The sequence below is a fragment of the Paeniglutamicibacter kerguelensis genome (assembly GCF_017876535.1).
Taxonomy (GTDB): Bacteria; Actinomycetota; Actinomycetes; order Actinomycetales; family Micrococcaceae; genus Paeniglutamicibacter; species Paeniglutamicibacter kerguelensis.
The window spans coordinates 1,778,549-1,891,822 of record NZ_JAGIOF010000001.1 but is presented as its reverse complement, the minus strand read 5'-3'; the positions used below and the strand labels follow the sequence as shown (position 1 = coordinate 1,891,822).

General features: G+C 63.1%; 105 protein-coding genes and 3 pseudogenes (1 of these 108 running past the window's edge). 59 read left to right on the top strand and 49 right to left on the bottom strand.

The window, feature by feature from the left end; all coding sequences use genetic code 11:
* Nucleotides 1–518 precede the first annotated feature (518 nt).
* The 6 genes from JOF47_RS08610 to JOF47_RS08585 form a co-directional block, all read right to left on the bottom strand.
* Nucleotides 519–806, bottom strand: coding sequence for a CsbD family protein (locus JOF47_RS08610; RefSeq protein WP_209997183.1), 288 nt, complete (start codon nt 804–806; stop codon nt 519–521).
* 77 nt (nt 807–883) lie between these two features.
* Entirely contained in the window at nt 884–1,504 is a 621-nt protein-coding gene (locus tag JOF47_RS08605; RefSeq protein ID WP_209997182.1) for a DUF3618 domain-containing protein, read from the bottom strand.
* Complete coding sequence (locus JOF47_RS08600) at nt 1,501–1,956, bottom strand: phage holin family protein (RefSeq protein WP_209997181.1); 456 nt, start codon at nt 1,954–1,956, stop codon at nt 1,501–1,503. The genes JOF47_RS08605 and JOF47_RS08600 overlap by 4 nt, the downstream gene beginning before the upstream one ends.
* Nucleotides 1,953–2,789, bottom strand: a complete 837-nt coding sequence (locus JOF47_RS08595) for a hypothetical protein (protein WP_209997180.1) — start codon at nt 2,787–2,789, stop codon at nt 1,953–1,955. The genes JOF47_RS08600 and JOF47_RS08595 overlap by 4 nt, the downstream gene beginning before the upstream one ends.
* A gap of 242 nt (nt 2,790–3,031) precedes the next feature.
* Nucleotides 3,032–3,217: a CsbD family protein gene (locus JOF47_RS08590; RefSeq protein ID WP_209997179.1), complete on the bottom strand. Its 186-nt coding sequence runs from the start codon at nt 3,215–3,217 to the stop codon at nt 3,032–3,034.
* A 172-nt stretch (nt 3,218–3,389) separates the two neighbouring features.
* Nucleotides 3,390–4,049 (bottom strand): PRC-barrel domain-containing protein, encoded by a 660-nt coding sequence (locus JOF47_RS08585; protein ID WP_209997178.1) that lies wholly within the window; start codon nt 4,047–4,049, stop codon nt 3,390–3,392.
* Nucleotides 4,050–4,514: 465 nt separating this feature from the next.
* Between JOF47_RS08585 and JOF47_RS08580 the strand changes: the two genes are divergently transcribed.
* Nucleotides 4,515–4,832, top strand: coding sequence for a DUF7218 family protein (locus tag JOF47_RS08580; protein ID WP_425354914.1), 318 nt, complete (start codon nt 4,515–4,517; stop codon nt 4,830–4,832).
* Nucleotides 4,833–4,841: 9 nt separating this feature from the next.
* Entirely contained in the window at nt 4,842–5,000 is a 159-nt protein-coding gene (locus tag JOF47_RS08575; RefSeq protein ID WP_209997177.1) for a hypothetical protein, read from the top strand.
* Nucleotides 5,001–5,383: 383 nt separating this feature from the next.
* Here the strand turns inward: JOF47_RS08575 and JOF47_RS21860 are convergent.
* Nucleotides 5,384–5,650: pseudogene (locus tag JOF47_RS21860) on the bottom strand (IS1380 family transposase); the annotation flags it as partial.
* Between the two features lie 204 nt (nt 5,651–5,854).
* Between JOF47_RS21860 and JOF47_RS08570 the strand changes: the two are divergent.
* Nucleotides 5,855–6,970, top strand: a complete 1,116-nt coding sequence (locus JOF47_RS08570) for a YihY/virulence factor BrkB family protein (protein ID WP_209997176.1) — start codon at nt 5,855–5,857, stop codon at nt 6,968–6,970.
* 204 nt (nt 6,971–7,174) lie between these two features.
* Here JOF47_RS08570 and JOF47_RS22500 read toward each other — a convergent pair whose 3' ends face one another.
* Nucleotides 7,175–7,267, bottom strand: a complete 93-nt coding sequence (locus JOF47_RS22500; protein WP_209997175.1) for a PEP-CTERM sorting domain-containing protein — start codon at nt 7,265–7,267, stop codon at nt 7,175–7,177.
* A gap of 20 nt (nt 7,268–7,287) precedes the next feature.
* Here JOF47_RS22500 and JOF47_RS08560 point away from each other — a divergent pair, with 20 nt between their 5' ends.
* The 8 genes and pseudogenes from JOF47_RS08560 to JOF47_RS08525 all read left to right on the top strand — a co-directional run bounded on the left by JOF47_RS08560 (nt 7,288) and on the right by JOF47_RS08525 (nt 14,218).
* The gene (locus JOF47_RS08560) at nt 7,288–7,599 is read left to right on the top strand and encodes a hypothetical protein (RefSeq protein WP_209997174.1); all 312 of its coding nucleotides are present in this window, start codon (nt 7,288–7,290) and stop codon (nt 7,597–7,599) included.
* A gap of 423 nt (nt 7,600–8,022) precedes the next feature.
* Nucleotides 8,023–8,202, top strand: coding sequence for a hypothetical protein (locus tag JOF47_RS08555; protein ID WP_209997173.1), 180 nt, complete (start codon nt 8,023–8,025; stop codon nt 8,200–8,202).
* A gap of 1,316 nt (nt 8,203–9,518) precedes the next feature.
* Nucleotides 9,519–9,819: pseudogene (locus JOF47_RS08550) on the top strand (Rieske 2Fe-2S domain-containing protein); the annotation flags it as partial.
* Nucleotides 9,820–10,501: 682 nt separating this feature from the next.
* Nucleotides 10,502–10,993 (top strand): universal stress protein, encoded by a 492-nt coding sequence (locus tag JOF47_RS08545; RefSeq protein WP_209997172.1) that lies wholly within the window; start codon nt 10,502–10,504, stop codon nt 10,991–10,993.
* Nucleotides 10,994–11,255: 262 nt separating this feature from the next.
* A complete protein-coding gene (locus JOF47_RS08540) occupies nt 11,256–11,798 on the top strand; it encodes a hypothetical protein (protein ID WP_209997171.1) in 543 nt (180 codons plus the stop codon).
* Between the two features lie 531 nt (nt 11,799–12,329).
* Nucleotides 12,330–13,253, top strand: a complete 924-nt coding sequence (locus tag JOF47_RS08535; RefSeq protein WP_245356316.1) for an SDR family oxidoreductase — start codon at nt 12,330–12,332, stop codon at nt 13,251–13,253.
* 97 nt (nt 13,254–13,350) lie between these two features.
* Nucleotides 13,351–13,866, top strand: coding sequence for a flavin reductase family protein (locus JOF47_RS08530; RefSeq protein WP_209997170.1), 516 nt, complete (start codon nt 13,351–13,353; stop codon nt 13,864–13,866).
* A 94-nt stretch (nt 13,867–13,960) separates the two neighbouring features.
* Nucleotides 13,961–14,218 (top strand): DUF4235 domain-containing protein, encoded by a 258-nt coding sequence (locus JOF47_RS08525; protein ID WP_209997169.1) that lies wholly within the window; start codon nt 13,961–13,963, stop codon nt 14,216–14,218.
* A 107-nt stretch (nt 14,219–14,325) separates the two neighbouring features.
* Here the strand turns inward: JOF47_RS08525 and JOF47_RS08520 are convergent.
* Nucleotides 14,326–15,003 (bottom strand): annotated as a pseudogene (locus JOF47_RS08520) (DUF6766 family protein).
* A gap of 313 nt (nt 15,004–15,316) precedes the next feature.
* Between JOF47_RS08520 and JOF47_RS21855 the strand changes: the two are divergent.
* Together JOF47_RS21855 and JOF47_RS08515 are read left to right on the top strand one after the other, a co-directional pair.
* A complete protein-coding gene (locus JOF47_RS21855) occupies nt 15,317–15,520 on the top strand; it encodes a DUF6480 family protein (protein WP_245356315.1) in 204 nt (67 codons plus the stop codon).
* A gap of 190 nt (nt 15,521–15,710) precedes the next feature.
* Nucleotides 15,711–16,415, top strand: coding sequence for a cysteine hydrolase family protein (locus tag JOF47_RS08515; protein WP_245356314.1), 705 nt, complete (start codon nt 15,711–15,713; stop codon nt 16,413–16,415).
* Nucleotides 16,416–16,983: 568 nt separating this feature from the next.
* Here JOF47_RS08515 and JOF47_RS08510 read toward each other — a convergent pair.
* Entirely contained in the window at nt 16,984–17,169 is a 186-nt protein-coding gene (locus tag JOF47_RS08510; RefSeq protein WP_209997168.1) for a CsbD family protein, read from the bottom strand.
* A gap of 175 nt (nt 17,170–17,344) precedes the next feature.
* Here JOF47_RS08510 and JOF47_RS08505 point away from each other — a divergent pair, with 175 nt between their 5' ends.
* The 3 genes from JOF47_RS08505 to JOF47_RS08495 all read left to right on the top strand — a co-directional run bounded on the left by JOF47_RS08505 (nt 17,345) and on the right by JOF47_RS08495 (nt 20,255).
* Nucleotides 17,345–18,520 (top strand): iron-containing redox enzyme family protein, encoded by a 1,176-nt coding sequence (locus tag JOF47_RS08505; RefSeq protein WP_245356313.1) that lies wholly within the window; start codon nt 17,345–17,347, stop codon nt 18,518–18,520.
* A complete protein-coding gene (locus tag JOF47_RS21850) occupies nt 18,517–18,969 on the top strand; it encodes a CDGSH iron-sulfur domain-containing protein (RefSeq protein WP_342592742.1) in 453 nt (150 codons plus the stop codon). Before JOF47_RS08505 ends, JOF47_RS21850 begins: the two co-directional genes overlap by 4 nt.
* Before the next feature lie 203 nt (nt 18,970–19,172).
* Nucleotides 19,173–20,255 carry a carboxylate-amine ligase gene (locus tag JOF47_RS08495; protein WP_209997167.1) on the top strand — a complete coding sequence of 361 codons (1,083 nt, stop codon included), beginning with the start codon at nt 19,173–19,175 and terminating at the stop codon, nt 20,253–20,255.
* A gap of 415 nt (nt 20,256–20,670) precedes the next feature.
* On the opposite strand, the gene JOF47_RS08490 is transcribed toward JOF47_RS08495, so the two are convergent.
* Nucleotides 20,671–21,975: a cation:proton antiporter gene (locus tag JOF47_RS08490; protein ID WP_209997166.1), complete on the bottom strand. Its 1,305-nt coding sequence runs from the start codon at nt 21,973–21,975 to the stop codon at nt 20,671–20,673.
* Between the two features lie 978 nt (nt 21,976–22,953).
* On the opposite strand from JOF47_RS08490, the gene JOF47_RS08485 reads away from it, so the two are divergent.
* A complete protein-coding gene (locus JOF47_RS08485) occupies nt 22,954–23,202 on the top strand; it encodes a hypothetical protein (protein ID WP_209997165.1) in 249 nt (82 codons plus the stop codon).
* 1,769 nt (nt 23,203–24,971) lie between these two features.
* On the opposite strand, the gene JOF47_RS08480 is transcribed toward JOF47_RS08485, so the two are convergent.
* Together JOF47_RS08480 and JOF47_RS08475 are read right to left on the bottom strand one after the other, a co-directional pair.
* Entirely contained in the window at nt 24,972–26,084 is a 1,113-nt protein-coding gene (locus tag JOF47_RS08480; RefSeq protein WP_209997164.1) for a hypothetical protein, read from the bottom strand.
* Nucleotides 26,085–26,339: 255 nt separating this feature from the next.
* A complete protein-coding gene (locus JOF47_RS08475; RefSeq protein WP_209997163.1) occupies nt 26,340–26,567 on the bottom strand; it encodes a helix-turn-helix domain-containing protein in 228 nt (75 codons plus the stop codon).
* Nucleotides 26,568–27,639: 1,072 nt separating this feature from the next.
* Between JOF47_RS08475 and JOF47_RS08470 the strand changes: the two genes are divergently transcribed.
* Complete coding sequence (locus JOF47_RS08470; RefSeq protein WP_342592741.1) at nt 27,640–28,872, top strand: serine hydrolase domain-containing protein; 1,233 nt, start codon at nt 27,640–27,642, stop codon at nt 28,870–28,872.
* Nucleotides 28,873–29,010: 138 nt separating this feature from the next.
* Here the strand turns inward: JOF47_RS08470 and JOF47_RS08465 are convergent, their stop codons facing one another.
* The gene (locus tag JOF47_RS08465; protein WP_209997162.1) at nt 29,011–29,673 is read right to left on the bottom strand and encodes a cyclodeaminase/cyclohydrolase family protein; all 663 of its coding nucleotides are present in this window, start codon (nt 29,671–29,673) and stop codon (nt 29,011–29,013) included.
* A 1,020-nt stretch (nt 29,674–30,693) separates the two neighbouring features.
* Between JOF47_RS08465 and JOF47_RS08460 the strand changes: the two genes are divergently transcribed.
* Complete coding sequence (locus JOF47_RS08460) at nt 30,694–33,024, top strand: FdhF/YdeP family oxidoreductase (RefSeq protein WP_245356312.1); 2,331 nt, start codon at nt 30,694–30,696, stop codon at nt 33,022–33,024.
* A 56-nt stretch (nt 33,025–33,080) separates the two neighbouring features.
* Here the strand turns inward: JOF47_RS08460 and JOF47_RS08455 are convergent, their stop codons facing one another.
* From JOF47_RS08455 to JOF47_RS08445, 3 genes are all read right to left on the bottom strand, one after another.
* A complete protein-coding gene (locus tag JOF47_RS08455; protein WP_342592740.1) occupies nt 33,081–33,266 on the bottom strand; it encodes a DUF6457 domain-containing protein in 186 nt (61 codons plus the stop codon).
* Between the two features lie 807 nt (nt 33,267–34,073).
* A complete protein-coding gene (locus JOF47_RS08450) occupies nt 34,074–35,396 on the bottom strand; it encodes an AI-2E family transporter (RefSeq protein WP_342592739.1) in 1,323 nt (440 codons plus the stop codon).
* A 1,253-nt stretch (nt 35,397–36,649) separates the two neighbouring features.
* Nucleotides 36,650–37,234, bottom strand: coding sequence for a PRC-barrel domain-containing protein (locus tag JOF47_RS08445; RefSeq protein ID WP_209997161.1), 585 nt, complete (start codon nt 37,232–37,234; stop codon nt 36,650–36,652).
* A gap of 1,244 nt (nt 37,235–38,478) precedes the next feature.
* On the opposite strand from JOF47_RS08445, the gene JOF47_RS08440 reads away from it, so the two are divergent.
* From JOF47_RS08440 to JOF47_RS08430, 3 genes are all read left to right on the top strand, one after another.
* On the top strand, nt 38,479–39,567 hold the full coding sequence (locus tag JOF47_RS08440) for a glycosyltransferase (protein WP_209997160.1): 1,089 nt from the start codon (nt 38,479–38,481) through the stop codon (nt 39,565–39,567).
* Nucleotides 39,568–39,756: 189 nt separating this feature from the next.
* Nucleotides 39,757–39,909 carry a CBS domain-containing protein gene (locus JOF47_RS08435; protein ID WP_209997159.1) on the top strand — a complete coding sequence of 51 codons (153 nt, stop codon included), beginning with the start codon at nt 39,757–39,759 and terminating at the stop codon, nt 39,907–39,909.
* A 36-nt stretch (nt 39,910–39,945) separates the two neighbouring features.
* Nucleotides 39,946–40,368, top strand: a complete 423-nt coding sequence (locus JOF47_RS08430) for a PRC-barrel domain-containing protein (protein WP_209997158.1) — start codon at nt 39,946–39,948, stop codon at nt 40,366–40,368.
* Between the two features lie 208 nt (nt 40,369–40,576).
* Here JOF47_RS08430 and JOF47_RS08425 read toward each other — a convergent pair whose 3' ends face one another.
* The 3 genes from JOF47_RS08425 to JOF47_RS21845 all read right to left on the bottom strand — a co-directional run bounded on the left by JOF47_RS08425 (nt 40,577) and on the right by JOF47_RS21845 (nt 45,769).
* Nucleotides 40,577–40,780, bottom strand: coding sequence for a cold-shock protein (locus JOF47_RS08425; RefSeq protein WP_209997157.1), 204 nt, complete (start codon nt 40,778–40,780; stop codon nt 40,577–40,579).
* Nucleotides 40,781–42,288: 1,508 nt separating this feature from the next.
* Entirely contained in the window at nt 42,289–43,671 is a 1,383-nt protein-coding gene (gad, locus tag JOF47_RS08420) for a glutamate decarboxylase (protein ID WP_245356311.1), read from the bottom strand.
* A gap of 28 nt (nt 43,672–43,699) precedes the next feature.
* Entirely contained in the window at nt 43,700–45,769 is a 2,070-nt protein-coding gene (locus JOF47_RS21845) for a chloride channel protein (protein ID WP_245356310.1), read from the bottom strand.
* 898 nt (nt 45,770–46,667) lie between these two features.
* Between JOF47_RS21845 and JOF47_RS08405 the strand changes: the two genes are divergently transcribed.
* The 4 genes from JOF47_RS08405 (at nt 46,668) to JOF47_RS08390 (ending at nt 50,932) form a co-directional block, all read left to right on the top strand.
* Nucleotides 46,668–46,931, top strand: a complete 264-nt coding sequence (locus JOF47_RS08405) for a hypothetical protein (protein WP_209997156.1) — start codon at nt 46,668–46,670, stop codon at nt 46,929–46,931.
* A 603-nt stretch (nt 46,932–47,534) separates the two neighbouring features.
* Nucleotides 47,535–48,668, top strand: coding sequence for a hypothetical protein (locus JOF47_RS08400; protein WP_209997155.1), 1,134 nt, complete (start codon nt 47,535–47,537; stop codon nt 48,666–48,668).
* A 245-nt stretch (nt 48,669–48,913) separates the two neighbouring features.
* A complete protein-coding gene (locus JOF47_RS08395; protein WP_209997154.1) occupies nt 48,914–49,309 on the top strand; it encodes an HsmA family protein in 396 nt (131 codons plus the stop codon).
* 135 nt (nt 49,310–49,444) lie between these two features.
* A complete protein-coding gene (locus JOF47_RS08390) occupies nt 49,445–50,932 on the top strand; it encodes an amino acid permease (protein WP_209997153.1) in 1,488 nt (495 codons plus the stop codon).
* 122 nt (nt 50,933–51,054) lie between these two features.
* Here the strand turns inward: JOF47_RS08390 and JOF47_RS08385 are convergent, their stop codons facing one another.
* Complete coding sequence (locus JOF47_RS08385; RefSeq protein WP_209997152.1) at nt 51,055–51,888, bottom strand: SGNH/GDSL hydrolase family protein; 834 nt, start codon at nt 51,886–51,888, stop codon at nt 51,055–51,057.
* Nucleotides 51,889–52,362: 474 nt separating this feature from the next.
* On the opposite strand from JOF47_RS08385, the gene JOF47_RS08380 reads away from it, so the two are divergent.
* Nucleotides 52,363–53,076, top strand: a complete 714-nt coding sequence (locus JOF47_RS08380) for a DNA alkylation repair protein (RefSeq protein WP_245356309.1) — start codon at nt 52,363–52,365, stop codon at nt 53,074–53,076.
* 175 nt (nt 53,077–53,251) lie between these two features.
* On the opposite strand, the gene JOF47_RS08375 is transcribed toward JOF47_RS08380, so the two are convergent.
* From JOF47_RS08375 to JOF47_RS08355, 5 genes are all read right to left on the bottom strand, one after another.
* A complete protein-coding gene (locus JOF47_RS08375; RefSeq protein WP_209997151.1) occupies nt 53,252–54,610 on the bottom strand; it encodes a DUF3100 domain-containing protein in 1,359 nt (452 codons plus the stop codon).
* A complete protein-coding gene (locus JOF47_RS08370; protein WP_245356308.1) occupies nt 54,607–55,827 on the bottom strand; it encodes an amidohydrolase in 1,221 nt (406 codons plus the stop codon). Before JOF47_RS08370 ends, JOF47_RS08375 begins: the two co-directional genes overlap by 4 nt.
* A 78-nt stretch (nt 55,828–55,905) precedes the next feature.
* Nucleotides 55,906–56,784 carry a MurR/RpiR family transcriptional regulator gene (locus JOF47_RS08365; protein ID WP_209997149.1) on the bottom strand — a complete coding sequence of 293 codons (879 nt, stop codon included), beginning with the start codon at nt 56,782–56,784 and terminating at the stop codon, nt 55,906–55,908.
* A gap of 165 nt (nt 56,785–56,949) precedes the next feature.
* Complete coding sequence (locus tag JOF47_RS08360) at nt 56,950–57,978, bottom strand: M12 family metallopeptidase (RefSeq protein WP_209997148.1); 1,029 nt, start codon at nt 57,976–57,978, stop codon at nt 56,950–56,952.
* A 212-nt stretch (nt 57,979–58,190) separates the two neighbouring features.
* Nucleotides 58,191–59,261: an alkene reductase gene (locus JOF47_RS08355; RefSeq protein WP_209997147.1), complete on the bottom strand. Its 1,071-nt coding sequence runs from the start codon at nt 59,259–59,261 to the stop codon at nt 58,191–58,193.
* Between the two features lie 223 nt (nt 59,262–59,484).
* Here JOF47_RS08355 and JOF47_RS08350 point away from each other — a divergent pair, with 223 nt between their 5' ends.
* Nucleotides 59,485–61,773 (top strand): SH3 domain-containing protein, encoded by a 2,289-nt coding sequence (locus JOF47_RS08350; protein ID WP_209997146.1) that lies wholly within the window; start codon nt 59,485–59,487, stop codon nt 61,771–61,773.
* Between the two features lie 154 nt (nt 61,774–61,927).
* On the opposite strand, the gene JOF47_RS08345 is transcribed toward JOF47_RS08350, so the two are convergent.
* From JOF47_RS08345 to JOF47_RS08335, 3 genes are all read right to left on the bottom strand, one after another.
* Complete coding sequence (locus tag JOF47_RS08345; RefSeq protein ID WP_209997145.1) at nt 61,928–62,773, bottom strand: hypothetical protein; 846 nt, start codon at nt 62,771–62,773, stop codon at nt 61,928–61,930.
* A gap of 36 nt (nt 62,774–62,809) precedes the next feature.
* Nucleotides 62,810–63,136: a hypothetical protein gene (locus JOF47_RS08340; protein WP_209997144.1), complete on the bottom strand. Its 327-nt coding sequence runs from the start codon at nt 63,134–63,136 to the stop codon at nt 62,810–62,812.
* 71 nt (nt 63,137–63,207) lie between these two features.
* Nucleotides 63,208–63,807 (bottom strand): helix-turn-helix domain-containing protein, encoded by a 600-nt coding sequence (locus JOF47_RS08335; protein WP_209997143.1) that lies wholly within the window; start codon nt 63,805–63,807, stop codon nt 63,208–63,210.
* A 112-nt stretch (nt 63,808–63,919) separates the two neighbouring features.
* Here JOF47_RS08335 and JOF47_RS08330 point away from each other — a divergent pair, with 112 nt between their 5' ends.
* Nucleotides 63,920–64,882 (top strand): NAD(P)/FAD-dependent oxidoreductase, encoded by a 963-nt coding sequence (locus tag JOF47_RS08330; protein ID WP_209997142.1) that lies wholly within the window; start codon nt 63,920–63,922, stop codon nt 64,880–64,882.
* Nucleotides 64,883–64,885: 3 nt separating this feature from the next.
* Here JOF47_RS08330 and poxB read toward each other — a convergent pair whose 3' ends face one another.
* On the bottom strand, nt 64,886–66,610 hold the full coding sequence (poxB, locus tag JOF47_RS08325) for a ubiquinone-dependent pyruvate dehydrogenase (protein WP_209997141.1): 1,725 nt from the start codon (nt 66,608–66,610) through the stop codon (nt 64,886–64,888).
* 183 nt (nt 66,611–66,793) lie between these two features.
* Here poxB and JOF47_RS08320 point away from each other — a divergent pair, with 183 nt between their 5' ends.
* The 4 genes from JOF47_RS08320 to JOF47_RS08305 all read left to right on the top strand — a co-directional run bounded on the left by JOF47_RS08320 (nt 66,794) and on the right by JOF47_RS08305 (nt 70,839).
* Entirely contained in the window at nt 66,794–67,624 is an 831-nt protein-coding gene (locus tag JOF47_RS08320) for a thioesterase family protein (protein ID WP_209997140.1), read from the top strand.
* A complete protein-coding gene (locus JOF47_RS08315) occupies nt 67,625–68,347 on the top strand; it encodes a GntR family transcriptional regulator (RefSeq protein WP_209997139.1) in 723 nt (240 codons plus the stop codon).
* A gap of 177 nt (nt 68,348–68,524) precedes the next feature.
* Nucleotides 68,525–69,889 (top strand): MFS transporter, encoded by a 1,365-nt coding sequence (locus JOF47_RS08310; RefSeq protein WP_209997138.1) that lies wholly within the window; start codon nt 68,525–68,527, stop codon nt 69,887–69,889.
* Nucleotides 69,889–70,839, top strand: coding sequence for an ornithine cyclodeaminase family protein (locus JOF47_RS08305; RefSeq protein ID WP_209997137.1), 951 nt, complete (start codon nt 69,889–69,891; stop codon nt 70,837–70,839). The genes JOF47_RS08310 and JOF47_RS08305 overlap by 1 nt, the downstream gene beginning before the upstream one ends.
* Nucleotides 70,840–70,963: 124 nt before the next feature.
* Here JOF47_RS08305 and JOF47_RS08300 read toward each other — a convergent pair whose 3' ends face one another.
* Together JOF47_RS08300 and JOF47_RS08295 are read right to left on the bottom strand one after the other, a co-directional pair.
* Entirely contained in the window at nt 70,964–71,602 is a 639-nt protein-coding gene (locus JOF47_RS08300) for a hypothetical protein (RefSeq protein WP_209997136.1), read from the bottom strand.
* A gap of 53 nt (nt 71,603–71,655) precedes the next feature.
* On the bottom strand, nt 71,656–72,270 hold the full coding sequence (locus JOF47_RS08295; RefSeq protein ID WP_209997135.1) for a uridine kinase family protein: 615 nt from the start codon (nt 72,268–72,270) through the stop codon (nt 71,656–71,658).
* 36 nt (nt 72,271–72,306) lie between these two features.
* On the opposite strand from JOF47_RS08295, the gene JOF47_RS08290 reads away from it, so the two are divergent.
* The gene (locus JOF47_RS08290) at nt 72,307–73,065 is read left to right on the top strand and encodes a lipoate--protein ligase family protein (protein ID WP_209997134.1); all 759 of its coding nucleotides are present in this window, start codon (nt 72,307–72,309) and stop codon (nt 73,063–73,065) included.
* A 40-nt stretch (nt 73,066–73,105) separates the two neighbouring features.
* Here the strand turns inward: JOF47_RS08290 and JOF47_RS08285 are convergent, their stop codons facing one another.
* A complete protein-coding gene (locus tag JOF47_RS08285) occupies nt 73,106–73,405 on the bottom strand; it encodes a hypothetical protein (RefSeq protein ID WP_209997133.1) in 300 nt (99 codons plus the stop codon).
* A gap of 73 nt (nt 73,406–73,478) precedes the next feature.
* On the bottom strand, nt 73,479–76,331 hold the full coding sequence (locus JOF47_RS08280) for an amino acid permease (protein ID WP_209997132.1): 2,853 nt from the start codon (nt 76,329–76,331) through the stop codon (nt 73,479–73,481).
* On the opposite strand from JOF47_RS08280, the gene JOF47_RS22160 reads away from it, so the two are divergent.
* The 3 genes from JOF47_RS22160 (at nt 76,273) to JOF47_RS08265 (ending at nt 79,363) form a co-directional block, all read left to right on the top strand.
* Complete coding sequence (locus JOF47_RS22160) at nt 76,273–76,956, top strand: Rossmann-fold NAD(P)-binding domain-containing protein (RefSeq protein WP_281070239.1); 684 nt, start codon at nt 76,273–76,275, stop codon at nt 76,954–76,956. The genes JOF47_RS08280 and JOF47_RS22160 overlap by 59 nt on opposite strands.
* A 145-nt stretch (nt 76,957–77,101) precedes the next feature.
* A complete protein-coding gene (locus JOF47_RS08270; protein ID WP_209997131.1) occupies nt 77,102–77,245 on the top strand; it encodes a hypothetical protein in 144 nt (47 codons plus the stop codon).
* Between the two features lie 222 nt (nt 77,246–77,467).
* Nucleotides 77,468–79,363, top strand: coding sequence for a heavy metal translocating P-type ATPase (locus JOF47_RS08265; protein ID WP_209997130.1), 1,896 nt, complete (start codon nt 77,468–77,470; stop codon nt 79,361–79,363).
* Nucleotides 79,364–79,679: 316 nt separating this feature from the next.
* Here the strand turns inward: JOF47_RS08265 and JOF47_RS08260 are convergent, their stop codons facing one another.
* From JOF47_RS08260 to JOF47_RS08240, 6 genes are all read right to left on the bottom strand, one after another.
* Nucleotides 79,680–80,345, bottom strand: a complete 666-nt coding sequence (locus JOF47_RS08260) for a potassium channel family protein (protein ID WP_245356307.1) — start codon at nt 80,343–80,345, stop codon at nt 79,680–79,682.
* Between the two features lie 749 nt (nt 80,346–81,094).
* Nucleotides 81,095–81,346 (bottom strand): universal stress protein, encoded by a 252-nt coding sequence (locus JOF47_RS22320; protein WP_342592738.1) that lies wholly within the window; start codon nt 81,344–81,346, stop codon nt 81,095–81,097.
* A 4-nt stretch (nt 81,347–81,350) separates the two neighbouring features.
* Nucleotides 81,351–81,530 carry a universal stress protein gene (locus JOF47_RS22315; protein ID WP_342592737.1) on the bottom strand — a complete coding sequence of 60 codons (180 nt, stop codon included), beginning with the start codon at nt 81,528–81,530 and terminating at the stop codon, nt 81,351–81,353.
* A 119-nt stretch (nt 81,531–81,649) separates the two neighbouring features.
* Nucleotides 81,650–82,333, bottom strand: coding sequence for a hypothetical protein (locus JOF47_RS08250; protein WP_209997128.1), 684 nt, complete (start codon nt 82,331–82,333; stop codon nt 81,650–81,652).
* A 135-nt stretch (nt 82,334–82,468) separates the two neighbouring features.
* Nucleotides 82,469–83,071: a hypothetical protein gene (locus tag JOF47_RS08245; RefSeq protein ID WP_209997127.1), complete on the bottom strand. Its 603-nt coding sequence runs from the start codon at nt 83,069–83,071 to the stop codon at nt 82,469–82,471.
* A gap of 135 nt (nt 83,072–83,206) precedes the next feature.
* A complete protein-coding gene (locus JOF47_RS08240; protein WP_245356306.1) occupies nt 83,207–83,839 on the bottom strand; it encodes an AAA family ATPase in 633 nt (210 codons plus the stop codon).
* A 312-nt stretch (nt 83,840–84,151) separates the two neighbouring features.
* Between JOF47_RS08240 and ligD the strand changes: the two genes are divergently transcribed.
* Nucleotides 84,152–85,021 (top strand): non-homologous end-joining DNA ligase, encoded by an 870-nt coding sequence (ligD, locus tag JOF47_RS08235; protein ID WP_209997126.1) that lies wholly within the window; start codon nt 84,152–84,154, stop codon nt 85,019–85,021.
* 196 nt (nt 85,022–85,217) lie between these two features.
* On the opposite strand, the gene JOF47_RS08230 is transcribed toward ligD, so the two are convergent.
* The 4 genes from JOF47_RS08230 to JOF47_RS08215 form a co-directional block, all read right to left on the bottom strand.
* Complete coding sequence (locus JOF47_RS08230; protein ID WP_209997125.1) at nt 85,218–85,847, bottom strand: MBL fold metallo-hydrolase; 630 nt, start codon at nt 85,845–85,847, stop codon at nt 85,218–85,220.
* Nucleotides 85,847–86,932: an S-(hydroxymethyl)mycothiol dehydrogenase gene (locus JOF47_RS08225; protein WP_209997124.1), complete on the bottom strand. Its 1,086-nt coding sequence runs from the start codon at nt 86,930–86,932 to the stop codon at nt 85,847–85,849. Before JOF47_RS08225 ends, JOF47_RS08230 begins: the two co-directional genes overlap by 1 nt.
* Nucleotides 86,933–87,044: 112 nt before the next feature.
* On the bottom strand, nt 87,045–87,317 hold the full coding sequence (locus JOF47_RS08220; protein ID WP_209997123.1) for a glutaredoxin domain-containing protein: 273 nt from the start codon (nt 87,315–87,317) through the stop codon (nt 87,045–87,047).
* 84 nt (nt 87,318–87,401) lie between these two features.
* On the bottom strand, nt 87,402–88,082 hold the full coding sequence (locus tag JOF47_RS08215) for a VldE C-terminal domain-containing protein (RefSeq protein WP_209997122.1): 681 nt from the start codon (nt 88,080–88,082) through the stop codon (nt 87,402–87,404).
* 24 nt (nt 88,083–88,106) lie between these two features.
* Between JOF47_RS08215 and JOF47_RS08210 the strand changes: the two genes are divergently transcribed.
* Together JOF47_RS08210 and JOF47_RS08205 are read left to right on the top strand one after the other, a co-directional pair.
* Nucleotides 88,107–88,436 carry a hypothetical protein gene (locus JOF47_RS08210; RefSeq protein ID WP_209997121.1) on the top strand — a complete coding sequence of 110 codons (330 nt, stop codon included), beginning with the start codon at nt 88,107–88,109 and terminating at the stop codon, nt 88,434–88,436.
* Nucleotides 88,437–88,808: 372 nt separating this feature from the next.
* The gene (locus tag JOF47_RS08205) at nt 88,809–89,564 is read left to right on the top strand and encodes an SOS response-associated peptidase (protein ID WP_209997120.1); all 756 of its coding nucleotides are present in this window, start codon (nt 88,809–88,811) and stop codon (nt 89,562–89,564) included.
* A gap of 78 nt (nt 89,565–89,642) precedes the next feature.
* Here JOF47_RS08205 and JOF47_RS08200 read toward each other — a convergent pair whose 3' ends face one another.
* The gene (locus JOF47_RS08200) at nt 89,643–90,545 is read right to left on the bottom strand and encodes a LysR family transcriptional regulator (protein WP_209997119.1); all 903 of its coding nucleotides are present in this window, start codon (nt 90,543–90,545) and stop codon (nt 89,643–89,645) included.
* Nucleotides 90,546–90,597: 52 nt separating this feature from the next.
* On the opposite strand from JOF47_RS08200, the gene JOF47_RS08195 reads away from it, so the two are divergent.
* From JOF47_RS08195 to JOF47_RS08160, 8 genes are all read left to right on the top strand, one after another.
* Entirely contained in the window at nt 90,598–91,554 is a 957-nt protein-coding gene (locus JOF47_RS08195) for an EamA family transporter (protein ID WP_245356682.1), read from the top strand.
* 409 nt (nt 91,555–91,963) lie between these two features.
* Nucleotides 91,964–92,185, top strand: coding sequence for a hypothetical protein (locus JOF47_RS08190; protein ID WP_209997118.1), 222 nt, complete (start codon nt 91,964–91,966; stop codon nt 92,183–92,185).
* A 142-nt stretch (nt 92,186–92,327) separates the two neighbouring features.
* Entirely contained in the window at nt 92,328–92,741 is a 414-nt protein-coding gene (locus JOF47_RS08185) for a helix-turn-helix transcriptional regulator (protein WP_209997117.1), read from the top strand.
* Nucleotides 92,742–92,856: 115 nt separating this feature from the next.
* Nucleotides 92,857–93,264: a VOC family protein gene (locus tag JOF47_RS08180; RefSeq protein WP_209997116.1), complete on the top strand. Its 408-nt coding sequence runs from the start codon at nt 92,857–92,859 to the stop codon at nt 93,262–93,264.
* 404 nt (nt 93,265–93,668) lie between these two features.
* Entirely contained in the window at nt 93,669–94,055 is a 387-nt protein-coding gene (locus JOF47_RS08175; protein ID WP_209997115.1) for a VOC family protein, read from the top strand.
* Between the two features lie 200 nt (nt 94,056–94,255).
* Nucleotides 94,256–94,798: a gluconokinase gene (locus tag JOF47_RS08170; RefSeq protein ID WP_209997114.1), complete on the top strand. Its 543-nt coding sequence runs from the start codon at nt 94,256–94,258 to the stop codon at nt 94,796–94,798.
* Between the two features lie 13 nt (nt 94,799–94,811).
* Nucleotides 94,812–96,332, top strand: a complete 1,521-nt coding sequence (locus tag JOF47_RS08165; protein WP_245356304.1) for a GntT/GntP/DsdX family permease — start codon at nt 94,812–94,814, stop codon at nt 96,330–96,332.
* Between the two features lie 141 nt (nt 96,333–96,473).
* Nucleotides 96,474–97,298, top strand: a complete 825-nt coding sequence (locus tag JOF47_RS08160; protein ID WP_245356303.1) for a DUF1206 domain-containing protein — start codon at nt 96,474–96,476, stop codon at nt 97,296–97,298.
* Between the two features lie 165 nt (nt 97,299–97,463).
* On the opposite strand, the gene srmL is transcribed toward JOF47_RS08160, so the two are convergent.
* Nucleotides 97,464–98,582 (bottom strand): PheS-related mystery ligase SrmL, encoded by a 1,119-nt coding sequence (srmL, locus tag JOF47_RS08155; protein ID WP_209997113.1) that lies wholly within the window; start codon nt 98,580–98,582, stop codon nt 97,464–97,466.
* 252 nt (nt 98,583–98,834) lie between these two features.
* Here srmL and JOF47_RS08150 point away from each other — a divergent pair, with 252 nt between their 5' ends.
* On the top strand, nt 98,835–99,023 hold the full coding sequence (locus JOF47_RS08150; RefSeq protein ID WP_209997112.1) for a hypothetical protein: 189 nt from the start codon (nt 98,835–98,837) through the stop codon (nt 99,021–99,023).
* Nucleotides 99,024–99,185: 162 nt separating this feature from the next.
* The gene (locus JOF47_RS08145) at nt 99,186–99,869 is read left to right on the top strand and encodes an alpha/beta fold hydrolase (protein ID WP_209997111.1); all 684 of its coding nucleotides are present in this window, start codon (nt 99,186–99,188) and stop codon (nt 99,867–99,869) included.
* A gap of 69 nt (nt 99,870–99,938) precedes the next feature.
* Here the strand turns inward: JOF47_RS08145 and JOF47_RS08140 are convergent, their stop codons facing one another.
* Complete coding sequence (locus tag JOF47_RS08140; RefSeq protein WP_209997110.1) at nt 99,939–100,658, bottom strand: AAA family ATPase; 720 nt, start codon at nt 100,656–100,658, stop codon at nt 99,939–99,941.
* Nucleotides 100,659–100,704: 46 nt separating this feature from the next.
* A complete protein-coding gene (locus JOF47_RS08135; protein ID WP_209997109.1) occupies nt 100,705–101,145 on the bottom strand; it encodes a VOC family protein in 441 nt (146 codons plus the stop codon).
* 213 nt (nt 101,146–101,358) lie between these two features.
* On the opposite strand from JOF47_RS08135, the gene JOF47_RS08130 reads away from it, so the two are divergent.
* The 6 genes from JOF47_RS08130 to JOF47_RS08105 all read left to right on the top strand — a co-directional run bounded on the left by JOF47_RS08130 (nt 101,359) and on the right by JOF47_RS08105 (nt 108,089).
* The gene (locus JOF47_RS08130) at nt 101,359–101,670 is read left to right on the top strand and encodes a hypothetical protein (RefSeq protein WP_209997108.1); all 312 of its coding nucleotides are present in this window, start codon (nt 101,359–101,361) and stop codon (nt 101,668–101,670) included.
* An 87-nt stretch (nt 101,671–101,757) separates the two neighbouring features.
* A complete protein-coding gene (locus tag JOF47_RS08125; protein ID WP_209997107.1) occupies nt 101,758–103,113 on the top strand; it encodes a dihydrolipoyl dehydrogenase family protein in 1,356 nt (451 codons plus the stop codon).
* Nucleotides 103,114–103,374: 261 nt separating this feature from the next.
* Entirely contained in the window at nt 103,375–106,950 is a 3,576-nt protein-coding gene (locus tag JOF47_RS08120) for a DNA polymerase III subunit alpha (protein ID WP_209997106.1), read from the top strand.
* Between the two features lie 84 nt (nt 106,951–107,034).
* On the top strand, nt 107,035–107,298 hold the full coding sequence (locus tag JOF47_RS08115) for a hypothetical protein (RefSeq protein WP_209997105.1): 264 nt from the start codon (nt 107,035–107,037) through the stop codon (nt 107,296–107,298).
* Nucleotides 107,299–107,436: 138 nt separating this feature from the next.
* Nucleotides 107,437–107,814, top strand: coding sequence for a glyoxalase superfamily protein (locus tag JOF47_RS08110; RefSeq protein ID WP_209997104.1), 378 nt, complete (start codon nt 107,437–107,439; stop codon nt 107,812–107,814).
* 74 nt (nt 107,815–107,888) lie between these two features.
* Nucleotides 107,889–108,089: a helix-turn-helix domain-containing protein gene (locus tag JOF47_RS08105; RefSeq protein WP_209997103.1), complete on the top strand. Its 201-nt coding sequence runs from the start codon at nt 107,889–107,891 to the stop codon at nt 108,087–108,089.
* Nucleotides 108,090–108,364: 275 nt separating this feature from the next.
* Here the strand turns inward: JOF47_RS08105 and JOF47_RS08100 are convergent, their stop codons facing one another.
* Complete coding sequence (locus JOF47_RS08100) at nt 108,365–108,817, bottom strand: carboxymuconolactone decarboxylase family protein (protein ID WP_209997102.1); 453 nt, start codon at nt 108,815–108,817, stop codon at nt 108,365–108,367.
* A gap of 413 nt (nt 108,818–109,230) precedes the next feature.
* Between JOF47_RS08100 and thrS the strand changes: the two genes are divergently transcribed.
* The 3 genes from thrS to bioB all read left to right on the top strand — a co-directional run.
* Nucleotides 109,231–111,234, top strand: a complete 2,004-nt coding sequence (gene thrS, locus JOF47_RS08095) for a threonine--tRNA ligase (RefSeq protein ID WP_209997101.1) — start codon at nt 109,231–109,233, stop codon at nt 111,232–111,234.
* Between the two features lie 4 nt (nt 111,235–111,238).
* Nucleotides 111,239–111,847: an HIT family protein gene (locus JOF47_RS08090; protein ID WP_209997100.1), complete on the top strand. Its 609-nt coding sequence runs from the start codon at nt 111,239–111,241 to the stop codon at nt 111,845–111,847.
* A 427-nt stretch (nt 111,848–112,274) separates the two neighbouring features.
* On the top strand, nt 112,275–113,274 hold the 5' portion of the coding sequence (bioB, locus tag JOF47_RS08085) for a biotin synthase BioB (protein ID WP_209997099.1). 233 nt of this gene lie beyond the right edge of the window; 1,000 of the gene's 1,233 nt are visible here — the first part of the coding sequence; it begins with the start codon at nt 112,275–112,277; its stop codon lies beyond the right edge, outside the window.

Sequence of the window (113,274 nt, the reverse complement as noted above, 5' to 3'; positions counted from 1 at the left end):
GTTAGCCCACAACGCGTCTGGGAAAGTCGACTGCTGCTGCCAGTCAAGGATTAGCGAATGACCCAAACCGTCTTCAACTGAGACTGTCATAACTCGCGCGCAAGGACTGTAATTAGTTAGGAGCGGTTCCCTTGGGCCGGGAAACGAGGCTCCCCGTCGGGTGTTGCCGTAGGAGTGAGTTTGAAGAAGGGTAATAGGAGTGACCCTTATCGTGGGGTGGCAAATGCAACTGATTCGACCTTGCTCATTTACAGGGAGGGCAAGGAACATCTTTCTGTGCCGGTTGGGCTCCACTGCAGCAGTCTGGACCTAACGGGAGCCAAGCAATCTCGCTACCCGTACAACTACCCCCAACGTCCTGCCTACGAAGGCAGCTATTGGTTTGCCACTACCGGCCGGAGTGTTTGGCACGAGTCACTGACCGAACGTTATGTCCTGATGCAGTTGGACCGTGCAGGGACAGTTGAGGCTATCGGGTCCCAGCCGTTCTGCCTCCTTTTCAGTGACGGCACTCGCCACTACCCGGCCTTCTCCTTCACCTTGCCCGTGGCTTCCTTGGCCTTGTTGCTGATCTTGTCTCCGGCGCCCATGGGAATACTCCTTTGATTCGTTGTGCGGTTGTGGTTGCCGGCCCCGACCGCCGTGCCGATCAGGCACGGCGTGGCAGCCGGGGCCGGCGGGTCGGCAACGGCGTTGCCGACGACTGGGATGGCAGGAGGCTGCAGCGCATGCGGGTCCCCGCCAAGAGGTTCATGCCCGCTAGGGGCCCAGGTGGTCCGTGCGGCCCGTTGGCCTCCCGGGAGCATCTTTGGGAGGCACGCCGGTGTCTTGCCCGGGTCCGGGATGCAGGCGCGGAAGATGACAGGCGCGATCGGGCCCTCGCCTAGATCCTGTCTCCGGTGGTCCAGGGCCCGGCATCCGGCCGCTGGACGTCTTCCGAGAGGTTTGCCGCGGCGTCGTCGGCTTGGTCCTTCAGGTGGCGTGCCTCGCTCGCCGTGTCGTCCTTGAGGGTTGCGGCGGATTCCTGGACGGAGGACTTGACGGCCTCCGTAGCCTCGGCCACGGGTTCCTTCATGTCTTCGGCGATGTGCTGGGCGGCGTCGGCCAGTTCGCTGGTCACCGGTTCGGCCTTGTCCTTGAGGTTTTTGACCAGTTCCTGCTCCGTGTCGCTGGAGGGGAACAACGAGGAGGCCAACAGCCCGGCGCCGAAGGCGATGAGGCCAGCGGCCAGCGGGTTGCCGCGCGTCTGGGCGGCGACACGCGCCGGGGCCTCACGGACGGTGTCTCCCACCTCGCCGAGAGCCTCATGGGTGTGGTCACTTGCCGATTCAGTCGTTCCCATGACCGCATCCTTCGCCCGGCGCACGGAGTTCTTGATTTTTTCGTTCTGCCGGTGGGCAATGCTTGAGGGGCTGACCTTGTCAACGATGGCATCGACGTCCCCGCGCAGTTCGACGCGGGTCTGTTCGATGTCCATCCTGATTTCCTCCGGGTCCTTGTTCATGGGGTTTCCTCCTGGGGGTTGAATGTCGGTGGAATTTCCTTGAGGGTGGCGCTTGTTTGGGGCAACCCCTTGACCGTCTTGAGTTGCTTCTTGGCGACCGCGGCCAGGACTGCTGCAATGATGGCCCACATGACCCCGATGACGAGCGCGGCCCAGCCGTACCCCACCCATGCCGAGATGCCGAGCATGGCGGCAACCGAGAGGAACAGCAGGACAAAGTGGGCGGCGATGCCGGCCCCGCCGTAGAGGCCGGCGCCCTTGCCTGCCGACCGGGCCGTTTCCTTGAGTTCGGCCTTGGCGAGCTCGACTTCCTGGCGCACCAAGACCGAGACGTTCTGGCTCAGGTCGCTAAAGAGGTCCCCGAGCGAGGGGCTGGGTGTCTCGCCGTGGCCCTCGCCCTGGGGCGGGGAGCTCGAACGGTGGGCACCGGAGGAGGTGTATTGGTCGCTCATGATCCCAGGTACCCCTGGTCCGTGCGACTGCCGGCAGGCGGCGGGTAGGCGATGCGCGGGTCGGTGCCGCTGCCGCCTGGGGCCCCTGATCCGAGGGTGTCGTCATACGTCGGCGGCATCGGGGTGGTCTCGCGGGCGATTCCCGCAGGCGAGGGCACCGCCGCGCGAGGGGGGGTCGGCTTCGCCGCGTCTTCGGGCTTCCCTCCGGCGTTGCGGGTGATGCGTCCGGCCAGCAGGCCGGCACCCAGCGCCAGCCCGAGGAACGCACCCGGACGCTTCCGGGCGAAACCCTTGACCTCCTGGATCAGGTCGCCGGGATCGCGGGCCTCCAGCCAATCGGCGATCTTTCCGCTGTGGTGCGCGGCCTGGTCGACCAGCGATGAGGCACTCCCGTGGGAGGGCGAGGCGTTGAGCATTCCGCGCAGTTCCTGGCTGATGTCACGCAAATTCGCTGCGATCTTTTCCTGCTGGATCGCCGCCTGGGCGCGCACATCGGTGCTTAGCTCCTCGAACAGGTGCGAGGCCTCCTCCTTCACGTCCTCAACGATGTGCTCTGCTTCCCGCCGGGCCGTATCACCCACATGCCTGGCCGCGTCCTGGCCTTCATGGGCAAGGTCGCGTGCTTCATCGGCGATGTCCCCGGCTTTTGTCGCCCCGGGGGATTCCGGCGACACCAGCGGGGAATCCGTCCTGGGGGAGAGCGGTGCGGAGGCAACGGGGTCGGTGGTGTGTGGGGGGACATTCGATGCAGGAAGTTCGAATTCAGGGGCACGGGGCACCCGTCCGGCGTCTTCGACGAAGGGATCCGGCGTGTTGAAATCATTGGTACTCATGGTGTTCCTCCAAATAATCCAAGTGGGGATGAATCGTTGTGGTGGGAAGCCCGAACATCTACGTGCGCCGGTGGGGCGATCGGGCGTCATGGCATCGCGGGTCTTCTCTTCGCCGGGCCTTGGTCCCAGTGTGCGTGGGACCAAGGCTTTGGCAATCCGTTTTGTCTAAGAGGGCTGGAGGCCCCCTTCCGAGGATCAGGTGAATTTTTTGGAAGCCGATTGCGGCTGCGGCAGCGTGGCGCCTAGTGGCCGGTCACGTCCTTGGCCGCGTCCTTGAGGTGCTCGCCGGCCTGCTTGGCCTTCGCCTCGGCCTGGTCCTTGAGCCCCTCGGCCTGCAGGCTCTCGTTGTCGGTGGCGTCCCCGGCCTTCTCCTTCACCTTGCCCGTGGCTTCCTTGGCCTTGTTGCCGATCTTGTCTCCGGCGCCCATGGGAAAACTCCTTTGATTCGTTGTGCGGTTGTGGTTGCCGTGCCCGACCGCCGTGCCGATCAGGCACGGCGCGGGAGCCGGGGCCGGCGGGTCGGCAACGGCGTTGCCGACGTCTGGGGCAGCAGGCTGCCATGCATGAGGTTCCTTGCCAAGAGGTTCATGCTCACGTGTACTACGGGTCCAACGTGTTGGTGCCGCCGGATCGCATGGTTTCCGCTCGCTCGGAATTGTCTTTGGGAGGCTCTTCGGGTGTCTGGCCGCGTGGTGTCCCGCCAACCTCGGCATCCACATCTTCCGCCTCAAGGCGCTCTCCGGACCGTGTATCGCTCTCGGGACCGGGCTTGGGGGTACCGGGCTCCGGGCTCACATGCTTCCGCAGGAGCGGACGCACGGGGGCAAGATCGTCGCGAACCGCACGTTGCCCCTGGGCTAGGGGGGACGTTGCCGCCAGCACGTCAGGAACTTCATTCACCCGCGGGGGAGCCGGATCTGCCGCGGCCTGCGGACTGCCCGCTCCAAGCCGGGAATAATAGTAATAGAGGCGGTCCTCGTCCTCTGCTCCTAGGTCTCCGGCGGGGTCGATGTTCGGTGCGTCCTTCACAACACTTTTGGGAAACTTCACGTAGAGCTGCCCGTCCGATATTTCCGCTCCGTTGAGGGGCACGAAGTTCTCGGAGGCACCAAGGAATCCGGTATGCACGGTGATGAAGTCGGGGATTCCGGTTCCGTCATCCAGATAGATGTGGCCGAGGGTTCCGATCTTCTCGCCGTCGGACCCGAAGACCTTGGTCTTGGCATCGAGAAGTTTCTGGAGCTCTTCATGGCTCAGCATGCTGGTGCCCTTTCGAGAAAATTCCTGGGCTTGCCGATTCCTTGGATGGCGTTGGCGCATCGGCAAGGCGGTGACTTACCCGTCCATCAGACCATCGGGTCCCGCACCGATCAAGGGAACCCGGTGCTTTGGCCGGAATCCCTCGCACCGTTGATCCCCGGTCATAGCGATTTTCCCAACACGTCGTGTCCCTGAAAATTCGATCGAAAGCGGCCAACTGTTCGTACGGATCCACCCGTCCACCGAGCCGGGCAGGGTGCCCGGGACCACGCACCGTCGCGGGCGAAAGGTTCCGGCCTACATCTGGCCAACGGTCCCGAAGGCCCCCGGTTGTGACGATGCCGTGGCTGGGAGTGCCTTGGGGTCGACGAGGGCCCTGCGGCGTCAGGTGGTCGCGCGCCGGGGCAGACACGGCCGCGCGACGTTCGGCAACCCAAGCCGAGGGGATCGCCCGCACGATGTCAGGTGGATCGATCCCGCCACCGAACGGAGGACCACGCATTCCGAAACACGAAACCGCAGATCAAGGACGAAGAACCCTACGAGACGATGAGGGACGAGGGGAACTCGAAGCAAAAATCGGCCCGCATCGCCAATGCAGCTGCCCGTGTCGACCGCAAGGCCGTGGGAAAACGAGGCGGCGAATCCGGTGATTATGAGGACTGTACCGTGCCTGAGCTGAAGGCGTGGGTGAAGGAAATCGGCCTGACCAGTTACTCCAAACAGCGCAAGGCGAACTGGTTCAATCCCTATGAAATTCATAGCGGGTACCCATGCCGCTAGGAGGTTCGGATGCCTACGAACAACCCCGAGTTTGAACCGGGGCACGACGACGAAACCGCGAACGAACCCTTCGACGGACGGGATAGCCAGCCCGTGACCGAGGGCTCTTCCGACGACCCCCGCACCCTGGATGCCGTGGACCCGCTTCGAGCAGATCCGCCCCACTGAAACGTTGGCCACCCGGGTTGGTGAACCCCTGAGCGTCAGTCAGTTGCCGCCCACCACTACCAGGAATGCTCCGATGGTGAACCACCCATTGAAAAAGCGGGGCTGTATGGTCGCCGCTCCCAAGAATGCCGCGGCGTAGGTCGGCAAGGTGAAATCGGTCCAAGGGTGGGAGGAGCACTTCCGGATCGGGATGCCAGCATGAATATCGCGAATAAGCCCAGCAGTGCTGCCAGGCTCGAGCGGGACGAAGAAACGGAACGAGATGCCGCACGCTGTTTCTCGCTGCCAGCTCGGAAACATTTCTCGAAGCCACCGGCCTCCTCCTAATGTGCAAGCGCGGCTTCGTCGGGTCCATCACACCGCCCCGCATCCGCGGCACTTCACAATTCCTCAAGACCTCCATTCTTCAGCGTCTTGATGCGATTTTCGCACTGGGCACGGTGCCGGGCGTCAGGGGAGGCGACTTGGTTTCTCGGGGGCGTTGGGGGGGGGAACGCCGCCACCCGATGCCCCTCCGCGTCGAACAACAAGGCCGTCAACTCCGGATCCAGCGGATCGGCCCTCAGGTAGAGCCGGGTGCCTCCGGGGTAATCCTTCACCCCGACCACCTTCATCGCATCAACGACCCAGACACCGTGACGCTGGATTCCGTACTCCTCACTCCACGAACTGGTCCTGCAGGCGCGGCCCACGTCGTGGTGCCACCGACAGGGCGGGCTTCGAGGCGGGAATGAAGGTGCAATGGTATCGGCACCAACAGCGCCGCGGATCCTTGCCGCGCACCTTCGGGCATGCTTGACTTTGGGATGAGCGGAAAGACGTCCACGGAAGACCACCGATTGTTGGGGTGTTGTATGTCCAGGCGAAACGAAGCCACCGGCAAAAGCGGAACGACCGCCGATACCGCCGCGAAGGCGACCTCAGCGCCGGCACCCGATGACAAACGGAAACCAGACTCGCCGAGTCAGTTGCACGGCGAGTCGTGGAAGTACATCTTCAGGCGGTCCCTCCGGGAATTCTCCCGCGAGAAATGCACCGACCTGGCCGCTGCGTTGACCTACTTCTCGATGCTTTCACTGTTCCCTGCCCTCTTGGCGCTGGTTTCGCTGCTCGGTCTCGTGGGACAGGCTCAGTCCACGACGCAAACAATGATGCAGGTGATTGAGGGCATAGCGAGCCCGGAGGTGGCGGACACGATGCGCCAGCCCATCGGGCAGTTGACCAACGCTCCCTCGGCGGGATTCGCGTTTGTTGCCGGTCTGCTGGGTGCTCTCTGGAGCGCCTCGGGCTATGTCGGGGCATTCGGGCGCGCAGTCAACCAGATCTACGATGTGCAGGAGGGGCGCCCCTTCTACAAGCTGAAGCCGTTGATGCTGCTTGTCACCTTGGTCCTGCTGCTCATGGTCGTCGTCATGGCCGTCATGCTTGTGGTCTCGGGGCCACTGGCTCAAACCATCGGCGACGTCGTCGGCCTGGGTGAAACGGCGGTCACGGTCTGGAACATTGCCAAATGGCCGGTGCTGGTTGTTTTCGCCGTCGTACTTATTGCCGTGCTCTACTACGGAACACCGAACGTCAAGCAGCCCAAGTTCCGCTGGCTGAGTCCGGGCTCCGTCATTGCCTTGGTCATCATGGCGATCGCCACCCTGGGATTCTTCTTCTACGTCTCGAATTTCGGCAACTACAACAAGACCTACGGTGCCATCGGCGGGGTCATCGTGTTGCTGCTGTGGCTCTGGATTGCGAACCTGTCACTGCTTTTCGGTGCGGTCTTCGATGCCGAAGTGGAACGCGGGCGCGAACTGCAAGGCGGCATCAAGGCCGAGGAATCATTGCAGTTGCCACCTCGGGACACCAAGGCCAGCGACAAGCTGCAGAAGCAGGCGGACAAAGACATTCGAGACGGCAGGGACCTGCGCCTCGAGGCGGAAGCCAGCGACCCGGGCCGAGATGACACCGACACCACTTAAGGGAGCATCGGCGGCAGCACGGAGGACCTGCCCGTCTCACCGGCGCAGGCCTGCGCGCCAAGTCCAGGAGATGGCGGCCAGGGATTGTCGTGGCGAAGGGCCGGTCCCCGCTGCCTGTATCCGAGTCACGCGGGGGATCGGCCTTCGCGACCGGCTCCGCACCACGTCGGACCGGCCTTCCATCCGGTGCCCTGCATGGGGTCCTCAGTGCTCGTTGCGGCCAACGGACACGGTCCCGGCCGTGCCTAGGCCCAAGCCCGCAACTTGGTTCGGCTCAGGTACTGACCTCCACGACATGGCGGCATTACTCTGGTGCCATGACACAGCACCTTGAACTTGATTGGATAGACAGTGGCACGGCCCATGTCACCAACCGCACCGGAGCCGCAGTCCATGATGTAGTTTTGCGCACCATCGGTTTGGCAACCGTCGGCGGGGATTCGGGCTGGGAGTTTACGGCCGACACCCTCTACGACGGGGAATTCATAGCGCTCGACCATATCGAGCTGGCTGACGGTTGGCAGGCCGACCCGCCGCAGCTGGACATGGACTGGCAAAGCGAAGACCCCCCTCAGCACAATTCGCGGCAAGTCGCCCTGATCGCGCCCTCGACCCCAACAAACGAGTAGGTATGGCGCGGACCAGATGCAGCCCCACCATTTCAGTGGTCATAGCTGTGGTTTCCAACGCTAAATGTCGCATCCCCAGGCACCGGGGCTCTTGAGACACACCGTTCCACAGACGATGGGCCATCGGACAGCTTCCGGCTCACGTTCGACTGCTCGAACACGGCACCTGGGTGCAGCGCCAGCACGTGAGGTTGGTTACCGAGGGCATAGAGTACGTGATCGCCGATACCGCACCGGGTTCACTGGCTGAAGTCCGCCGTCCTCAGCCCTGCAACACCCGCCGAACTCGACAGCACCATCCCTACGAGCGAACATCATGTCGACGCGTGAAACGCCGTCCGCTAGCGACATCGTCAACGACACGCGAAGTGGAATGTCCATCAGGCGTGAGTGCGACATGCTCCCTTCAAAACCCTGGCCCTCATGGAAGCCACGACCGAGGACGAGCAATGGTTCGTCAGCCTGCACGATGCAGGAAACATCGCCGGGATCGCAGCGCACGATTCAGCCACCCGGCGCCCTCAGCTCAGGGAAGACGTGGGTCTCAGTGAGCGGCCCCGCGCAACCAGGAGCGTAGCCGTTGCCAAGAAGTGCGGACCGTGAGCCGACATCGCCGAGGGGTTCATCCCGGATAAGCCGGGCTCTCCCGACCCCGTCCTGATCCGCGTCTAGGCGGGGCAGTCGAACAATTGGAATATCTCGCGAGCCACATGCCTGCTCACGGCATTGGGGGCGCATCAATACCGTGGATTTGACCGAACCGGAAACCGAGGCAGCCCTGTCTGGGCGGAACCTGGCGCCGGTTAGTTGTACTGCGGCCTGGTGGTCGGGTCCGGATTCGGCATCGGGTCAGGCCCGGGCACTGGGTTGGGCGACGGAAACGGGTCCGGATCGGGGTTCGGGTAGGGATCGGGCTCCGTCCCTGGCCGCGAGGGCGGCTGCGGATAGCCTGGCTCGGGCAGTGGGCTCGGTGCCGGCGGCGGTTCGGGGACCGGCTCATGCGCCGGGGGATTCGTAGCAACGCCGCCCGCGTGGTGGTTCGACGTGCGTGGCTTCTCATGGATTGACATGTTCTCTCCTTGATCCGTGCGGGTCGTCCTCGAGCTTCGTCAGCGGCCATTCAAGACCGTTCCAACGTGTTTGACAAGTGCGCCACCCGGGGCTTCGGATGTGTCCCGAGCGGGTTCCTTAGGGTTTGTGCTGGTTTGTGCCGCGACCGGGTGTCTGGAATTCGAATTGGTTCTCGCGATTTCCACATCATTAGTCGACGTCCCATGCAATGGGCCCCGACGTCCCGAAGGCCGGATGGGAGCGTTTTTCAGTAACCAGATATTCGTCAGTTTTGCACACTTCACATGTGGGAGTCGATCCCGGCACCAAGGAAACAGGAACCGACTTCCTGTATAGAAACAAGTGAGGGTGGATCTGGCTCCCTCGGAGGACGGCTGAAGCATTCCCTTTGTCCATCCTGTTTTATGCAATTGTTTGTGGCCCGTTCACGTGGCGTGATTCAAGAGTGCAGACTCAGTTCGGCCGTGAACGGGCCTCTGTTCAAGGCGTGGATCCTTAAACCAGTGGAGACGCCGGCAGATTTCGAAATTCAAGGCCATTGAGAATAGCCGACACCGCCGTAGCCGGGAAACCTTTCAGCCATGTCCAGACCTAGACACGTCAATGTGCCTTCCGTAGCGTGAAAGTTGACGACACAAGATTGACGAACGTCTTGAAGTATCAAGCGCAGATACACGGAAGATGCGTTGTGTGGAATTTTCGTTGGCGAATCGTTTCGCCGGATCCAGCCGAAACACTCTGTTTCCTCGAGAGAGGAACACGGGCCCTCGGGCCAGCTGCCGACGTCGTACCCACGGGCAGGGCAGGACCTCCCGGACGAATGCGAAGGTCGGATGCTGCGTCGCGGCCTGAACCCCGTCGCCGTCTCCACACTGGGGGCCGGACCTGCCGGGTCTCCGGTGTCTGCACGCACCTCGGCGGCATACTGTCCTGGAACGACGCCGAAAAATCTTGGACTGCCCCCTGCACGGCTCATGCTTCACGGTCGATGGAAAGGTCCTAGAGGGGCCCGCCACCGACGACCTGGAGATGCTCGAGGTCGGGGTCGCCCCGACCTCGGGAAATGAGTGCCGGGACTTAGAAAATGAAAGCCGTAATCGATTCCGATCATGGACAGTATGCCTTGGCATGCAAGCGTTCCTTGTGTGACAAGGCATTCTTAAAGTAGCCCCTCCAACCTCGGGCGGGCTTCTTCGCAATTATTTAGGGAAAAGTCCTAGATCGCTGAAACGATCCAGATCACTAGGGCAATGACCAAAAGAACGCCCACGATTGTCCATACAAGGCCGCTTCCACGCATGTGATGTACTTCCGTTCTCTTCGTTGGTACTTCTCATCATCGGCTTATCAAATCCCCAATACAAGACTGGGCACGTGCCGCGCATATTTGCCTTGCTTCGCTCAGACTAAACTGAACGCAGCTACACCGCATGCAGATCCTGCCACTGATTCCGCCAGCGTACGGCTGATCATCCTCGCCCAAGGGAAGCCCGCGGGTTGGCGTAATTTCGCGAACAGGAGATTTGTGTTGGCAATGCGATTTTCCCAACACCTCGTTCCCTCCGTCCCTCCGATTGGACGTGATGTACCTGCAACGGCAACGGCCACACACTGCCCCGTCTTTCACCAGTGGTCCTTCGGCTTCGCGTGGTGTTAAGAGAGCGAAGCTTGAGCCCCGGCAACCCGGCGGAATAGAAGGGGACGAAACCCTCCATGTGGTCTTGTCCATGGTGCAGGCGAGGCTGGGTACTTCCATCGGCTTGTTTTCTCCACCATCCTGAAACACAAACGGCATGGTGCCGTTCGGCGGAGGAAGGGGGGAACCCTGCCCTTGAACAGGGATAACCACAAGGGGCCGTTGATCGTCGGAGTCATCCCCCGGCAACATCCGGACGTCGTTTCCCAGGCCGCCTTCCTGGCCGAACAGCTGGGCCGGACAATAATATTTGTTTTTGTGGAGCCCAAAAGCCACCTGGCGGCATGGAACCTCACGGTCAGAATGACCGATCTGCCGGTTCCCCCGATGGAGATCGAAGTGGACATGAGTGCCGACGCAGCCGGGATCTTCACCGCCATCGGGGACCTGATGGTTGACAGTTCGGCGACGTGGATCTTGCGCATCGTGGGCGGGGAACCTTGGGTGGCACTGATCCGCCTGGCGGATGAGGCCGCGGGTTCCATGTTTGTGGTGGGGACCCGGGAACCGCATTTCGGGGCGCACCTTGCCGAATTCCTGAACGGAGCCGTTGTTTCCCGTCTGGCGACGCACCTGCATCTACCCGTGCTGGTGGTCCCGGCGGCTGCCCAGAGCGGGAATCGCTGAGCGGGGGGGCGATCCGCCGGTGACCGGGCTCCTGCGAATTCTCCGTTGAAGCCTGAGCAGCCACGAGGTCAACAACAGCACGGGATGGCCATGGGCCAAGACATAGAACCAGCGCATGCGTGCGAGTGGTCCATCGACCATGAACGGAAATCCCCTCAGTGGCGAACGGTCATGGCGCTTCCGTAGTATCCGTAGTAACAGTCCGGGTTTTGCGCTTTACTGTTTCTATGCTCGTTGTTCCCATCGAAAGAGGTCGACAAACATGGATTCCGGCCAGTTAACATGGATCATCGTAATCATCGTCGCCGTTCTTCTGGTGCTTGGTCTGGTGCTTTTCTTGGGCCGACGGCGGAAGCAAGCCAAGGAGCATGAGCAGGCGGAGAATCTCCGCCAGGCGGCGGCCGCCGACGAGCTCAAAGCCAAGGAACGTGAAGCCAAAGCTGCGCGTTCGGCCGCTGCGGCGCAGCAGGCAGACGTTGACGCCGAGCGCCTCCGTGAAGAGGCCCGCAACCAAGCCGAAAAGGCCGAAGCGGCCCGATCACAGGCCCAGGAGCAAGCCGAAAAGGCTGAATCGGCCCGATCACAGGCCCAGGAGCAAACCAGAGAGGCTGAATCGTCCCGAGCACGAGCTCAGGAGCAAGCCAGAGAGGCCGAATCGCTGGATCCGAAGACCGAGACCAGCGGACGCCGTGTTGCTGATTCACCCGCCGCACAGGAAGATCAAACCCTCGATCCCAGCCAATCGGAGCAGCCCCGCAAAGCAGAAGACGGAAGTGAAAACCCGGACGGGCGTACTTCCCCCTGAACCGACTCAAGCGGCGCTGGCCGGCACTGCGCGGTCATGATGCCCCGGACACCAAATCGGTGGACAGATACCATTCACGCGAGGCACCATACGCCCTCTTCATGAGGACTCGACAGGCAGGGGGAGGCTGGGATGGCCGGAATATTTGGCGTCATCGTCGGGAGGAAAAGAACAGCCGCCTGACGGGTAACTGTTGTAGCCATCAATTTGGCAGGCCGATGCAACTGCATTGGCCTGCCCGTTGGCTCCCCGGCAGCCAACGGGGTCCGGGCACACAGCACCCATGGAGGCCGTGTCAGGTACCAGGTTCGGATGCATCCTTCCTCCGCGCACTGCCCTTTCAGCGGATACGGAGAACCGGCGGGCCCACCCATGCTGAACCCGTGCGTGCATCGGAACCATACGCGCCGGTGGGACGGTAAAGCCCGGAACCGGAATGCCGCCAATCCAACGTACGCATTGATTGGCATTTCCTGATGTCCTACCGTGGGTATCACACCCAGTCGCTTGCCAATGCCCTTGGAGAACTTCATGACTGACCGCAAACCCAAGCTTATGAATGGTAAGAACCAGCTCGCTGTGGATAATCCGGTGAAGCGCCATCCCCGGATCTCCCCACCAAAACAGGACCAACCTGAGCCCGGTCTTGACGCATTGCTTGAGCCTCTGGCGGATCACGGGGAAAAAACATACAAGGGCACCGGACGGCTGAAGGGGCGCAAAGCGCTCATTACCGGCGGCGATTCGGGCATCGGCGCCGCGGTCGCCATCGCGTTCGCCCGGGAAGGCGCCGACGTCGCGATCGCCTACCTACCCGCGGAGGAGCAAGACGCGGGCCGGATTCTTTCCCTGGTGCAGGAGGAAGGCCGGTTGGGCGTAGGGTTCCCCGGCGACCTGCTCGACGAGAATTACCTCAACACCTTGGTCGACGAGGCAGCGCAAGCGCTGGGAGGACTGGACATCCTGGTCAACAACGCCGGGAAGCAAATCGCCGTCGAACGCTTGGAAGACCTGGATGATGAGCAGATCATGAAGACCTTCCAGGTCAATGTCCTGGCCATGTTCACCCTCTCCAGGGCCGCGTTGAAGCATTTTCCCGACGGAGCGAGCATTATCAATACGACGTCCGTCCAAGCCTACGATCCCTCGCCGACGCTGCTGGACTATGCCTCCACCAAGGCAGCGATAAATGCCCTGACCAAGGGACTCGCCGTCCAACTCGCACCACGTGGGATCCGGGTGAACGCAGTCGCGCCGGGCCCGATTTGGACGCCGCTGCAGGTGTCGGATGGACAGCCCAAAGACGCACTTCCCAAATTCGGGCACAATGTCCCGCTGGGACGGGCTGGGCAGCCTGTCGAGCTTGCACCTGCTTATGTATTTCTCGCATCCGCCGAATCCAGCTATGTCCTCGGGGAGACCCTGAACGTCAACGGAGGCAAACACACCCCCTGAATCCGTAAGATTCGGCGCCGTGAGGTTGAGCCACATGGCCATGCCGCCCACTACTCGGACGCCAAAGTGTCCGACATGAATTTCTGAAGGGGAACCGATGGCACAAAAGACCGACCTTGAAAGATTCCTGCAGGGCCTGGATTACCCGTTGCACATCGTCACCGTCGCCTCGGAAACGGAAACGGAAACGGAAACCGGGCCGGCATCGCGGTCCGGGTGCCTGGTCGGATTCGCCACCCAGTGCAGCATCGAGCCGCCCCGGTTCCTGGTCTGCATCTCCAAAATCAATCACAGCTTCGAGCTGATGTCCCGGGCTCGGATGGTGGGCGTGCACGTGGTGGACGCGGGCCAGCGGGACCTGGCCGAATTGTTCGGCGGGAAAACCGGCGACGACATCGACAAGTTCGCGGCTTGCGTGTGGCGGCCCGGTCCGCACGGGGTCCCGGTGCTGACCGGCTGTCGGCGGAGGATGGTTGCCGAGGTAGTGGACCGGACCGACTTGGGCGATCATCTCGGACTGGTGCTTGCGCCGGTCGAGATGCATGTTGAGGAGGATTCCGAGCAGCTACAGCCATCGCAGATCAGCGACATGGAAGCGGGGCACCCGCTCTGAAGACCGAAGCACAAACTACCCAACGAACAGGCCGGATCACTTCCGCGTCCCGTGCACAGGGCATTTATACGCAGAGCAACCTGGAGGAATCATCATGAAAATACAGGCCAAGGTATTCGGAACTGTCGTGTCATTGCTGGCAGGACTGCTTGGAACGAAAGTCGTAAGCGCCGTGTGGACGAAAATCACGGGCGAGGAGCCTCCAACCCCGGCGAACCCAACGGCGCAGCAACGCGCGACCCTCGGGAAAGTATTGGTTTTCGCCGTCATTTCCGGCGCCAGTGCTGCCTGCATCCAAGCGATAACCAATCGCTGGACCCGGAAACTGGCGGACAAAAGCCAGCGCCACTAAATCGAGACGAGTGCGACGGGAGACTCCCAAAAGCTGCGGGGGAGTTCGAAGCTTTTCGATTCTCTGCGTTGGTTGATATCCCTGCAGTGAGGCGTTCGGTTCATGCTCTATTCCGCTTCGGTGGCGGTTTCTTCATGTGGCGTGCCAACTGGCTTGGATTCGGCGGAGCCGCGCTGCCTCAAATATATCGAAAGCGTGACCATGCTGCCCACGGCGAGGAATTCTGACTGCCAATTCTGCAGCGTACGATCCCAAAAATCCGCCGAAGTGACGTACCCGGTCCATGAAACGCTCGGCTGGCCGTGCTCCAGTTGCTCGGCGTTGTACACGACGGTCCCGGCGACCGACTGCAGCCACCACGAGGCGAGAAAAACCGCACCCATGACCAGAAGCAGGGAATTGGAATAGACCGTCAGGCGCCAACCCCTGGCCTTGGCCCAGGCCGGCGAATTGTGCTTGGCATATTTGCCGACCAGCTGGTTTTCGTCGGTGTCCACTCCGGCATCGCCTGGTTTCTTCGATTCGGGTGAACCGCGTTGGACCAGTCATACGGTGGCCAAGATGAAGAGGAAGAATTGAAGGTATTCGGATTGCCAGTTCTCGGCCTCGTCGACCACGAAGTTGCTCGAGGTGACGAACTCCCAGTATCCGATGGGAGTCGATCCATGCGCGATCTGGTTCTCGTTGTAGACCCCCAGCCCGGCAAAGGACTGGCCTATCAGCGCCAGTACGAACATCAGTGCAAAGCCGATGCCGAGGCCTTGGTCGCGAATCTTCTCTTTCATGGCCGGCTACCTCCCGGAGAAGCTGATAAAGGTCATGTAAGCCAAACCCACAACAATCAAGCCAAGCCACAATACAAACTGGGTCTTCATGTCGCGAGCGTACGGCCAAATCCGGGGCAACGTAAAGGCATTGATGTGCCCGAATCCCCACGTTGAAGGAGAAGCCGTGCCTGTTCTCGGGAACGGGCAAAGGTACGGGACGGACCATGCGATCGCGGCACTTACCGTGCTCCCCTAGGCCTTGTCTGGGTAGGGACCATGAACTACGATCCACTGACAAAGAAGCCCCAAAAGATACCAGGAAGGTGTGACCATGGAAAAGCCCCATGGCTCCGATAAGACTCACCGGGATGCGAACGACGGCACCGAGGAAGACCCTCAGAACGAACCGGCCGGTCCCAACCCTGATCCCGAACAAGGGAACATTACCGGACTGGAACCTGGAGGCGGCGTCCCGCCGGGGGAGACACCACCGGCTGAAAGCTCCATGAGCAGGGACCAAGGGCACGAGGAATAGGTATTGAACTCCCGGTTCCCCCGCGTTCTGGGATTCGACGAACGGCTCCCGCAAAAGATGAGTGCCGGGGTCTGTAGCGGGGCGATCGCCCCGCACTAGGATTGGCCCCCGGAGGTCTCGAAGATCCGGACCTGCCAAGTGCCGATGGATGATATCCATCCCGCCGTGCACACTGGGGATTCCCTCAGCCTTGGGTCTCGATGGCCGTGCCTCGTATGTTGCCATTGGGCGGGCATGGCTGGGTGGCTCAGGTGAAAATCCGAAGCACATGCCGGATTTTAGTCTCAGATTGGGCTGGGTGGCGATGGCTACAGTTGCACACGATTTCAAACGCACCGCATTGGTTCTGGTGGATATGCAGAATGCATTCTTCGAGGACCAAAGGCTGGAAGCGCGCCGAGAACGTCTCATCGGCCACTGCAACGACCTTGTGGCGGCGGCCCGCCGCGGTGCTATGCCGATATTCAATATCCGGACAATCCATAAAAGGGACAAATCGACCTGGACCTTGAGCATGCTCGAAGATGACCAAGGATTCCTCTTCGAAGGAACACCGCAAACCTACAATCTCTCCGGACTCGACACCAAGGACTCTATCGAGGTCATCAAGCACAGGGACAGCTCGTTTTGGGGCACAGACCTGCTCCAACAACTGCGCCGGCACCACATCGACTCGTTGGTCCTGGCCGGGGTCTCGTCCCATACCTGCATCGCCTCCACGGCCGCCGACGCCTACGCCGCAAATCTACGGGTGGCATTGGCCGTCGAGGCCATGGCTTCGACGGATCCAGAGTTCGAGAACACCACGCTCAAACTGCTCGAGCAGGAATATCGACAAAAACCTGAAACCACCGCAGCCCTGCTGGAACAAGTCCCCGAATGGAGAACCCCCTGAATCGTGAACTCGTAACCACCGCACCTCCTCAAAAATGGATCCAGGGCAAGGCTGAGCCAATGATCATTGACCGGAAGCGCTATCCCTTAGCGCTCACGAACCTATTTGACCGGTCGGTGGTCGCCCTCACGGTGTCAGGATCGCCCAGCACCAGGTTTGCGAATCGATCACGCACCGGGGCAATCAAAACGCTGAGTCGCGGCGGACATTTGAAGTGCAAGAAAATCAAGGGATTCAGGACCTACACCAGACGGTGCTGCCCTCCGCCTCCATACTGGGCGGGCCAAAATGGAGGCCAATTGCCTCGATGAACCGGTGTGGATAATTTCTTCTGCCACCAGCAAGAAGAGGTGAAGTACTACCCATGAAAACACAAGGTCTCGCGTGACCGCGGCCGAATCCCCAGTCCACAATCCATTGGCAGAACCATGAACGCATATCGTTAATGCACCAAGGTCTGTACCCGGTTCAAGACCGGATTCAGACCCTGGTGCATGGAATTTTAGGTGCGGGTCCAATTTTCGGGGACCAGTTTACGCGTTCCGCGAGGTCCCAGCCCCGCATGCAACTATTGGCCGGTCACGTCCTTGGCTGCATCCTTGAGATGCTCGCCGGCCTGCTTGGCTTTCGCCTCAGCTTGGTCCTGGGCTCCCTCGGCCTGCAGGCGCTCGTTGTCGGTTGCCTCCCCGACCTTTTCCTTCGCCTTGCCGGCGGCTTCTTGTGCCTTGTTACTGATCTTGTCTCCGAGACCCATAAGGTCCTCCTTTGATTGAATACAGCAGGAACAAACCCCAACGTAGGACCTGAAACTTGATGTTTGCTGTGAATTCTCCTTTCTCGGAGACATCCTCAACCACGGCGACTATTCCTCATCTCGCACAGGACTAGGTCGTCTGTGGACGCCTTGGCCTGAGTCGCCGACGAGGTCCATGTGGTTGTCGTCCCGGCCTCTGCGAACTACGGTTGGTTCACGATCATCCTTAGAATCCGGACAGCTTCCTCACGGCATCCATCAGGCCACATGGCCTTGCTCGATTGCGTGTTCGAAAGCGCCGATCTACGAAAGGGGCACCATGCAAGATCTTCCCACCGCGCGTGGCCCGCTCAGCGTGCTCCTCTTGGAAACGTTGGCACGCAACGATCTGCCACAGCATCTGGAACAGTTTGAGGCTACGGTGCAAGAAGCCTTCGACGCTGACGCCGACATTTTCTTCAACGAGGATCTTCAGGTATCCCTGTTCGTGCTCTATGAACTGCATTATTCGGGATTCGATACCCTCACCGCAGACTGGGAATGGCATCCACCGCTTCTGGCATTGCGGCGCAGGATCGAAGAACGATTCGAGAACCGTTTGCGGGACGCCATGGGAAAGCTTCCCAGACCTACCCCGAATGCTCAGGCGGTCGCGGACGCACTTTTCGGCATGAGCCAAGACGCAACCGGGCCGTCGGTTTCCACGTATCTGGCACGCAACGCGACGGTGGAACAGGCCCGTGAATTCTTGGTCCACAAATCCATTTACCAACTCAAGGAAGCCGATCCGCATACGTGGGCGATCCCCCGTCTCACCGGGCGTGCCAAGTCGGCACTGGTTGAGATCCAAACGGACGAGTATGGGGGTGGAATCCCCGGACGAACGCATGCTGAGCTGTTTGCCCGCACCATGGAAGGGGTGGGGCTCAAGAGCGACTTCGGAACCTACATCGATGTCATCCCGGCCATCACGTTGGCTTCGGTGAATGTCATTTCGCTCTTCGGTCTTCATCGCCGGCACCGCGGCGCCATCTGCGGGCATTTGGCGATCTACGAGATGACGTCTTCGATACCGAATGCCAAGTATGCCCGCGGATTCCGACGGCTGGGATTCGACGCACCGGTCACCGATTACTTCGACGAACACGTGGAGGCCGATGCCGTGCATGAACAGATAGCCGGACGCGATCTGGCCGGCGGATTGATCGAGGCAGACCCCAGCATGGCAAGCAGTGTATTTTTCGGAGCTGCCACGGTCGTCCTGCTCGACGGGCTGGTGGGTCGATGGCAGCTGGACGCCTGGGAATCGGGCCTCAGCTCCTTGCTCACGAACAGCCGGGCCCTGTCGTGAGCGCCTCCGCCCGCGCCCGCATTACCATCTGCCCACAGGGGCCACTGGTCATCCGCGGGACCTTCGACATCGTCGACGGCGATGGCCAGCCGGTGGACCCGCACCGCGGAACCGTTGCACTGTGCCGCTGTGGCGGGTCAAAAATCAAGCCATTTTGCGATGGCACCCACAAGCTGGTTCGGTTTGACGAGCCAGAAAAACAAGACACCACCGAGGTGGCCGGAACGCCACCACCGAATTTGCCCAATCAACGCTCAAAGGAGATGGCAGCCATGACGGAATCCCAGAATCCCACAACGGACCCGGCAGAAGAAACAGCAAAACAGCATGCCAAACGCGAAGACCACGTCTCGGATCCGTCGCTGTCCACCGAGCCCGGACACGATTGGACCGACGAGGGTGGCGCCACCGAATCCGGTCCGGCGACCAATACTGAGGCCGACGAGTAGTTCCTCTGTGCGACACCGGTGTGCCTAGGTTCCGGCCGCTGACCCGGTGGCCTGCACCGCGATGAGGGTTGGGCTGACCTACGGGTGCCGACCTGGAAATTGCTGTCGTGCCGGGAGGACCCGAAGGGGAACCCCCGTCTCGACGCATACAACAGTATTCCCCACCGTTGCTTTGCCTGAACTTCACCCATGGAAGGCTTCCCATGAGCACCTTCGGTATTGAAGAAGAATTCTTCCTGCTTCACCCGCAAACGGGGCTGCCAGCTGTCCCGGACGCGGCTGCATCCGCCGCCCTGATGTCCATACACGCCGGGGGAAACACCACCCAATCCGAGCTCTTGGCCTGCCAAGTTGAAACTGCAACACCGATATGCGTTGATGGGCTTGCCGCACTGGCATCGCTGCGGGAGTACCGCAAGGAGCTGGCCCGCACCGTGCAAGGCCTGAACCTCCTGCCCGTGAGCATGGGTACCATTCCGATGGTACCCGCGGGGGCCGCAAAAATTGCCGACCAGGAACGTTACCGCCGGATGCACGAGTTTCTTCCAGGGATCAGTGGAGACCAGTATGTTTCGGGGCTGCATGTTCACGTCTCCGTACCCGATCCGGACGCCGGTGTCGTGGCACTGAACGGGCTTCGGCCGTGGTTGCCGCTGCTCATGGCGCTCGGGTCGAACTCGCCCTTCTGGCGCGGAGCCGATACCGGTTTCGCTTCCTGGCGCAGCATCCACTATCGAAGGTGGTCCGTACAGGGGATCCAACCTCATTTTGCTGATGCCCGTGACTACCAGAGGCGCCTTGCCACCCTGCTGGCTTCCGATGTCGTTTTGGACCAGGGCCACATCGGGTGGGCGGCACGCCTGTCCAGCCGATACCCCACCGTGGAGATCAGGATTGCCGACGCGCAATTGCGCTCCGAGGATTCGGTGCTGTTGGCGCTCATGGTGCGCGCGCTGGTCGACACATGTTTGCACGACACCTCCGCAACCGATCACCTGCTCCCGGAGGTGTTAGACCTCGCATTCTGGCAAGCGGCCAAGCACGGGATGAAGGGCAACCAAGTCGCCCCAGAGACAGGGCAGGCAACCAGTACCGAAAAGCAACTCGCTGCACTGCTAGACCATATCCGGGATGCCCTGGCCGCAAATGGCGACAGCGACTTCGTTCTATCGGGTCTGGAACGGCTGGCTCGGGGCGGCAACGGCGCCCAACGGCAGCGCGACAGCTACGCCCGCGGTGGCTTGCGGCAGGTGATCAGCGACGCGAACGAAGAACTGACGGCCTGATCCTTCCCTGAGACGCTGAATTGCGAAGCAACCTCATTAAACGGACACCCTGACGAATTCAAGGATATATGCCCGGATATGGCCGGGCCGTCGGGATATTTCGGAAGGACGGTTATTCACAGCTCAATTTGGCGGTTTTAGCTGATTTCGATGACGAGGGCGGAGCGTAGCGCCTCGATGACGTCGCCGATTACGGTGCTGAACTCGTCGATTTTCATGAACCGTTCCAGCGGGTGAGGAGTCGGTCGAGCAGGCGGAAGGTGTCAGGGCGGTACGCGCAATGGAGGCATTTGCCGAGGTGCCGGTGAAGTCCGCGGGATTGAGGCTCTGGCCTGGCTTGGCCACGGGGGCTCCACGACGAAACGGAGTTCTTTCTGGACGAAATGGAACACAAACTGACCACCATCGAAGGGCATTAGATTGCGGTGTTCGGGGCTTGACCCTCGTCGCCGAATCGCCGGAGGGCCTCGCGCTGGCGGAGCCTGTCGAGCCTGTTCATGACAGGTGCGGTCGTTGCCCCGTGCAGCACAATGGACATGACAACTATTAAGCCCACGAGGGCCCACAGGTCGTCCGTTTGATCGCCAAAGTCACCCGTGTCCAAGGCATAGGCAAGATAGTAGAGGGAACCGATGCCGCGGATGCCGAAGAAGGCGATGGCAATACGCTCCCGCATCCCGGTCTTGCCGCCCATCAGGCCGATCCATCCGGCCAGTGGACGGACTACGAGCAGGAAGGCCAGAGCGACGACGACCTCGGGCCACCCGACCCCGGAGAGCAGCCCGCGGGCGATCGCGCCGCCGAGCAGCACCAAGATGATCACTGTCATCAGCCGTTCCAGCTGTTCGACGTAGCTGTGCAGCACCCGGTGGTAGCCATGGGTGTGCTCGGCCGCCCGGATCGTCACCGCGCAGATGAACACGGCGATGAAACCGTAGCCCTCGATCATTTCCGTGGCGCCGTAGGCGAGGAACGTCGCGGCCAAGGCCACGAAGCCTTCTGAATGTTCGGCAAGCCGGATGGCCTCGGGCCGCGACGAGAAGAACACTGCGGCCAGAAGCTTTCCAGTGCCGAGCCCCGTCAGTACGCCGATGCCGATCCGCCACAGGACATCGACGGCGAACCATTCCGGGAACCAGGCCCCGGAAGCGGCTCCGACCAAGCTAATGGCGATGGCAAGATAGACGAACGGGAACGCGAGACCGTCGTTGAGGCCGGCTTCGGACGTGAGTCCGAAGCGGATCTCGTCTTCTTGTCCGATCTTGTCCTCCTCGTCCGCGGGTTCACCGACCTGCACCTCGGAGGCCAGCACGGGGTCTGTCGGGGCCAACGCCGACGCGACCAGCAGGGCCGCAGCCAAACCCAGCCCGAGCAGCCCTAACCCCAGCAGAGTCAACCCGAGGATGCACAGCGGCATGGCCACCCCGAGCATGCGCCACGTCGTCGCCCACCGGCGCCATCCCATCGGGCGGTCCAGGGCGAGGCCGGCGCCCATCAGCGAGATGATGACGCATACCTCGGTGAGGCGCAGCGTGAAATCCGGGTACGCGACGGGGTCGGGGTCCGGTAGGTTCCCGAGGAGGCCGAATGCCAGCGCCCCGGTCGCGAGAAAAACCATCGGCATCGAGAGCGGGGCCCGACTTAGAAGTCGCGGGAGCACCGCAGCGGCGAAGACCGCCACGCCCGCCGCCGCATACAGGATGCTGGGGGATTCGAACATTGCCGGTCCTTCCCATTTGTACGAGGGGTCGCCAACGCGGGCACCGGGGCGCTGAGCTGTACCGCGGTGTCCGTGGAACCGCGATGCTCGCGTAGGTGCTTATGAGACTTGGTGCGGCTGGCCTTGGCCCCACGGATTTCTGTCCGGGGAGCAGCCTCAGATGCCCGTCGCCCGCAGCGGCCCCGTTCTACCCGGATCGGGCACTGGCCCCGGTGACGGTGGAGGAAAGGGGGGCAGAATTCGGGTCCGGCCGTGGAGACGGCGGATGGACCGAGTCCGGTACCGGCGTTGGGTCGGGTGGGGGCGCTGGGACAGGCTCGTCCCCAGGCAATGTCTGATCATCAACAACAATTGGGCTGGTTACTTTCTGAAGCTTCTTCATCAAAACGGCTGCTCCTCGGTCTTGGGCTGGAAACCTCCCAACTCGTTCCGCTGTGGAGAGACAGAAAGGGAATTTGTTCCCAGGGGCCCCGGGGACGTCTTTCCACGCTGCCACACGGATCGTCTAGACGCCTTCCAGATCACCAGATCATTGCGTGGATGCCAACAAGTCCTGATGGTTGAGCCTTGCATACGCCTGTGTTTGAGGCCAACACACGAGATATGGCATCAGTGTTCTCGCCCAACAGTGTCTGCGGGCCTCCTCGCTAATTCGCCCATCGCCGGTAGCGTCCGACGTGGAGAAAAGAGGAGGGCAGGTAGTGATCGCAAAGGTTCTGGCCCACACATATATGGATGAGATTTCAGATACAAATATCGAACTGAAGCCTGTCCCCGCATCCGCTTGTTCTAGGGGTTGATCGGCACCCGGTTGTGAGGTGAGCGTGTGGGCCTAGAGCAAGCCTCAGAGGTAGCTGCGGGCGTCTGTCAAGGTAGTTGGATGTGGGTCAGTTCACGAGGATTTGGATGCGAATTATTGGTAGGGTTCGTTCTCAACCTGCCATACAGGCATGTTCGCCCGGGCGAAAAGAGGAACCGATGAGCTACCACGTCACCCATCACGGGGGCAATCGTGAGGACCGCACCTCACAAACCGGGTACAAGATCCTTGCCAGTGGAGTGCTTCAGATCATCCATGTCCCCGAAACCGGATACAGCAAGGTGCTTTTCGAATATGGCCCGACAGGGTGGTTGTCCGTGGAAGGAACCCGCATCCTTGACGTCACCGAAGTGCACCAAGGCTCGGACGGAAAGATCGTCAACGGCACGTACCATCAAGAGGCCTAGCCTCCGTTAGACGGGTCATATCTTGCGGTTGTTCTCGTTGCCAATCGTTTCGAACTTTGGCTGCTTGATTTGGAACACCGCCCCTGCTGCGTGTCACGGCGGCAGCGGCAGTTTGTGCGGTCCCTTGACGGCACATGAGAGCCCTTATGGGAGCTGTCCCCAACGAGGGAGACATCATTTGCAGAAGCGCGGTGTGCAGCAGGAACCAAGGAAAATGCCTGGCGCCAGATCTCACGCGAGGCGAACATCATCTCCGGGATTCTTCAGCTCATGGGTTCGGGCTAACGAACACCTGTGGATTGATGGAAGGCACCGGCCTGTGACAAGTGTTGGTGCGAACCTCTCGGCCAATGAAGAGACAATCACTTCATTTGGTCGGAGCAACAGGTGAAGATGTAGCTCTGGTGCGGGTGATCGCTAGGAACGAATCAATGCACTGCATGTCATTGTGCAGGCCGTCTTGGAACACGGGCTAGCTAGGATCCAGGTCGTTGAAAAGCGCAACGCATCCTTGGTCGCGACCACCCAAATGGTGGGCAGGCCTCAATTGCTGTCCGTTTGACGCGCGCATAAGGCCCCACCCGCGCAAGGGTGGGGCCTTTCGTTCGCAGATGCCTTTCTGGGGGGGATTGGGCATCGGCGAATGGTTGCGCAGGTACTTGGGGGTCACCTGCGTAAACGCAACCATATCAACGTTCCTCAGATCCGACGAAACTCCCCGCCCGATACCCAGCGCCCTTGGCTGTGCCATAGAAAAATGGGAGGCTTTTCTTGGGATTTGGGGGAACGAAACCGAGGGCAAGCATGCACGCCACGCTAGGTGCAGCACCGGACGCTGCCCAGGAATCGGGGAAACTGTAAAAGGACCATGCTTTGGCCTTGTTCCAGAGACTTCGCGGCCGTATGACAGAACTGTCAAAAAGTCGGTGCGAAGTTGGCCTACAGCCTGGTAATTCCGGCAGGAATCCACAAACTGGATCTGGCCGGCACTGCGGTGGAGGTGGCCGTGAGCGAACCGACCATGCGGACCCTAAAGATCCGGGCTCTGCCAGGAGAAGTCCGCCGAAGTGTAGCCGCATATTCGCGCAATATGGAGCCTCGCTGGCCATTGACTGCGATGTGGCGGGGGTTCCCTAGTCTCCGTGAAAATCGTCGGTGGGGATTCTCCATTTCCGTGCCGATGCAGCACCTAGTAGGGGCTCGATTTTTGTTGTGCCCACGGGAAACCAGCTACGACCCCTCCAGGAAGCGGCACTTTGATCTCGGGGACTCATCGACTTTCAATGAGCCATCCCGGCAAGGGCCAAAGCTTTCCACGGGTCTGGCCGGGACAGTCGTTATGCGGCCGAAACCGGGACTCCTTGCCGACGCGTGCCGTGCGGCAGACCTATCCGGGGTCCGGAGGTAAAGCCGTCCGGATCGATTTTTGGGTTCCCTGCCTTGAATTTCGGGCCAAGCGCCGCATCAATGTTGCGGTGCAGCGAGGGTTTTGGCCCGCCCGAGCCAGGACCCTCGTCGGCATTCCCCGGCGGAGCTTGAATGCGGTGGCTACATGTCTGTGATTGAACCGAATCTGCCGGGAACGAGGGCACCGCGTTCCAGAGGTGCCGTCGTTGGCGGGAACGGACGTCCCTTCGAAGACGGACCGCTCATGTATTTGAGACAAGATCAACGGGACGATTCAGCAGCCGCTTCCATCGCCTGGTGCCTTGCCACGGGAGGAGTCCCTCTAGCGCATCTGATCCAGACCGGTTCGCCGTAGGGAAGAATTAGGACCCGCACACTTGGTGGGCGGTGAACATCGGGCCGCCGACTGTGCGGACGATGTTCTTGATCTCGGTGGCGGTTGCTTCGTGCCATCCCTTTCCGAACTGGGCGGTGTCGAATTTCGGGTTGGCGGAGGTGTCCTTGAATCGTGCGTTGAACTTGGTGTTGTCGCCCCCGAACTGGCTGAGGATGGCGCTGGTGCCGGTGCGGACGCCGTGGAGGCAGGCCCCGTCGCTGAAAAGGAAGGTATCGAACACCGTCACCTTGCGGCCCTGGACGGAGGTCACGATGACTTCGCCCCGGTACGTTGCGTAGTCCTTGTCGTAGGTGAGGGTGCCGACGTAGGTGCGGTTCTGGACCGCGCCCCTCATGTCCTGAGCGGTGGCCACCTCGGTCCAGGGCAGCAGCACGGTGGGGGTTTCGCAGGTGCCGGTTCCTGCGGATTTCTTCGCGTAGTGGAGCCGGATGCCCTTGGCCGAGAGGTCCCAGGCGATGGGTCGGGGGAAATCGCGGGAGGCCGGGTTCAGTTCGCCGAGGCACTTGTTCTTGGCGGCCGCGAAGTTGTTGGCCACCGCCATCTTGGTGGTGATGTCGTTCTGGGAGACGAAGGTGGAGATGCCGACCTTTTTGCCGGTTTTCAGGTTCACCGTGAAGGACCGTGCCTTGCTTGTTGCCGCGGCCCCGCAGAGGTGCAGGGAGAAGTTCATGGTGACGGAGGCGTAGCGGCCCTTGTAGACGCCCGTGCTGCCGGGCCGAGCATCAAAGGTGGCACTCGTGTTCCCCCGGCATTTGCCCTTGCGTGCGGCATTGAAGGCCTTCAGTTCGGCCGCGACGGCCTCGTTCGCATAGGCCGTGAAGTTTTTGCGGTTCGTGGTGCTCGAGGATTGCAGGACCGGAAGCCTGGTCGTCTGGACCGACTTGTTCGGTTTGTCGGTCGTGGTGGTCTTCTTGGCGCCTGTGAGGATCCTCGGGGAGGTGGATCCTGCGGCGGCCACGGAAACCGGGGAAGCTACAGGCGGCCGGACCTCCGGGGGTGCGGCGAGTGCCGGTGGCGCCAGGGCGAACGTCCCGAGGACCAGGGCACCGGATGCGAGCACGGAGACGATTTTTTTCATGATTCCCCCAAAGCGATTGTGTTTCGGGCAATGCGGCTTGCCATCCGGCAAGGGATGGCGCGGTCGCGGAATGCCGCAATCCGGCTGGTCGGATGGTTGGTGTCCGGCGAGGAATCCAGCGCGGATTCATGAACGGTTTTCCTGTGTGTGCCTGCAAACCCACCAGGCACGCGGGACGAAGAAGGAACGCAACGGGCATGTCGTTGTCATCGCCCCGACCGCCGGCCCCTGGCACAGGCAGCCGGCGTTGCATTGTCAGGGGGCCGTGAGGCGGGGGACCGGCGACGTGGCCGCGTGCTGCTCGGCAACCAGGTATTCCTCCACCGCCAGTTCGGGCACGCGGTAGGACCTGCCGAAACGCACGGCGGGCAGCTGGCCGGCATGCACCAGCCGGTAGACGGTCATTTTCGACACCCGCATCGACAGGGCCACCTCGGCCACCGTGAGATAGTGCGCGTTCTCGAACCTCTGCAGGTCAACCATTGCATCCCCATCCGTATGTCCGTCGTCCCCGCGACGGAGCGGTTAGCATGTGCACCTTCAACCACAGGTGCAACGTTGAGCACATCGTAAACACAAACATCCCGCAGGCACCAGAGTACTTCCCGGAGGTTTAAATCTGAGGCAATGCATTGACTTTTCCGGGGGTATCGACATGCATGGACAGGGAATACTTGCTGGCGTTTTTGTTCGCGGCTGAGGTAGCGGACCTGACCAGCGGTAATGAAGAGCGGACAGCGTGTCGGCGCACTTTCGCCGTGGGACCGCGCTCCGCTCCATGGCCTCGACGAGGTCACGTTGTCATAAGATCGTCGATAGCTGTCGCCTTCGCCATGGGCGGCAAGGGATATCGGGTGGCCTTGGACCTGCCCCGGCCCGTATGAAGTGATACCCCGATCCCGGCACGTTTCAGGGGAGCAGTTGGCAGTAGTATTCCGAGCGGGAAATCATGCTTTTCGAAGAGTTACGCATGTTTACCGGAACAGTTCAAGGGGAACGAGCCGACGCTGCAACGATCAAGCTTTCCACAGGGGCAGGCGGGAAGAATCGTGCCACGGCCCAACCTGGGACTGCGGACCGATGTGAGGCCTGCGAAGGCCTTTTCGGGGTCCGCAGGCAAAGCCGACCGGCTCGATTTTCGGGTTCCCCCGCCCGTGAGTTTCGGGCTATGCGCCGCGCCAATGTCGCGCTGCATGCGAGGGTCCTGGGTTCCCCAAGCCGGGGCCCTCGTTGGCATTCCCTGGAGGTTCCGTGCGCGTCGGCTTCATGCCCGTGGGTGAACGGGACTCGGGCGGGACGAAAGTCGCACTTTCCATGGGTCGGTTATCGGCGATTAGACGGGGCAGGATGCCGGTACCCGTGCCACCCGGTGTCACATTGACGGCCGCCACAAACGAATGAAGAACGCTGCGGGACGGAGGGAAAACCCGGTGGTAGGGTCCAAACAGACCAACGCCGCACCGGCACGGCAACGAAAAAGCCGCAACGGTGCGGCGACGAAGCGCCAAAGCAGCAATTGAACGCTGCAACGGTTCAGCACAGGAAGGCAACGCTCGTGGACGGCACGAACCTGGATCACCACTCCGCCGGGGTGGACATGAACAACTGGAAACTGCCCGAGAACCTGCGCTGGTCCTTCCAGCACATGGCCGATTTCCTGCCCACCGCGACGATATCCCGGGGGAAGGGAGAGGCGGCGCAGCTTCCGGCGGCACACCGCGACCTGGACTCCGTCATGTTGGCGGCGGCCGTCCCCGGGGAAGCGCCCATGAGCGTGGGATCGGTCATGGCGTCCACCGAGACCGACGGCTGGATGCTGCTGCACCGCGGCCGGGTGCTCACGGAGCAGTACTTCGGTGAGATGGCCCCGGGCTCGCAGCACCTGTTGATGTCGATGAGCAAGTCGCTCATCGGCGCGGTGGCCGGGGCCCTGTGCGATTCCGGGGTGCTGGATGCCGAGGCGCAACTGACCGGCTACCTGCCCGAGTTGGCCGACACCGGCTATGCCGGGGCCACGGTGCGCGACCTGCTGGACATGCGCTCGGGCATCGAGTTCTCCGAGGACTACCTGGACCCGCTGGCGGGGATCCGGATGCTGGAACAGGCCATCGGCTGGTCGCCCACCAAGCCCCCCGGGCCCACCGGCATGTACCCGTACCTGAGCACGCTGCGGCGCAAGACCGCCCACGGCGGGGTCTTCGAGTACCGCTCCTGCGAGTCCGACATGCTCGGCTGGGTTTGCGAGGCCGCCGCCGGGTCCACCATGCCCGAGCTGATGTCCCGCTTGGTGTGGGGCAAGATCGGTGCCGAATCCGACGCCACGATCGGCATCGACCAGTTCGGCACCGGGATCTTCGACGGCGGGATCAACGCCACGCTGCGCGACATGGCCCGCTTCGGCTCCCTCTTCCTGGACGACGGCCTCTCGCTGGCCGGCGAACGCGTGCTCTCCCCGGAGTGGATCGACCAGACCCTGGCCGGGGCCCCGGATTCCCGCGATGCCTTCGCCACCGGCCCGGGCGAGTACCTGATGCCCGGGGGGATGTACCGGAACCAGATGTGGTTCCCCTACGCGGGCAACGACGTGCTGCTCTGCCTGGGGATCCACGGGCAGATGGTCTACATCAACCGCCCCGCCCGGGTGGTGGCGGTGAAGCTGTCCAGCTGGCCGCTGCCGCAGGATCCGGCCAGGCTCTTCCCCACCCTGCGCGCCTTCGACGCCATCGCCGCGGCCCTGTTGGTGGAGACGCAGACCGCACCGGCACCGGTTGCACCCGCGGCCACCTAGCCAGGCAAGCGCCGTGGGAAGGCGCCGTGGGGTGTGTCCTCCCACGGCCTGTGGCTGCGCGGGTGGCCTCCGCCGCCAGCGTCTCCCGGCCGCCGGGCGCTGCGCATCGCCGGGGATGCCCCGAGTTTCCGCCCCGCCTTACTCCAGGTCGTCGGTGGGGGCGGCGCGATGATCAATCTCGGCCGTTAGCCGGTCGATCCGATCGAATGCGTCGTTGAGATCATCAACAATCGCCCATAGGTCCGGATGCCGGTCGCGAATCTGCTCCAAAGTGCTGCCACCGGAGGTGAGCGCAGCGAGATCGAAGCTGACGTTGGTGCGCGCACCGGCCACCGTAGCCCTCAAGGCGCCGAACGCGACGACGACGTCGGCAATAAGTGCCGGGTTGCCGTTGGCCGCGAGCCACGCCAGGTCCCCGATGGCAACGATAGCCCGCCTGCCCAGGACGGCCGATGCCTTGGCGGCATCAATGGATGCCCGAGATATGGCGGCATCACGTTCCGGACCCGGTTCCAACCGAAACGCGGCTCCGAAGGCCCGGGATGCTGACGCGTCTTGGTCGGCCAGGCGAAGAGCGTCCTGCCGGAGTGATCGAGCTCGTGCCCGAACGCGGGAGAGTTCCCCGTGCTCGCGCGCGTCGGCTTCGGTGTAGCCGGCAACCATGGATGTCAGTGAAGCGGCGATGGCGAGCATCAACCCCGTCCCGGCACCCCCGCCCGGCGAGCCGGTGGACTCCGCCAAGGCCCGCGTCCAATCCTCAACCGTCGAGCTTTGGGTCGTAAATTCCTCGGCACCGTCCATGGCATCAAGTGTGCCCCATGGGTCGTGCCGCCGGGCTGACACTACGTGAAAGACTGATGCAGTGCGTGTCGCGACCTTCCACGTCGCCTCGTAGCTTCAGGGGGCGCCATCCGGGGTAGCTGACTTGATCTGTCAGATAGCAATTGCCTGCGTTAAAAGTTCCGTGCTGAGGACTACATAAATGACTGTGGCCATCGGCTTCCGTCCTGAACAAAAAGCCTTGGGATACAAATGATGCGCGTATCCCAAGTCCTTCCTGAGGTAGCCTCCCCAACTATGGTCGGGCGACCTTATGGCTACTGGGGACGTCGATCTAGATCGCTGAAACTATCCAGATCACCAAGGCAACGGCCACAAGAATGCCCACGATGGTACATACAACGTAGCTTCCACGCTTGTAACTTACCTCCGTCCTCTTCGTTGGTGCTTTCCCATCATCGAATTGTGGGAACCCCAATCCAAGACCGCGCATTCCCGAAGTCTGCTCTGTACGTGCGGCTGGGACGGCTGATGGAACCCGGATCTGGAATCCTGGAGCTGGCTGTTCGGCGATGTTTGGAGCCGTAGGCCAGCAGCGTTCCATTCCCGAAGAAGTGGAAGGCATTGACGGAAACGGGTCAGGAGTAGGGTTCGGGTAGGGATCGGGCTCCGTCCCTGGCCGCGAGGGTCCGCCGTAACCGTCCACGGCGGTTGGTGCCGAGGCTTTCAACGCCCCTGGCGGCAGGGGTCACGGCCGGGCCGCGGAGTTTTTACACCAACATCTGGAGGATGGAGGATTTCCTGCCACCTGGTTGGCTTGGCAAGGGTTCCGGGCCAATGTTCTGAAGTTTTTCCTACCCACCCCGGCGCTCCGGAGTCGCCCTGCTCCCGCCTGACTGTAAGGATCCGCCCGCCCCAAAGCCCGCTTTGCTTGCGGCACCCGCGAATAACTGTTAGTCCTGAGATAGGTGCGCGCGGTCACACTCCCAGACGGCATGCAAGCGCGCAGACCGGCATTGGTGAAGAAAAGGGAAGTGCAAAATGGCACGCAAAAATCCTCCTCGCGTAGACGAGCCCACCGACGACGAAATGGAGGTCGGCAAACCGAAAACCTGGGCGGCGGGCCTACCCGGAGTCATGCATTCAATGGTTCCGGCCCTCAAGGACATGGGTGTGGACAGGAGCCGCAAGACGCTGCTGGCGATGAACCACAGGGACGGCTTCGACTGCATGAGTTGTGCGTGGCCGGACCCCGACCACCGCAAGGCCTTTGAGTTCTGTGAGAACGGGGCCAAGGCCGTCACTTGGGAAGCCACTCCGATCACCGTGGAATCCGGCTTCTGGGCGGAGCATTCGGTCAGCGAACTGCGCGGGCAGTCGGAGTACTGGCTGGGCCAGCAAGGCAGACTCACCGAGCCGGTGTACAAGCCCGCGGGCGAGGACCACTACCGGCCGGTCGGCTGGGACGAGGCATTTTCGATTATTGGCACGAAACTGAACAGCCTGGCGTCCCCGGACGAGGCGGCTTTTTACACCAGTGGCCGCACCTCCAACGAGGCGGCCTTCATCTACCAGCTGTTTGTGCGGGCATTCGGCACCAACAACCTGCCGGACTGCTCGAACATGTGCCACGAGTCCACCGGTTGGGCGATGGGGCAGACCTTGGGCATCGGCAAGAGCACCATTGCGTATGACGACTTCGGCAAATCAGACCTGATCATCATCGTGGGCCAGAATCCGGGCACCAACCACCCCCGGATGCTCACCGCTCTGGAAGAAGCTAAAGGCAATGGCGCCGCGATTGTCGCTGTGAATCCGCTACCGGAGGCCGGCCTGCGGCGCTACAAAAACCCGCAAGAAGTCAAGGGCATCATCGGCCGGGGCACCGACATCGCGGACCAATTCATGCAGATCCGCCTCGGCGGTGACATGGCACTGCTGCAGGCGGTTTCCAAGAGGGTCCTGGAAGCGGAGGAAGCGAGCCCGGGAACGGTGCTGGACCGTCAATTCATTGAAGACCACTGCGAGGGCTTGGAGGAACTCAAAGCGCACCTGGCCCGGCTCGATGAGGACGCGGTGCTCGAATCCACGGGCCTGCGCCGTGAGGAGATCGACGAACTTGCTGTGCGCTATCTGAAGGCCGAGCGGGTCATCATTACCTGGGCCATGGGCCTGACCCAGCAGAAAAGGCGGTGGCCACCATCAAGGAGATCATCAACCTGCTGCTGCTGCGCGGCAACATCGGTAAACCCGGCGCCGGGGCGTCCCCGATCCGCGGGCACTCCAACGTGCAGGGGGGATCGAACCATGGGCATCTGGGAACAAATGCCGCCAAGCTTCCTGGACGCGATCGAGAAGGAGTTCGGCTTCAATCCGCCCCGCGAGCACGGGACCGATGCGGTGCAGACCATCCAGAAAATGCGCGACGGCGAAATGAAGGTTTTCGTGGCGCTGGGAGGAAACCTGGTGGCGGCGATTTCGGACACCCATGAGGCGGAGGCGGCCATGGAGAAATTGGAGATGTCGGTCCAGATCTCCACGAAGCTGAACCGGTCCCACACCGTCGTGGGCCGGGAGGCCCTGATTTTGCCCACCATGGGTCGGACGGAAATCGATCGGCAGGCAAGCGGCGAGCAGTTCGTCTCCGTGGAGGATACCGTTTGTGCCGTGCATCCGTCATGGGGCAAGGTGGAGCCTGTGGCGCCGCACCCGCTTTCAGAGGTGGCCATCGTATCCCGGATGGCACGGGCCACGTTGGGTCAGAAGGTGAACGTGGACTGGACCGGATTCGAGAAGAACTACGACCTGGTCCGGGAGCACATCTCGCGCGTGGTGGTCGGTTGCGCGGACTACAACCAGCGGATTCGGCAGGATGGCGGTTTTGTGATGGCCAATGGCCCGCGGGATTCGCGGACCTTCCATACGGCCACCGGCAAGGCCGTGTTCACGGTCAACGACTTGGAACACGTGCAATGTCCGCCGGGGCGGCTGATCCTGCAGACGATGCGTTCGCACGACCAGTTCAACACGACGATTTACGGACATAATGACCGCTACCGCGGGATCATGAAGGGCCGCCAGGTGGTTTTCGTGAACCCAAAGGACCTGGCCGAACTGGGTCTTCAGGATGGCCAATACGTGGATATCCATGGCGAGTATGTGGACCACAAGGAACGCGTGTTGCGCAATTACCGGGTGGTGGCCTACCCCAGTGCCCGGGGTTGTGCAGCGGCCTACTATCCCGAGGCGAATGTGCTGGTCCCGCTGGAGGCCGTGGCGGAGGGAAGCAATACCCCGGTGTCCAAGCACGTAGTGGTCAAGCTGGTGCCGGCCTCCGACGGGCACGAGGTCGGCGCGTCGGTCACGGCCTAAATCGGGATACGGGATCGGTACCGGGCGTTTCGAAACGGAAAACGTCCGGCAGCGGACTATCGGGCGGTCTCCGCCCATCCGCCGCGATCGGGGCCCTGCTCGTTGCCGGCTTCGCACAGCTTCAGGGCTTTCTCCACGGCGGATCTCACTGCCTTTTGTGGATCAATGTGGCCGCTGGTGGCCGCCAGAGCCGCGGCGTATCCGACGTAGAACGCGCTGATCGGTCCGGCAGAGGGGCTCACCGACCTGGAGGATTCCTCGGCCAGGCTTGAGGATCAGTTCATTCTCTTCCTCCAAGTCCAGGATCTGCAGGGCCTGTGAGATCCGGTGGCTCCAGTGTTCCAGGTTCCGCTTTTCGTTGTCATAGTCAGCCATGGTTGCTCCTTCGGTTTCGTGAGGATCTTCTTCGGATGCGCAGGCCTGCCGGCAATCATCCGGACCTCAGGCATAGCATCCGCACCATGGGTAGTACAACGCTGGCGGCTCTGTAGTCGGCTCCGGGATGAACCACCTTCATTTTTGTAGACACTCCGGCCTCGTTCGGAGAATAGAAATATGGATCGCGGCATGAGGGTTGATGACGAGGCCCAGACACATGCTGCGCGTTCGCAACATGAGCGGCGGACGGCAGTTCCCGCCGGGTCTTTGACCGCGGTCGGTCGGCATGCGATTGAGCCTGGATCCAAATCGATGAGCCCGTGACTTGGGATCACGAATCGAAAGACAGCACCGGGGCTGTGCAGCGCTCCCTGGGTGAGAACGGCTCTTCAAGACCCCTCCTTCTCCCCAAACTCCATGAGTTCTTCAAGCTCACGGGTGCTTGACCTGTCCTTCTGGCCAGCATCTTTCCGGTATTCCGTTGCCCCGCGGCGCAAGGACCTCCGGACCCCATGCGGGGGACCAGACGTTCCTGGGTGTCCGGTGCCGGGAATGGGCCCGGGTGCGCAGCAAATGGGCCACCGCTGGGGACGTCACGGGACGGCACTCCCGCTCCGAGCAATATCGTCCCCATTCCGGTCACAGCGCCCGCCATCGCGGACCACGTGCGGCTAGCGCCGGTCTTGCCGCACGATGAAGACCTCGCGCAGCAGCAACATGGCGGCGGCGGCCGTGGGAATGGCCATCAAAGCCCCGGCCACGCCCATAAGGGTGCCGCCGGCGATCACGGAGATGACGGCCACCGCACCGGGCACGGAGACGGCCTTCTGCATGATCCGCGGGGAGATGAAGTAGGCCTCGAGCTGCAGGTAGCCGAAGTAGCAAATCGCGTAGACGACTGCGGTCTGCCATCCCAGGGTCAGCGAGATCAGCGACACCAGGATGCCGGCAATTGCCGCGCCGACCAGCGGGATGAACGCCAGGATGGCGACCATCAGGGTGAGCAGGGCGGCGAACGGGACGTTGAGGATGCTCATGAGGATCAGCGCGACCGTGGCGTTCAGCACCGCGACAACGGCCTGGCCCATGACGTAGTTGCCGACCGAGCGGGTGATGGTGTTGCCAAGCTTCTCGGTCCTGGCCCGCTTGGAGCGCGGGGCAAGCCTGTAGCAGAAGGCCATGAACGCCGGAAGCGAGGCGAGGAAGTAGATCGCCAACACCAGCACGATGAAGACGCCGAACAGGCCCTGCGCCACCACGCTGCCGACTCCCAGGACGCCGCCGAAGATTCCGCCCACGGCACCGGTGTCGGTGAAGAACTTGCCGATTTCCTGGCTGATGCGGTCGGAGACCTGGTATTGCCGGTCCAGGGAAACGAAGAATTCCGACTTCAGGAATTCGTCGACGATGCTCGGGGCCCGTTCGATGAACTGTGCCGTCTGGGTCACGATCGTCGGGATGATGATGCCGATGAATCCTCCGGCGACTCCCAGAAGCAAGGCCATGGTGATCAAGACGGCGGCGATGCGTGAAAGGCCCCTGCCCACAAAGTAGCGCACCACCGGATCCAGGCCCAGCGCGATGAACAGGGCGATCGCAATCCAGGTGACCAGGGAACCCACGTTGGTGAGCAGGAAGAATCCAAGCAATGCGAGCCCGACACCGACGGTAAAGAGGAATCCGAAGGCCACCGGGTGCGCCCGGGCACCGTTGAGGGTTTCCGCCGCGGGTGCCGGGACGTCGTGTCCGGGATCCGGAGGGAACCCGAAATTCTCCGGCGGCTTGATGCGCGAATCCCAGGTGTGTTGTGCCCGGCCGATCACGCGGCGCCACCACGGCGCCGTCGCCACGGTCTCTTCAACCTGGAGGGCATCGGGCTGAGTGGGAGTGCCCGGGAGTTTCCCGGGAATTTCGGGTTCCAGGGTGCCGGAGTCGGGCGGGCCGTCGGCGGGCGCTGCCGGTCCTTTTGCTTCGTCAGCATCATGAGTAGTCACAGGCCGAGCCTAGTACTAGGGTCCCGCGAGGAAGGTGTGGACCGTTGCGGCGGTTCATCAGGGCCAATTCCAACCACACGGTGCATATCCCTGCAGTCCTCCCTGCGCCGGGGCAAAACTCACGGAAGGATCCCTAGCGGGCATGGAGTGGGGCCCCCAAGTCGGTAAGGGGCCCCAGCGAGAAGGGAACCCGCTGCGGAAGCTACAACACGGCCCAAGCGGCCTGAGCCACTCCGTCGACCAATCGGGCAACCGTCCCCGCGAGGCTTCAGAATGCGGGTCGTTCATCCCCCGGCGAGGAACAACTGACTTGGAGGGTTAGGTGCTCAAAGCAGGTTTTCGGGGCCGATAGACGGTCCGGAACCCGTAGAACGTTTCGCATTTACCGCACCAGCAGTCGACATCCCAGATTGGCTGATCACCGCTTTGGGGTTTCGTTACCAAGCGGATTTCTTCATAGACCAAGTACTCGCCCGTGAGACACACCTCGCAGCCCGGTTTCGCGTCCGAGGTATGAAACGGCGCGGTTGACGAGTCATTTTGCGGACACGCTATCGTTGTGGCGCGTTTCAGTTGGGGGATCAAAGGGTGGGTAATAATGAGTCTTCCTCCTGAGTGGAACAGCAGCGAAAATCGCGCACTTGTATGGTGTCGCTCATGAGCAGGTGAAGCTGTGAGGCCGCCGGACTTGCTCAATAGCCCACTGCCTCGTAAATCCGGTACTAGAGCTGCCGGAAGACCAATAGATTGGCATCTGAGCCCTGCCGCCAAGGACCCCCGGCTCGCCGTACAGACTCCCAGGTAAGATTCAGCGGATCCATTAATCTCACTTGCGGTCGGGAACCTCCCTCTCGGCGTCCGTGAGACATTCGCCGGCCTGCTTGGTCCTCTTGGCAGCGGCTGGGGTTTTCACCCCTTTTGCCCGCAACAGCTCGTCTGCGGGGCTGCGGTTTTTCCCTGGCGTTGCCGGCAGCTTCGTCACCCTTCTTGTCGCTCTTGTTGTTGATCCTGACTCCAGAATCCGTGGGAAAAATCGTTCCATGAATGATTGAACACCGTCAGGCCAACTCCAACCGCCGCACTCATTTGAGATGATTTCCATGCGGCACACGGGTTAGATTTTGGCCACGTCGTTGCCAAAAGGTTCGACCAATCAAATACACGGCGCCCCCGTCAGGCCAATTCCCTCTGGGCGACAGTGCCCTGGAGTCGTGGCTCTGGTCATTCCCGGGGAATCACACGCTTGCGTACCGTTACGGATCCAATCGGTCGCTGCGGCCAGGTCGGCTGGGGTCTTCTTCTACCGCAGCGCCGTTAAAGTCATTTACCCGCGCACCCGGCTGCGACGATTCACCCACGTGAGGTACCACGGTCTCGTCGCCAGAGCCTTCCGAGACCACATACCTGCGCAGCCGCGGACGGACCGGGGCGAAATCGTCACGGGCCCCACGTTCTTCCGAGGTGAATGGCGCGGTGCCTTCCAACAGGTCCGGCTGAGCAGCCAGGCCGGTGTTTCCAACCCCGGCCTGCGCATAATAGCTGTACAGCCGGTCTTCTTCGGCCTCGCTGAGGTGCCCGCCGGGATCCACGTTGGGGGCGTCCTTGACGAAATCCTTCGGGAACTTCACATAAAGATTCTCGTCGGAGATCTCCGCTTCATCCAGCGGCACGAAGTTCTCGGCCATTCCCAGGAATCCGGTGTGCACGGTGGCGAAGTTGGGGGTGCCGGTTTCGTCGTCGAGGTAGATCTGGCCGAGGGTTCCGATCTTTTCACCGTCGGGACCGAATACCTTGGCCTTGTCCTCAAGCAGCTTTTGAATCTCATGCTGACTCAACATGGGTGGTGTCCTTTCGCTACAAAACCTGAACGTGCCGGTGCTGCAATTGGAACCGCGGAACCGAGACGACTGTGACCTACCGGACAATTGCAACATCAGCCATTTGGGCAAGGCAAGGAAATCCGGGACATTTGATTGAAACCCGGGCAGACGGTCCCCGCGGGCGTATACATTTTCCCAACACGTAGAGAGTGGACATCGAAATAGTCCAAATCCCTTCCATCACCGGTATTTTTCGATGTATCGGTGGTGATTCGCGAGGTAGAGTTGCCGCCACGAAATTCCTCCAGCGGAGCTGTTTCCAGCTCCGCCGAGGCGTCGACAAAAAGAGCTGAAAGCCCCGTGATTGCCGGTTCGGTTCGCCTGAGCCGGTGGATCGGCTCTTACTCAGGCTGCTGGCCTGACAGATGCTCGTCGTGGGCTCGAAGAATGCCCACCTTGAAAACTAGCCCGATCCACTGTTGGCTAGTGCGCATTCTCCCTTTCCAGAAGATCACCCGTGTCACTTTCTGTATGGTGTCCATCGACCTCACGGGCGCATCAGCAATCACCCCGGCCGTAGAGGGGACACTTGGAGTTGGAGATTCGTCATAGCCGAAATCTGTCATTAAATCCGATAGATTTCCTGAGCCATGGAATGATTCACAAACACTGGTATGTAACGGGTTTCCCTATGGATGCAGGGACGCGGGCATGGCCAAAGCATGGGCGGACCCTGGTACGACGTTGTGCACATGACGGACACAAACACCGCCCCAGTATTCCGGCTCGAGTTCCTGGAAGCGGCATAGGAGGTGCAGGGCTGACCGTGCATCATGCTCAGCGTCCTGGAGCGGCAATGTCGACATGGTGGTCGGGGTGCATCAAGCGGAAATAAGCAGACGGGCACAGGACCCACGCTTTCCATTGGGTTTGGCCGGAAGAATCGTTCCTTAGTGAAAAGGGTAACGGAAGGTGAAAAACGGTTGACTTCGGGCTGCAGCCCGAGGCCGACCATCAATTCCTGCGACCCGGTTGGCTTGGATTGCCGACCGATGTCCGAAACCAACCACCATTCGTTTTGACATCTCAAAGGACGAAGGAACCCATGATGGATGTTCTGATCACCCGAGGCGGGAAGGATCCCGGGGACGATATTGATTTCGCCCACGGGACGCCGGCCTGTTGCACCCATTGCTTGGTGCGAGGTCCTGGGATACGTGTGAACCGCGTATCCGGCCCAGGCCTGAGAGGGGAGGACTAGGATGCGCATCGGACTGGTGGCCCCTCCGTGGATCCCCGTGCCGCCGCCTGCCGATGGCGGCATCGAGGCCACCGTTGACACGCTGGCGCGGGGACTGGCTGCCGCGGGCCACGAGGTGTTGTTGGCGGCGTCCGCCGACAGCACCTGTCCCGTGGATAAGATTGCGGGACTGCCCGTGGGGGATCCCGGTTCACCGGGGTCCTGCGTGGACGAACTTCGGCACAGCATCCTCGCCTACGGGAGCATGGGGGATGTCGATCTCATTCACGACCACACCCTCGCCGGGGCGCTGTACCGGCACCGGCCCGGCAACACGCCCGTGGTGGTGACGGCGCACGGGCCTTTCGACGCCAAGTTGGGCGAGGTCTATCGGGACATCGCCCGCGACGCCTCGGTGATCGCCATCTCCCACCACCAAGCCAGCACCGCGCCTGCGTCCGTGGTCGATCGGGTCATCCACCACGGCATCGACACCTCCACGGTCCCGACCGGAACGGGCGACGGGGGCTATGCCTGTTTCCTGGGCCGGATGCATCCGAGCAAGGGATTATTCCAGGCCATCGGGGTCGCTTTGCTGGCCCAAGTGCCGCTTCGGATTGCCGCAAAAATGCACAGTCGCGAGGAACACGAGTACTTTTCCGCGGTGATTAAGCCGCTACTGGGCCCGCAGGTCGAGTATGTCGGGGAGCTGAACACAACGGACAAATACATCCTGTTGGGTGGGGCCGTGGCCCTGTTGAACCCGATTCAGTGGTCGGAGCCATTCGGGATGATCATGATCGAGGCCCTGGCCACAGGGACGCCGATGCTCTCGACTCGCCGTGGTTCGGCACCGGAGATAGTCAGGGATGGAATCACCGGGTATCTGCGCACCGGGCTGCAGGGGCTGGCGCAGGCGTTATCGGCGGCCGAGGCGCTGGACCGGCGAGCTTGCCGGGTGTCGGCCGAGGAGCTGTTTAGCGCGGATGCCATGGTCGCCAACCACCTGGGATTCTATGAGGAACTTGTTGGCGGTCCGGGAATGGGTTCTTCCGCAGTCCGAGAGTCGCTGCCTGCGGAAGGACTGAGGGTCGGAGGGCCGAGTTTTTAGGGCAGTTGCCTCGACGTGGCCAGCCAATGCCGTGTACTCGTTGGCTGGCGACAAAGTGGTCCTCCGCAGGGTCTCGGCTACTGGGAAATGGCTTTCAGGAAGTTCGCCCCGGGTTCCTTGCAACAGGGGTTCATTCAGCCGTAAAAGACCGGGCTGACCGCAAGTGCTGTCAGCGAAGCATTTGCTACCATGAAGGAGCACAGGGTCCGCCGGCTGCCGGCGATCGGCGGCCACACTCCGGTCGGCATGCCCACCCAGGCCGACGCGGCACGGACCCTTCCCGGGGACCGCATCGGGGACCTGGTCGAGCAGATCTCCGAGCCGGGCGCTGCCCGCACCTGATCATCTTCGTCCCCACAGACGGCAAGGAGAACAATCATGGAGACACCAGACACCGGCATGCTGATCCGGCTCAGCGACAGCGGCGAAACGGTCGCCAACGGGGAGGAGGACATCCGCGACCGGCACGTGAAGGACAAGGACGGCGAGGACCTCGGCAAGGTCAGCGACCTGCTTGTCGATGCCACCGAGCACAAGGTCCGGTTCATCGAAGTCGCCTCGGGAGGATTCCTGGGCATCGGCCGGGAGAAGACGTATATCCCGGTCGACGCCATCACCGCCATCACCGCAGGCGAAGTTCGGATCGACCAGACCCGCAGCCACATCACCGGCTCGCCACTCTACGACCCCAGTCTGGTCCGGGAACGCGACACATACGGCAGCATCTTGGAGTACTACGGATACGTTCCCTACTGGACGCCCGGCTACCGGTACCCCGACTACCCGAACTACCGCCGCTAGCGTCGTAGACGCTCACCGCATGGATAACGCGGTGGGTGACAACCTCGGTTGCATCGAAAGGCTTCAGCGGTTTCGTGCCGCTGAAGCCTTTCGCCGTATTCAAACCATGGTCGGGTCGCCGGGACAAAACGCAGGGACCGGCTGGTTCCGCTTCGGATTCACGAACCGGGATGCAGTGCGCCGTCAGGGTACGGACCGAGACCGCTGGTTACACGGGGCGGATGTTTTCTGCCTGCGGTCCCTTGGGTCCCGGGACGGTATCAAACTGGACCTTCTGGTTCTCTTCCAGGGAGCGGTACCCGCTGGCGGCTATTGCCGAGTAGTGGGCGAAAACATCCGCAGATCCATCGTCGGGTGCGATGAAGCCGAAGCCCTTCTCGGAATTGAACCATTTGACCGTTCCTGTTGCCATTGTTGCGTCCTTCTGTGGCCTTGATTCGCCACCGGCCGGAAGTCGGTTGCGAGGGATTTCTTCCCTGCCGCAATGCTATGTTCGGCTATTCGTGAGGGCAAGGACAAGGCTGAAATGCCTGCAATCACCGCTTCAAGGCACGGGCATCTAGGGGAACCTAGACACAATCCCGTTCATCGGCTCGCCGCAAGGTGGACCTTGCGGTGAGCCGCACTCGGGACTTGCAAAGGTGACGGTAGTCGTCGATTCCCGCCATGGAAGGAAAGCGGAATGCCGGGCCTATCCAGAGATGATCTCTCGCTGTGGCCGGGTTTTTCGTATCCGATTGGGGAAGGGGGCCTAGATCGCGGAAACGATCCAGATCACCAAGGCAATGGCCACAAGAACACCCACAATTGTCCATACAATGTAGCTTCCGCGCATGGCACTTACTTCCGTTCTCTTCGTTGGTAGGTCCCATCTTCGGCTCATGGGATTTCCAATTCAAGGCTGAAATTTCCAGCTGCCTGCTCCGTACGTGACGGCTTCTTGAACCAAGACCTGGAATGTCCAAAGTAGGTTTTGGGAGACACTTCGAGCCGTAGTCCAGTAGTGTTCCCTTCCATGGCACTGGGACGGTGATCCGGAGTCGCATCAGTGGCGCCGGCAGAAGCAGTGCAGGCCACTTCGGAAATTCCGTGCAGGCAGGGCAAACGACGGTGGGATCCGGGCCCCTTCCAGGAGACGCGGGCAAAGCCGCCGGCCAGGTCCCCACCGTCCCGTCTCAACAAAGCCATCCTTTGACTGGACAACCCCTGAGTGGCAAAGTCCATCCATATGTGGAGTTCAGTCAGGGCGAGTGCAAAGTCGCCAAGCGGCCCCGTGAACAGTCCCGGATTTGATGCCACTGTTTTTGGGAAAATTAGCGGCAACGAACCCGGGACAGTTCATACTGCGTGGGCACCGCTTCCAGAAAAGTTGCCAACTAGTTTGGAACCTCCGGGGGATTCAAGTTCGGCAAGATCCGCATGGATTGGGGGTGACAAGTAGTTGGAAAAGTGCCAAGTACCTTGGAATCTCACATCCACCGCTAAACGCAGTATGGGTCCGGCTCCAAATAGAGTCGGACCCATACTGCGTTGTGGGTGTTTGCCGATCGAAATTAGCGGTCACAGCGCACGGTGGCCATTCTCGGAAACAAAGTATTTCAAGAACGGGTCGAATCGAGAATCCTGCGGTGCTCTTGTTAACTACGATTGGTTCTGGCACAAATTTCGAGAATGGTGACAGCGTGCCGCTTCGGCCGGATCTTGTTGCGACAGGGACCTGTTGCCGGTACTGTTCCCGCACCCGGACAAGGTGGTGGCGGAGCCGGCCGATAACCTGTTGTCGGATCCAGGTGGACTACGGCGACCGCCCCAGATGTTACGGAACCTCGACCGGTTCCACCGCCAGGCCGGGGAGCACTGTAGATGTGATGTCGGTTCCCGCCGGTTGCGTCGGGCCCGGTGTTTCACCGTTGCACTGGGTCAATGGCCGGGTCCGGTGATGATCTTGTTTCGTTCGGATTCATGCGCGCCGCCCTTCTTCGCCAGCGTGGAGCACGCCTCTTCGATGTCTCGGGCGAGCGTGTCGACGTGCTCGCGGCTCAGCGTTTCCTTGGCCAGGGCCCGCATGATCGTCACTTCTTGGGCGTTCGGCGGCATGGTGTATGCCGGCACCATCCAGCCGCGCTCGGCCGCGAGCTGCCAGGCAATGTCGAACTCGTCGTAGTTGGTGTCGTCGGCGAGCCGGAACGCGACCAGGGGAAGCTGCTCCTCGTTGCGGCCGATGATCTCGAACAGGCCCATGGCGTCCAGCTTCTCGGCGAGGACGCGGGCGTTGGTCTGCATGTTCTGCATGATGTAGGTGTAACCGGCGCGACCATAGCGCACGAAGTTGTAGTACTGGGCGAGAACCATCGACGAGCCGGTGGAGAAGTTCAGGGTGAAGGTCGAGTCGGTCTTGCCGAGGTAGTTCTCCTCGAAGACGAGGTCCTTGGCCAGGTCGGCCTTTTCCCGGAAGATCAGCCAGCCGATGCCGGGATAGACCAGTCCGAACTTGTGCCCGGAGACATTGATCGAGCGGACCTGCTCGAGTCGGAAGTCCCATTTGGAGTCCGGGTAGAGGAAGGGCCAGACGAACCCCCCACTGGCTGCGTCCACGTGCAACGGCACATCAAGGCCCCGCTCATGCTTGATCCGTAGCAGTAGGTCGTTGATGCCGACAATGTCGTCCTTGTGCCCGGTGAACGTCGTACCCAGCACAGCTGCGACACCGATGGTGTTCTCATCGACATGGGGCTGCACGTCGGCCGGGCCGATCGTGTACTTTCCCGGCTGCAGGGGCACGATCCGCGGCTCCACGTCGAAGTAGCGGCAGAATTTCTCCCACACGACATGCACGTCGCCGCCGAACACCAGGTTTGGCCTCGACGTCGACGCGCCGGCGGCCTCGCGACGCTTGCGCCAGTTCCACTTCAGCGACAGGCCGCCGAGCATGATCGCCTCGGACGATCCCTGGGTTCGGGCTCCCGTCGTCTCGCCGGGCGCGTGGAAGAGATCGGCGAGCATCCGAATGCAGCGTTGCTCGATCTCGGCCGTGCGGGGATATTCGGCGTGGTCGATGAAATTGCGGTGCAGGTTCGTGGCGATGATCCGCTGGGCCTGCGGCTCCATCCATGTCGTCACGAATGTCGCCAGGTTCCGGGCCGGATCACCCTCCAGCGCCAGGTCCTCCGACACGAGCCGGAAAGCGTCCTCAGCAGGAATGCCGGTCTCCGGGAACTCCCGGGTCGGAACCTCTTGGGTGACGAATCGGTTGCCGAACAGCGCAGCGTCGGCATCGGTCGGCTGGTAATTTTCTGACATCATTTCTCCTTCAGGGACTGTTGAAAATGGGTTACGGATGCGTTCCCCGGTCCGCGGGAACCGGGGCGTCGGTGGATTCTGGACGCAGCATCAGAATCGCGCCGGTGAGGAAGCACAGGGCTCCCACGAATGTGCCGAGATTGGACAGCTCGGCGTTCCAGACATCGCCGCTCGACGGTATGACAAAGGCCGCGACAGCTGAGATGCCGAACGCAACAGAGCCGGCCACGTTGATCACCGCGATCTTCCACGTCCGATGCCATCGCCGGCCGGCAATGGCGCGACCGGCATCTCGCAACGCCACACCGCTTGCAATGAGGAAAGCGATTGAACCCAGGGCATCGGGTCGCCACACCCGCTGCTCGGCCAGCTCCGCACTGAGATTGAGCTGCAATGCGTTTGCCGTACTCCAGTTGAACCACAGCGTGCCGGCAAGTTGAACCGCGGCGGCGAGCCAACCGAGATTATGCGGCGCCCATACCCAAAACGAATGGCGCCGCGTGGCACCCACGGCCGGGAGCGCCTCGACGGCTCCGCGGTACTGCAGGAACGCCGCAGAGGTGAAGAACAGCGAACCAACGAAAAATGTGGCTGCACCCAAGCGCAATCCCACGGCCTCGGCGTACAACGGCACCGCACCCAAGGCGAACAGGCTGGAGCCAATGATGAACAACCAGGCGATCCACCGGCCCTGTATGGTCGAACGGCTCACCTTCGAGATCTCAGTTGCATGGTCGGCCCTCGAGGGAGCCCAATGTTGGACGCTGCCGACATCGTCAGGCGCCACGGACGCCCTCGGGCCCGGGACCGGGAGCACAGTGGTGATCACGAAGGCCACCGCCACAGCCACCACCACCTGGGGTGTCACGGCCACACCGTCCACTCCCAGCAGTAGCGTGGCCAGCAGCGTGGACGTCAACGGCAGCCGCAGCATGGCCGCGCACATGGCTCCCATGCCCATGCCGATCCCTGATGCGAGATCCATTCCGGGCAATCCACTCGCAGCAATACCGAGGGCCGCTCCGATGAACATCGCCGGGAACACCGGCCCACCACGAAATGCGCTCAGCGAGAGCCCGTAGACCAAGGTCTTGCACGCGATCAGCAGGACCAGCACGGCAAGCGAGTAGTCGGCGGCCTGTTCGACCAGCTCCGGAAGTTCGTCCTGCCCCGAGAACAACACCTGCGTGAAGCTTTGCCCGGAGATCAACTGGTACGCCATCGCAGTAAGGCCGATCAGTAAGCCCAGCGCAGACGTCACCAACACCCGGTTCAGATGCACGACAGGACGAAGAGACAGCGCGACCCAGCGGATCAGCCATCCCAACAGCGCGCCGACCGCGCCCATGACCACCGCCCAGCCCAAAGCCGCCAGCGTCGGCGGCACCGCAGGAGGCACCACGGGCAGCGCCAGCGAGAAGCTGCCCAACCCGGTCCAGCCGTCCAAGCCGACGAACACCAGTGCCCCGACGCCAGAAGCGAGCAGTCCGGGCAGGGCCACCAGACTTAGCGTCATTCCCCCGATCCCGGCGGCCTCCATGATCAGGAATGCACCGAGCACGGGAGACCCGAGCAGGGTACTGACCGCTGCGAAGCTGCCAGCCGACGCCATGATTGTCGGGGCCATCGGCGGAGCGTCCTTCTTCACCAGGTGCACCGCCAACGCCCCGAGGCCGCCACCGATCGCGACCAGCGGACCCTCCGGTCCGAGCACCGCACCCAGGCTGAGCGTGGTCAGCGCCGCGAGAACGATGCCCACGAGTTCCCGACCGCTGGGCGGACCGCCGCCCATCTTGAATCCGAAAGCGGGTGAGTGGCCCCCGGTTCCCGGCAGGTAGCGGATGGTCAACGCCGTCAACAGCCCACACAGCACCAACCACGGAACCGGCCACCATGCAGGAGCGGGACCTCCGAGGACTTGACCCGGCAGCTCGACGAAGACGAACCGCTGGAGTGCCGCGACCAAAGCGAGAAAACCATACGCAATGACCGAGATGGGAACCCCCAAAACCGCTGCCAGCACGAGCGCAGCGATGTAAGGCTTGGAACGAATTACGGCGACCGGATCGATACTGGGCGGCGACGCGGCAGGCTCGCTCATTCCCTGCACCTCGTCTCGCCTGTGACGATTCGGGTGACCCCGAATGTTCTTCTTCTAGATCGGGTCGACTTGCCAAGCAGGCCACACCGCGAGTCACCGATGCTCAACGAGCAGATCATTAGGCTGCCCTCCGGCACCACGTCACCGATGGCTTCCCAATTCGGCGCGGAGACAGCCATCGTCCGCCCGAAAGACGGTACCCAGCAAACGGAGGCGCCGAAAGGACCGAGAGAACGGGTTCGGTGCGCCGGTGGAAACAGTCGGGCATCCCTTCTCCTTCCGCTGGCCGTCCGTTAGACGGCGGGAGCCCTCAGCGAGGTCTCGCAAGCGAGAGAGGCTGGTCAATCGCATGTTCTCCAAGCTAACGCTTCCAGTGGGGGAAGTCCTCACCCGACGAGGGTGAAAGAGAACCAAAGAACACCGACGTCCTTTGCGGACGTCGCACGGAGTGGAACCCACTCACTGCCGCGTCGAGGTCGACTGGTGGCAGCGTCGTGCCTCGCGACGGACCCATCGACAGGCCTAGGGTTCCTACGCTTCCTGCAGCCGGTCGCGGAGGCCAATGCTAAACCGCTTGGCTGCTTTCCAAAATGGTGGGGCATGCCCGCTGGTGGTCTGTGCGGATTGGCGGCGGGCCGTTTTGAACGGGCATGATGCTTGAATGTTCATTCGCGATCCTGGCCATGCCGGACGCAACCCACTGGGTCCCTGCCAAGAAGGCGAGGCACATGCATGAATAGGAACGTGGTACAGCAGAACTATGGCAAACACAGTGTGGAAGTTCTGGTAATACGTTTGTCACGGGGTCGAGGTATCTGCAAAGGCTTCCTCAAATCTTGAACTGAGCAAGGACTGAAGCAAGGATCAATAGCATGCATGGAATTTGTGCAACTAGAAGATGATTGATCCTGCAAGGGAGTATTTCGTGGGTTCTAAACGAAGAGCATCATGGGCGGTGGCCTTTGGCGTAAGCCTGAGCGCACTGGTATGCGGAGCCATTGCCTTGTTCAACGCGGGCATCGTTGCTGACGAAAACAACCTCACCTCGAATCCGCAATCTGCTCTGTGGTTGATGTACGGTATCGGCGTTGCGGGACTGCTAGTTACCTTGCCAGGCTGGTTGGCTTCGAGGGCAACCGATACCCAGCGACAGAACGGCTAGTCAAAGAGTGTTTGCAATTGTGCGGACTCGTCGTCTTTTTCCCGAGCCTGTCGCGCTTTCGGCTAGCTTAGAGCTCCTTGCCGTCTCGGTCGCTGCTGCACTCACCGTCCGCGGTATTCCTTTCGATCGCAACGGGCTCTCGACCTCGTTGCGATGAGCCATGAACCTAAACTTCGGTCTGGGTAACAGCCTCGACCATTATCCAAGGAGCCAGTCTCAACAAACCCGCATGCTCGTGAGATCACCGCGCATCAGGCACCCAAGCCATTGCGGTAGGCGAGAACCCGGCAGATAGCCTGCGCATCAATACTTAGCGGTGGCTCCATAGTGATTTGCATTCGACAAAGCAGACTCGGTAGACACGATTCTAGAATGCGAGAATGTTTCCATGAAGGCCCTGGTTGCAGCATGAATCACACGTACGCGCTGGTCAGACCGCGTGAATAAGAATGGACTGCGCTTCCGCTGCGTCCCTCCAGGGCCCGCCAATTGGTTGTTGCCTGCCTACTGGCCGTCGCAACGACAGTCGCGGCTTTCATTGCAGACCGCGGCTGGGAGACAGTCGAAGAAGATGCGTGGGACGGTCCGTACCGGTTTGTTGACATGTTAGGTCTTTCCGGGATTCTCATGGCAGTGCTGTTTTCCATCGGCGGTTGGTCCTTTGGGCGGTTATCCGTGGGTATGGCTCCGCTTGTATTGGCCTATGCCGCCATACCGCACACCTTGGACGGATATGCCAGCGCCCCGATCTGGTGGGCAGGGACGATCGCGGCGACGCTCTGGTTTCTGTTCCAGGTTGTGTTCTCCGTGAGGCAGCTTCGAGCCGTCCGCACGCTTGCCAAGCGATCAAGCACGGGCTTGACAGCTGAAGTTGGTCCGGCCGCCAGCGCAGCGCTGAGAAGCATCGCGAGAGAAAGCATCTTCTGGGCGACAGGTCTTAGCATTGCGGCAACCATCGCGGGGATCGCAACCTTCGGGGTTCTGTCCACGGAGCTGGGGCATACCTACGAAGAGCTGGAGGGAGGGTCGTTCTCCGATTACCTGGCTACGGCTGCGGCGATCCTGAGCATTTTGGCGATTATTCAATGGGTTCGTTGCGGCTGGCGGGCGATCGCCCGTACGGTCGTCGGCAATCTGCTCTGGCAAGTTTCGCCAGGGCTGGGTCCTGTTGAAGGATTGTTGTCCCCAAAGGAACATGATGCCGGCATGCTTCCATTTGCACACGCTCAAGCCACCCCGGGGTGTACCTGTATTGAGGAGTTCTTCCGTTCGGACCCGTCAGAAGACGAGGAATTCCTTGAGGGCGATGGAGTTCTCGCCGCTGCGTACTGTCCGGCCCACGGAATCGACCAGGTTAATTCCCTGACTCCCGAGCAGTTCCGTTCAAAAGCTATAACCACGTGGTTTTGGGATGAGAATTCTGCCGAACCAATCTCAGAGAACCTCGAAGCCGATAGGTGCCTGCTCATCGGTTTCGCCGGACATTCCTTTACCGGATTGCCTGCCCAATTCAAGAACGGGCAAGCCGAGACCAACCCTGGCCCGGGCGAACTTGCCGATGAACGTGTACCGGGCACCGGAGCGTGGAGCTGGGAGCCGCCCAAGCCCCCGCTGGGTGGAATACTTGATCGCATTGACCTGCGCCCCGTCGGACTAGGAGGACAGGCGATCCGCTACAGCCATGGTCGGGCTTGGTTCGAAACCGGGAACCAAAACCATGAACTGGACCGCCGCTGAGCTCGGAGCGCACAGTTGTTGGGCCGTTAACGAGACCAAGATATAACAGTGAACTTCCGCTTGCCTGAGCAGTTGGCTAAATACCATGGAGCGGTTCAGGGATTGGGGCAATGATTTTTATGATTCCCCTGAAGATCAGCGTTCAACGTTGCGCAATCGGCGGCCTGAAAATTCCTGTCGTATACGAACGAACATCCTCCATTCGGATGATTCGTCGGATAACCCCTAGTCGGTAGGCTAAATGGATGCTTATGCCTGCGATCATTCTCATCACATCCGCCCTGGTCTTCTACACGATTGGCGTGTGGGCGGAACACCTCCAAAAAGTTCTGAAGTGGTGGCACGCGGGGTTGTTTGCCTTGGGACTCATCTGCGACGCCAGCGGAACTTACCTGATGTCCCAAATCGCGGCATCCGGCGAAGTCCAGGCCGTTGGGGTCGGTGCGGGACTCAATACCATCATGGCCGTCACCGGAGCCGCGGCGTTGCTACTTATGGTGCTTCACCTGGTGTGGGCCATCATTGTTCTGCTGCGTAATCGCGACGCCGAAAAGAAGAGCTTCCACAAGTTTTCCCTTATTGTCTGGGGCATCTGGCTGATCCCGTATTTCACAGGTGCCATCGGCGCCAACATGGGATAACCCTGTCGTGGGCAACTCGCTACCGACGAGTTGCCCACGTTCCCTATGAAGCCCATCGCGCTCTACCGGAGCAGATGGCCCCGGCGTATCGTGAGGTGCAGCACTGCGTGCTTCGTTCCCACACGAGGAGGCATCATGTCATCGGGAATTTTTCGGACGAAAAGCATCGAGCAGACGATGCAAGACACCGAGAAACCAGAGCACCAGCTCAAGAAAAACCTTGGTGCATTGGATCTCATCGTTTTCGGCGTAGGGGTCAGCGTTGGAGCCGGTATCTTCGTCCTCACCGGCCAGGCTGCCGCATCGAATGCCGGGCCCGCCATCGCGTTGTCCTTCCTCATTGCCGGACTCGGCTGCGGATTGGCCGCCCTCTGCTATGCCGAGCTTGCCTCGAGCGTTCCGGCCGCCGGCAGCGCCTATACCTACACCTACGCCACCATGGGTGAACTGCTCGCGTGGATCATCGGGTGGGACCTGATCCTGGAGTTCACCGTCGGCGCCGCGGCACTTGCCACATCCTTCAGCCAGTATCTTGGCGTTATCCTCGAGGGAACTCCTTTTGCCATCCCCCCAGCGATTGCGACGGTGGAAGAAGGCTATCTCAACCTGCCCGCAGGCCTGCTGGTGATAGGCCTGACGATCGTGCTGATATCCGGGGTGAAGCTCACCAGCCGCATTAACCAAGTGGTCACTGGAATCAAGGTGCTTGTGGTGCTTACCGTCATCATTGTCGGAGCATTCTTTGTCAACGTCGCAAATTGGTCACCGTTCATTCCCCCCGCCGAGGCGGCTCCCGAATCCGCGGGCGGTGCCCTGCACCTACCGCTGGTCCAGACCCTGTTCGGGCTGGAACCGAGCGTCTACGGCGTCGGTGGAGTCTTCGCCGCGGCAGCAATGGTCTTCTTCGCCTTCATTGGCTTCGACGTGGTGGCCACCACGGCCGAAGAGACCCGAAACCCACAAAGAAACTTGCCGATCGGCATCTTCGGTTCGCTGGCAATTGTCACCCTGCTCTACATGGCGGTGTCGTTGGTCATCACCGGAATGCAGAATTATCAGGACATTGATCCCGAGGACGGTGCCCCGCTGGCCGCGGCCTTCGTGAGCGTGGGCCTGCCGATCATGGCAAAACTCATCGCCATCGGTGCCTGCATCGGGCTGATCGTGGTGTGCATGATCCTGTTCCTCGGCCAAACGCGCGTGGGCTTCGCCATGGCCCGCGATCACCTGTTGCCCGCGGCGCTGGCCAAGACCCATCCGCGCTTCGGAACGCCCTACAGGTTCACCATCATTGCGGGCATCCCGATCACGATCCTCGCGACTTTCGTTCCGCTGTCGACACTGGCGGAGCTGGTCAACATCGGCACCTTGGCCGCCTTCATCCTGGTGTCCATTGGCGTCATCGTCCTGCGCAAGTCCAGACCGGACCTGAAGCGGTCGTTCAGGGTGCCATGGGTGCCTGTACTCCCGATCGCCTCGGCACTCATCTGCTTCTACCTGATGCTGTATCTGTCGCTCGAGACCTGGATCCGGTTCGTCATTTGGCTGGCCCTCGGGTTCCTTGTGTACTTCACCTACTCCCGGAAGCACAGCAGGCTCAACACCATGGAGGAGAAGCGATAGTGGCCTCGTGGGCGGCAGCATGCAGTGCCAAGACCGCCGGGGTATCCAATGCCAGACGGGTGAGGTGACAAAGGCTCTTGAATCGCGAATCTCCGACTGCCTAGTGCCAGCCGTTGTCCCGTCTAGGCCGACCCGTAGCCGTGGACAGGTCCCGGGGATGGGCGTTTGGCGGGGGGATCCGCAACGGATATGTGTCTGGTGAATCCGCGCAACACCCACGGAACGAGGTATTCCTTGGTCCAGATGAGGTCCCCGGCCTTGGTCTGGCGCCAGGTTTGGGCCGGTAGGGGATCGAACTCGAAGGGCTCGAAGGAGTGCGGAACGTTAAGGCTGTCAAGGACCAGCGCGGCAACTTTTTGGTGTCCGATGGGGGAGAGATGCAGGCGGTCCCGGTCCCACGTGCGGGGATCGGACAGATCCCTCAGCGCCCACAAGTCTGCCACCTTTGCGTCATTGCGTGTGGCGATGGCCCGGAGGCTCTCGTTGAAAAGGGCGATCTTGGATCGGACGTGGCCCAAGACGGTGCGAGGTCCGGAATCCGGGCCGACAAAAATCAACACCGTGGCCCCCGTTGCGCATAATGCTTCTATGGCAGGTTCGACCGCCGCGGCAAGCTTGTCGGGGTCGGCGTCTAGGCGTATGAGGTCGTTCCCGCCAGCCTGAAAAGTCACCAAGTCGGGGGTGAGGTTTATCGCCTGGGCCAGCTGCTTTTCAACCACCTGGCGGACCTTGACTCCACGGATGGCCAGGTTGGCATAGGAGAAGTCGGCTTGTCCGCGGCTGAGTTCCCTGGCAACGTAGTCCGCCCATCCGCGGTAGCCGCCCGGACTCAGCGGGTCGGGATCGCCGTATCCCACCGTGAAGGAATCGCCCAACGCCACGTAGCGGTGCCAGGGGTGTTGCTCAAGGGACTGGGTCAGGTGGACTCCTGCGGGTTCGGGATTGACGTTTCCCATGGCTACCGCTCCGTTCTGTCTACCTGCCTCGAACAACTTTGTGAGCAGGAGGTGCACCTGCCACCTATCCCAGTCGACACCACCGGGACGGCACATGCCAGTGCACAAAGTCCCGAAGCGTGTCGAAGGCTCGATTCAGGTGGGTGATTGCATCGCCAAGGAAGGGAACGGGGGTTGGGATTGGGTTCCGTCGCGTGGGACCCCGAACATGTTGGCCTGGCCGGCGGACGACCAGCACTGCCCTATCACTGATTCACCTGCGCGCGGGCAAGATCCAGGCTCCCTATGCATAAGTTCAGGTTGAAACGAAAAGAGCTGACTGAATCCGTGGTTCACAGTGATTCATTCATGCTTCTTCCTCATGCCATGGCCTATATTGACGAATTCGCGGCATATGCCGAACCCTTCCATCAGTATTTGTGGCAAGGCAATGCATCGAGCAACATGCCTTGTGGAACCCCGGCTAGGGTAGGAATGGAAAACAACGAGGAAGGCGTGAGCATGGCCGACAACACGACGATCAATCCCGCAAGCAGCGTGGCGGAGATCCAGACAGCACTGGAAAGCCTGCATGACCCGCGGATCCTTGCGGTGAACGAAAAGCATGGCAATGACCATGCGGTAAACCTGACCAAGCTTCGCGGGCTGGCCAAGCAGATCAAGACCAACCAGGAACTGGCCATCGGTTTGTGGAACACCGGAGACTCGGACGCCCGCTTGCTCTCCTTGTTGATCTGCAAGCCCAAGGCGTTTGGACTTGAAGAGCTCGATGCCATGTTGCGCGAGGCAGTGGTTCCGAAGGTCCAGGAGTGGCTGGTCAGTTATGTCGTCAAGAAGAGCCCGCATTGCGAGGCGTTGCGGCTGCGATGGTTCGACGACCTGGACCCCGTCGTCGCCAGCGCCGGCTGGGAACTCACGGTAACGCAGGTCTCCAAGAATCCCGGGCTGCTGGACTTGCCCCAGCTTCTGGAAACCATCGAATCCGACATGAAAAATGCCCCTGATCGCCTGCAGTGGGCCATGAACCACACCCTGGCGGAGATCGGCATTTCGCACGTGGAGCATCGTGAACGTGCCCTGGCCATCGGCGAGAAATTGCAGGTGCTGGCCGACTACCCGACGCCCCCGGGGTGCACCTCCCCGTTCGCGCCGATCTGGATCAACTACATGGTCGGCCGCCAGGCATAGTTTCGTCCTGCCGATGTCGCGCTGGCGGCTCTTTTTGCCGGCGATTGACGGTTCCCGTGCCGGGACACGAAACTGCCCACGGTTTGGCTGGTGCCATGCCGTGGGCAGTCTCGTTGGGCAGGAGGCCTGGGGTTACCGGAACAATCGCCCGTTCACTCCCGAAGGCCGGGGCCTGTCACCAGTAGCCGAGGGCGAATTCCGCAATGACCACCGAGAGCAGGAAGGACGCGGTGATCGCCACGAGGCCCACCGGGATGATTTTCCAGCCGATGGTCTTCAGCAGCGGCACGTCCTTGCCCAGCGACAGGCCGGCCAGCGTGAGCATCACGGTGGCGATGGACAGGAAGTCGACGGCCGAGACGAGGTCGGTGAGTGGCTTCGCGGCGAAGAACCATGGGCTGGAGACGTAGGCGCCGATGGTGGTGATCCAGATGATGGATGAGACCTTGCGGGAGACCTTCTGCAGGAACAGACCCAGCAGGACCAAGCCCATGAGGACCGCATAGCCGCCCACGATGTTCCAGTGCACGCCCTTGGCCGCCACAAAGGCGGTGCCGAGGCCCAGCACTGTCAACACGCTCAGGGACAGCCACAGGGGCAACTTGACCTCGGCGGATGACTCGGCGACCTTGTCGCGGAAGGCGCGGTTGGCTTCGGCTTCGGCGGCATCCTCGGTGATGGCCGGTGCTGCTCCGGCGGTGGCCGCCGCGGCCGCGACCGGGGCGGCTGTCTTCTGCTTGCGGGTCAGCAACTTGTAGAACCTGTCGGCCAGCGGCAGCGAGACGTAGATGCCGACATACACGCCCAGGATGGTGGTGATCAGGTTGGACACGGCGGCCATGCCGAGGATGGCCTGTTCATCGCCCGGGTAGGCGTCGACGATGCTGGCCGCGGAGGCCGCCATCATGGAGCCGGACCCCACGCCGGCGCCCATGGCCAGGGCCAGCGGGTTGAAGACGCCCCAGTTGGCCACCAGCGAGGTCAGCAGGGTGATGAATACGGCGCCAAAGAGCGTGCCGAAGACATACATTGCCAGCACACCGCGGTACTGGTCGGAGTCCGGGCCGTACTTTTCCGAGACCATGGCGAACGACGGTTCGCGGTCCAGGGAGAAGGTGGCGCCGACCGTTGCCTTGCCCATGCGCAGCAGCACGGCCAGCGGAAGGGCCAGGAACACGGTTCCCAGCAGGTGGCCGATTTCCTGCAGCAGCAGTGCCGGGCCGGCCTTGACCAACACGGGCAGGCTGGGCCCGATGTTGAAGGCGAGCCGTGCCACCAGGAGCATCACGGCGACGCCCACCAGGGCGGCGGCAACCTTTTGCAGGTCAAGACCCAGCGGCTTGAACTTCTGGATGGACACCAGCAGGCCTAGGATGAGGCCCCAGACCATGGGGAAGACGACGATCGAACCGATGCCGATGTCGAACTTGGCCGAGCCGATGAACTGCACGGCCACGCCGATGACAAGGGCCAGCAGGGCGATGGGCATGGTTTGTTTGATTCCGGCCATTGCCGGTGCGGTGCGGGTGCTCATGCGCGGGAGTCCTCGGTGTCGCGGGAGTAGGCGGCCGCCATGAAGCGGCTGCGTTGGGTGGGGTTCGTGGCTGCGTCGGCCGTGGTCCAGGCCAACGCCTTGGCCGCCTCGAACATGACGTCATACGCCGCCGGGGTGTCGGCCAGGGCCGCAAAGGCGTGGGAGTGGATGCCGACATCGGCGCCCGGGATGCTCAGCCAAGGATGCAGGCTGGGGATCACTTGGGAAATGTTGCCCATGTCGGTGGACCCGCCGCTCATTCCGGCGGCCGGCGTGGTGTCCTTGCCGAAGACCTCCATGGCGGCGATCCAGTTCGCCGCCAGGCCGTCGTCCTGCAGGAGCGGCTCGTACAGCGGTTCCGTCGGTTCGATTTCCAGCGTCGTGCCGGTGGCCAGCGCCGCACCCTCGAAGCAGCGGCGCACGCGGACCAGCAAGGCCTCGTAGGCGGGCATGGTGAAGGCCCTGCATTCGAATTCCACTACGGCGAGTTCGGGGATGATGTTGGTTGCGTGGCCCGCCTCGGCAACGTACGCCGCCACCCGGTGGTCGCCCGGGATTTGCTGGCGCAGCAGGCCCACTGCCACTTGGCTGAGCACCGCGGCATCGGCGGCGTTCACGCCCAGGTGCGGTGCGGCCGCAGCATGGGACGCCTTGCCGGTGAACGTGGCCCGGTAGCGTCCCACGGCCTGGGCGCTGGTTCCGGCGGGGTTGTATGTGACACCGTCCTGGACCGGGTGGACCATCAGCGACAACCCGACACCGTCAAAGGCGCCGGCCTCCAGCATCAGCGACTTGCCGCCGCCGTGCTCCTCCGCGGGGGTTCCGATGGCCTTGAGCGTGATGCCCAGCTTGTCGGCCAGCGGGGCGAGCGCCAGCGCCGCGGCCACGGAGGCGCCGGCGATCAGGTTGTGTCCGCAGGCGTGCCCGATCTTGGGCAGGGCGTCGTACTCGACGCACAGTGCAACCGTCAGTTCGCCGCTGCCCGCGGTGGCAGTGAAGGCGGTGGGCAGCCCCGAGGTGCCGGTTTCCACCGTGAAGCCGCCCTCGCGCAGCAGTTCCGTGATGCCGGCGGCGGCACGGACTTCCTCGAAGGAGAGCTCCGGGTGGGCGTGGATGTCGCGGGCGAGGTCATGGACCTTGCCGCGCCAGGACTCGACGCCGGCGGCCAGCTCTGCGTGGACGTCGGCACCCGCCCGGGTGGTGTCGGTGGGATTCAAGATGGTGTCTCCTGGGGATAGGGAGGGGGTTGGATGGATGGGGATTCGGGACATGGGTTGCTTTGGGAGGAGCGTGCCCTAGTCCAGGTGGATATCGAGGTCTTTCCAGAGTTGCTGGGAACGGCGGAGGGTGGCGAGGCTGCGTTCCGGATGGGCGGCCTGCATGCCCGCCAGCAGGCCGTACACCACGGAGGTGGTGGCGGTGACCGACTGGAAATAGCCGATGCCCTCGGAGGGGACCACCAACAGGTGCTCGGCGATGTCGGCCAACCGACCCCGACGCGCGTCGCTGATGCCGATGATGGTGGCGCCCGCACGGTGTGCGGCCTCGGCGGCGGTGATCTGCTGCCCGATGGGGCGCCAGATGTTGACGACAACCATCACGTCACCGGGTCCCAGCGTGTTGGTGCTGGTTGCCAGGTGGACGCCATGGCGGCTTTCCAGGGAGATTGGGTAGCCCATGGTCGCTCCCAAGTGGGCCATGACCACGGCCGGTGCGGCGTACGAGCCGTGGGCGACCACGAGGATCGATCGTGCGGCCGCCAGCGTGGCGATCGTGGCTTCCACGTCGTGGGAGGTGTTGGTCTCGAGCGTCAGGCGCAGGTTTTCGATGTCCCGGGTGAGGGCGGCCAGAAGCGGGTTGCGATGTTCGCCGTGCTGGACCAGCGTGTCCTCGCTGGAGATCTTCGCCAGGTACCGCGAGCGCAGTTCGCGCTGCAGGTCCGGCCAGCCCTGGAAACCCAGGGACTGAGCGGTCCGGACCACGGTCGAGTTGTTGACGTCCGCGTGCAACGCGATTTCGGCGATTTCCGCATAGGAAGCCAGTTGCGGATTGCGCATGACGACGTCTGCCACCCGGTTTTGGGCCTTCGGCAGGGCCGTCTTGTTCAGGATGTCATCCAGCCAGTCTGCGCCGGGCGGGGTGGCTGACTGCTCAGTGGGTGTTATGTGGGGCACATTGCAATTATGGTTGCAGAATTCCTCGCGTGCAATTCAGATTGCAGAGGAAGTGTGGTTTGTGAAGCCGTGGATGCGGGATTCCGAGTCAGGGCCATGGCGGAATGCGGGTTTCAAGCGGCATTTGCCGCGGGCGACGGTCCACCCGCAGCAAGCCGGCATGTCCTACCAGAGCATGATTGCGGTCTGCCCCGAAGCCCCCGCCCAGGTAAGCCGTACGCGTGCGACGTACTTCTTGCCCTTGAACAGCTTCACCCGGACTTTTGCGTTTCGTTCCCAGCCGCTGTTGTCGTTGGCCGCCAGATGGCGGAGTTTGCCCTTGACCTCCTCGAAGAGCACCACGACAGTGTCGGCGTATCCAAAGGTCGCCAGGTCGTACTTGCGCGTTTCGCTCGGGACAATGCTGAAGTTCGCCTGTCCGCCCGGGGCCAGGGAGAGCGGCACGGAGACAAACGGGGTCAGCTGCGGATTCGTGGCCTTGAGCTTCGGGTAGAAGCGCAAGATCCACTCCTTGTCGGTGGCCGAGAGCCCGCCGGCGGGCTCAAGCCCGGCGTGGTACTTCGCGGGCTCGACGATCAGCCCGGCGGGGAACCAGTACTCCATCACCGAGTCGGGATCCCAGGTGGAACCCTCGATCTCGGCGGGATCGAGCTTGCGCAAGACATTTGAGAAGGTTTGTTCCCGGGACCAAAAGTTGGGGGAACCACCGTAGTAGTCGTAGACCTTTTGCTCGTCCCAGACGATTCCGGCGAACGGGTTCTGGTGCTCGTGGGGAAGCCCCAACGTGTGACCGATTTCGTGCAATGCCGTGGTGTGGCCGTAGGGGGTGGTCAGGTCCCAGCCAAAGTTCATGGTCGGCTCGGTGGCGGGAACGCCCAGCACGTCGCGGCCGACATACGACCAGGAGCCGTCGGCCTGGTCGAAGCCGATGCGGATCTCTGCCTCGCTGCGGTCCTGCACCTCGGTGAACACCAGGCCGATGCCCAGCGCCTTCCATTCGGCAAAGGCGTCCCGGACGGCCTGCTGCTGGGCGGCGGGCCCGTCGAGGAACCAGTAGTGCAGCACGGTCCCGTTGACCCACTTGCTGGACAGCATGCGTATGAGCCGCATCCGCTGAACGGACAATCCTGGTGGCAACACCAACGGTGTCCGTGGCTTGACGGTGCAGAGCGGCCGTACTGCTTCGACGCCCATGGCTTTCTCCTTTTTCGGGACCACTTCCATGTCGGCAGTCTGGCACCCCAGCGGGCGTTGCATCAAGGGTTGCGTTGCCGCCCGGCCAGCGCTATGGATCCCGTGTTGCGGCATCCCGCCGGATCACCCTGTCGCGGGGGGACCGCCTTCCATTTCCACGCGCAGGCGACGGTGCCCGCCCCCGCAGCGGGGGCGGGCACCGTCGCGGGATCCTAGTTTTGGTAGGAGGGGTAGTCGGTGTAGCCCCTGGCGTCGGGACCGTAGAACGTCGCGGCGTCGGGTTCGTTCAGCGGGAGGTCCTCGCGCCAGCGGCGCACCAGGTCGGGGTTCGCGATGGCCGGGCGCCCGACGACAACCGCGTCGGCGAGCCCGTCCGCCACCAGCGAGATGGCCTCGTCCCGCGTGGTGATGACGCCGAACCCGGTGTTCAACAGGAAGGGTCCGTTGAACCTGGCCCGCAGGTCCTGGACCAGGGCGCTCGCCGGGTCCTTGTGCAGCAGGCTCAGGTACGCGAGGTCCAATGGCGCCAGGGCATCGACAAGGATCCCGTAGGTTTCCTGCACGTCGGCCGGATCGAGCTCAAGGGTGCCCTGGACGTTGTGTTCGGGCGATAGCCGGATGCCGACCCGCTGCGCGCCGATTGCCGCAACGACCGCCCGTGTCACCTCGATGACAAAACGGGCGCGCTTGGCCGGGGAGCCGCCGTAGCCGTCTTCGCGCGTGTTTGCCCCGGCGGCAAGGAACTCGTGCAACAGGTAGCCGTTGGCCCCGTGCAGTTCCACGCCGTCGAAGCCAGCCGCGATGGCGTTGCGCGACGCCTGGACAAACTCCTGGACGATGCCGGCGAGTTCTTCGGTGGCAGGGGCGTGGGGGACCGGGAAGTCCTTCTTGCCCTCGTAGGTGCGGGTCTGCCCCTCGATGGCGATGGCGCTGGGCGCCACGACCGGATGGCCGCCATTGGTGTCCTCGTGGGTGACTCGGCCGGCGTGCATGACCTGGGCGAAGATCCTGCCGCCCTCGGCGTGCACGGCGGACGTCACTGCCGACCAGCCCTTGAGCTGTTCCTCGGTCACGAGGCCGGGCTGGCCCGGGAAGCCCTGGCCGGCACGGCTGGGATAGGTGCCTTCGCTGACGATCAGCCCGAGCGAGGCGCGCTGGCGGTAGTGTTCGGCCAGCAACGGACCGGGAATGCCCTGCTTTCCGGCGCGGATCCGGGTCAGCGGTGCCATGACAAGCCTGTTGGGCAATTCCATGGAGCCAAGTTGCATGGGGGAAAACAGCATGGGGGTGGTTCCTCTCGCAGGACATTGTGTCAATCAACGACAGCGCCGAATCGGCTTCATTTATTTCGCGTGTGGCCCATGTCGCAATTCATTGGACGATGCATGTGTGGTCGGAGATGACCCGATCGCCATACGCGCCCCGCGCAAATTTCCCGGACGGAATCACGGGACTTGTGGAGTGGCGAACTAGGTATGCAATCTGTCAATTCGTTAGAGTTGCACAATGACTACCACTTCCGGGGGACAGGTGCGCCGTTTGAGGCTGCCTGCGGCGCTGCTGACGGCAGCGTTGATAGCCACGCCCACATTCGCAGCTCCGGCTTTTGCCGCTCCATCCGTTCTTGAAACCACAACACTCGGCGCCGCAGGCGCTGGGTCGGTCACCGAACCCGAACCGGAATCGGCGCCCGCTACGGCCCCGGCCACGGTCACCGGAGAAGGCCTCCAGCAGATGGCCGTCCCCGGGGTTGACGAGACGGCTGCCGAGGACGAAGGGGCGCGCGAGGAAGCCACCGCCCTCACGCCGCCGAACCTGACGGACACCGTAGCGTCGATTCCGGCGAAGGACCTCAACGTCGCGACGACCGAACCCGATCCCGCCGACGACGACCAGCTGGCGGCACTCACGGCCGAGAAGGCGACCAAGGAGTTCACCGCCGCCGGGCTGACGTGGACCCCGGATGCAAACGACGAAGTCATCGAGGCTGCCGTTCGGTTGCGCGAGGACGGAACCTGGTCCGAGTGGACGAGCCTCGAAGTGCTCAACCCGGGCTCCGAGGGCGAAGGCACTGAGGCGGGCACCGAGCCGGTGCTCAGCCTGAGTGCGGACGGCATCCAGGCGCGTGTGCTCACGGCCAGCGGAGAGACCCCGGCGGACCTAAAGATCAACCTGGTTGCCGCGGGAACCTTGGTGACGGACAGCAAGCCCAAGGCAACGACTGCCGCTTCCACCGGCACGTCGGTCGACGGCGCCGCGCTCAAGCCGGCCGTCATCACCCGGTCGGAGTGGGGTGCCAAGGAGTCCCAAGCGAACACCACCACGCGCCGCTCCGCCAAGCTGCAGGCCATGTACGTGCACCACACCGCCAGCAAGAACACGTACACCGAGAAGCAGGCGAAGGATCAGATCCGCGGCATCTTCAACTACCACACCAATGTCCTGAAGTGGGACGACATTGGCTACCAGTTCCTCGTCGACCGCTTCGGCAACATCTACGAGGGTCGTCGCGGATCCATGAACGACTTGATCGTCGGGGCCCAGGCCGGCGGCTACAACGCCAACACCATCGGCGTCTCGGCGTTGGGCAACTTCGACGAGGTCGAACCGCCGGAGGCCCTGGTCGAGGCGCTGACCCGCGTGCTGGCCTGGAAGGGCTACCAGTACAACCTGAACGTCAAGGGCACCACCACGCTGACCACCAGCACGGTCGGGCCCTCCACCGCGAAGTACAAGAACGGGGTCCAGGTGACGGTCCCCGTCATCCTTGGGCACCGCAACACCAACCTGACTGCCTGCCCGGGCCGGTTCCTGTATTCGAAGCTCGGTTCGATCCGCACCGAGGTTTCCAAGCGCATTGCAGCGTCCACTTCGAAATACGGCAAGGCCCATGCGGTGCTGAAGGCGCCGGCCGCCAGCGGAAGCTACTCCGGTGACTCTCCCGTGAGCCGCGACGGAAAGATCAAGCTGGGCTGGAAGTCGGTCAGCAGGGCCACCAAGTACCAGATCATGGTGCGTTCGTTGTCCGACTCGCGCATCTGGTGGGCAGGCAAGACCGTCACCGGGACGTCGGCGGATGTGACCATCGCCGCCGGGGAGACTGCAATCTTCGGCATCCGGGCAAGGGACGATTCCGGACGCGTCAGCTCAACCACCTGGCTCGTCCAGAGCACCAGGCCGAAGGCCCCGATCGCCACCCGGAACTACACCAGGTGGACAACTGCAGGATTGAACCTGCGCAAGTCGGCCGACGTCGACTCGGATCGCCTGCTGACCATTCCCGCGGGCAAGAAGATCACCGTCACCGCAACCTCGGGGAATTGGAGCCGGACCACCTACGGCGGCAAGACCGGCTGGGTCTCTTCGAGTTACCTCAGTGCCGTGGCCAAGCCCGCCGGGAAGCAGTACCGCTATGCATCCACCAATACCAGATTGCTGAAGAGTGCAAGCTCCACTGCGGCCAAGGTGGTGCGCGTGTCTAAGTATGAAAAGATCCAGTTGCTGCAGACCAGCAACAGTTGGTCCAAAGCGAAGTTGGGTTCGAATACCGGATGGGTCAAGACATACAAGCTTTCTGCCGCGGCACCCCAGGGGAAGATGCACCGCTATGCGGCTATCAACACCAAGCTGCTGAAAAGCGCGAGCCCCAGCGCGACCAAAGTTGTAAGCTTGCCCAAGCGTAAGAAGGTGCAGTTGCTGAAAACCAGCAATGCCTGGTCCAAAGTGAAGTTGGGTTCGAAGACCGGATGGGTTAAGTCCTGGAAGCTATATAGTAAGGTTCCCACGAGTCGCTAGCACCGGGCCGCTTGGCGAAGTCGCCCGGCGGGATCGAATCCCCGGAGGCCGCTTGATGAGCACAATGCACGCCTGGTCGTTGAGACCAGGCGTGCATTGTGCGTTACGGGAAGATGTGGCGGCACTTGACCGGTGTCATGGGTGCCCGGCGCGATCAGTCGGGTCGCTGGGGGAAGCGCGGATACGGCAGCCAGTCCCGGACCACACCGCCGTAAGTGCCGGGGGCGGGCGCCCATATTTCCCGCTCCCTGACACCCAGCACCCCGGTCCAGATTTTGTGGATCAAGTCGTAGTTGTCGACGTCCGCATCCGTTTCGCCGTCTTCCCGGTAGGTCGTCCATTGGTCATCGCCGGAATGGAAGACACCAATCAAGTACCGGGTTCCGTCGGGCACCTGACGGTCGTTTTCGGACGTGGAGCTGTACTGGCGCAGCGAGTCCACGAACTCGGCGACCAGGTCGAGTTCGCCCATTTCCATCACCGCATAGAAGTTCTCGCGATGGAAGTCGAACAAGTGTGTTGAGTCGGAGACGTAAATGGGATAACGGTGGTTGCCGGTTGGAATGTATGCAATGTGGGTTGCCAGATAGGCAACCTCGATGAATTCCTCGTTCCGGGCGCCGTCCTTGTACGTGTTCGCCCCGGGAAGCGGGTAGTCATCGAGGAATGCCCACAGCTTGGCCGGAAAATCACGGGACTCGCCAGGCATCTCAAGGTCCGGAACCAGCTGGCCCTCGATGAACAGACGGCTCCAAATCACCATGTCAAAGGCGTCGTCGAGGTTGGCTTTCCCGATCCGGAACTTTTCCTTGTACTCGATGCCCATGGCATCGGTGAGCGTTCCGCAGTCCTTGTAGGCGGCATTCGTCAGCTGCGCCATCTTGTCGATCCTGGCGTCGTCTTCCTGCAACCGGGTGTGGGCGTATACTGCCAGCGGCAGCAGGAGCTCGTATTCGTAGCATACTGCCGATTTCGTGGACCGTTTGAGGTAGGGCTGCATCAGTGTGGACAGGTTGCGGCGTGCCCCGTCGCGTGCCTAGGCGTCGAGCTCGGGTGCGTTCGCACTCGAGTACGTTACTTCGATCAGGGCAACCACCGAGTCGTCCCACAACTCCTTGGGTGCCGTGGGGGTCTTGGCGAAGAGATTGAGCATCTCATCCAGCCCGGAACGGATGGCGAACGTCGCCTCTTCGGCTTCGCTCACGGACCAAGGTTCGGTGCGTAGATTCTTCTGCTGCGCATTCGTGGGCTTCCAGCTTTCGGGCATGGACTCGGGGGTCATCACGCATGGCAAGCCCGGAGTCCCGGCGGGGGAAGAGGCAGCGCTCATCAGCAACAGGATTACAGTCATGATCCATTTCATGAAAGCGTCTCCTCATTGGGGTCCTTCAGGGCCCGAGGCTTGGATCCCGGGGCACCGCAAGGGCCGGGAAGCTACTTTCGTTGGGGTGTCTTCGAGGGCTTTGCCCGGACGTGCATGCGCTCTCCCTGCGGCCCAAAGAGGCTGAGGAATTCCACGGCGTTGGTGTCGGCCCTGCCAAACCAATGCGGTGTGTGGGTGTCAAACTCTGCTGCCTCTCCGGCCGGCAAGACTATGTCGTGCTCGCCCAGGCAGAGGCGGAGCTTGCCCTTGAGCACGTAGATCCATTCGTAGCCCTCGTGGGTGCGCAAATCGGGGACGCTGCGATCGGTGCCTGCGGGAAGCAGGTTCTTGAACGCCTGCAGTCCTCCTCCGGATCCCCTGCTGAGCGGCAGGATCGTCATGCCGTGGTGCGTGATGGGTTTGATGTGGATCCGCGGATCGCCGGTGGCGGGGGCGCCGACCAGGTCGTCGAGCGGCACTCCGTGCGCCCGCGCCAAGGGCAGGAGTTGCTCCAGTGTCGGGCGGCGGTGGCCCGATTCCAGGCGCGAAAGCGTGCTGACCGAGATCCCCGTGCGTGCGGAGAGTTCCTGCAGGGTGGTGTTGGCGCCGGTGCGCAGGGCCCGCAGCCTCGGGCCCACCTGGGAAAGCGTGTCTTCGATTTCTTGCTCCATGCCAACAGTTTGCCACAACGGCAAAAATGTTTGGATTCTTCCGCGATCCGGGTGCACGCTTGACGCAGTGCGGACGGCACGTCACGCGACGAATCACAAGGAGCGAAACCCCATGGAAAACCAGGCAAAAACATACGATGTGGTCATCATAGGCGGGGGAGCGGCGGGACTGAGCGCAGCCCAGGCTTTGGGCCGTGCACGGCGTTCGGTGCTGGTCGTGGACGCAGGCGAACCCCGCAACGCGCCGGCGGATGCGATGCACAACTACCTTTCGCGCGACGGCATGAACCCGTTGGAGCTGCTGGCTGCCGGACGTGCGGAGCTGGCAAAGTACGGTGTTGACATTGTTGCCGATCGGGCAACGGACAGCTTCCGCACGGAGACCGGATTCACCGTCTCGCTGGCACGGAATCCCCAGGTTTCGGCCCGGAGAATCATCCTCGCCGGAGGGCTGAAGGACCTGTTGCCGGAAATCGACGGACTGGCCGAGCACTGGGGAAACGACGTCCTGCACTGCCCCTACTGCCACGGCTGGGAGGTCAAGGACCAGCACATCGGCATTGTGGACAGCGCCTTCTCGGTGCACCAGGCGCTCATGTTCACCCAGTGGAGCAAGAACATCACCCTCTTCAGGGCTCCGGACCGGGAACTGGGTTCCGAGGATCTGGAACAGCTTGAGGCCCGTGGCGTTGGGATCATCGAGGCGGACATCGCCGCGGTGCGCGGTTCCGCCGGGTCCATCCAGGGCGTGGAACTCTCCGACGGCACCGTGTATCCGCTTGATGCCTTGGTGATCATGCCAGGGGTCGAGGTCGATCTTTCCGGCGTGGCCTCGCTGGGGCTTACGGCCTCGGAGCATCCGATGGGTGTTGGCCAGTTTGTCGAGGCCGATGCCATGGGGCAAAGCGGTGTTCCGGGAGTGTGGGTCGCCGGAAGCCTCGCGGACCCGAAGCAACAGGTCATCATGGCTGCAGCCAGCGGGCTCGGCGTGGGGGCGGCCGTGAATGCCGATCTCACCCGGGAGGAAACCGAGCGGGACGTGGCGGAGCTGCGGCTGCAGAGGGCCGCACTGTAAGGCTCAGAAAAGCTTGCGCCAGTTGGTTGCGGCAAGGTCCAGCAGCTCGTCGCCCTTTCCGGAAAAGACGGTGCGGATGGCATAGAGCGCGAACCCCTTGGCCTGTGCCGCGGTGATCGACGGCGGCATCGACAGTTCCTGGCGGGCCGTCACCACGTCGACGAGGGCGGGCCCGTCATGGTCCAGGGCTTCGTCCAGGGCCCCGGGCAGGTCGTCGGAATTTTCCACCCGGAACCCGCGGATGCCCAGGGCCGTGGCGACGTCGGCAAAATTCGGGTTGGACAGGTCGGTGGCGAAGGTGACGAAACCCGCCGCCTTCATCTCAAGCTCCACGAAGTTCAGCGACGAGTTGTTGAAGACCACGATCTTCACCGGCAGCTTGGACTGGACCAGGGTCAGCAGGTCGCCCATGAGCATGGCAAGCCCGCCGTCGCCTGAAAGCGTCACCACCTGCCGGCCGGGGTTCGAGGCCTGGACCCCGATGGCCTGCGGGATCGAATTGGCCATGGTGCCGTGGTTGAAGGACCCCAGCAGCCGGCGACGCCCGTTCATGCCCAGGTACCTTGCCGCCCAGACCGTGGGCGAGCCGACGTCGGCCAGGAACACCGCGTCCTCGTCGGCCAGCTTGTCCAGGGTGCGGGCGACGAATTGCGGGTGGATCTTGGCGCCCTTGCGGGACGGCACGGCCAGGTCGTCGAGCTTCTCGCGGGTCTTGCGGTAGTGCTTCTGGGCGTCCTGGAGATGCGTTCGATCCGTCTTCCTGCCCAACAGCGGGGCCAGGACCTCGAGCGTGTCGGCGACGGTGCCGAGCAGCCCCACGTCGATCCCGGTGCGCCGGCCCAGCTGCTCTCCGCGCATGTCGACCTGGATGATCCTGGCCTTCTGCGGATAGAACTGCTGGTAGGGGAAATCCGTGCCAAGCAGCAGGATCGCATCGGCGGAGTCCATGGCCCGGTACCCGGAGGCGAAACCCAGCAGCCCGGTCATGCCGACGTCGTAGGGGTTGTCGTACTCGATGTGTTCCTTTCCGCGCAGCGCATGCACGACCGGCGCGGCCAGCAGCTCGGCGACCTCCATGACTTGGGCGTGTGCGCCCGCAACCCCGGCCCCGGCCAGGATGGTGACCTTCGGGGCGTCGTTGAGCAGGGTCGCCGCCCGGGCCAGTTCCTCCGCGTGCGGCAGGATTGCCGACCGGCTGCGGGTGACCACGCTGGTGCGCGTGCCCTGCGCCTCGGCAAGCGCCACGTCCCCGGGCATCACCAGCACCGCAACGCCCCGGCGCTCCACGGCGGTGCGCATGGCGACCTCGAGCAGCCGCGGCATTTGTCCGGGGGTGGAGACCGCCTCGCAAAAGACCGATGCCTCGCGGAAGAGTTCGGCCGGGTGGGTCTCCTGGAAGTAGTTGCTGCCGATCTCGCTGCTGGGAATATGTGCCGCGATGGCCAACACTGGTACGCGGTTGCGGTTTGCGTCGTAGAGTCCGTTGATCAGGTGGAGGTTTCCCGGCCCGCAGCTTCCGGCGCAGACCGCCAGGTTTCCGGTCATTTCAGCCTCGGCGCCGGCGGCAAACGCCGCGGTTTCCTCGTGCCGCACCGGGAGCCAGGCAATGGATCCGTCCTTGCGCACGGCGTCGGTCAGGCCGTTGAGCGAATCCCCGGCCACGCCGTAGATCCGCTTGACCCCGTTGGCCTTGAAGACGGCGATCATGGTTTCGGCGACGGTGGGCATGGGGGTGTCCCTTTCCTTGGCGCGGGCTGCTGCGGCCCACCCTACGCGCGGCGGTGTTTCGGGCCAATAGCCGGTGCGGATTTGGCGCCGCGTGCGCGTTGATTGCGGGGCGCGTCGCATTGGTGGCTAGGCTGATCAACAAGAGAAGCGGGCGGCAACGCCACCGGGCAGAAGGAAGCAGACATGACTCAAGCAACCGCCGAATCAAATACGCCGGAACTGGCCGTCGGCGATTTCTACTACCGGCCCACCGGCGAAAACACGTACCGCTCGACGGTCCACGCCCAGGGCGCCTGGAATCCGCACGAACAGCACATGGCGCCGGCCACCGGCATCCTGGTGCACGCGATGGAGAACTTCCAGCCGCGCGCGGACATGCGCATGGCCAGGATCAGCCTGGACATCCACGGCATCATCCACGGCGGAGAATTCGAGGTCCGGACCCGCATGATCAGGCCCGGGCGCACCATCGAGCTCATCGAGGGCGAGATGCTCTCCCAGGGGCGCACCTGCATCGTGGCCCGAGGCTGGCGCCTGAAGACCCTGGACTCCACGGCCGTTGCCGCGTCCGAGGACAAGCCGGTGGTCCACCCCGAGGAGCTTGTGACCTTTCACGGCATGACCCCGTGGCCCGGCGGCTACATCCAGGGCCTGGAATTCCGCGGCGCCCACGGCCACCGCCCGGGCAAGGGTGTGGTGTGGATGCGCAACGGCTTTGAGATGGTGGAGGGGACAAACACCTCCGACCTGGTACGCCTGATGGGCATGGTCGACACCGCCAACGGCGTGGCACCGCGGGTGGCGCCGGGCCCGGGCTCGTGGATGTTCCCGAACGTCGACCTGCAGATCCACATGCACCGCGCACCCGAGGGCCAATGGCTCGGCATCGAGGCGCAGCAGACCTACGGCGCCGACGGGATCGGGTTGACCTCCGCGGTGCTGCACGATATCCACGGCCCGTTCGGGCGAAGCGAGCAGATCCTCACCGTCCGGCCGCTGCCCGGGCAGAAGTAAATGGGCCGCGACCAGGACCACGACCCGTTCCACGTCCGTCTGACCGGCCGCGGCGGCGAGATCAGCCTGCGCCAGCAGGTGTCCGACGCCCTGCGCGATGCGCTGGTTGCCGGGACGTTGATCCCGGGGAAGATATACTCGGCCCCCGCCCTCGCCGAGATGCTCGGCGTCTCCCCGACCCCGGTTCGCGAGGCAATGATTGATATCGCCCGCGAGGGACTCGTCGAGGCCCTGCGCAACAAGGGTTACCTGATCAAGGGTTTCAGCGACCGGGACCTTGACGAGTTGGCGGCGTTGCGGACGCTGATCGAAGTTCCCACGATGGTGCAGGTGACCCACCAGGCCAGCGTGGCGGAGCTGGAGGAGTTGAGGCCGCTGGCCGAGGTGCTCAATGAGACGGCCCGGCGCGGTGCCCTGCGTGAATTCGTCGCAGCCGACACCGAGTTCCACCTGCGCGCCCTGGCGTTGTCCGGGAACAGGCAACTGGTCAACAATGTGCGCCGGTTGCGTTCGATGGCGCGCTTGTCGGGGTTGCAGCAGCTGGCCGATGCCGGCGAGTTGCTGGCCACGGCTCGCGAACACGGGGAAATGCTCGACCTGATGGTTGCCCGCGATGCCGAGGGCGTTGCCGAATTGATGCGCCGGCATATCGGCCACACCCGCGGCGTCTGGGCCGGGCAGGCCGAGTCCGGCGACGGTCCCGAAGGCGCCCGGCGGGCCTGAACCACCGGATTTGAAACGCCGGTGTGATCCGCGCCATTTGCATATCCCTGAGTAAAATTTTACTGTTGTCTCTGGCCGTGGCGCATGTCACGGGATAATTTCGTCACAATTGCGCGTCAGGCGGGCACCCCGCGAAGGGTTTCCGGCCCCGGCCGCGCTGAAGATGGGTAGGGGCACATGAGCCAGCCAGCAACGACAACAGCACCAAAGAAGGTGAGCTACGGGAAGGTCCTCACGGCCAGCCTCAGTGGATCGGCCATCGAATGGTTCGACTTCTTCCTGTACGCAACAGCCGCGGCGTTCATCTTCGACAAGCAGTTCTTCCCCTCGGAGGACCCCTACGTCTCGCAGATGCTCTCCTACCTCACCCTCGCGCTGACCTTCTTCATCCGCCCCTTCGGCGGAATCGTCTTCTCGCACATCGGTGACCGCATCGGCCGCAAGAAGACGCTGGTCGTCACGCTCTCGATGATGGGCGGCGCGACGGTCGCCATCGGCCTGTTGCCGACCTACGAGCAGGTCGGCATGCTGGCCCCGGCACTGCTGATCCTCTGCCGGGTCATCCAGGGCCTGGCCATCGGCGGCGAATGGGGCGGCGCGCTGCTGCTCGCCTACGAATTCGCGCCGAAGAACCGCCGCGGCCTGTTTGGCAGCGTGCCGCAGACCGGCATCACCATCGGCATGCTGCTTGCAACCATCGCGTTCTCCCTGGTCAGCCAGTTGCCTAAGGACGCCTTTGAAGCCTGGGGATGGCGCCTGCCGTTCATCTCCAGCGTCATCCTGATCATCGTGGGCCTGTGGATCCGCGGCGGGCTTGGCGAAACCCCCGAGTTCGAAAAGCAGAAGAAGTCCGGCAACGTCTCCAAGCTGCCGATCGCCGAAACCCTGCGCCACCACTGGCGTTCGGTGCTGATCGCCATTGGTGCCAAGATCGTCGAGACCGCGCCGTTCTACATCTTCGCCACCTTCGTGGTCAGCTATGCCACCGGCACCCTGGACTTCGAGCGTTCCACGGTGCTTGGCGCAGTCAGCGCCGGCGCGCTGGCCAGCACGATCATGATCCCCGTGATGGGTTGGCTCTCGGATTCATGGGGCCGCGTGCGGGTCTACATGGTGGGCGCCGCGGCGATCGGCCTGTTCGCCGCACCGTTCTTCCTGCTGCTGGGCATCGGCCAGGACTGGGCCGTGTTCATGGCCGTCATCATCGGCCTGGGCGTCGTCTGGCCGCCGGTCACCGCGACCCTCGGCACGTTGACCTCCGAGATCTTCTCCACCCGCGTCCGCTACACCGGCGTCACCCTGGGCTACCAGGTCGGTGCCGCACTGGCCGGCGGAACGGCCCCGCTGCTGTGCACCTTCCTGCTGGCAAGGTTCGACGGCTCTTGGGCCCCCATCGCCATTTACATCGGCTCCATCGCCGTGCTTTCCATCGTTGCCGTCTCCTTCGCCCCGCGCGTGGCGCAGGCCGACTCCGAGATCGAGGCCGGGGAAACCGAGACGGGCACCAGCCGCGAAGTAGCAACCGCGGGGGCAAACAAGTAATGGGCGCCGCAACCGAAACCGCACCACGCTGGTACGGCTCGCGGGAAGTTGCCGCGGCCATTTCCCCGGCGCGCGCCCGCGCACTGATCGAAGCCGCATTGCTTGACGACTTCGACCCGGCCAACGACCCGGCACGCGTGAACACGCCTGCCGGCGGAGGCCATCTGTTGCTGATGCCCTCGGTCATTGGAGCCTGGGCAGGAATCAAGGTCGCCTCCGTGGGACCGAACAACCCGGAGCATGGCCGCCCGCGCATCCAGGCGACCTACGTCCTGATGGACTCGTTGACGCTGAGCCCGCAGGCGCTCATGGAAGGTTCGCTGCTCACCGCCCTGCGCACCCCGGCTGTTTCGGCCGTGGCCGCCAACAAGCTGGCGGCACCGGATGCCGGGACGCTGCTGGTCTTCGGAACGGGCCTGCAGGCCTGGGGCCACATCGAGGCAATGGCCGAAATCCGCACGCTGTCCGAGGTCTGGATTTCGGGGCGCTCCGCCCGGAAGGTCGAGGAGATGGTGGGCAAGGCCCGCGGCCTGGGTCTCGCGGCCCGTGCGGCAGAGGCCGGGGATGTGGAAAACGCGGACATCATCGTGTGTGCCACCTCTGCCGGTGAGCCGCTTTTCGACGGTTCCCTGGTCAAGGACGGTGCCGCCATCGTGGCCATGGGTTCACACGAAACGGACCGCCGCGAACTGGACGCCAACCTCATGGGCCGTGCCCGGGTGGTCGTCGAGGACGTCCAGACCGCGCTGCGCGAGGCCGGTGATGTGGTCATGGCCATCGAGGAAGGCAGGCTGGACGCCGGCGCGCTGCTGACCTTGAGCAACCTGGTGCGCGGGAATGTTGCCCGGGCAACGGACCGCCCGAACGTCTTCAAGGGCACAGGCATGTCTTGGCAGGACCTTGCCGTTGCCGTGGGCGTGCACGGGGACACACCCCGGAACGTGGCCTGATACCGGCGTCACACACAGTCCACTGTGGAAGCGGACCTTGTTGACCGGGGACCCTCGATCCCCGGTCAACAAGGTCCGCTTGTCTTGAAGCCGGGCGGATCCAGTTCACGAGGGCACGGGGATGTCACGGCATGATGCGTTCGGAGCTGCCGGCGTCCGCAGCCGCCTGCTCGGCCAGCCGGAACGCCGTTTCCAAACGGCCGATGGCCTGGAGATAGCCGGTTCCGGCGTGCTCCGATGCCGGGGTTTGCGGGTCCCGGCGCAGCAGCTCGGCCTCGGCCAGCGCCTTGGCCAGGGTGGAGACCTCCGGGACATGCACGTCGTTCATCGCCGGAAAATCAATGGCCGCGGCCGGATCCAAGGCGTAGCGGCTCCAGGCCCGGAGCACCGAGTCGTGACGTGCCGCCAAGGCGGCATGCTCGGCGGCTCGCCGGGACTGCGACTCCGCGGCTGCCAGGTTTTCAACGCGGCGGGCGGCAAGCTTGCCGGTCGCCAGGGCGCTTGCGGCAATCATGACAAGGGCCAGGGCGCCAATCCACCGGTCCAGCATGGCGGCAATCAGGAGCATCGGGGCCAGCAGGCAGAATCCGGTGAAGCCGTACCAGAAGCGCGCATCCGGATCCTGCTCCCGGGAGGGCCTGGTGTTCACTAGCCAGGCCGTTGCAATGCCGACGAGTATTGCCAGCAAGCCAAGTGTCGGGGCGACCACCGCGGTACCTCCAAGGCCAACGATCCGGCCCGGCTGGATGCAGAGCCTCTTCATCCCATTCCAGCCCTGCCAGGGCCAATGGTCAAGGGGCCGGTTGCGGCAATTTCCTAGAAGGCGGCGGCATCGGCCAGCATGGCCTTGACCGCCTTCTTTTTCATCGGCACGAACCCGGCCTCGAGGTACCTGGCGCGGACCTGGCGGTCGGCGCGGAAGAGCGCATGGCCGCGCTTGATCAGGAAGCCGATGGGCTTGCGGCGTTCCTTGACGTCGCGGACGAACCGCCGCAGCGCGGTCTGCGACGCCGAGACGTCGATGTAAAAGGCCTGGACGTCGATGCCGAGTTCCCGCAGCGGCGCCAACACCTCGCTCACGAAGATGCCCTCGGCGACCAGCGGGCCGTCGGCCAGCTCCACCGGGTGCGTCCCGTCGTAGCTGGAGGTGCTGATCGAGTAGTTCGGCACCTGCGTCTGCCCGGTTTCCAGCAGCTCGACCAGGCCGTCGACCGCCTTGTCGCAGTTCCAGGTGCCGGAGTGGTCCCAGTCGACCTCGCCGTAGCCGGTCTGCGGGAGCGGGGAGTCGGCGGTGTTTTCCGAGATCTCCCGGTAGAAGTTATCGAGCTCCACGTGGGGACGGCCGAAGCGGTGGGCGAGGTAGGACTTTCCGGATCCGGAAGCACCACCAAGCAAAATCAGGGGCATATGTTGTTTCGGCACGGCTCCCATTATTCCTTTGATCGCCCCGGACCTAGAATCGAGTCCATGAGCCTTTGGAATCCCGATGCCGACCACACGCTGCACGTCCTGCATGATGTGCCCGGCGGCGACCCGGCGGCCGATCTCATGGGAGGCATTGAGCTGCTGGGATCCGTCCGCGACGGCCGCTCGCCCGCAACGTTGCGGCTGTACCGGCCGGACCCCACGATGGCCTTCGGCCAGCGCGATGTCAGGCTGCCGGGCTACGAATTGGCGGTTGAAAAATCGCGCGAGCACGGCTTTGCCCCCGTGGTGCGCAAGGCCGGCGGCCGTGCGGCGGCCTACCACCGCGGAACCGTGATCCTGGACCACGTGGAGCCCGCGGGCGAGGCCATGCTGGGCCACCAGCAACGCTTCCAGGTGCTGGGGCAGCTGTATGCCGATGCACTGCGGCGCGGAGGCATCGATGCCCGCGTGGGGGCGATCCCGGGGGAGTACTGCTCCGGTGATTTCAGCGTCCACGGGCTGCCGGGCGCGCAATCCCCGACGCGGCACGCAGTGAAACTGGTGGGGACGGCCCAGCGGGTCATCTCCGGCGCGTGGCTTTTTTCCAGCGTGTTTGTCATCGAGGACTCCGCGCCCATTCGTGCCGTGCTCGATGACGTCTACCAGGTCATGGGGATCGAGATGGACCCGTCCAGCGTGGGCGCCGCGGACGACCTGGTTCCCGGCTACACCGTGGAACGGTTCACCGAACACCTGCTCGCCGAGTACGCGCTCCATGCGGAGCTCGTCGGTGCGCCGCCGGTCGGCACAATGCAGTAGCTCAGGACCGGTGCAGTAGCTGGTGCCCTAGCACCCGTCGCTAGCGTGCGCGCCTGCCCACCGACAGGCCAGCGAGGAACGCGGCGCAGGCGGCGGCGATGGCCAGCAGCACGCAGCCGATGATTTGCTTGGGGCCCATGAGGTACCTGCCCGGCATGAACTCGGAATCGTTCAGGGGTGCGTAGGCCATCCAGCCGAAGGCGAGTTCCTCGCTGCTGCCGATCCACAGCGTGATGATGCCCGCGACGATTGCCAGCAACCCAATGATTCCCACCGTGAGCGGCAGGGCCCGCCCCGGTGCGCGGCTGGGCGGCTTTGCTGCGTCCGTTGGTTCGCTCATGGATCACAGTCTGCCATGCCGCGCCCCGAAAGGGCCCGCGGGAAGGCCGTTCCCGGCGCGGCCGGTGCCGGGCTCAGGACGTTGCATCCATCAGCTCGGGGTCTTCGCGCCCGTTGTCCGCTGGGTCGGCGGCGGGATCCGCGTCCGCCGCGGGTGCCGCTAACGAATCGTCGTCCACGTCCGGCCAGCCGAACCTGTCGCGCAGCTCCGCCAGGTAGGACTGGTAGGCCTGGCTCCCGACGTAGCCCGCATGCCTGGGGGAGTCTACGTAGCTGATGCCGCCGGACAGGTCGGGCTGGTCGGTGGCCTTCAGCGCTTGCAGCTCCTCGCGGTGCACCCCGGTTTCCCTGGCCCTGATGTCCATAAGCACCAGCTGCGCCATCTCGTCGAAGCGCTTGTAGGCGGCATCGGCGAACTCGATGAAGCCCAGCACGTAGAGCGAATCGACCCGGCGCGGGAACACGTTCAGGTACAGCCGCGGGCGGCCCGAGGCCCAGTCCAGCAGTTCCGGGTCGAGGAACGGGATCCTGTACTCGTAGCCGGTGGCCAGCAGGATCTCGTCGATGTCCTCGGCGGAGCCGTCGGCAAACACCGCGCCGCGTCCGGTCAGGCGCACGACGTCGCCCTTGGCGACCAGGTCGCCGTGGGACAGGTGGTGCAGCACCTGGCCGTTCATGATCGGGTGGCTGGCCAGCGCGTCGTGGTCGGGCGCCGGCAGGCCCAGCCGGGTCAGGTCTCCCACCAGGGAGTCGATCACCTGGCCGAGGTCCCCGGAGAGGCTCACGCCGCGGGGCGGTTCGAGGATGCCGGCAACGAGCGCGTCGGTGGGAATTCCGCCGATGTGCTTGGGGAAGTAGCGGTAGCCGCGGCGCACCGAGAGGAACGCGGCATCGGCGTTGCGGGCCGCCTCGCAGGCGATGTCCACCCCGGAGTTGCCCCCGCCAAGCACCAGCACGCGCTTGCCGCGCAGTTCGGCGCCGTCGGCGAACGTGGCCGAATGCCGGATCCGCCCGGTGAACAATTCCTGCCCCGGAAGCTGCGGGGCGTTCGGGTGCCAGGTTGTCCCGGGCGCCGCGACCACACCGTCGTACTCGCGCCGTGTGCCGTCGGAGAGCCGCACGCTCCAGCTCCCGTCGGTCTGCAGCCGCGCCTCGGTGACCTCCGTGTTGAACGTGACGTGTCCGTAGAGCCCCGCGGCCCTGCCGAACCCGCGCAGGTAGTCGCGGACCTGGTCCCAGCGCGGGTAGTCCGGGTAGTCCTGCGGCATCGGGAATCCGTGGAAGCCGCTGGTGTACTTCGAGCTGATGAAATGCGCGCCGTTGTACATGGGGGTGCCGGTGTTTTTCATGTCCCAGATGCCGCCGAAGTCGGAGTTCTTCTCGAACCAGTCGAACGGCACGCCCTCGACGATGAGTGCGCGGGCCATCGCCATGGAGGCCGGGCCGCCGCCGACCAAACAGTAGGACCTGGTGTAGGTCGCCGGTGCGCCGTCCCCGAGGGAATCGGCGGAGCGGCGCCGCAGCCGGGAAGCGGCGAACGCCGCATAGGCCGCGGGGTTGGCGCGGCGCTGGCGCAGGGACACAAACACGCCAACGACGGCTGTGAGCGGCAGCAACAACGGCACCAGGTTGACCAGTGCGTTGTCGGAGCCGGTGAGGACAGAATAGTTGAGCGTCACCAGGATGAAACCGGCGCCGAGGCCGGCAGCGCCGACGGCCGGGGCCACGATGCCGCGCCAGAGCGACCTGTCCGGCCGCCTCCAGAAGAAGACGAGCACCGCGACGGCCGTCGCGGCCTGCACAAAGACGATGCCCAGCGTTCCCAGTCCCACCAGGCTTGCGGCGATGACGGTGTAGGGGTCCGCGCCGAGCGCGGCCATGGTGCCCATGACCAGCGCCGTGGTTGCCGTGATGACAAGGCTGCTGATATGCGGGCTCAGGTGGCGGGCATGGTAGCGACCCAGCGCCGCGGGCAGCATGCCCTCGCCGCCGAGCGCAAACAGGTAGCGGCTTGCGGCGTTGTGCAGGGCCAGGTAGGAGGCCAGCACGCTGGTGCATAGCAGCACGGCCGTCGCGTCGTAGAGGATCTCGCCGCCGTACTGCCTGGCCAGGTTGAAGACCATGTCCCCGAGCTGCGCCTCGGCCATGGCCGGCGCGTCCGGGCCGCCGGCTGCGCCGATGATGATCCACGCCGTCACCACGTAGAAGGCGGAGATCGAGGCCACCGCAATGTACATGGCGCGCGGGACGGTGCGTTCCGGGTTCTTGGATTCCTCGCCGTAGATCGCCGCCGACTCGAAGCCGATGAAGCTGGTCAGGGCAAAGAGCAGCCCGATGCCGAGCGTTCCGGAGAAGGCCTGGTTCGGGGTGAAGGATTCGGCGGGGAAGGCAGCCGCACCCTTGGTGCCGACAACCAGGATGTTGAAAATGATCAGGACAGCGAACTCCAGGACCATCAGTACGCCCAGCACCTTGGCGGAGAGCTCGGCGCTGCGGTAGCCCAGGAAAGCAACCAGCAGGATCGCGAAGGCGGTGAAGACGTACCAGGGCACGGACATGCCGAGCCCCGCGAAGACCAGATGGGTGAAATAGCCGAACGCGGCCCCGATGCCCAGGGCCATCGAGGTGTAGCCGACAAGCGCGACGTAGGCGCCGGCGGTGCCGGCCGGCTTGCCCAGGGCCCGCGCAATGTATGTGTAGAAGGCACCGGAGTTCACGACCCGCGCGTTCATGGCCGCGTAGCCCACCGAGAAGCACAGCAGGATCACCGAGGCGATCACGAACGCGACGGGCAGTCCGATGCCGTTGGTGCGGGTGAGCGCCAGCGGGACGTTGCCCACCATCGCCCCCATCGGAGCCGCGGCCGCGATGACAAGGAAGACGACCTTGCGTGTTGACAGGACAGCTCGTGTTGCGGGTTCGGGCATTGAGGCCTCCGGGTACGACTGGCGGCCCGGCGGGAACCGAAGCCTGCATCAAAGTAACCCTGAGAAGGCCCGTTATTCAAGAGCGTTGAACGGTTTTGATGGGTTAGCGCTCGCCGGCACGTGGACCCCGGCGAGCGCAGCGCCGGGTTGTCGGGAGGTCGCCCAGGTTGCCCCGCAGAGCGTGCATGCACTGATCGTCGGCGAGCACGGCGACACGGAGTTCCCGCTCTGGTCCACCGCAACCATCGGCCAGACGCCGCTCTCGGAGTGGAGGGATGATGCGGGGACGCTGTTGTTCCCGCGCGAACGCCTCGAGACCCTCACACACGACGTCGTCAACGCGGCGTACAAGGTCATCGCCGGCAAGGGGGCCACGAACTACGCGATCGGTCTCTCGGGCGCGCGCATCGTGGAAGCCGTGCTGCAGGACGAGCGCTGCATCCTTCCCGTCTCCAGCATGCTGCACGGCTACCGGGGCTTCGACGGCGTGGCACTCAGCGTTCCCTCGATCGTCGGGGCCGACGGTGTCCGGCGGGTGCTGGACACCCACCTCGATGACCGGGAAGAGGAACTCCTCCAGCGCTCGGCGGGGACCCTCCGCGCGTCGATCCAACTGTTTTCTTAGGGCGGTGCGCCCGTCGCGCAGTCCCTGCCAGGTGGGATGCCATTTTCCTGAAGGGGGCTGCATCACTGTGCTACCGGACCGCGCCGCCAAGCGTTGTTCCAGGGTGCCCGGACGGGTTTGATTCGGGCCGGGATCTGGTGAATCTGTGGACTTCGAACCGGGGATCAATGGTCCGTGGGACGGTGTCGAGCGTTTCATGCCGCCGAAGGGCCGCGACGCCCAGGCTCTGCGTGCCACCGGCAACCCGCCCAGCTTCGACTTGGCCCATGGTGCCCGCGGCCCGGGGTAGGGCAGTTTCTGAACGGTCCTTTTGAGGGTTCTTTGTTGTCACCCGACTCCGATGTCCGTGAATTTGTTGTTCGGACAGCGCTGGCGGAGTTTCTTGGGGAATCCCTCTGGCGATGGCTCTAGCGCTGGGGAACACGCTGCCTCCATGGCAAGGCTTGCCATGCTAGCAGAGGAGCCAATCTCGGCCGAGTATGGAGGTAGCGTTCCCCGGGAAAGGAAAACGATGCTGCCATTGATCAAGAGATACCCGGTGGTCGTGGTCACGCTGATCGTACTGCTGGCCACATTGGGCATGTTGGGTACAGGGTGGGGGCAGCTGGCGCAGTTGGTTGCCAGTGCCTTTGCGCTGGGCCTGGCCGTGCACCTGGGCTGGGGTATGGCCAAGGACATTGCCCGGGGCCATTGGGGAATTGATGTCTTGGCCTTTACCGCGATCCTGGCCACCGTCGTGGTGGGCGAATACCTGGCGGCCCTCATCATTTGCCTCATGCTCTCGGGTGGCGAGGCCCTGGAGGACTATGCGCAGATGCGCGCCACGAAATCCCTGTCATCGCTGCTGGAACGTGTCCCGGTATGGGCGCACCGGGTTGAAGCAGACGGAACCATTCACGATGTGCGGGTGGCCGAACTGATGGTGGCGGACGCGGTGCTGGTGCGTCCCGGAGAAATCCTGCCGGTTGACGGGGTGCTCCTTGACCCCGAGGGCTCTTTTGACGAATCTTCACTTACCGGGGAATCGATGCCGGTATATAAAATCGCCGGCGAATCCCTGCTCTCGGGGGCGGTGAATGGGGCGCGCGCCATCACACTGCGTGCCAGCGCGACCGCTGCGGACTCGCAATACTCGCGAATTGTCGAACTGGTCACCGAAGCCGCTGCCTCGCGGGCCCCCGTCGTCCGTCTGGCTGATCGCTACGCCGTTCCCTTCACGATGCTCGCCTATGTCATTGCGGGTGCTGCCTGGTGGGCCAGCGGCGATCCGGTGCGCTTTGCCGAGGTGCTGGTGGTGGCGACCCCTTGCCCCTTGCTCATCGCGGCACCTGTTGCCTTCATGGGAGGCATGAGCCGGGCAGCGCGCACCGGTGTCATCGTCAAGGACGGCGGAACACTGGAGAGGCTTGCCGCCGTGAAATCGGTTGCCTTTGACAAGACCGGAACCCTGACCCAAGGCATACCCCAGCTTCGTTCGATCCACCCGGTCGAGGGAATGGGGGAAGAGGAATTGCTGTCGCTGGTCGCCGCAGCAGAACAGTACTCCTCGCACGTCTTGGCGGCCTCGATCGTGGCGGCCGCCAGTGACCGGTCGCTGGCCATCTCCGCGGTCCGGGACGCCAGCGAGGTGGCCACCCATGGGGTCAGTGCGTTGGTGGGGAAACGAAGGGTATTGGTGGGCAAGCCGGCATGGATCAAATCCCACGTCCCGGACGTGAGGCATTACGAGCTTGCCTCGGGTGAATCCTCGGTCTATGTCGCCGTCGACGGGCACTTTGCCGGGGTTCTGGTGTTGGCCGATGCGTTACGGCCAGACGCCGCGGAAACACTGTGGCAACTACGCTCCATGGGCATCCAAGACCTGCTGATGCTCACGGGAGACCAGCAGGCGACCGCCGACCACATTGCCGGCGAACTGGGATTGACTCGGGTGCGCGCCGAATGCATGCCGGAGGACAAAGTCAACTTTGTGCGCGGGCTGACACGCCGCCCGGTCATGATGGTCGGCGACGGAGTCAACGATGCCCCGGTACTGGCTGCTTCGGAGGTTGGTGTTGCCATGGGTGCGCGGGGGTCCACCGCTGCCTCACAAAGCGCGGACGTGGTCATCATGACGGAGCGCATTTCCCAGGCGGCTCAGGCAGTGCGCATTGGAAAAGACACCGTACACATCGCAGTGCAATCCATTTGGCTTGGAATCGTGCTCTCCGTACTGCTCATGTTGGTGGCCGCCACCGGAGTATTGCCGGCAATCCTTGGAGCCCTGAGCCAAGAGATCGTTGACCTGCTGACCATATTCAACGCCTTACGCGCGCTGAAGGGCACTCAAAAGTTCGAAGTTCGACCAGGTTCGCACTCACAAGGTCGGGAAGCAGTCGCTCCGGGCGTCAATCGGCCTGCAGAGTAATGCGGGATTCGCTGGCACATACTGTCCCAGAACGGGAGCCCGGCCGGATTTTTCGTGCATCGGCCGTGGCCAACGGGACACGGCAAATCAGATCGCGAACTCTGTCCCACCGCCCAAGACGACGACCCCAACACCAAGGCTTCGACTCATCGAATCACCTGTCGGTGGCGTGTTGTTCAACTTTGTTCGCCACTAACCGAGATCATCGCTCCAGTACGCCGTTCACGTTGAATTCATTCTCGAATCCAGGCCCTCACAAAAACCATGGATCAAGAGCTTCGGACCGGGAAGCATCCACTCCCACCATGGAATTCTTCTAGCTGGTCTCGCTGTCCGGATTTCGGCGGTGTCTATGGCGTGTCTCGTAGCTTAGAAACACTGCGGATGACGTCGGGCCCGAGTGGCCGAATTTCCCACGAAGAACTTCGGCCAGGTCATCGAGCGAAGCATGCAGCATGCGACCAGCGAACCGGAGATCAGCGTTTGCGCTGGTGATTGCGTCGGAGGCCAATTGCTGTGCGTAGGCAACGGTCGCGGGCAACGAACCTCGTTGCTTTGCCTCATTGAAGTAGTAGGTTTCATTGAATGCCAGCAGGTCTATGCTGACCGTGGAAACGTTCCTGGCCAGTGATTCGAGCAGTGCGGTGGCATGCCCGGGTTCCAATGACAAGACGCCCGGAGGGCCGGCCGCTTCCCTGAGCAAGTTCAGGTCGTGGGCCAGGGCGCGGCGACGGCTCAGCGCGGGGTACGTCTGAAGAATCCAGGAGACCGTGGCCGTGAGCAGTCCGAACCCGGTCACTGCCTGGGCAGCCATGATGAACCGGAGTGGAGGCGTGGCCGGGGCGATTTCGCCATAGCCGACCGTGGACAGGCTGACCATCGAGATGTATATGGCTTCTGTGAAGTTGCCGTGTTGGGGCACACCGTCGGCGTAGACGAATCCGGCCGGCAGATGCGGAAGGTATATGAGTGCCCATCCCATAATTGACAAGGATGCCCAAGCTCCGATAACGGCAGCCATGCCCACAGGCGCGGCAATGGGGGAGGCCCGGCCGCTGAATCGTCTGAAAAGTAGCCAGAGTCCGTGCATGACCGTTCTGCAGACCGGACCCGTTCCGTGTGGATAGAGGAGTGTGTGAAAGACATCGACGGCCATCAGCAGAATCAGTCCTGCACCGGCGATCGTTCCCGCAAGGTCAATGAATTCCATGCTTCAGCATACGGTCGAGACAGCGCCGCCACCTTGCGGTTCTCAATGTTCGGGGCCGCCCACCTGTGTTCCCGTGGTTGGGATTGGTGGCAGTCGTTTCGACGGCTGTGCCTTACCAGGCTCAAAGTGGATGAATTCATGGCCGCGTTGGCCGAGCTAAAACCATTCCAATTTGACCCATTCCGAAATCGGGCACCCACGTGAGGCAGTGCACCGCCCAGAACTGGCTGAGTAGGTCGAATGTTGGACTGTGCCTCACATGCTTGCTGGTTCTGGTGCACCCTCCTGATGTGTGCACTGGGAGGCCACCAGTAGGGTCTGCTCTGCCCCAAACTGCAACCGATGAGTATGCCACCTTGACTGGGATCCCGAACCGCCGGGCTCGGCAATGCGGTCCCTGAAATCGCCGATGCAGGTTGTCGAATCAACCAATCGCACAGGAGGCACTTGGGCATGAAGTCCCGTCCCGTGGATTTACCCATCGGGCTGAACCAACTCAAGATGAAGCCTTGCGGGTATATTCAGTCGTTCTCACCGTCTTCCGGTGCGTGAACCACCAGGACGGGGCATTTGGCGTGTGCGATGCAGGAGGAGCTGACCGAGCCAATAAGGAGCCCGCCCAATCCGCCGTGTCCTCGCCTGCCAACGATGAGTAAGCCTGCATTCTTGCTGGTCTTGACGAGCGCGGTTTTTGGGTTTCCCTGTACAAGATTGATCTTGACGTTGTTTGGTGTTGCTGATCCGAAAACACTTGTCACAGCCTGATTGAGCACCTTCTCAACGCTCTCCTTGAAGCCCCCCGATGCCCATCATCAAGTACCCGTCATACATCCTTGGGAACTCCCAGCAACCGACTGCTTCGATTTGGGCGTTCAAAGGCTCGGCGAGGTAGCTGGCCTTTCGCAGCGCTTCGAGGGAAGCTTCCGAGCCGTCTACGCCCACGATGATTTTCGTCATTCCGAGTTCATGTGCCGTGTAATTCTCCAATGTTCAGGTGGTTGGGCTTCCCAAGCTAGCCGCCACTTCGTTTGCACGATAGAGGGGCCCAAGGTTTCAGTGAAACCACAAGACACGCACTAGGTGCCAGGGGCGAGGTCGCGCCTGGTGAACCGCACAAGCCCGATTGCCCACAACACGACGGCGATCGCGGTCGCGGCCGCGAGGGGGAGAATCGTAAAGGAATCTGCCGGGAAGATCGACATTCCCGTGAAAGGTGCGTTGTGTGTTGTCAGGTGGGGGAGTCCGAACAGCGCCCCGAACAGACTGATGACGGACAAGACGCCAAAATAGCACCACGACAGTGCGGAGGCTTGGTGCGGAGCCAGGCTAATCAACAGGACGACGACGCCCGCCGTCACCATGACGCCGGGCCAGTAGAGCAGAGATGCCCCAGTGAGCACCCACACTTGCGAGGCGTCGGACCGCGAGGAGCCGTAGGCCGCTCCCATCAGGGTGCCTCCGACCGCCAGCAGCAGGGCGGAGCCGATGACCGTCACCAGGAGTCGTCCCCAAGCCCACCGAAATCGGGATACACTCCCCGCGAGCTGGGACTCGGCCCTCCCGGAGGCTTCCTCGGTTCCCAGCTGCAATGCACTCTCGACCACGAATGCGTTCACGGCGATCGCGTTTAACATCAACAAGAACCCGATTACGCCGCTCGTGGTCGCGGCTCCGTGCCCGCCGACCAAGGCGATGAACACCGTGTTGGATCCAAGCAGGCCCGCCATGGCCGATGCCGCCGATCCGTACATCAAGGCCATGACCAGCACGGTGGCGAACCACGCGACGAGCTGCCCGCGTTGCAGCCGCAGGGCCAGACCGAATGGCGTCGTCAGGAACCGGTCGGCGGTTGCGGGCCCCGACCGCTCCGGCAGCGTCCCGGTGCCAAGGTCGCGTCAGGCTTCGACGGCCATGGCAATGCCACGCAGCAGGACCGCACCCAGCACCAGGGGAGCCAATGGCCACCACTGGTTCTCCCCGAACGCCCGCATCTGCTGGGCCCATCCGCTCGGGGACAGCGGGGAGGTCCATCCGGGTGTGGTTCCGTTGCCCTGCAGATCACCGATGGCACGAAGCACGTAGGCGATGCCGACCGCCAGGGCGCCGACCGAGAGGTTGTAGGCGGCGATCACCAACCAGCCTGCCAGGGTGTAGGCGTGGCGGCCCAGCACGTTGGCACGCAGTAATTCCGTCCGCCCGGCTTCCTCCTCGGAACGGCCATTGCGCGTCACCAGGAAGACCGTGGACAACACCAGGGTGAGCGCAAGCGTCATCCAGATCTTGAGAACCAGGATCCCGCCGAAGGTGTCCGCCGCATACGGGGTTCCCGTGAGCGCGGCGACCAAGGGGGTGTTCGCGATGGCAGCGTAGGCCTCACGGTCGCCGGGCGTGGGAAACGTTGCGCGTTGTGACTCGTTCGCCAGGGGGATCATGCCCGTGATCACGACCGCCCACACCAGCAGGCGCCACCGGATGTGGCGGAAAACCAGGAGCATCACGTCCTGCAACCCCTCGAAACGGGCCCGGGAAGACCGGCCATGTGCCGACGAGTGCGGCATTACTGCCGATGCCGGGGAGCGGGGGACTCTCATGGGAGGACCGCCCGGTCGGCGGCAGGCTCCGTGTGGCATTGCCTAAGGAAAAGCTCCTCGAGCGACGGTCGGGTGGCGACGAGCCTGCGCGGCCTCAAGAGCGCCAGACCGGCCAGGACCGCACCCAGGTCGGCATCGGCCACGGTCAGCGTGGCGCGTTGGCCGTCGACGACGAGGTCGTTCACTCCCGGCATGGACGCCAGGGTTTTCGGGATCGTCCAGGATCACCGAAATGGCGGTGTGGTGCAGGCGAGGAAGCCCAACCAGCCTGCCCGACTCCACCGTCCTGCCGCGTTGAATGATGGTCACGGTGTCGCAGAGGCTTTCCGCCTCGGCAAAGCTGTGGCTGGCGAGCAACACCGAGCGTCCCTGGGCCCGGGCTTCCAAGATGCAGGTCCTGAACGCCGCTTCCATGAGCGGGTCGAAACCCATGGTCGGTTCGTCGAGGACCAGGAGTTCCGCGTCGGAAGCCAACGCGGAGACCAATGAGACCTTCTGGCGGTTTCCCTGGGAATAGGCGCGCGCCTTTTTCGCGGGATCGAGGTCGAAGAGCTGCAGGAGCTGGTCCCTGCGTCGCCTGTTCACGTCGCCGCGGAGGTTGCCAAGGATGTCGATGGCCTGCCCTCCGGTGAGGTTCGCCCAGAGGTTCACTTCCCCCGGAACGGCTCTGGGCATAGGGAAGTCAATGAAACTACTGAACCACTTGATGCGTACATTCGGCGGCTAAATCCGACCCCCGGGGCTTGTACGGCTCTAGACATCTCTTGGTGCCTGCACCAGCATGGAAAGTCGATGGGTGACGGTGAAAGGGAAGTCGAATGAATGACGGCGTAGCTCCGGGTCCACGACCGATCGCGGTCCCTGTTGCGGACGGTTCCGGGGACACATCAAGCAAACATGCGTTGCACATGCCTACTGGCTGGAGAGCGTCGCTACCCGTGTCTGCGATGGCGAGAGCATGATCCGCTGCCAAGGCCCGGGCTCAGCATGAGCGCGCAGGAACTGGAGGTTGATGGTGCAACGGTCCGGCTTACCAATCCCGGGAAAGTTCTGTATCCGGAATCCGGCACCACCAAGCTGGACGTGGCCATGTACTACCTGCAGGTTGCCCCAGTTTTGCTTCCGTGGGCTAAGAACCGGCCCGCAACCCGCAAGCGATGGGTGGACGGCGTGGGGACGGAAGCATGCCCCGGCAAGAGCTTCTTCCAGAAGAATCTTGATGCAGCCACCCCGGAGTGGGTGCAGCGCCAGAGAGTGCATCACATGGACCACGACAATATCTATCCTCTTGTCAACGACGCACGGACGTTGGTGTGGTTGGCGCAGACAGCGACCCTCGAGATCCACGTTCCACAATGGAAGCTTGCCTCCGACGGCGTTCCCCAAAACCCGGACCGGCTGGTGCTCGACCTGGACCCGGGGGAGGGAACTGGATTGTCCGAATGCGCCGCTGTGGCGCTTCTTGTCCGCGTCGCCCTGGCCCAAATTGGCTTCGATTCGCTTCCCGTTACCAGCGGAAGCAAGGGGATGCACGTGTACGCCCGGTTAGACGGGCAAAAGACCTCGGGCGAGGCCGCAGACCTGGCGCATGAACTCGCGTTGTCGATCGAACACGATCACCCGGAGATGGTGGTCAGCCGTATGGGCAAGGAGCTGCGTCGCGGGAAGGTGTTCATCGATTGGAGCCAGAACTGGCCGGGAAAAACGACGGTTGCCCCGTACTCCTTGCGAGGCAGGATGCTCCCGACGGTGGCAGTACCGCGAAGCTGGGACGAGATCGACCAGGTCGGCCTGGGCCAGCTGGCCTACCGTGAGGTGCTGGCGAGGGTCGAAGCAGGAATCAATCCAGGGCTGTAAAGCCAGACGCCGATCGAGCCGGATACCGGAAAGCCGGCGTCCGGCTCGTCCGCGGCGGCGATGGATGACTCGGCGCCGACAACGCCCCGTGGCTGCCAATGGTGTGACGGGTTTCTTGGCTTTATCAGTGCTGGATGCCGCGGGTGTGGCCGGCGAGGTTTCGCCCCGCCGACCACGCCACGTCAGGTGTTTGTTGCTAGTGGCCGCGCTTGATCCACTCGTCCAGGTTCGGTGCCTCGGCACCGATGCTGGTGGCATCCCCGTGCCCGGTGTTCACGACCGTTTCGGCCGGCAGGGTCAGCAGGCGCTCACGGATCGAGTCGATGATCGTCTCGAAGCTCGAGTAGCTGCGCCCGGTGGCTCCCGGTCCGCCGTTGAACAGTGTGTCGCCGGAGAACAGGGTTCCCAGTGATTCGACGTAGAAGCAGGTGGAGCCCGGCGAGTGCCCGGGGGTGTGCAGGGCCACCAGGGTGGTGCCGGCAACCTCGAAGGTGTCCCCGTCGGAGATCTCGTGATCCGCGGCGGTGCCCGGGAAGATCGCTTCCCAGAGCATCGCATCGGCCGGGTTCAGGTGGACCGGTGCGTCGACCAGGTCCGCAAACTCGCGGGCGTAGCGGATGTGGTCGTCGTGCCCGTGGGTGAGCAGCACCGCCTTGACGGTGCGGTCCCCGACCGCTTCGCGGATCTTGGCCGGCTCGTGCGCCGGGTCGATCACGAAGACCTCGGAGTCGTCCCCGATGATCCACACGTTGTTGTCCACGTCCCACGTGCCGCCGTCCAGCGAGAACGTGCCGGAGGTGACGATGTTCTGGATCTGTGCCGGCATTAGAGTTCCACCACCGAGCGCAGGACCTTGCCCTCGCCCATCTTGGTGAATGCGGCTTCGACGTCGCCCAGGGAGATGCGTTCGGAGACGAACGCGTCCAGGTCCAGGCGTCCGAGCTTGTACTGCTCGACGAGCATCGGGAAGTCGCGGCTCGGCAGGCAGTCGCCGTACCAGGAGGACTTCAGCGATCCGCCGTGGCCGAAGACATCCAGCAACGGCAGTTCCAGCTTCATCTCCGGGGTCGGCACGCCCACCAGCACCACGCGGCCGGCAAGGTCGCGGGCGTAGAACGCCTGCTTGTAGGTTTCCGGGCGGCCGACGGCCTCGATGACGACGTCGGCGCCGAAGCCGCCGGTGACGGCCTTGATGCCCTCGACGGCGTCCTGGGTGCGGGAGTTCACGGTGTGGGTGGCACCCATGTTCTTGGCCATGGCCAGCTTGTCGTCGTCGATGTCCACGGCGACGATGGTGGTCGCCCCGGCCAGCTGGGCGCCGGCGATCGCCGCGATGCCCACGCCGCCGCAGCCGATGACGGCCACGGACTCGCCGCGCTTGACCTCGCCGGTGTTCATGGCGGCGCCGATGCCGGCCATCACGCCGCAGCCGAGCAGGCCAACGGCGGCCGGGTCGACGTCCTGATCGACCTTGGTGCACTGGCCGGCGGCGACCAGGGTCTTTTCGGCGAACGCGCCGATGCCCAGGGCGGGGGAGAGCTCGGTGCCGTCCTCCAGGGTCATCTTCTGGGTGGCGTTGGCGGTGTTGAAGCAGTACTGGGCCTGGCCCTTGGCGCAGGCGCGGCACTGGCCACAGACGGCGCGCCAGTTCAGGATGACGCGGTCGCCGACGGCGACGTTCTCCACGCCCGCACCGATGGCCGAGACCACGCCGGTGGCTTCGTGGCCGAGCAGGTACGGGTAGTCGTTGCCGATGCCGCCGAGCTTGTAGTGCAGGTCGGTGTGGCAGACTCCGCAGGTGAGGATGTCTACGACGGCCTCGCCCGGTCCCGGGTCGGGAATGACGATGGTGACGGTTTCGACCGGTGCATCCTTGGCACGGACGATGACGGCCTGGACCTTCTGGGACATGACACTCCATTCATGGGTGGGCGCACCGAAGCGACACCCTTAAGACTTAACGAGGAAGGATGCCATTCGCCGTGACCGGCTTATGGCACCCTTCCATCCAAGCACAGGATGACTAGGCGCGCTCGAGAACTTCCTCGATGCGTGGGTTTGTTGCGGCGGTGCCATCGGCGAAGATCAGCGTCGGCACGGTCTGGTTGCCGCCGTTGAAGGCCTCTACCAGCTCGGCGGTGCCTTCAACATCTTCGATGTTGACCTCGGTGTAGCCGATGCCCTTGGCATCCATGAGGCGCTTGAGATTACGGCAGTATCCGCACCACGAGGTGGTGAACATCGTGACGGATCCGGCTTCGGGGATGTACGGGGCAAGTTTTTCTGTTTCGGTCATACTTCATGTAACCACGAACGACCCCAAGATATTCGCGGGTTCAGCACGGGCGGAAAACTGCCCCGCCGATGGCTTGTTTCTGACTTATTTGCGGAAGGTCTCGACATGGATGTGATCCATGTGCCGGGTGGTGGGGTTCCAGCCGCGGGATTTTTCCAGGTGCTTGCCCCAGCCGCCCTTGGAATAGGGCCCCCATTGCTGGTCCTCAGACAACCAGATCTGATCACGCCAGATCAAGTAGTTGATGCCCAGTGCCTCGTGGTTGTCGGTGAGATACCTGGCCATTTGGTCCCCGGCCTTGATTTCCGAACCCTTGGCATAGCCCTTGATCATGACATCGGCCGCCAGCCCGGAGCTGTGTCCGATCGAACCGCTTCGGGGTCCGTAAACGGTGCTGATCGATGGGGCATAGCGGGCCTTGAGCCGTTTGATGATGTTGTTTGTATTGGCAGTCATTTTCGAGGTGACCTTCGAGGGTGCGGTCTTGAGCTTCTTGGCCCGTGCCTCGTTGGTCACCAACTTCGAGCTGAGGATCCAGCCCTTGCCGTCCGGTGTGCGAACCAGCGACCATTTTCCGGACTTTTGGATGAGCTTCACCTTGTCGGCGTTTTGCAGTGCCTTTTGGCGTTTGGAGGCAAAGGACGGTTTGTCATAGGTCGGCTGGATGCCTGTGGTCCAACGGCTGGTGGACGCTGCCGGGCTCTTTGCCGAGGGGCTGGCCACGGTTTTGGGGGCGGGCTTCAGGGTGGTGGCCGTGCTCTTCACGTGGCTGGAACTGAGCCATCCGGTGTGTTTGCCGGACCTGACCTGCCACCATTTGCCGCGGGTCTTGCCCGTCTTGGTGAGCTTGGTGCCTTCTTGATGGTCGCGATTCTCTGGTGTTTGGTTCCTGCACCCTTGCGAAGATTCACATTCACAGTGGTCCGATACGTGGTGATTTTCTTTGTGGCTGCAGAAACCGCGAATGGCGCACTGATTCCGCTCGGCAGCGGAGCGGCTGCAGCCACACCCATGGATGAAAGCGAAAGCGTCACGGAAAGTGCTAATACGGATGCAATATTCAGCGGTTTGAGTTTTATCGACATACTCTTTCCCCTCAGCATTAAATTTTCCGAATGAACACAAAATTCTATGTGTTAATGGGATAGACATATTCAGGCTATCGCAGGTCAAGCGCTCAATAGGGGAGGGTGGATCGGTCAATCCGCTTTTGTGGTCTATTCCGTGCAGCAGCTCCTTGAATTTCCATCCGCATGATGTAACGAGTGGTCCACTGTTGTGTCGCTTGGCCCGATCGGGCCAGACGGCAAGCCGCGCCTGAACCGCTTTGTTCCGGCAAAGCCGCAATTCCCGGTCGTTGAAGGTGCTTCAGGGGTGAAGCGGTTCGCTGGCCAACGCCCGTTTTGAGTCGTTCATTCGACACCAAACCGCCACGTACGGGTGCCGAAAATCGTGGGTGTATGTCGGCGTTGGACATGAGAAGGTTGAACCATGTGTGGACGCTATGTAATGGCCAAGGCCATCGGGGACCTGGTGGCAGAGGCCGAAGCCGAGGCTGATGCGAACCTTGAATTGCGCCAGTCATGGAACGTCGCCCCGACAACCGATGTGCCTGTCGTGTTGGAACGACTCATCGACGAGCGGGTCCATCGCCAGGTGCATGTTGCCAAATGGGGGCTCGTGCCGGGTTGGGCCAAGGACCCGGCGGTGGGCGTGCGGGCCTTCAACGCACGCAGCGAGACTGTCATCGAAAAGCCCACGTTCCGCGCTGCGATCAAGGCGCGCCGTTGCGCGGTGCCTGCGGAGGGCTACTACGAATGGTTGGCCGCCGAGAGCCCCAAGGGCAAGAAACGCCCGTTCTACGTGCACCCGGAAGACGACTCATTGATTTTCTTCGCCGGGCTGTACGAGTGGTGGAAGGACCCGTCCAAGGAAGATGGCGCTCCCGACCAATGGTTGCTCTCCACCTCGATCCTCACCTGTCCCTCACCGCCCGCGGATTCCGAATCCCCGGTGTTGCGGGAACTGCACGGGTTGCATGACAGGCTGCCGATTCCCCTCTCCAGTGATGCGCTCGCCGAATGGCTTGACCCGGAAAACAAGAACGCCGCGGAACTCGTGGAGATGGTGCGGGCCGGAGCCTACGACGTGGCAGCCGCCTGGGAACTGCGCGAGGTCGACTCCGCGGTGGGGAACGTGCGCAACAACGGGCCCGAACTCACCGAGGCACATTCCGGTTTGTTCTAGCGCTTGTCCCACTCGTTCCCGGTGCGTGGTCCCGGTATGTGCACCGACACACGCCCAGGAACCCGTGCCACGGTCCGCTCAGCGGTTCTGCCGCATGCGATCGAGCACCAGGGCCAATGCCGGCCAGGCGCTGCGCCCGGCGCGGATCCGGGCATGGGCGCGCAAATGCAGATCGGGATTGTGCAGCGGCAGGATGCTGAGGCCGGGACGGTGCGGTCGGTTTGCGGGCAACAGGCCCACGCCGAGGCCCGCAAGAATCAAGTCCTCCACCAGGTCCAGGCTGTCGGACTGGTGGCGCATCGCCGGCTGGAATCCCGCCATCGAGGAGATCAGCCGCAGCACCGTCTCATCCGCGCCATTGCGGGAATTTCCGATCCAGTCCAAGTCCCGGAAACAGCCAAAGACCTCCGCAGCGTCGGGGACGGTGCCGTTGGCCGCGATACGCGCCGCGGCATCGCTCGGAACACCCAGTCCCCACGGGGTGCTCCACAGTTCCAAGGTCTCGATGCCCGGGCCCGGCGGGTCCGGAGCCAGGTTGTAGTCGTAGGTCAGCGCCAGATCGAGGTCGTCGAGTCCCAACTGGCTCAGGGCCTCGGCGGGCTCGTGTTCAAGAACCATGATGTTCACCGCCGGGTGGCGGACTGCCAGCTCCAGGATGATCGGCATCAGGGTCTTGCGGATCGCGGTCGAGAACCCGCCCACCCGCAACGTGCCCGAGGGGTCGGCGTCGGGATCAAGGTCCAGCCGGGCGGCATCCACCGCGGCCAGGATGCTCCGGGCGTGTTCGGCCAGCCGGCGCCCGGCCGCGGTCAGCCGAACCCCGCGCCCGACGGGTTCCAGCAGCACGGTTCCGGTGTCCCGGGACAGCGCCGCGATCTGCTGTGAGACGGTGGACGTCGTGGTGCCCAGCACATCGGCGACGGCGCGCATGGAGCCCAGGCGTGCCAATTCGTGGAGATATTGCAGGCGTCGGGTATCCATTCCTCCATTGTGCAGGATTGATAAACAATATGTTGATGATTCTCGCGTGGACATGGACAAAGCCGGTGGCGTCTACTTGGAAACCATGAGCCCCTCCACAACCCCAGCACCCACCGCCAACGCCGCCGGGATCGGCTCCATGATGGCATTCGCCGCCATGGGCTGCGTGCAGCTGGGACTCGCGGCAGCGGCCACGCTGGCCGGGACGATCGGGCCCGAGGGCGCGGGGTGGTTGCGCCTGGCCTGGGCTGCAGTGATCATCGTGGCCATCGCCAGGCCCTGGAGGCAGCGCTTCAGCCGGGCCGCCCTGGGAATCTGCGCCTTGCTGGGCCTGGCGACCGCCGGGATGACGCTGGGGTTCATGATGGCCATCCAGACGTTGCCGCTGGGCACGGCCAGTGCCCTGGAATTCCTCGGACCGCTCGGTGTCGCGGTGTTCCAGGGACGTGGTGCCGGCAGATGGTGGGCCGTGGTCGCCGGTGCCGGCGTGCTGGGGCTGACCGAACCCTGGAACGGGGCCGCGGATCCGGTCGGCGTGCTCTTTGCCCTTGGCTGCGCCGCCTGCTGGGCGGCCTACGTGCTGCTGACCCAGCGTGCCGGGGACGCGGTGGAGGGCATCGGGGCCCTGGCCATCTCCATGCCGGTCGCCGCCATTGCGGCGACACTGGTGGTTGGCCCCTCGGTGATCGGGCGGATCGACCTGCACATGCTGTTGATCGGGTTCGGGTTGGCGCTGCTGTTGCCGGTGATCCCGTTCAGCCTGGAGATCCTGTCCCTGCGCCGCCTGACCACCGCCGCGTTTGGCACCCTGATGTGCCTGGAACCAGCCATCGCCCTGGTGGTGGGTCTGCTGCTCCTGGATCAGGTACCACGACCGGCCGCCCTCGTGGGTATCGTGCTCGTCATCGTGGCTGGCATTGGCGCCACCAGGGCGGGCCAGAGGAAACCCTCTGGCCCGGCTCACGGGAACACGGAGGTTCTCCCCGTAACTGTCGGTACCGGCTCCTAGCCCGACAAGCGCGCCCAAACGCCTGCTCGGCCATGTAAACGCGAACGGACAAGGTGCGAATCCAGGCCGGATTCAGGACTTCCGCGGGGGACGCCTCGAGCAATCACATGGTTCCCTGGCGGCTGCCCGTCCCTGTGGCCAATGGTGCCCGCCAGCCCTGGGCGAGGGCCGGAGGTGGCATGGGAACGCCACAGTAAAGATGCCGTGGATCCCGCCGTATTGTCCGCTTTGCAGGTGCCGATCGCCGATGCGAATTGGGTTCCGGCAAGTGATTTCTTTGTTGGCGGCACTGCGATAGGGTAACCGGCAGGATGGGGGAAACGATCCCGGCGTCCTAGCGCGCTGGCCCGGCTTCTGCCGGTGCCGTGGCGGGTGTGATGTTGTTCCGTATCGATGAAAGCAAATTAACATGGCTGTTTCCGTTGAATTGGGCAAGGCCCTCGATAAGGCCCTCGAAAATGCGCCCCTGGAAGAAGTCCTCGCCGCGCCGCCTTCGGCCCTTGCCGGGCTCACCGAGAAGCACGACGAAATCCTCGCCGGCATGGGCATCAAGACCATCCGCGATCTGGGGAGCAACAAATACTTCGCAGTCGCCGGTGTGCTAGTCGCACTGTCCGGCAAGACCGGATAGCCGGGTAGCTAGCCCGCCGACATGACTGGAGGGCGGGTCCGGCCCTGGAATCGGCCGGACCCGCCCTTTTCACGTCCGTTCTTCTCCGGGTCTGCGGAACACACCGGTGGTCAGCGGCCGATGCACTGCTAATCTCGATGTCATGAAGCCGCACGAGCTTGAAACGCTCACCGCCCTGCGCCGGGCCAAGGACATGATCGACCGCGAATACGCCAAACCCCTTGACGTACCCACCATGGCAGCCAAGGCACTGATGTCCACGGCGCACTTCTCCAGGCAGTTCAAGGCCGCATACGGGCTGAGCCCCTACGCCTACCTGATGACCCGGCGCATCGAGCGCTCCATGGCCCTGTTGCGCTCGGGGATGAGCGTCACCGACGCTTGCATGGAAGTCGGGTGTACCTCGCTTGGGTCCTTCAGCAGCAGTTTCACCCAGATCACCGGCGAGAGCCCCAGCGGGTACAGGAACCGGGAGCACTCCGCGGTCGAAGCCATGCCGGCCTGCATCGCCAAATCCGTGACCAGACCGAAGAACACCAAGACGCCCAGATACTAGCCCGCAGCCAGCAGGACCCCGGTGAGCGCTGCGGACCCTTCATGCTGGTCGCGCTCGCCCGTATCGAGCAGGATTCAAGAAGCGTGCCGGCCACCCCGGCCATAGCTTGGTGTGCATGGATATTTCATTGAATTACTCACACATCACCGTCAACGACGTGGACGAAGCCATTCCGTTCTACCGGGACGGCTTGGGCCTGAAGGTGGAGAACGACGTGGCCTCTGGCGAACACCGCTGGGTCACGCTTGGTTCGGATACGCAACCAGGGTTGGGCATCGTGCTTTCGGGTCCGCATGCGGGCCGCTCGGAGGCAGACGGGAACGCCATCCAGGAACTGCTCACCAAGGGTGTGCTTCCGATGACGGTCTTCAGCACCAGCGACCTCGACGGACTCTTTGAGCGGGTCCGTGCGACCGGGGCAGAGATCCTCCAGGAACCCATCGACCAGCCGTGGGGTCCGCGCGACTGCGCGTTCCGCGACCCGTCGGGCAACATGATCCGGGTGAACCAGCGCGCGAACTAGGACCGCGCCGCTTTCTGCCAACCGCCACCGAGGGCACTTCGCAAACAACGCGGAGTGCCCTCAAACGTGTCTGTTCCCGGTTGCGCCTACCGGATGGGTGGGTAGGGCGCGGTCGGATCCGGTTGGCCCGGCGGGAAGGGAGTGGTGGGATCCGGAGGAACGGGCCCGGGATCCGGCTCCGTCGGTGGTTCGTGCGTGGGATCGGGATGAACCGGGGGCACCCTGCTGGGTTCCACTGGCGGGTAGGGGCGTTCCGGAGGCTGCGGAATACTCATGATGGTTGCTCCTTCCTGCATGGGATTCCGCACCCAGTCTAGGGCGGGTTCGGTGGCCGTGAAAGGCGCCTTCAGGCGGCACCGGAAGTAAAATTGGAGGGTTCCACTCCCCACCGAGGACGGCCTCCCATGTCCCTCTCATCCAGCCCGCTAACCACCATCATTCCCGTGACCGACGGCGAGAGGTCGCGGCAGTTTTACGAAGATTCCCTGGGGCTTCCATTCGAAGGACAGGCGACGGACGGCAACATGGTTTTCACCCTTGCCGGTTCCGGTTCCCTGGCACTCCTGAGCGACCCGGAAGCGAAGCCCTCTCCACACACCACCGCAAGTTTCGAAGTCCATGACATCGCCGCTGTCATCAGCGAACTCAACGCCAAGGGTGTTGTCTTTGAGGACTACGACCTGCCGAGCCTGAAGACCGTCGACCATGTTTGCGTCCTGGGATCTGAGAAAGCCGCCTGGTTCAAGGATCCCGACGGCAACATCCTCTGCCTCCACGAGAACCTGACCTGAGGCAACGGATCCGGGGACCGCGGTTCGGGCTTCCCGCCCGTGGAGCCCGCCGTGGAGCGAAGACCGCGGATGCGCGACGGGCCTCTGCGAATGCATGGCAAATGCGTCGCCGCCCGGAGCGGCCAAGCGCGTTCGCTTGCGGTGATGGTTCGTGCCGGCGGACTACAGACATTCCCCGTTCCGGGTGTCATTATGACCTCATGAGTGCTCAGGTCACAGCGTCTGGGACGGATCCACGGGTTTTGGTCCTGATGGGTGTTTCGGGTTGCGGGAAAACCACCATTGCCGCGTTGCTTGCCGGCCGCTTCGGCTGGGATCTGGAGGAAGGCGACGGCCTGCATCCGCAGTCGAACGTGGCCAAGATGCATGCCGGGCATCCGCTGACCGATGAAGACCGATGGCCGTGGCTGGAGAAGGTTGCCGGATGGATCGAAGGTCAGCTCGATGCCGGCAGGAACGGCGTCATCACCTGTTCGGCCCTGAAGCGTTCGTACAGGGACATCCTCAACCGGCGGGGGGCCGGTGTCCTGTTCATCTACCTTTCAGGGTCCCCCGAGGTGATCAGGGCCAGGCTGACTGCGCGCCACGGCCATTTCATGCCCTCGAGCCTGTTGGAAAGCCAGTTTGCCGACCTCGAGGAGCCGACGTCGGACGAGCCTTGCATCCGGGTCGACGTCGGTCCGCCGCCCCAGAAGATCCTCCGGAAAATTCTTGGCCAATTGAACCTGAACAGCCCAGCCTGAGCGGAAAAGAGCCATGAGCACGTTAATCAGGGGTGTCGGAATCCTCGCCGACGCCGCCACAGATCAAATGCATGAACCGTGGACTTCCCACGACACCCAGGTGTTGGTCGTTGCCGGCCTGGGCATCGTGTTGGTCGTCGTCCTGATCGTCTGGGCCAAGATGCACGCCTTTTTGGCCCTGACCATCAGTGCGCTGCTGGTCGGCATCTTTTCCGGCATCCCGTTGGCCGACGTGACCAAGTCATATGAGCTCGGGGTCGGCGGCGTCCTTGGATACGTGGGGGTCCTGATTGCGTTGGGGGCGATGCTCGGCAAGCTCCTGGGCGACTCCGGCGGCGCGGACAAGATCGTCGACACGCTGCTGCACGGCAGCAGGGCGACGCTTCCCTGGAAAATGGCGCTGATTGCCGGCATCATCGGCATTCCGATGTTCTTCGAGGTCGGGTTGGTGCTCCTGGTCCCGGTCGTCATGCTCGCCGTCCACCGCTCCAAGATGCCGGCGATGCTGCTGGCCATCCCGGCCCTGGCCGGCTTGTCCGTCCTGCACGGATTCGTTCCCCCGCATCCCGGGCCCGTGGCGGCCGTCGGGATCCTGAACGCGGACATCGGCATCACCCTGGCCCTGGGCCTGCTGGTCGCCATCCCGACGGTGGCCATCTGCGGCCCCCTGTTCGGCCGTTTTGCGGCCCGGTGGGTGCCGATCGGCCCGGCCGGCGCGGGGCTCGCCTTCCTCGGGGCCGAGGCAGGGTCCGTCGGCGGCGGAAGCGTCCAACCGGCAAGCAGGCCCGTGAAGCAGGGAAAACACCAGCTGGCGGCTTCCGCGGAATCCGCTCCGCGGCAGGGTGCCCGGGACCCGGCGGCCAAACGCATCCCGTCCTTCGGGTGGACGCTGGCCACCGTGCTGTCCCCGGTGTTCCTGATGCTGCTGCGTGCCGCGGCGGACCTCTGGGTCGATCCGCAAAGCGCGCTGTACAAGGTGCTCAACTTTATCGGCGACCCGGTTGTCGCACTGCTCATCGCGGTGCTGCTGGCTATGGTCACCTTTGGGACGGCGGTGGGATTCTCGGCAACGACGCTGGGCAAGAAAATCGGGGAAAGCCTGCTGCCCATTGTGGGAGTGATGCTCATCGTTGGCGCCGGGGGCGGTTTCAAGCAGGTGTTGGTGGACGGCGGCACCAGCACCGCGATCGCCAAGATCGCCGTCGCGCTCAGCCTCTCCGCCCTGGTGCTGGGTTGGATCGTGGCGGTGCTGATCCGCGTTGCCACCGGATCGGCAACCGTCGCGACGGTGACGGCGGCCGGTATCGTCGCGCCCCTGGCCGCGGGCCTTCCGCCGGCGCAGCTGGCCCTGGTGGTGCTCGCGGTCGGTGCGGGGTCCCTGTTCTTTTCCCATGTCAACGACGCTGGTTTCTGGCTGGTCAAGGAGTACTTCGGCATGACCGTCGGGGAAACGATCAAAACGTGGTCGGTGATGGAAACGCTGATTTCCGTCGTGGGACTGCTGTTCATCATGTTGCTTGCCGCATTCCTGTAGGCCGCCAACCATGTGCGATCCGATAATTGCCAGTGCCCGGTTGGAAGGCCCAAGATGCCCGGGGTGTATGCCTTCGGGTCGGGCGGTGGGAAAATGTTGTTGGCACGAGGCCTGTCGCATGCCTGCAATCGCTGGAAAGGGATGGCCATCAAAAAGGAACTGAAGGGTGCAGCGGACGCGGTCGAGGATGCTTCAAACTCCCGGGTTTTTGTGGTGGCCGCCAGAACCGGTTTCACGGTGAGTGGGATCCTGCACGTCCTGATTGGGATCATTGCCATCCAGTTGGCCTTCGGGAAGGCCCGGGAAGCAGACCAGGGCGGGGCCATGGGTGAACTCGCCGCCCAACCGGCGGGGCACATCTTGCTGTGGATGGGAGCCGCCGCCTGTGCGGCGTTGGGGCTGTGGCAACTGAGCGAGGTGGTCTTCGGATACAGGAACCTGAAGAAGAAAACGATGCTGCAAAAAAAGCTTTCCGCCGCCGGCCAGGGACTCGTGTTCCTGGTGCTGGCCGTGGCGTTTGCATCCTTCGCGGCAGGCCAGGGCAAGGACAGCGGGGAAACGACGAGCGATTCGTCGATTCAAATCATGAAGGCGCCGTTCGGCCCGCAGCTGTTGATAGCGGTAGGTGTTGTCGTTGCGGTTGTCGGCATTGTCTTTGCGGTGAGGGGAATGCTGGCTTCCTTCACAAAGCAGCTGGACATGCCGGCGTCCAAAACCCTTCGCATGGTCGTAACCATTCTTGGAGTAGTGGGCTATGTGGCGAAAGGCATCGCACTGTTTCTGGTCGGGTTGCTGTTCATCGTCACAACCATGCAGGCGAGTCCGGAAGAGTCCACCGGGCTGGACGGCGCACTCAAGGCGGTGCGAGAGCAACCCTATGGGCTGTATTTGCTCACCCTGGTTGGTGCCGGTCTGATTTGCTACGGCTTCTATCAAATTGCGAAATCGAAATTTGTCCGCATGTGACGGTGCACAGGTAGCGAAGAACCCGCATTGGGCTCCGTGGACGGCGATGTGGTTGCAGGAGCAAGCCCGTCGACTCGCAGACCGCATGTCCAAGGCAGTCCGGATCCCATGCACGGGGACCCGGACTCCGCCTGTTCAACCTTGGTTTTCCGGTCGCGTGGGTGTTCAAATGATTTCTTGGCGGGGGCCTTGGTGGACGGCCCTGTAGATGCGGTTGCGCAACTCGTTGGCTTGCGTTGAAGACAGCGTGCGCTCCAGCGGCCTGATGGTGATGCGTATCAGCGCATTGTCCTGCCCCTCGCGGATGCCAAGCCGTTCGCGCGCCGACTCCGGAAGCAGGTCCCTGCCCGTGCGTGAGAGAAGCTCAACGGATTCGACAAGCCCGGAATCGCCGCCAAGCGCCCGGCGCACCGCGTCTCCCAGCGTTTCACCGTCCTCCCCGGCATCGATCACCACAGAGATGTCGCGTCGCGCCGCGGGAAGCAGGGACACCGGCCGCCACGGAGACAAGTCCTGCATCTGTTGGGCCGCGCGCTCGCCGATTGCCCGCAGGTAGCGGATATCGGGAATGCGCTTGCGCAACATCAACGCCCGGTCCAAGCCCATGCCCAGGGCCAGGCCCGACCATTGCTCCGGATCCAACCCTGCACACCGGAGCGCCTCCGGGTGGATTTGCCCGCATTCGGCCAGTTCCAGCCATTGGCCCTCGTGCAGGACATCGATCTGTTGGCCGTTGGTGGTGTAGGGATGCACTGCCGGCGTGGTTTTCCAATCGGCTCCGGGAAGCACCGCGTCGACGAGCGTGGCGATCATCCCGTGCAGGTCTTCCGGCGTCGTGTCAGGTGTCGAGCGAATGCGCCACAGGTCCACCTGGTGCGGTTCGCCCACGTGGGTGCGGTCAACGACATCGCGCCGGTACACCAGTCCGGGGACCGCAAGGAGTTCATCGACGCCGGTGCGCCCCTTGTAGCGATGCAGGGCCTGCGGCAGCTCGGCGGAGGTGTGGCTGCGCAGCATCGTGGTCGGGCTGAGATACCTGGTGTACCTGCGGGCCCGGGTGACGTCGTTGCCCTGGTATTGCAGGCTGTCGTAGTTGTCCCGGATGGACACGATCGGCGGGTTCCTGAGGGTACGGGTGGTGCAATTCCACGATTGCTGCAGGGAGTCCACAACGCCGTGCAGCAGGTTTTGCATGGCATGGGCACCCTGCGCTGGATCGCTGAGGTCGCGGACCGTGAGGGAAGCGTGGAGTTCGTCGGGGGTGAGGTAAATCGGGGTGTTCATGGTGTCTCCTGGAAAGCTGCGGGGAAATGGGAATCACCCCCGGTTGGCAGCAGTGGAGACAGCGAATGCTACGAGCGCACGTGCATGAACCCACGGCTGGTGCCCAGCCGGGGGTTCATAAATCGGGAATCTGTGCGCATGGATCCACCGTAACAGATGCCCGGGGCGGGCACCGCAATGCATTTTCCCCGTGGCGGTTTGAGCGGTTGGAGGGTCTGCCCAAAGCCCAGGAAAAGGTCTAGCGTTGGCCACATGAGTGAAGAATCCAAGGACCCGTCCGAACACCCGGAACACGGGCATCCGCACCATCACCACCTGACGCACAACACCGATGAGCGTGCCGTGAGTGATGTGCAAAGTTCAAAGTGGGGCAGCGAGGGCGGGGCGGTGCCGCCGGATTACGATCCCGACCTCGACGATGATGAGGACGAAGACGACTGAACCCCTTGGGACCTGGCCGGTGAGGGGTTTGTGTGCTGGATCCTGCGCAAAACCCTTCTGGATGGTTGAACCTGGGCGTTTCCCGGGGTCCCCAGGTTGTCCTGTGCCGGAACCATCCGCAGTCCCTTGGCCCGAGCACCAACGAATCAGAAGGAACAGACCATGAATGCCACCATAGTCCTTGTCCACGGCGGTTTCGTCGACGGAGCTGGCTGGAAGCCGGTGTATGAGGAGCTTCAGCGCGACGGCTTTGATGTGCGCGTTGTACAGAATGCGACGAAGTCGCTGGCTGACGACTCGGCGATGACGCGTCAGCTGATCGACGGGGTGGAGGGCCCCGTCGTCCTCGTCGGCCACTCGTACGGCGGTGCGGTGATCACCGAGGCAGGGACCCATGACAAGGTCGCTGCGCTGGTGTATGTCACTGCGTTCGCGCCGGACCAAGGGGAGTCGGTCAACACCCTCATCGCCGGTTTCCCCCAGGACGGGCCCCAGCCGCCGATCCTGCCGCCCGTCGACGGGTATCTTTTCCTTGATCGCGAGAAGTTCCATGAGGCATTTGCCGGGGATGTGTCCGCCGATGAGGCCAGGTTCATGGCCGACTCACAGGTGCCGTGGGGCCTCGAGGCCTTGGGCGGGAACGTGAGCGAAGCGGCATGGCGCGCAAAGCCGAGCTGGTACCTCCATGTGACTGAGGACCGGATGATCCCGCCCGCCGCCCAGGCCTCCATGGCCGAGCGCATCGGAGCCACCGTCGTGGAAACTCCCGGCAGCCATGCGATCTATGTGTCGCGCCCCAACGTAGTGGCAGACCTGATTCGGTCGGCCGCGGCGGCGGTCTCCTAGACGCTGTGAGGTAGAGGGCCCGGTCCTGACGGCCGCGCCCTCTACTTCTGCGAGCCTGAAGCTGTTCTCCTAGAGGTGGCGCAGGTAGCGTCCGGGCATGTTCATGAAGGACCGCCAGTTGGTGACCAAATCCAGGTCGTCCCATTCGCTGTGCCGCAGGCCCCACGGCCCGACCTCGTAGATGTCGGCTCCCGGCAATGCCGCCAGCAACGGAGAATGGGTGGACATGATGACCTGGGAATCGCCGGTGGCCATCAGGTCCTTGAGGATGCCCACGAGCGCAAGGCAGCCGGAGAACGACAGCGCCGATTCGGGTTCGTCGAGAACCCATAGTCCTCCCTCGCGAAAGCGGTTGACGATGAGTTCTAGGAACGACTCTCCGTGGCTCATTTCATGGAAGCGGGGTTCGGGCCGCTTGGCCGGGTTTTGCTCGAGGTACGTATAGAAACCGTGCATGGTTTCGGCGCGCAGGAAATACCCCCGGCGGCTGGCCCCGGGGTTGCGCATGACTTGCAGGTGCTCATCCAGCCCCGACTCGGTGACCCTGGTGCTGTGTTGCGCACCGGTGGAACCGCCCTCTGGAGACAGACCGTAGCTGACGGCGATCGCCTCGACCAAGGTCGATTTTCCCGAACCGTTTTCACCAACTAAAACCGTGGCCGCCCCGGGTGCCAATCCCTGCTCCAGGAGATGGCGGACCGGAGGCATGGTGTTTGGCCATGCGTTGCGGGGCGCCGGGTTTTGTGTGCGTTCGGTGATGCTGCGAATGGGAAAGTTCGAAATATGCATGATGCCGGGAACGCTCTTTCCGTGGGGCGGGAGGAATGAAATACCGCTAGACGCCGGTAATGAAGCCGTCTTCGCCGATGCCGAACGTCGGATTGTGGACGAAGTCCCAACGGAAGCCATCTGGATCCGCCACGCAGGCGGTGGTTCCGCCCCATTCCCTGGTCGCAGGTGCGCCGACGGAGGTGGCACCTGCCGCAATCGCCTTCGCGTACAAGTCATTGACCTCTTCAACGCTGCCGGTGTTGTGGCCAAGCGACAGCGGAGGTGCCTGCACCCCGTGACCCACATCCCCGTACTCTCTTGGCATCGATGCGATGTTCCACAAAGCAAGCAAGAGGCCGTGGCCGGCTTGGACGAAGAGGATCTCCCCGGGAATGTGGGAAACCTCGCGGAAGCCGAGGCCTTGCACGTAGAAGTCGCGTGAGCGTTCAACGTCGCGCACGCCCAGGGTCAAAGCGGTGATCATAGGTGCTGGTAGGGGTGTCATGGGTACGAGTGTATGCCCTCGGGATTGCCGAAAAGTAGACCTCGGGGCGTAAGTTGTCGTAGATATGTTCTAGTCTCGCCTTGTATAGAACATAGTTTCTAATAAAATGGTTGAGTGCACCGTTGGATCCCGTGCGGCGCTGCTTCCTGGGGGTTGGACGAGCCCGGGAGGCGGCGCCGCTTGGCGGGTATGGGGCGAGTGAGAGGTGGGGGCGTGGGCATTTTTACCCAGTCGATCGAGGTCGACTGCACACCGGCGGGGGTTCCGATCCGCATGCGTTGGCAGGGACGGGAATACAGGCTTGTCGCCGACCCGGTGCGTTGGTTCCAACGACGCAACTGGTGGAAGGAGGAGCTACGGGCTGAACGCGGCCGCGGACCGGGGCTTGTCGACTACGAGGTCTGGAGACTGCAGGTCAGGCTCGCCGGGGTGGGTCCCCTGCGCACCTTCGAGGTCTCCCGGCAGGTTGAAACCGGAAGATGGCGAATCATCAAGATCCACGACGCCTGCGGGGAAAGTGACTAGCCCCGTTCTCTGGCCGTTCGCCGGGGTAAGTGCAAGGCTGAAGGGCCAGGCATTGCATAGCGGATTTATGAACGCAGGAGTGGTCTTGTGGAGGAAATATTCGATGTTGCCATCATCGGCATGGGCCCCGGCGGGGAAGTTGCCGCCGACAGGCTGATCGCCGCCGGCAAGAAGGTTGTGGTTTTTGAGTCGGAGCTCATTGGGGGTGAGTGCGCCTATTGGGCCTGCGTCCCCTCCAAGACGATCCTGCGGGGGTCGGAACTCCGGGACGAAGCCAAGCATGGTGCCGGTGTCTCTGGCATCACACTCAACTGGCAGCAAGCCCGGGAATACCGCGACTACATGGCCAGGCATCTGGATGACAGCGCCGAGGCCGAGGGCTACCTGCGGCGTGGAGCACAGGTTGTCCGCGCGAGAGCCGTCATTGCGGGGCCCGGCCGCATCCAGGCCGACGGCCGGGAATACCTGACCGACCACATCATCGTCGCCACCGGAACCGCGCCGATATTCCCTTCCTTCCCGGGGTCGGACCAAATCACCGCATGGGGCAACCGCGAGCTGTACACGCTCGCGGAGCTGCCGCAATCGGTGGCCATTGTGGGCGGAAGCGCCGTTGCACTGGAAACCGCCACATTTCTGGCCGGATTCGGAGTGGGTGTCACGCTGCTCAATAGGAGCCGGCGCCTGCTGGGCCGCGAGGAGCCCGAGGTCGCTGCGCTCGCCGAAGCCTATCTGCGGGAGTCGGGGGTGGATGTGCGCATGAACGGCTCGATCGCCAAGGGGCGAGCCGAGGGAGGGCGAAGCGTGCTGACGCTGGGTGACGGAAACGAACTGGCCGTGGACGCCGTCGTCTTCGCCACCGGACGGACCCCGCGCACCGAGGGGCTGGGCATCTCACTCGCCGGAGGCCTGCTGGACGACAAGGGATACATGCAGGTGGATGAGCACTGTCGATCGTCCGAAGGACTCTGGGCGGTGGGTGACGTCACCGGAATCATGCCCTTTACGCATGTCGCCAAATACCAGGGCCGCATCGTAGCCGATTGCATCCTGGGGAAGGAGCGAAACGCCGGCTATGGAGGAATCCCGCGGGTGGTGTTCGCGAACCCGGAAATCGCAGCGGTCGGACTCACGCGGGAGCAGGCCGACCTGATCGACCTCGAGACCGAAGCCGTCAGTGTGAACCTGCCCGAAACCATTGCCCGGCCATGGACATACGAACAAAACCCGCGAGGGGACCTGGGCATCCTGATTGACCGGCGGCAACAAGTCATGATTGGCGCCTGGGCGGTGGCGCCGCAAGCCAGCGAATGGATCCACCAGGCGGCCCTCGCCATTAGAACGCACATCCCGCTTTCGGTCCTGCGTGACCAGGTCCCGCAATTCCCCAGCTACAACGAGGCCTACCTCGTGGCGCTCGACAAGCTCGAGCACTCCGGATAGGTCCGCTCGACAAAGAGCCAAGCGTTGGTGTGCCATCTCATGCGAACCGCATAATCCCTGTTCACTGCCCGAAGCAATGCGGCACGGACGCGTGCGGGCGGCAAGCAGGTCCCAACGCGACTTGATTAGAACACGTGTTCTAATATGATGGCTCTACCCCTGCACGGCGGATGGCCCATGTTGCTCCCACACCGAAGCGACAAAAAACCTTCAAACCCGCACCCGGCAAACGAAAGGGGCGCTGCGAAGGGAGGGCCGGACATGCCCACGGGTTTCACCCACCTGCATGTTGCCTCCGCCTTCAGCGCGCACTACGGAGTTTCTTGGCCCGAGGACCTTGTCCAGGCGGCGCTCGCCGACGGTGCCGACGCACTGGCCATCACCGACCGCGACGGACTCTACGGAAGCATCAAACACCTCAAGGCCTGCATCAAGCACGGGATGGACCCCATCCTGGGGGTGGACCTGGCAACCCTCGAACCCGCCCGCCAGACAAACGACGGCAAGACACGCAACCCCCTGCGCGTCTCCGGGCGAATCATCATCCTGGCCAAGGGACACGGCAACGGAGCCGGCTACAAGGCCCTCTGCCGCCTAGTCTCCGCCGCACACCAACCAACAACACCCCACGGGATACGCAAACAACACATAGGCATCACCCCCGGGGAACTGGCAACCCATGCCCTCGACCCCACGGGGGAACCACTGCTCACCATCCTGCTGGGACCAAACTCCGACGTGGGCCTGGCAACCCAACACCACCGCTACGACCAGGCCCGCACCCGCATCCACCGATGGCGCACACTCCTGGGGGAGAGAACACTACGGGTAGAGATCGTCACCCACCTGAACAACCCCGGGGAACGGCTCAGCACCGCACACGCCATCCGCATGCTCCGCTGCGCAGAAACGGCAAACATCGCCCCCATCCTCACCAACGCCGTCAGATACGCCGAACCCGACGGCGCGGCAACCGCGGACGTCCTGGACTCCGCACGTGCACTCACCTCCCTCGAAACCCTCAACGACATCCAACCCAACGGACAAGGCTGGCTCAAGACCACAAGGCACATGCGCCACCTCGCCGCGGAAATCGCCCGCGAGGCAACAAGCCACCGGATAGGGACAACACTCCTGCAAAACACCTCGGCGCTCGCCGACTGGGCACGCCTCGACCCCGTCAATGACACCGGATGGGGAATACCCATAGTGCCCGAAGCCCACATCATCGGCATCACCGGCGAACCCAACCGGGAACTTGCCGCACGCGCGGAAGCCGGCATCGGCAGGCTCATCCCCGGGGAGAGCAACAACCCCCTGATGCGCCAACGCCTAGGGGAAGAACTAAGTACCATCGCAGACCTCGGCTTCGCCCCCTACTTCCTCACCGTCGCGGAAGTCAGCGACATGATCACCCACATGGGCATACGCTCCGCCGCACGCGGCTCCGGAGCCTCATCGCTGGTCAACTACCTCACCGGCATCAGCCAGGTAAACCCCATCACCCACGACCTGCTCTTCGAACGCTTCCTCTCCCGCGACCGTGCCACCCTGCCGGACATAGACATAGACGTCGAATCCGCCCAACGCCACAACATCTACCAAAAAATCTTCACCCGCTTCGGCGCCGACCGCGTCAGCCTCATGAGCATGCAAAACGGCTACCGCGCCAGGGGAGCGGTACGCGACGCCGGAACGGCCCTCGGCATGGAGGAAGAAGACATAGACGTCATCGCCAAACAGCTCTGGCGCTTCTCCGCCTCATCCTTCCGCGACGCCCTGAACGAAAAACCCGAACTCGCACCCTTCGCCGACCGCCTCGGCACCGAAAAGCAACTCGACCTGCTCGTGGACCTCACCGAACGCCTCGACCGGCTGCCAAGACACATCTCCATGCACCCCTGCGGAGTCATCCTCTCCAACAACACACTCCTGGACCGGACACCCGTCCAACCCAGCGGACTGAACCTCCCCATGAGCCAATACGACAAACACGACATGGATCCCATGGGACTGCTCAAGCTCGACGTCCTGGGGGTACGCATGCAATCGGCCATCACCTACGCGCTCGCCGAAATCCAACGCATCCACCCCAGCGCACAAGCAGTCGCCAAAGCGGGGGGACACCAAGGCAAACACCCGGGGGAAATCCCCGCCTACATCAAACCCAACGGAACCATCGACCTGGCCCTCGTCCCGCTCGACGACAAACCCACCTTCGAACTCATCCGCTCCACCCACACCCTCGGCTGCTTCCAGATCGAATCACCCGGACAACGCGAACTCATCGGCAAACTCGCCCCCCGCGACTTCAACGACCTCATCATCGACATCTCCCTCTTCCGCCCCGGACCCATGAAATCCAACATGGTCAAGCCCTACCTGGAAAACCGCCACGGATTCGCACCCGAAAAATATCCCCACCCAAACCTGAGACCCGCGCTCGCCGAGACCCACGGGGTCACCGTCTTCCATGAGCAGGTGCTGCGGATCTTCGACGTGATGACCGGTTGCGGGCTGGCCAAGGCCGATGTCTACCGCCGGCTGCTGGGAAGCGCATCGGAACCCCGGGTCGAGGCCTTCTTCCGTTCCGCAGCCCAGGGCCGCGACTACCCGCTGGAAGTCATTGACGAGGTCTGGCAGACGCTTGCGGCCTTCGGCTCCTTCGGGTTCTGCAAGGCCCACGGGGCGGCCTTCGCCGTGCCCACCTACCAGTCGGCCTGGCTGAAGGCCCACCACCCGGAGGCGTTCCTCGCCGGGATCTGGGAACACGACCCTGGCATGTACCCCAAGCGCCTGCTGGTGGCCGAGGCCCGGCGCATGGGAATCAAAATCCTGCCGCTGGACATCAACCGCTCGGCGGCCGGCTACCGGGTGGAAAGGCTGGAGGGGCTGCTGCCGCCGGCGCAGCTGCCGGTGGTTCCCCGGGCCGCCGGTGCCATGCTGCCCGGGCGTTTCGGGATCAGGCTGTCGCTGCGCGGGATCCGCGGGGTCTCGGAGCGCGAGGTCAAGCGGGTCGTCGCCGGCCAGCCCTACGAATCGATCGCCGACGTGCGGATGCGCTCGGGGCTCACCCGCACCTCGCTGAACCACTTCGCCGCCCTGGGCGCCTTCGACGCGTTGCAGCGCACGGCCGGGCGGGGAAACCGCGCGGACCTGGTCGCCCACCTGCGCGGCGGGGCGCACAAGCCGTTGCCGCAACGCCACCGCCCGATTCCCGGGCAGCTCGCCCTGCCGATGGGGGACCTGGACCTTTCCACCATGGCCATCGGCGCCCCGGAGACGCCACTGGATGAGGTGGTGCGCACCGAGCTGGATCTGCTGAGCCTCGATGTCAGTGCACACCTGATGGAATCCCACACCCCGCTGCTGGACTCGCTGGGCGTCTCGCGCGCCGAGGACCTGCTGGCGATGCGCAACGGCACCGAGGTCCTGGTGGCCGGGGTCAGGGTCGCCACGCAGACCCCGCCCATGCGCGGCGGCCGGCGGGTGGTCTTCATTTCGGTCGACGACGGCACCGGCTGCGTGGATGCCACGTTCTTCCACGAGGCGCAGCAGCGCTGCGGCCCGCTGCTCTTCTCCACCCGGTTGCTGCTGATCCACGGGTTGACCCGGCGCACCGGACCACGGGGAATCAGCCTGCAGGCACTGAAGGCCTGGGACCTGTCGCAGAAGGGCACGTTGCCGGCGCCGGGATACCTGGAAGACCCGAGTCGGGCCCGGGACGGGCGAGGCATCGGCACGGGCGCGAAGGCGCCGTTGCGGGGGCGGGGGAAATCATTGGCGCAAACCATGGCCGACGAGGGGCTGGACCAGCGCGGTTATCTGGGGGCCTGAGGGGTGGCATTATCCGTTGTGGGACCGAAGCCGCCGTGTGATACTGGGGCTATCGGCGGACCGCCCCGGAAGGAGGCTGGTGTTGTGATCCCGTCAATGATCGTGTTTGGGCTTGTTTTCGGTCGCTGGTGGAAGCAGGCAATTATCGGCGGAGCATTGCTCTGCTCGGTGCTCGTGGGCCTTGCAAGCGTGTTTGAAACCGGCGGTGTCTTTTCCTGGTCCAGGGTGCTGGGTGCCGCCGCCTTGGGCGCGGTGAGCACCGCTTTCGGCGTCGCGATCAACCAGCTGGCCCACCAGCTTGTTGCCCGGATCCGGGTCGCCGGGAAACCCGGGGTCAAGCGGGCCTGAGGTCTTCCCCCCTTGCTTGCCGGGCTTCGGCCCAGGGCTTGGGGGATTGCCACGTCCAACTTCGCCAGCACTTCGTGAAGCACGGAAAATCTGGATAAGACCTGTTGATTGCCCGGTGGCGGGACTAGCCTGTGCACCATGGATTGGAAACTAGAACTGGTATTTGTTCCCGTGTCCGATGTCGACCGGGCCAAGGACTTCTATGTAAACAAGGTGGGATTCAACGCGGACTTCGATGAGCGACCCAATGAGTCGATTCGGTTTGTCCAGCTGACCCCGCCCGGCTCGGCCTGTTCGATCTGCATCGGAGAGGGACTGACCGACGCCGCACCGGGAACGGCACCAAACATGCAAATGGTGGTCAGCGACATCCAGGCCGCACACGACCAGCTTGCGGCCAACGGCGTTGAGGTCAGCGAGATCGACGTCCAGGACTGGGGGAGCTTTGTGTACTTCGCCGACCCGGATGGCAACAAGTGGGCGGTGCAATACATCCCGCAGCGTCCCAACGGCTGATTTTCCGGGAGTGGTTGGACCTGCCGGGATTCCCGGTGGCCTAATCGGCAGCGTGTTGCCGATTAGGGGATTGGATGGACAGCGTTTCGGCCATAGCCGCCAGCATTCGTGCTGCGCGCAAGAAGACCGGGCTCACCCAAGCCGACCTGGCCGAGCTTGCCGAGGTCTTGGAACGAACGGTACGCGCCATGGAAACGGCCACGGGCAATCCTTCGCCGCGGGCGGTTATTTCCGTGCTTGGTGTCCTGGGGCTCAGGCTGACGGTCGCGCGATGAACCTGGAGATTCTCAAGCGCGTCCACAATACGGCGTATACAAAAGCGGAATCCTGGCCAGGATCCTGCCCCCGAGAACCTGTCGACACATCGAACGGGAGGTGCTCCGGGCCGAACAGGAAGGCAGCGTGCGCAAAGATCACCCGCTGCCCGTCCGGGGCATGGAGCATTGACGAAGGCTGACCACGCTTGCCCTGCATGATGGCCTCGGGATGAACTTGCTCAAACGCGGGAATGCGGACAGGTCGGAGGCACCCGGTGAGGACGCGTCGTGGATTACGGTGCTACCCGGTACCTGCTGGTGATTGCCACGCGGTTGAACATGTTGATCGCGGCACTGAGCCACGCCACCGCAGACACTTGTGCATCGGTGAGGACCGACGAGGCCATCGTGTAGGTGTCGCGGGGGACCTGGTCCACCGAAACCAAGGTGATGGATTCACTCAATGCCAAGGCCGCACGCTCGACCGCGGTGAAATACTCCGATTCGCGCCATGCAGGCAGCACCGCCAATCGGTCGCTGCTTTCGCCCAACTTCAATGCATCACGGGTGTGCATGCGCAGGCAATAGCTGCACCCGTTGAGCTGGGAGGCCCGGATCTTGATGAGTTCACACAACTTCGGGTCGAGATCGGCCGCCTGGGCGGCCTCGCTTGCAGCCTTGTTCATGGCCAGCAACGCCGCGTAGGCGGCAGGATCGGACTTACTGAGGTTCACACGGGTTTCCATGCCTGCATGTTAGCCCCGTAACCCGGGAACAACTAGAGGGTGTTTGTAGGCGTGGAGTTTGGGCCCGCGACCATCAACACGTTGCAGCATTGCTTGGCCAAGCAGGGTCACCAATTCAGTTGGGGTAGCCGACCTGTTGTCCAAGGTTAGGTGCTTAACCTTGGATAGAGAGTGAGTTATCCAAGGTTATGAAACGGCGAAATGTCCTGCCTGATCCTTCTCGCCAGTGGGATGCGGGGTTCGAGATGGCGATGCGGGGCATGTGGGGAATGGTTTTCCCTATCGTCAATTGCCTTGCCGGCATGCGCGTCGATTGGTGGGGCACCGACGGGTTCCGTTAAGCTGGATGTTGGCTGGCTGTGGTCATCGTATGCCACAAGCTATGAAGCCGGACAACGAAACGAGGAACCGTAGTGCTTGAGCAAATCACACTGACCGTCGATGGAGAACAACGCGAGGTGAATGCCGGTACTACCGGGGCCGAGCTGTACTTTGATGACCGCGACGTCGTGGTCATGCACGTCGATGGCGTGCTTCGTGACCTTTCCCGCCCGCTCGAGGCCGGAACCGCCGTCGAGCGAGTCACCATCGATTCCCCCGCGGGCCTTGAGGTCCTGCGCCACTCCACCGCGCACGTCATGGCCCAGGCCGTTCAGCAGCTGCGCCCGGATGCCAAGCTGGGCATCGGCCCGTACATCACCGACGGTTTCTACTTCGACTTCGACGTCGCCGAGCCGTTCACTCCCGAGGACCTGAAAACCCTCGAGAAGATGATGCTCAAGATCGTCAACCAGAACCAGAAGTTCGCCCGCCGCGTCGTCACCGAGGACGAGGCCCGCAAGGCCATGGCCAACGAGCCCTACAAGCTGGAACTGCTGAACAAGGCCAACGAGGCCGATGCGGCAGGCGAGGGCGTCAACGTCGAGGTCGGCGCGGGCGACATCACGATCTACGACAACGTCGACCGCAAGACCGGCGAGACCGTTTGGTGCGACCTGTGCCGCGGCCCGCACCTGCCAAACACCAAGCTGATCTCCAACGCCTTCGCGCTGACCCGCACCTCGGCGGCCTACTGGCTGGGCAACCAGAACAACCAGCAGCTGCAGCGCATCTACGGCACCGCCTGGCCGACCAAGGAAGCGCTCAAGGCCTACCAGGAGCGCATCGCCGAGGCCGAGCGCCGCGACCACCGCAAGCTCGGCGTCGAGCTCGACCTCTTCTCCTTCCCCGACGAGCTGGGTTCGGGCCTTCCGGTGTTCCACCCGCGCGGCGGCATCATCCGCAAGGAAATGGAAGACTACTCGCGTGCACGCCACGTCGAGGCCGGCTACGACTTCGTCTACACCCCGCACATCACCAAGGGCCACCTCTACGAGGTATCCGGCCACCTTGACTGGTACAAGGACGGCATGTTCCCGGCGATGCACGTGGACGCCGAGCTCAACGAGGACGGCACGGTGCGCAAGCCCGGCCAGGACTACTACCTCAAGCCGATGAACTGCCCGATGCACAACCTGATCTTCGGCTCCCGCGGACGCTCGTACCGCGAACTGCCGCTGCGCCTGTTCGAATTCGGTTCGGTCTACCGCTACGAGAAGTCCGGCGTGGTCCACGGGTTGACCCGCGTGCGCGGCATGACCCAGGACGACGCCCACATCTACTGCACCAAGGAGCAGATGAAGGACGAGCTGACCACCACGCTGAACTTCGTGCTGGGCCTGCTCAAGGACTACGGGCTGGATGACTTCTACCTGGAACTCTCCACCAAGAACGAGGAGAAGTTCGTCGGCGACGACGACGTCTGGGAGGAAGCCACCCGCACCCTGGCCGAGGTCGCCGAGGCCTCCGGCCTGGAGCTGGTCCCGGACCCGGGAGGAGCCGCCTTCTACGGCCCGAAGATCTCCGTGCAGGCCAAGGACGCGCTGGGCCGCACCTGGCAGATGTCCACCATCCAGCTGGACTTCAACCTGCCCGAGCGCTTCGAGCTCGAGTACCAGGCCGCCGACGGCACCCGCCAGCGCCCGGTGATGATCCACCGCGCCCTCTTCGGTTCCGTGGAACGCTTCATGGGCGTGCTCACCGAGCACTATGCGGGCGCGTTCCCGGCCTGGCTCTCCCCGGTCCAGGTCGTGGGCATCCCCGTTGCCGAGGCCTTCAACGAGTACATGTTCGACGTGATTGACAAGCTCAAGGCAGCGGGCATCCGCGCCGAGGCCGACATCTCCTCGGACCGGTTCCCGAAGAAGATCCGCACCGCGTCCAAGGAAAAGGTCCCGTTCGTGCTCATCGCCGGCGGCGAGGACGCCGAGGCGGGTGCGGTGTCCTTCCGCTTCCGCGACGGCAGCACCGACAACGGCGTGCCGGTGGACGAAGCGGTGGCCCGCATTGTCGCCGCCGTGAAGAACCGGGAAGCCTAGGTCCATGGGGGAGTCCACGCGGGCACAAGCCATCGAAGCGCCCGAGGAGCTTTCGCAGGAGGAGCAGGACGCGGCAGTCACCGACGATTTCGAACTCGCCGGGGTGCCCGATTCCTTCCAGCGCCTGTGGACTCCCTACCGGATGGCCTACATCAAGGCCGGCCAGGACCAGGTCAAGGACGAGGAGTCCTGCCCCTTCTGCGTCGCGCCGACCCGTAGCGACGAGGACTCGCTGATTCTTCACCGGGGCAAGACCGCATACGTGATCTTGAACCTCTTCCCCTACAACCCGGGCCACATCCTGATCTGCCCCTATCGCCATGTGCCGGATTACACCGACATCACGGAGGAAGAAACAGCGGAGATGGCTGCGTTGGCGCAGAAGTCCATGCGCGTGCTGCGCCATGTTTCGCGCCCCACCGGTTTCAACCTGGGCATGAACCAGGGCGTCACCGGCGGGGCCGGCATTGCCGCGCACCTGCACCAGCATGTGGTTCCGCGCTGGGCCGGCGACGGGAACTTCTTCCCGATCATCGCGCAGACCAAGGCGATGCCCGCAACGTTGGGCGACATCCGCGAGGACCTGGCTGCCGGCTGGCTTGAGATCGACTAACGCCGAACAGAAGTTCATGGATTGACCGCCGGGCATTTTGCCCGGCGGTCAATCTCTTTAACGGCTGTGGACGCGGGTGCGGGTCCTGAAGATTGTTACGCGCCCACGCCCAAGGAACCGAATTCGGAGGAGGGTTTCGGGAAGGGCGGGTGCCGTCCGGGTGCTTCCGACGGCTGATGTGGACGCTGTGTGTTGGCTGCCGCGTCCATTGACCGGGCGGAAACCGCGGGGGACGACTCGCCCCGGTGGCTTTGGATATTACGGCACGAATCGCCCAATTGAACAGTGTTCAAGAAGTGTCGGGGTGATCGGTGTATGGTGGTTTTACCTCACGGTTGAACACTGTTCAATTATGCATTGAGCAGGTTTCAGAAACCCCTTGGAAGCGCTTGGAGCCGCTTCTCTCATTCCAGCGGAAGGCAGCACCATGACCTTGGGCATTGCGACCAATCTTGAAGAATCCCCGGCGGAGACGTTTACCGAACCGCTTGACGCGCGGGCCCTTGCCGCCCGGGTGGAAGCGGGACACCGAATCACCGAGTCCGAGGCCCTGGCGATCCTGGGCACGCCCGACGAGCGGACCCTGGAGCTGGTGGCGGCGGCCGGGACACTGAGGCGCAAGCACTTCGGCAACACCGTGAAGGTCAACTACCTGGTGAACCTCAAGTCGGGGCTCTGCCCGGAGGACTGCACGTACTGTTCCCAGCGCCTGGGATCCAAGGCCGAGATCCTCAAGTACTCCTGGCTCAAGCCCGACGAGGCCGTGCACCAGGCAGGGCTCGGGATCGCCGGCGGCGCCTCGCGCGTGTGCATGGTCGCCTCCGGCAAGGGCCCCAGCGATCGCGACGTCGACCGGGTGGCCACCATGATCGGCCAGATCAAGGACGAGCACCCGGAGATCGAGGTCTGCGCCTGCCTGGGCATCCTCAAGGAGGGACAGGCCGAACGGCTCGCCGCCGCCGGGACGGATGCCTACAACCACAACCTGAACACCGCCGAGTCCCTCTACCCGGAGATCTGCTCGACCCACACCTTCCAGGAACGCGTGGACACCGTCGGGCAGGCCAAGGACGCCGGGCTCTCCCCGTGCTCCGGGCTCATCGTGGGCATGGGCGAAACCCCCGAGCAGCTCGTCGAGGCAGTCTCCGCCCTGCGCGACCTTGACGCCGACTCGATCCCGGTGAACTTCCTGATGCCCTTCGACGGGACCCCGCTGGCCGGGACCTGGCACCTGACCCCGATGGCGTGCCTGCGCATCCTGGCCCTGGTACGTCTTGCTGCACCCGCCACCGAGCTGCGCATGGCCGGCGGCCGGGAAATGCACCTGCGTTCGATGCAGTCCACGGCGCTGGCCGTGGCCAATTCCCTGTTCCTGGGCGACTACCTCACGTCCGAAGGCCAGGATGCCCGGCGGGACCTGGAGATGA

What these genes read in the sequence shown, in the direction of transcription:
- JOF47_RS08590 (WP_209997179.1), bottom strand. Translation starts at nt 3,217, where the DNA reads ATGGGCGCCGGAGACAAGATCGGCAACAAGGCCAAGGAAGCCACGGGC.
- JOF47_RS08360 (WP_209997148.1), bottom strand. Translation starts at nt 57,978, where the DNA reads ATGGGCGTCGAAGCAGTACGGCCGCTCTGCACCGTCAAGCCACGGACA.
- JOF47_RS08510 (WP_209997168.1), bottom strand. Translation starts at nt 17,169, where the DNA reads ATGGGTCTCGGAGACAAGATCAGTAACAAGGCACAAGAAGCCGCCGGC.
- JOF47_RS08435 (WP_209997159.1), top strand. Translation starts at nt 39,757, where the DNA reads ATGAAGGAGCACAGGGTCCGCCGGCTGCCGGCGATCGGCGGCCACACT.
- JOF47_RS08280 (WP_209997132.1), bottom strand. Translation starts at nt 76,331, where the DNA reads ATGCCCGAACCCGCAACACGAGCTGTCCTGTCAACACGCAAGGTCGTC.
- JOF47_RS08495 (WP_209997167.1), top strand. Translation starts at nt 19,173, where the DNA reads ATGAGCACCTTCGGTATTGAAGAAGAATTCTTCCTGCTTCACCCGCAA.
- JOF47_RS08490 (WP_209997166.1), bottom strand. Translation starts at nt 21,975, where the DNA reads ATGTTCGAATCCCCCAGCATCCTGTATGCGGCGGCGGGCGTGGCGGTC.
- JOF47_RS08265 (WP_209997130.1), top strand. Translation starts at nt 77,468, where the DNA reads ATGCTGCCATTGATCAAGAGATACCCGGTGGTCGTGGTCACGCTGATC.
- JOF47_RS21855 (WP_245356315.1), top strand. Translation starts at nt 15,317, where the DNA reads ATGGAAAAGCCCCATGGCTCCGATAAGACTCACCGGGATGCGAACGAC.
- JOF47_RS08110 (WP_209997104.1), top strand. Translation starts at nt 107,437, where the DNA reads ATGGATTGGAAACTAGAACTGGTATTTGTTCCCGTGTCCGATGTCGAC.
- JOF47_RS08525 (WP_209997169.1), top strand. Translation starts at nt 13,961, where the DNA reads ATGAAAATACAGGCCAAGGTATTCGGAACTGTCGTGTCATTGCTGGCA.
- JOF47_RS08530 (WP_209997170.1), top strand. Translation starts at nt 13,351, where the DNA reads ATGGCACAAAAGACCGACCTTGAAAGATTCCTGCAGGGCCTGGATTAC.
- JOF47_RS08485 (WP_209997165.1), top strand. Translation starts at nt 22,954, where the DNA reads ATGAGCTACCACGTCACCCATCACGGGGGCAATCGTGAGGACCGCACC.
- JOF47_RS08535 (WP_245356316.1), top strand. Translation starts at nt 12,330, where the DNA reads ATGACTGACCGCAAACCCAAGCTTATGAATGGTAAGAACCAGCTCGCT.
- JOF47_RS08330 (WP_209997142.1), top strand. Translation starts at nt 63,920, where the DNA reads ATGGAAAACCAGGCAAAAACATACGATGTGGTCATCATAGGCGGGGGA.
- JOF47_RS08200 (WP_209997119.1), bottom strand. Translation starts at nt 90,545, where the DNA reads ATGGATACCCGACGCCTGCAATATCTCCACGAATTGGCACGCCTGGGC.
- JOF47_RS08175 (WP_209997115.1), top strand. Translation starts at nt 93,669, where the DNA reads ATGTCCCTCTCATCCAGCCCGCTAACCACCATCATTCCCGTGACCGAC.
- JOF47_RS22160 (WP_281070239.1), top strand. Translation starts at nt 76,273, where the DNA reads ATGACAAGGAAGACGACCTTGCGTGTTGACAGGACAGCTCGTGTTGCG.
- JOF47_RS08295 (WP_209997135.1), bottom strand. Translation starts at nt 72,270, where the DNA reads ATGGGAGCCGTGCCGAAACAACATATGCCCCTGATTTTGCTTGGTGGT.
- JOF47_RS08355 (WP_209997147.1), bottom strand. Translation starts at nt 59,261, where the DNA reads ATGCTGTTTTCCCCCATGCAACTTGGCTCCATGGAATTGCCCAACAGG.
- JOF47_RS08145 (WP_209997111.1), top strand. Translation starts at nt 99,186, where the DNA reads ATGAATGCCACCATAGTCCTTGTCCACGGCGGTTTCGTCGACGGAGCT.
- JOF47_RS08090 (WP_209997100.1), top strand. Translation starts at nt 111,239, where the DNA reads ATGGGGGAGTCCACGCGGGCACAAGCCATCGAAGCGCCCGAGGAGCTT.
- JOF47_RS08230 (WP_209997125.1), bottom strand. Translation starts at nt 85,847, where the DNA reads ATGCCGGCACAGATCCAGAACATCGTCACCTCCGGCACGTTCTCGCTG.
- JOF47_RS08540 (WP_209997171.1), top strand. Translation starts at nt 11,256, where the DNA reads ATGGATTCCGGCCAGTTAACATGGATCATCGTAATCATCGTCGCCGTT.
- srmL (WP_209997113.1), bottom strand. Translation starts at nt 98,582, where the DNA reads ATGAACACCCCGATTTACCTCACCCCCGACGAACTCCACGCTTCCCTC.
- JOF47_RS08380 (WP_245356309.1), top strand. Translation starts at nt 52,363, where the DNA reads ATGGAAAACAACGAGGAAGGCGTGAGCATGGCCGACAACACGACGATC.
- JOF47_RS08425 (WP_209997157.1), bottom strand. Translation starts at nt 40,780, where the DNA reads ATGGCAACAGGAACGGTCAAATGGTTCAATTCCGAGAAGGGCTTCGGC.
- JOF47_RS08345 (WP_209997145.1), bottom strand. Translation starts at nt 62,773, where the DNA reads ATGCAGCCCTACCTCAAACGGTCCACGAAATCGGCAGTATGCTACGAA.
- JOF47_RS08335 (WP_209997143.1), bottom strand. Translation starts at nt 63,807, where the DNA reads ATGGAGCAAGAAATCGAAGACACGCTTTCCCAGGTGGGCCCGAGGCTG.
- JOF47_RS08440 (WP_209997160.1), top strand. Translation starts at nt 38,479, where the DNA reads ATGCGCATCGGACTGGTGGCCCCTCCGTGGATCCCCGTGCCGCCGCCT.
- JOF47_RS08315 (WP_209997139.1), top strand. Translation starts at nt 67,625, where the DNA reads ATGGGCCGCGACCAGGACCACGACCCGTTCCACGTCCGTCTGACCGGC.
- gad (WP_245356311.1), bottom strand. Translation starts at nt 43,671, where the DNA reads ATGATGTCAGAAAATTACCAGCCGACCGATGCCGACGCTGCGCTGTTC.
- JOF47_RS08575 (WP_209997177.1), top strand. Translation starts at nt 4,842, where the DNA reads ATGCCTACGAACAACCCCGAGTTTGAACCGGGGCACGACGACGAAACC.
- JOF47_RS08260 (WP_245356307.1), bottom strand. Translation starts at nt 80,345, where the DNA reads ATGGGATGGGCACTCATATACCTTCCGCATCTGCCGGCCGGATTCGTC.
- JOF47_RS08350 (WP_209997146.1), top strand. Translation starts at nt 59,485, where the DNA reads ATGACTACCACTTCCGGGGGACAGGTGCGCCGTTTGAGGCTGCCTGCG.
- JOF47_RS08150 (WP_209997112.1), top strand. Translation starts at nt 98,835, where the DNA reads ATGAGTGAAGAATCCAAGGACCCGTCCGAACACCCGGAACACGGGCAT.
- JOF47_RS08170 (WP_209997114.1), top strand. Translation starts at nt 94,256, where the DNA reads ATGAGTGCTCAGGTCACAGCGTCTGGGACGGATCCACGGGTTTTGGTC.
- JOF47_RS08505 (WP_245356313.1), top strand. Translation starts at nt 17,345, where the DNA reads ATGTGGTTGTCGTCCCGGCCTCTGCGAACTACGGTTGGTTCACGATCA.
- JOF47_RS08555 (WP_209997173.1), top strand. Translation starts at nt 8,023, where the DNA reads ATGGAAGCCACGACCGAGGACGAGCAATGGTTCGTCAGCCTGCACGAT.
- JOF47_RS08445 (WP_209997161.1), bottom strand. Translation starts at nt 37,234, where the DNA reads ATGTTGAGTCAGCATGAGATTCAAAAGCTGCTTGAGGACAAGGCCAAG.
- JOF47_RS08465 (WP_209997162.1), bottom strand. Translation starts at nt 29,673, where the DNA reads ATGGACGGTGCCGAGGAATTTACGACCCAAAGCTCGACGGTTGAGGAT.
- JOF47_RS08595 (WP_209997180.1), bottom strand. Translation starts at nt 2,789, where the DNA reads ATGAGTACCAATGATTTCAACACGCCGGATCCCTTCGTCGAAGACGCC.
- JOF47_RS08405 (WP_209997156.1), top strand. Translation starts at nt 46,668, where the DNA reads ATGATTGATCCTGCAAGGGAGTATTTCGTGGGTTCTAAACGAAGAGCA.
- JOF47_RS08385 (WP_209997152.1), bottom strand. Translation starts at nt 51,888, where the DNA reads ATGGGAAACGTCAATCCCGAACCCGCAGGAGTCCACCTGACCCAGTCC.
- JOF47_RS08180 (WP_209997116.1), top strand. Translation starts at nt 92,857, where the DNA reads ATGGATATTTCATTGAATTACTCACACATCACCGTCAACGACGTGGAC.
- JOF47_RS08165 (WP_245356304.1), top strand. Translation starts at nt 94,812, where the DNA reads ATGAGCACGTTAATCAGGGGTGTCGGAATCCTCGCCGACGCCGCCACA.
- JOF47_RS22315 (WP_342592737.1), bottom strand. Translation starts at nt 81,530, where the DNA reads ATGACGAAAATCATCGTGGGCGTAGACGGCTCGGAAGCTTCCCTCGAA.
- JOF47_RS08300 (WP_209997136.1), bottom strand. Translation starts at nt 71,602, where the DNA reads ATGAAGAGGCTCTGCATCCAGCCGGGCCGGATCGTTGGCCTTGGAGGT.
- JOF47_RS08140 (WP_209997110.1), bottom strand. Translation starts at nt 100,658, where the DNA reads ATGCATATTTCGAACTTTCCCATTCGCAGCATCACCGAACGCACACAA.
- JOF47_RS08195 (WP_245356682.1), top strand. Translation starts at nt 90,598, where the DNA reads ATGGACAAAGCCGGTGGCGTCTACTTGGAAACCATGAGCCCCTCCACA.
- JOF47_RS08430 (WP_209997158.1), top strand. Translation starts at nt 39,946, where the DNA reads ATGGAGACACCAGACACCGGCATGCTGATCCGGCTCAGCGACAGCGGC.
- JOF47_RS08105 (WP_209997103.1), top strand. Translation starts at nt 107,889, where the DNA reads ATGGACAGCGTTTCGGCCATAGCCGCCAGCATTCGTGCTGCGCGCAAG.
- JOF47_RS08285 (WP_209997133.1), bottom strand. Translation starts at nt 73,405, where the DNA reads ATGAGCGAACCAACGGACGCAGCAAAGCCGCCCAGCCGCGCACCGGGG.
- JOF47_RS08135 (WP_209997109.1), bottom strand. Translation starts at nt 101,145, where the DNA reads ATGACACCCCTACCAGCACCTATGATCACCGCTTTGACCCTGGGCGTG.
- JOF47_RS08190 (WP_209997118.1), top strand. Translation starts at nt 91,964, where the DNA reads ATGGCTGTTTCCGTTGAATTGGGCAAGGCCCTCGATAAGGCCCTCGAA.
- JOF47_RS08460 (WP_245356312.1), top strand. Translation starts at nt 30,694, where the DNA reads ATGGCACGCAAAAATCCTCCTCGCGTAGACGAGCCCACCGACGACGAA.
- JOF47_RS08600 (WP_209997181.1), bottom strand. Translation starts at nt 1,956, where the DNA reads ATGAGCGACCAATACACCTCCTCCGGTGCCCACCGTTCGAGCTCCCCG.
- JOF47_RS08185 (WP_209997117.1), top strand. Translation starts at nt 92,328, where the DNA reads ATGAAGCCGCACGAGCTTGAAACGCTCACCGCCCTGCGCCGGGCCAAG.
- JOF47_RS08570 (WP_209997176.1), top strand. Translation starts at nt 5,855, where the DNA reads ATGTCCAGGCGAAACGAAGCCACCGGCAAAAGCGGAACGACCGCCGAT.
- ligD (WP_209997126.1), top strand. Translation starts at nt 84,152, where the DNA reads ATGAGCGCGCAGGAACTGGAGGTTGATGGTGCAACGGTCCGGCTTACC.
- JOF47_RS08305 (WP_209997137.1), top strand. Translation starts at nt 69,889, where the DNA reads ATGGGCGCCGCAACCGAAACCGCACCACGCTGGTACGGCTCGCGGGAA.
- JOF47_RS08340 (WP_209997144.1), bottom strand. Translation starts at nt 63,136, where the DNA reads ATGAAATGGATCATGACTGTAATCCTGTTGCTGATGAGCGCTGCCTCT.
- JOF47_RS08395 (WP_209997154.1), top strand. Translation starts at nt 48,914, where the DNA reads ATGCTTATGCCTGCGATCATTCTCATCACATCCGCCCTGGTCTTCTAC.
- JOF47_RS08610 (WP_209997183.1), bottom strand. Translation starts at nt 806, where the DNA reads ATGCTCCCGGGAGGCCAACGGGCCGCACGGACCACCTGGGCCCCTAGC.
- JOF47_RS08120 (WP_209997106.1), top strand. Translation starts at nt 103,375, where the DNA reads ATGCCCACGGGTTTCACCCACCTGCATGTTGCCTCCGCCTTCAGCGCG.
- poxB (WP_209997141.1), bottom strand. Translation starts at nt 66,610, where the DNA reads ATGCCCACCGTCGCCGAAACCATGATCGCCGTCTTCAAGGCCAACGGG.
- JOF47_RS08560 (WP_209997174.1), top strand. Translation starts at nt 7,288, where the DNA reads ATGACACAGCACCTTGAACTTGATTGGATAGACAGTGGCACGGCCCAT.
- JOF47_RS08225 (WP_209997124.1), bottom strand. Translation starts at nt 86,932, where the DNA reads ATGTCCCAGAAGGTCCAGGCCGTCATCGTCCGTGCCAAGGATGCACCG.
- JOF47_RS08240 (WP_245356306.1), bottom strand. Translation starts at nt 83,839, where the DNA reads ATGCCCAGAGCCGTTCCGGGGGAAGTGAACCTCTGGGCGAACCTCACC.
- JOF47_RS08390 (WP_209997153.1), top strand. Translation starts at nt 49,445, where the DNA reads ATGTCATCGGGAATTTTTCGGACGAAAAGCATCGAGCAGACGATGCAA.
- JOF47_RS08605 (WP_209997182.1), bottom strand. Translation starts at nt 1,504, where the DNA reads ATGAACAAGGACCCGGAGGAAATCAGGATGGACATCGAACAGACCCGC.
- JOF47_RS08375 (WP_209997151.1), bottom strand. Translation starts at nt 54,610, where the DNA reads ATGAGCACCCGCACCGCACCGGCAATGGCCGGAATCAAACAAACCATG.
- JOF47_RS08475 (WP_209997163.1), bottom strand. Translation starts at nt 26,567, where the DNA reads ATGGTTGACCTGCAGAGGTTCGAGAACGCGCACTATCTCACGGTGGCC.
- JOF47_RS08100 (WP_209997102.1), bottom strand. Translation starts at nt 108,817, where the DNA reads ATGGAAACCCGTGTGAACCTCAGTAAGTCCGATCCTGCCGCCTACGCG.
- JOF47_RS08400 (WP_209997155.1), top strand. Translation starts at nt 47,535, where the DNA reads ATGTTAGGTCTTTCCGGGATTCTCATGGCAGTGCTGTTTTCCATCGGC.
- JOF47_RS22500 (WP_209997175.1), bottom strand. Translation starts at nt 7,267, where the DNA reads ATGTCGTGGAGGTCAGTACCTGAGCCGAACCAAGTTGCGGGCTTGGGC.
- JOF47_RS08160 (WP_245356303.1), top strand. Translation starts at nt 96,474, where the DNA reads ATGGCCATCAAAAAGGAACTGAAGGGTGCAGCGGACGCGGTCGAGGAT.
- JOF47_RS21845 (WP_245356310.1), bottom strand. Translation starts at nt 45,769, where the DNA reads ATGAGCGAGCCTGCCGCGTCGCCGCCCAGTATCGATCCGGTCGCCGTA.
- JOF47_RS08250 (WP_209997128.1), bottom strand. Translation starts at nt 82,333, where the DNA reads ATGGCCTTGATGTACGGATCGGCGGCATCGGCCATGGCGGGCCTGCTT.
- JOF47_RS08585 (WP_209997178.1), bottom strand. Translation starts at nt 4,049, where the DNA reads ATGCTGAGCCATGAAGAGCTCCAGAAACTTCTCGATGCCAAGACCAAG.
- JOF47_RS08310 (WP_209997138.1), top strand. Translation starts at nt 68,525, where the DNA reads ATGAGCCAGCCAGCAACGACAACAGCACCAAAGAAGGTGAGCTACGGG.
- JOF47_RS08480 (WP_209997164.1), bottom strand. Translation starts at nt 26,084, where the DNA reads ATGAAAAAAATCGTCTCCGTGCTCGCATCCGGTGCCCTGGTCCTCGGG.
- JOF47_RS08290 (WP_209997134.1), top strand. Translation starts at nt 72,307, where the DNA reads ATGAGCCTTTGGAATCCCGATGCCGACCACACGCTGCACGTCCTGCAT.
- JOF47_RS08320 (WP_209997140.1), top strand. Translation starts at nt 66,794, where the DNA reads ATGACTCAAGCAACCGCCGAATCAAATACGCCGGAACTGGCCGTCGGC.
- JOF47_RS08220 (WP_209997123.1), bottom strand. Translation starts at nt 87,317, where the DNA reads ATGACCGAAACAGAAAAACTTGCCCCGTACATCCCCGAAGCCGGATCC.
- JOF47_RS08205 (WP_209997120.1), top strand. Translation starts at nt 88,809, where the DNA reads ATGTGTGGACGCTATGTAATGGCCAAGGCCATCGGGGACCTGGTGGCA.